Consider the following 94,589-nt stretch of genomic DNA (forward strand, 5'->3'; position numbering starts at 1 on the left):
TTTAACCGTAATGGTATCATTGTTAGCGGCGGTTGTAGCTTTTTTTTCGGTTGCAGTTTCTTGAACTGTTGCCACAGCTTCTGTTTCACCGGTTGCATCAGCAGCAGATGTGCTTGCATTACCGTGAACTTCATCATCCCAAGTAAGTAGTGTACGGGAATCTTCGAGGCTGCGAATACGGGTGCAGTCCTGCATCATTTCGAGTACGCCTTTGAAGTTGCCTTGTTCATCACGTACGGCGGTGTAGAGGATGTAGATGAACGCTTCTGGTTTGTTGATCCAGAATTCGGCTTTATCCTGTTCACCGGAACGGAATTTTTCAATAATTTCTTCAACCAAGTGAACGCTTTTGGCCGGATGGCAGTTGCGTACTTCGCGGCCTATGACATTGGCGCTGCGAGGGAAGATTCGGTGTTTGGTATCGCTGTAGAATTTAACGAGTTCGTTTTCGTCTACATAGGATAAATCTACCGGCATGTGTTTGAAAAGTAAATTGATGCGTTCCAAGGATAATTTGCCGGTTGCCACATCGAGTTCTGTTTCGGCAGATGGGGCGGTTGCTACATTGTATTTGCCCAATAAAGCAGCAAGCTCAGACATAAAGTTCTGTTCGCCGGCCGGTGAATTCAAATCCGTTTTGGTACTGTTGATACCGTTCGTGTTTGTTGTTGCATTGCCATAGAATGGCGGCGGTGTAATAAGGGCAAAGCCGATTTCGTGGTCACCATGGCTCATGTGACTGAATTCATTATCGCTTACCAGTTTATACGCTGTAGGTAAGAGTACTTCTTGTTCTTTGTCGGCCAAGTCGCGGAAAGCATCCGCCATTATAGGTTGCAAGGCTAAGAATTCGGCTTGTTTGCCAGCTTCTAAAAGACGACGGCTTTCACTGATTAAACCACGCACCTTATCGTCAAAGGTCCACATAATTTGGGTAGGACGGTCGAAACCGTATTTTTCAAGGGCAGGATAGAGCTGATTTTGTTTACGGGACAAGTGACGGGACCATTGTGCCAATTTGTCGTAAATTCCGAGCCAAGGGTTTTTAATGAAATGAGGCGCTTTTAATAAAGCGTCTACTTCGTCAATAACAGCGAGGCCGGCTTTAATTTCTTCCATGTACACCCAAAGCGGATGATTTTCGGGATAGGTATTTTCGGCACGAATGAGGATGTCGTCGAATAATTCCAAAAGTTCGTCCATGCGGTGGGTGATTTCTTCGTCCGTATAGGAACCTTTTAATTGTTGTTCGCCATAAGCAAATTCGTCCGGTGTGCAAGTGCCGATATGATCTTTCAGAAGGGCACGGGCTTCTTTTAAACTTAATTGACGGCTTAAGTAGCCGTCTTTGATTTCTATCATTTTTTCGAGGCGTGTGTTGTTATTGAGGCCCAAAGCTGTTTTCATGGTTGTCATAATTTTTCTCCTTTTTTCTATGGCTTATAATAGTTATAATATATATTGAGGGATACTTAATATTAATATATTGAGTATCGGTTGAGTTATGCTCATGTTTTTATTATAATCAAGTTGAAAATAGTTTTCAGTAGCCAAGGCTACATATTCGCTTTTGTTTGGCAAATTTTATAGGCTCATAATTTTTACTTGCATTATTAGCCATTGTGACATATAATTGTAACGAAGTATTATTACTTGGTCATAAAAGGTGGTACCATGAGTCGGATAAAAAAACAAGAGCGACAGCAGTTATTGCAACAAAAACTGAATACTACGCCCTTCGTTACTGATGAAGAGTTGGCCATCTATTTTAATGTCAGTGTGCCGACGATTCGTTTGGATCGATTGGAACTGGGCATTCCTGAATTGCGGGAACGCATCAAATCCCGTGTAGACGGACTGACACCAAGTGGCAATAATCACAGCCATATTGAAGTGGTTGGTGAACTGATAGACCTCACTGCCGGTGAACAAGGTCTGAGTATATTGCGGACGACGGATGATATGACTGATTCCAGCGGTTATGTTGAGCCTCAGTATTTATATGCACAGGCTGATTCATTAGCTAAAGCGGTATTGGGCATTCCGGCTTCATTGGCCGGGGTCGGCAATATAAAGTATAAGAATCCAGTTAAAGCAGATTGTAATTTGGTAGCCAAAGCCTCCGTTATGAGACAACGAGGCGAGAAGTATTTTATCTGGGTTACCATCAAAGATAAAGTAAAGGAAGTCTTTCGGGCGAAATTCATAATGGAGCCCATTCAGAATAGGGTGTAAGTATATGAAAATTGCATTAGATGCTATGGGTGGTGATTTTGCACCGTTTGAAATTGTTCGAGGTGCAATTGATGCGGTTAAAGCTTTTCCGAATATCGAAGTTGTATTGGTAGGTGACGAAGCAAGAATTCGTGACGTATTAGTTGATTTCGGTCAGGAAAACAATCCGCAACTTATTATTCATCATGCCAGTGAAGTAATTGAAATGAATGAACATCCCGGCACGGCTGTGCGCAAGAAGAAAGACGCATCGGTTATTGTCGCTACGCGGTTGGTTAAACAAAAAGTTTGCGATGCCGTCATTGCGCCGGGCAGTACCGGGGCAGCCGTAGCGGCAGCCTTATTCGGCTTGGGGCGTATCAAGGGGATTGACAGACCTATGATTGCCACGCCGATTCCTACACCACAGGGTGTTACCGTTATGCTTGATTCGGGAGCTAACGCGAACTGCAAGCCGAAACATATGGTGCAGGGGGCCATTATGGGTTCCGAATATGCACGTCTTATGTTCGGCAAAGAAAATCCTACCGTCGGTTTATTGAATATCGGCGAAGAATCTACTAAGGGTAATGAATTGTGTTTGAGTACCTATCCGTTGTTGGAACAATTGAAAACCATCCCTTTCAAAGGCAATGTGGAAGGCCGTGATATTCCAAAAGGCACGGTGGATGTTGTTGTGTGTGACGGTTTTACGGGTAATGTAGTTCTTAAATTGGCGGAAGGCCTTGTAGGGGTCATGACCCAACTTGTTAAGGAAGGCATCAAAGAAGGCGGCATTATGGCCAAACTGGGTGCATTCCTGATTTATCCCGTGTTCAAGAAGATTCGTAAACGTCTTGATCATACGGAAAACGGCGGCGCACCGCTACTCGGCGTGAACGGCGTATTTTTAATCTCGCACGGCAGCTCTAAAGCTAAAGAGATTTTAACGGCTATTAAAATTGCCGGCGAGCTGGTTGATCGTAAAATTATTGAAAACATTCAACACAGTATAGAAGAAGAAGGAGCTATTAAATATGACGATGTGGACTAAACCGGTAGGTATCATCGGTACCGGAAGTTTTGTACCGGAGAATATCGTAACCAACGCTGATTTGGAAAAAATCGTAGACACGAATGACCAATGGATTCGTGAACGCACCGGCATTGAAGAACGCAGAGTTGCACCGGAAGGCATGAATGCTTCCGACATGGCAACCGAAGCGGCTAAACGTGCCATGGAGGCAGCCGGCTTGACGGCGGAAGATATTGATTGTATCATTGTAGCGACTTTAACCGGTGATATGTCAGTTCCTTCTACCGCCTGTTTGGTACAAGCTAATTTGGGAGCTACCAAAGCGGCAGCTTTTGATTTAGGAGCAGCTTGCTCCGGCTTTGTATACGGGTTGATTACGGCAGGCAGTTATGTGAATAATCAATTCTTTAAAAATGTCCTTGTAATCGGCGTAGAAGTTATGTCCCGCGTTCTTAACTGGAAGGACCGCAGTACTTGCATCTTATTCGGCGATGGTGCCGGAGCTGCCGTAGTATCATCGGTACCTGAAGGCTATGGTATGTTGGGCATGGACATGGGTGCCAACGGCGCCGGCGGTATGGCAATTTGCATTCCGTCCAGCGGCACGGCTATGGTGCCTAACGATAAACGTATCGAAGAAGGCTTGACTTTTGTTCACATGGACGGCGCTGAAGTATATAAATTTGCTGTCAAAATCATGGGACGTACCGTGCTTAATGCATTAGAAAAAGCCGGTTTGAAATTAGAAGATTTAGATCGTTTCATTCCTCATCAAGCCAATACACGGATTATCGATTCCGCAGCACACCGGTTAAAAATGCCGGCAGATAAAGTGTTTGTTAATTTGCCTAAATATGGCAATACATCAGCCGCTTCTGTAGCAATTGCTTTAGATGAAGCAGTAAGATCCGGCTTTGTAGAACGAGATCATACAGTCGCCTTTGCCGGCTTCGGAGCCGGGCTGACTTGGGCCGGCTTGGTAATGAAATGGTACTAAGGAGGAACAACCATCATGATTAAGACTGATATTTGTGATTTGTTAGGGATTGAGTATCCTATATTCCAAGGTGGTATGGCTTGGCTTGGTACCGCTGAACTTGCTGCGGCGGTGTCTGAAGGAGGCGGTCTCGGTATTATCGGTGCCGGACATATGCCACCGGATGTTTTCCGTAATGAAATTCATAAATTAAAAGAACGTACAAATAAACCTTTCGGCTGTAACATTATGTTAATGTCGCCGTTTGTTAAAGAAGTTATGCAAGTTGTTTTGGAAGAACGTGTTCCGGTAATTACAACCGGTGCGGGGAATCCGAGTACATACGTGCCTGCATTAAAAGAAATCGGCACTAAAGTTATTCCTGTAGTAGCTTCCGTATTGCTTGCCAAACGTTTATTGCGCGGCGGTATTGATGCGGTTGTTGCGGAAGGTACCGAATCCGGCGGTCACGTAGGGGAAATCACAACTATGTGTTTAATTCCTCAGATTGCTGACGCAGTAAACGTACCGGTTATTGCTGCCGGCGGTATTGCTGACGGTCGCGGTGCGGCTGCTGCGTTCGCTTTGGGCGCCAGTGCGGTACAGATGGGCACTCGCTTCGTATTATCCGAAGAATGTATTGCTCATGCTAACTATAAAGAAGCCGTATTAAAGGCAAAAGACCGTTCCACCGTTATGACAGGTCTTACGACAGGTCATCCGGTTCGTATTTTAGAAAACTTATTATCCCATCAGTACCAGGAATTGGAATTCAGCGGTGCTCCTAAAGAAGAATTGGAAGCTTTGGGTGCCGGTGCACTTCGCAAAGCGGCTATTGAAGGGGACGTTAAAAACGGTTCCGTTATGATTGGGCAGATTTCCGGTATGTTACAAGATGTAAAACCTTGTGCTCAGATCATTCGCGATATTATGGCCGAAACTGAAACTGTAATCGGCGGCTTACAAAAAATCATTAAATAATACAGGAGGCGTTACTAGTGAAAACAGCATTTGTATTTCCTGGCCAAGGTTCTCAAAAAGTAGGTATGCTTCAAGATTTATATAATGCCTATGACATTGTAAAACAGCGTTTTGCGGAAGCTGATGAAGCATTGGGTTACTCCATTACAAAGCTTTGCTTTGAAGGTCCCGATACCGAATTGGTAAAAACAGCTAATACGCAACCGGCTATTTTAACAGCCAGCGTAGCTTGTTATGAAGTATTGAAAGAAAAGGGCTTTACTCCTGATATCGTAGGCGGTCACAGCTTGGGCGAATACAGTGCTTTGGTGGCAGCCGGCGTACTTGATTTTAAAGATGCTGTTTACCTCGTTCATAAACGCGGTGAATTCATGCAGGATGCTGTGCCATTGGGCGAAGGTGCCATGGCGGCTATCTTGGCTTTGCCTCGTGAAGAAGTTGTGGCTATTTGTGAAAAAATCGACAAAGAAGTAGGTTCTGTTCAGGCCGTTAACTTTAACTGTCCGGGACAAATCGTTATTGCCGGGGCTAAAGCTGCTGTTGAAAAAGCTGCTGAAGAAATGAAAGCAGCCGGTGCAAAACGTGCCGTTATGTTACCTGTAAGTGCTCCGTTCCACAGTCGTTTGATGGAACCGGCCGCCGCTCGTTTGAAAGACGAATTGGATAAAGTAACTGTTAATGATGCTAAGATCCCTGTAGTAGTAAACGTAACCGGTGAAATTTTGACCGAAGCGGATGCTATTAAAAAATCTTTGGTTGTTCAAGCAGCTCATCCTGTTCTTTGGGAAGATTGCGTAGCTACAATGATTAATTATGGCGTAGGCAATTTCGTAGAAGTCGGTCCGGGCAAAGTTTTGACCGGTTTTACCAAAAAAATTAACAAAGACATGCAATTGGCTAATGTGGAAGATGTAGATTCCTTAGGGAAAAGTCTTGAATTTTTAGAAGGGGTTCGATAAAATGCAGTTAACAGATAAAGTTGCTTTAGTTACCGGAGCCTCTCGCGGCATCGGCCGTGCCATTGCTTTGTTAATGGCTAAACAAGGTGCAGACGTAGTAGTTAATTACAGCGGCAGTGAAGGTGCTGCTCAAGAAACCGTAGATGCTATTTTGGCTATGGGTCGCAAGGCGATTAAAATTAAAGCCAATGTAGGCAATGCTGAAGAAGTAGCGGCTATGGTGGAAGAAGCACACAGCACATTCGGCCGTATCGATATTTTAGTAAATAACGCAGGCATTACCCGTGACGGTTTGCTTATGCGTATGAAAGACAGCGATTGGGATGATGTTATCAACATCAACTTGAAAGGAGTTTATCTTATGACTAAAGCTGTTTCCAAAATTATGATGAAACAGCGCAGCGGTAAAATTGTTAATATGACATCGGTTGTAGGTGTAACCGGTAATGCGGGCCAGGCCAACTATAGTGCCTCTAAAGCCGGCGTAATCGGGTTTACGAAAACTTGTGCTAAAGAATTGGCATCTCGCGGTATTACCGTAAATGCCATTGCACCGGGTTTCATTCACACCGACATGACGGATGTTTTATCTGATAAAGTTAAAGAAGCCATGGTTCATACGATTCCGTTGGGCCGTATGGCTGAACCGGACGAAGTAGCAGCTGTAGCTGTCTTTTTAGCCAGTGATATGTCGAGTTATATTACGGGTCAAGTCATTAATGTTGACGGCGGCATGGTAATGTAGCTAATATATAGAGCAAGCAATGAAAGGAGGTGAAATCACAATGACCACGTTTGATAAAGTTAAAGCGATCGTTGTGGAACAGTTAGGCGTTGACGAAGCTGAAGTTAAGATTGATTCTACATTCATTGACGACTTAGGAGCTGACTCCTTAGACATCGTTGAATTGATCATGGCTTTCGAAGAAGAATTCAATGTTGAAATTCCTGATGATGTAGCTGAAAAAATTAAAACAGTGAAAGATACGGTAGAATACATCGATTCTATCAAAGAAGCGTAAGACTTACTTGTGCACCGGTAGGAGGCGGCAACGCCTCCTAGTCGGTATACGTAACAGGAGGAATTTATAGTGAAGCTCCCTGAACTTCGCATTGGAAATCTGGTGGCAAAGGTGCCAATCATTCAAGGCGGCATGGCAATCAGATTGTCTACAGCTCGTCTTGCAGCAGCTGTAGCTAATGAAGGTGGCATCGGTCTAATTGCGGCCTCCGGTATGCCATTTGATGAATTACGTTATGAAATTAAATTAGCTCGAAAATTATCACCTACGGGTATTATTGGTATAAATGCAATGGTAGCAGCTTCCGAGTTTGCTGGCCTAGTGCGAACGGCTATCGAAGAAGGTATTGACCTTGTTGTAGCCGGTGCAGGTTTTTCTCGTGATATGTTTGGTATGGGGAAAGAATCGGGCACACCCATTGTTCCGATTGTGTCCTCCGGGAAATTAGCTCGTATTTCCGAAAGCTTGGGTGCGGCGGCTGTCATCGTTGAAGGCAGTGAAGCCGGCGGTCATTTAGGTACGAATCGATCCTCGCGTGAGATTGTGCCGGAGGTGTTAAAGGCCGTAAAAAATATCCCTGTTATCGGAGCGGGCGGTGTTCTTGATGGGAAAGACATTGTAGAAATGTTGAAATTAGGAGCAAACGGCGTACAAATGGGCAGTCGTTTTGCCGCTAGTGAAGAATGCAACGCATCGGATGAGCTTAAGAAAATGTATTTATGTGCTAAAGCTCCTGAAGATGTTGTTTTAATAGAAAGTCCGGTAGGTTTGCCGGGGCAGGCGATTCGCAACAAATTCGCTGCTTCTATATTGGACGGTACTGTACCGCCACCAACTGAATGTGACCGTTGCTTAAAGCATTGTTCTCATAAATTTTGCTTGATTAAAGCATTGGAACGGGCACAGCAAGGGGACGTGGAAACTGGTTTGGTATTTTCCGGCAATAATATGAGAAAAGTAGATGAGATTTTGCCTGTTAAGGAGATTTTCCGTCGCCTATTGGCGGAAACGTCTCAGATTGATTAATGTATTTCGATATATAGTTTACATGTGAGGTGAAATAATTGGAAAAACGTGTTGTTATTACCGGTTTAGGGGCTATTACGCCTGTAGGTATTGGTAAAGATGCTTTTTATGAAGCTTTATTGGCAGGTAAATCCGGGATTGGCCCGATTACCCATTTTGATGCTTCTGAATATGCTACCCGCATTGCCGGTGAAGTTAAGGATTTTGATATTACGCAGTATGGTGTAGAGAAGAAAGAGTCCCGTCGTATGGACCGTTCCTCTCAATTTGCAATCGCGGCGGCAGTTCTTGCTTTACGTGATTCTGAACTCGATTTGGATAAAGAAGATCGCGATCGTTGCGGTACTGTAGTTGGTACCGGTATCGGCGGGATTGACTCCATCCACGATGTTTATGTTACATTATTTGAAAAAGGACCTAATCGTGTAAGTCCTTTCGCAGTACCTATGATGATTGCCAACATGGTATCCGGTCGTGTGTCCATCGAACTTGGTCTTCGTGGTCCGGCTATTACTGATATTACGGCTTGTGCATCCGGTACTAATTCCATTGGTGATGCATTCCGCATCGTAGCTCGCGGTGACGCTGACATTATGTTTGCCGGCGGTACGGAAGCAGCTGTATCTCCTGCAGCAGTTGCCGGTTTCGCAGCTATGAAAGCTATGTCTACCCGCAATGATGAACCTGAAAAAGCTTCGCGTCCGTTTGACGCCGATCGTGACGGTTTCGTTATGGGTGAAGGCGCCGGTATCGTAGTTCTTGAAGAATTGGAACACGCTAAAGCACGCGGTGCTCATATCTATGCTGAAGTAATCGGTTACGGCAGCAATGGTGATGCTTATCACATTACAGCTCCGGCTCCGGGCGGTGTACAAGCTCGTAAATGTATGGAATTGGCCATTAAAGATGCAGGCATCGATCCTAGTGAAATTAACTACATCAATGCTCATGGTACTTCTACAGGTCTTAATGACAAAAACGAAACTATGGCTATTAAGGAATTATTCGGTGACCATGCTAAATCCTTGGCAGTTAACTCGACTAAATCCATGACTGGCCATTTATTGGGCGCAGCCGGTGCTATTGAAGCCATCGTTATGGCTATGGCTATTGAAACCGGTAAAATTCACCCTACCATCAACTTGACTAATCCGGATCCTGAACTCGATTTGGATTATGTAAAAGAAGGGGCTCGTGAATTGAAAGTAAATTGCGCATTATCCAATTCCTTCGGTTTTGGCGGTCATAATGCAACATTACTTGTTCGTCGTTACGAGGACTAATTGAGGGGCCGAAAGACTCATAAGACAATCTCGCACCAAGCTCGCGAAGCAGCGCTTCGAGAGCTTGTGGCGCGTTTGCGTATCCCTCTGACAGATATTGATTTGCTCGACAGAGCGTTTACGCACACGTCTTATGCAAATGAAAATAGAGCAGCTCGCGTTAAGCATAACGAACGTTTGGAATTTTTGGGCGACGCCGTTTTAGACTTAATTATCGGCGAGTATCTGTTTAAAACATATCCTCAAATGACTGAGGGTGAACTGACCAAAATAAAGGCAGCAACTGTATGTGAAACTTCGTTGGCTACTTGTAGTTCTAAATTAAACTTTGGTAATTATTTGTTGCTCGGGCGAGGCGAATGTACGTCCGGCGGCCGAGAACGGGCGTCGATTTTGGCTGATACTTTTGAAGCCGTTATCGGTGCTTTGTATGTAAATACTTCGTATGAAGTAACGGCGCAGTTCGTATTGAGTCATTTGCAAGGATATCTGGAAAAAGCGAAAGACGGTAAACTTGGTAAGGATTACAAAACTATGTTGCAGGAATATGTGCAACAGGAAGGCGAAAAGCAAATCGTGTATACCTTGCTGAGTGAATCGGGACCCGATCATGACAAGATATTCTGCATGGAAGTGCGGATTGAAGGCAAAGCCTACGGTTCCGGTACCGGTAAAAGCAAAAAAGAAGCTGAACAAAATGCGGCTCAAGTTACGCTTGACTATTTAATCGGTAAAAGAGCTTGCCGGTTAACGCAAGATTAATTCAGGTATATGGTAAATAGAGGAGCGGCTAATCCGCTCCTTTTTCGTATATAGGATGAGGTACATAAAAATGAACCAAAAGAAAAGCAACAGCATACGTCAAGACAAGCCTCACGGTTTGATTCCTTTTTATATACCTCATGCAGGTTGTCCGCAGCAATGTGTGTTTTGCAATCAGCATCGCATTGCGGCCGGTGGCACACGTGCCACACAGGCAGATGTAAAAGCAACGATTCATGAATATATAGGTACCGAACGTGATACCAAGTACTGGGAGGTGGCTTTTTACGGGGGCAGTTTTTCGGCCCTGCCGGAAGAATTGCAATGCTCCTTATTGGAACCTGCTTATGAAGCTTTAAAAGCCGGTGAAATCGATGCCATACGTTGTTCCACAAGACCGGATGCACTCAGTGATGATGCCATTGACTTGCTTATGTCATATGGCTTGAGTACCGTCGAAATCGGGGTACAGTCTATGGATGATGAAATTCTCACAAGAGCCAAACGGGGGCATACGGCTGCGGAAGTTATTGAAGCCGTACGGCGTTTGCAAGCACGCGGCCTTACGGTGGGAATCCAGTTGTTGCCCGGCTTACCCGGTGAAAGCTGGTTAACCTTGGTAAATACAGCAGTGAAAGTGGCTCAATTACAACCGGATTTTGTTCGTATTTATCCGGTGCTCGTTATTGAAGATACGGAATTGGCTGATGATGTGAGAGCCGGTCTTTATACACCGCTTACCGTAGCAGAAGCTGTCAAATACAGTGCCTTTTTAAAAAGTTACTTTGAGGACAAGGGAATTACGGTTATTCGCACCGGTTTGCAGAGTACGCCGGAGCTCGATCAAGGTATCGGTCTTGTAGGCGGTCCCTATGAACCGGCTATGGGGGAATTGGTAACCAATTATCAATGGTTGCAGAAGTTTTTACGAGTCATCAATGATCATATAGCGGCCGGTTTACCGATGCATTGTGTAACGGTCTTGTATCCTCGTTCGCTGACATCAAAAGTGCGTGGTGAGAAGCAGCGTAATATGAAATATTTAGCGATGAATTATGAAGATTGTACATGGCATTGGCATGAACTGGGATCTAAAAAGGCAAATGCTATGTTCGGATTAAAAACAAACAAATTTTCGGATAATGTTCTGCTTTTTATCGATAATTATAGGTATAATGTGATATAATAAAAGGTACGTTATTAGAAATATTTTAAGTGACTTAAGACACACGGAAAGGTGGTTTGCATGCAACTCTTACGATTAGAGTTAAAAGGATTCAAGTCCTTTGCGGATAAAACAATTGTAAAATTTTCACCCGGCATGACGGCTATCGTGGGACCTAACGGAAGTGGTAAGAGTAATATTACCGATGCTATGCGTTGGGTGTTGGGTGAGTCCAATGTGCGCCATTTACGTGGTCAAAAAGCGGAAGATATAATTTTTGCCGGTACGGAAAAACGCCGCCCTATGAGTACGGCGGAAGTAACCTTGGTATTCGACAACAGCGACAAGCGTTTGCATCCGGACCTGGCGGAAGTGGCGTTGACGCGCCGTATTTATCGCAGCGGTGAAAGTGAGTTTTTTATTAATAAAAAAGCCTGTCGTCTTAAGGATATACAGGCTCTGCTTGCCGATACGGGCCTGGGTCGTGATTCCATGGCTATTATCGGTCAGAACCGAGTCGATGCGATTTTAAACAGTAAACCGGAAGAACGGCGCCTTATTTTTGAAGAAGTAGCCGGTATTTCCCGTTTTAAAATGAATAAGGATGAGTCATTGCGCCGCATGGGGCAAACTGATCGCAATATGGAGCGTGTTGCCGATTTGATGGCTAATCTTGAGGAGCAAATGGAACCCCTTCGTGAAAAAGCGGCCAAGACGCAAACACATGCGGAATTGAGCCGTCAAAAACGATTGTTGGACGGGGCCTTGGCTTTTCATGATTATAAAGTGGCCGATCGCTTATTTACCAAGCAGGAAAATGAAAAGATTGCTTTAGAGCAGGAACAAATAGAAATTCAGACGGAGCTGTCCGGCCTGGGAGCACGGGAACAACAGTTAAAATTGAAGTCTGACGAACAACAACAGGCTTTGCGCCGGCAGGAAGAATTGTATGCTCAGGCTCAAAAAGAAGAGGCTCGTTTACAAGGTGAGAAAAATGTGTTGACCGAGCAATTGCGCAATGCCGATAAAGAGTTACAGGAATTGAGTGATCGCATTCATGAAATGGAAGCAACCATAGCCGGTGACCGTCAGAAGGTGCTGGTTCATCAGAAATTATTGGTTGACGGTGCCGGTGAATTGGCAGCCAAAGAAGCGGCTTTGCAGACGGCGGAAGAAGTCTATGAATCGGCTCGCCTGGAATTACAACGAATTCAGGGTGAGTTTCAGTCGGTTCAGGCAGCCATGGCGACGCGTCATGATGAACAACTGAAATTGGTAGGACTGGTAGAAAAATATCGGGTCGAATTACAAACTTTAAACAGCGAGCTGACGAAGATTGCCGAGTTGACGGCGACTTTAGCCGATGAATTGACCACCGTAACGGCTGAAGAAAGGGAGGCCTTTACGAAACATCAGACCTTGTTGGAACAACAGTCAACCAATCGGGCCGAACGGGAAAGCACCCAACAAGCGATGAGTGATTTACGACAACGTCGTCAGCAACTTGATAAAGAGTGTCAGACCGGACGCCGTGAAGAGCAGCGTATCGAAGGTCGTTTACAATTACTCGCTCAATGGGCTGAACAGCATGAAGGCTATGCGGACGGCACGCGTAATGCATTGGCTGCCAAAGAATCCTGGCAGTCGGATTTATTGGGAGCTATCGGCGATTTATTCACGGTTAAGCCTGAATACGCCACTGCTCTTGATATCGCGTTGGGCGGCAGTATTAATCATGTAGTATCGCGCACATCGCGAGCCGCAGCCGATTGTATTGCTTATTTAAAACGTACGCAAGGCGGTCGCGTCACATTCCTGCCGTTGGAAACGGTACACGGACAGGCCCTTAATACGCCGGCTCTGAATGAACCGGGTGTATTGGGACGAGCCGTAGATTGCATTACTTTTGATGAAATGTATCGCGGTGTTTTTACCTACTTATTGGGGCGTACTTTGGTGGTTGAAACAATGGAGCAGGCCATCGCGTTACAGAAGAAATATAAACAACAACTTCGCTTGGTAACCTTGGGGGGCGAACAATTTCAGCCCGGCGGTTCATTGTCCGGCGGTGTGACAAAACGCCGTAAAGCGTCCGTTATGGCGCAAAAAGAAGAGATGGGCGTATTAAGCACCAAATTGCAAGCATTACAGCAGCAATTAGGGGACAAACAAAAGGCCGTAGCCGATTATGAACAACAGCTTGAAGTGTTAAGTGATGAGTTGGCAGCAAAACAGAGTCGTTGGGATGAGCAGCATACATTGCTCTTAACGGCAGAGTCTGTTTTGAAAACAACAAGGGAACGTAAGCTCCGCAAGGAACAGGTTTTACAAAATAACCTGGCTGAACAGGAGCGTTTAACTTCTGAGCAAGCCAATGTTAAAATAGAATTGGAACAAGTTGAAGCGAATCTTAAGCAATTAAATGACGCTTTACAGGCAGATGGCGGTAATACGGTAACGCTTGCTGAATTGGAACGCTGTCAAAAAGAGCAGGATGCAGCCAATCAGGCGCGTCATGAAGCTCGTTTGCAGTATGAACAATTACGTCAGCAACAGAGTTACGGTGAACAGCAGATTAGCGATTGGCAAACGGCCATAGAACAGAATGTGGCCCGTATGGAACCGCTAAAAATACAGTTGGCTTCGCAAGAGCAGCAGGCCACTGCGGTCTTGCCGCAACAATTGGTTGAGTTGACCGCGGCTTGTGAAAATCAGGTCAAAGTGACAGCGGATTTGGTAGCACAGCGTGACTCGTTATATGAATCACATAGTGAACAGCAGCGAACTTTGGCTGATTATGCATCGGAACGGGAGACTTTGGATACGCGTCAAAAGCGGATTCAACAGCGTTTGATGCAAATGGAAGGTCAACTGGCAAAATATGAAATCAACAGTGAACAGGCCTTGCAGAAAATTAATGAACTCGGGTTTTCAAGAGACGAAGCACAGGCATTACAGTCGACCGGAGCCGTGGCGGATTGGCGTCTGGAAGAAGGCAAGTTGAGTGCTCAGCTTGAAGAATTGGGCCCGGTTAACCCGGAAGCGGTAGCTGAATATGAAGCCGCTAAGGAAAAACAAGCCTTCTATGAGGCTCAGCAATCCGATTTGGAGCAGGCTAAATCACAATTGGAAGCAGTTATTGCGGAAATTGACAAGGCCATGGCTTTGCAGCTCAGCGAAGTGCTTGAAGTGGTAGGCAATCGTTTTCAGGCCGTTTTCAGTCGCTTATTCGGCGGCGGTACGGCTCAAATTGTACTTACCGATGCGGATAATATTTTGACCAGCGGCATTGATTTTTATATTCAGCCACCGGGCAAGAAGCGTCAGCAACTGACTTTGTTATCCGGCGGTGAACGTGCGCTTACAGTTATAGCGTTATTATTTTCGTTCTTGGATTATCGACCGGCTCCGTTCTGCGTCTTGGATGAAGTGGATGCGGCCCTCGATGAAGCCAATGTAGAACGATTCGGCAGTTATTTGCAACGACTCGGTGACGATACCCAATTTATCGTGGTATCGCATCGTAAACGAACTATGGAGGCGGCCTTGGTATTACAAGGTGTTACCATGGTGGAACGCGGTGTTTCACGATTGTTAACAGTAGCCTTTGATGAAATAGAGGAGGATATGTAATGAGTTTTTGGAATAAAACCAAAAAGTTTCTCGGTTTCGGTGATGCCTTAGATAAGACGAAAAAGAAGTTATCGGAAGCCATTGAAACGGTAATTATCGGCTATGCCAAAATTGATGATGATTTCCTTGATGATTTGGAAGTAGCCATGATTACCGCCGATTTGGGCAGTAAAACGACGGAACTTTTGATGAAAGAAATCCGCCGCGGTGTAACGGAAGGCGAAATTAATCATACCAATGAAGTCATGAACTACATTGAGGCCTACATTACCAAGTTATTGGAAGATCAGGAAGAAACTTTGGAAATGCATTCGCCGGAAGTTATTTTGGTTGTAGGGGTTAACGGTGTAGGTAAGACTACGACTATTGCTAAATTGGCTCATTATTACAAAGAAGAAGGTAAAAGTGTGCTGTTGGCGGCGGCCGATACGTTCCGCGCTGCTGCGTCGGAACAGCTTACTATCTGGGCGGAACGCGCCGGTGTACCTATTGTAAAACATCAGGAAGGGGCCGATCCGGCAGCCGTTGTGTTCGATGCGTTGGCATCGGCCAAAGCTCGTAATGCGGATATTGTTATTATCGATACGGCCGGACGTCTGCATACGAAGACCAATTTAATGGAAGAATTGAAAAAAATCGGTCGTGTAGCAGATCGTCAGGTACCGGGAGCACCGCATCAGACTTTGTTGATTTTGGATGGTACAACCGGTCAGAACGCGGTGAGTCAGGCGAAGTTATTCGGTCAGGCTGTACCGATTACCGGCATTATTGTCACTAAATTAGACGGCACCGCCAAAGGGGGCGTCGTAATTTCGATTAAAGAGGAACTGGGGGTTCCGGTTCGTTGGATTGGCATCGGCGAAAAAATCGATGATTTAAAACCTTTCAATGCGAAAGAATTTGCCAATGCCTTGTTTGATAAAGGAATGAGTACAAATGAATAATCAAATGAGTCGCGCAGAAATGGTAGCGTATGCGCGGGTTGAAAATATAGCTAATCACTATGGCGCACCGGCTGAGGCTATGGACACGCTTGGCGATTTATTGGCGTATATCGGCAATGAAATGTATCGCCCCGTAACACGCTTGATGCTTCAGAATTGGAATCAATTAAATGATCGTATCGATCATTTTACACCGGAAGAATGGATTTTACCTACGGAAGTGGCCGCCAAAGAAGGGCTTGATAAACGTGCCGTGGCCTTATTGATTGAAGTTTTGGAAGGTGTAGATACACCAATCCAGGCAGAAGACGGTAAGCGTACGGAGATGAATGAAGAAGAAAAGAAACGCTTGCAAGCACATATTGAACAGGTAAGAGCGGAAGAAGCGGCTATGGCCGAGGCTGAAGCGGCTCGCCTTATGAGCGAAGAAGGTAAATAATATGGCACATCCTAATATTCATCGTAATTACGAAGGCAATATGACACCCTTCAAGGTAGAGGCACCGTTTCAGCCGATGGGTGACCAGCCGGCCGCCATTCAGTCGTTGGTGCAGGGCGTTAATAACGGCGATTGGGCCCAGGTTTTACTGGGAGCTACCGGTACGGGTAAAACATATACGATGGCTAAGTTGATTGAAGGGGTACAGAAGCCGACATTGGTTATTGCCCACAATAAAACCTTGGCCGCGCAATTATGCAGTGAGTTTAAGAGCTTTTTTCCAAATAATGCGGTGGAATATTTTGTGTCTTACTATGATTTTTACCAACCGGAAGCCTATATTGCGTCGACGGATACATACATTGAGAAAGATGCATCCATTAATGATGAAATCGATAAATTGCGTCACTCTGCGACAATGAGTTTATTTGAGCGTCGTGATGTGATTATAGTGGCTTCCGTAAGCTGTATTTACGGTTTAGGTGACCCGGAAGACTACAGCGACTTGGTAGTATCCTTGCGTTTGGGGCAAGAACGAAGCCGTGATGATATTTTGAAAAAATTGGTGGATATTCAGTATACTCGCAATGATATTAACTTCACTCGCGGTACCTTCCGCGTGCATGGCGATACGATTGAAGTATTCCCGGCCGCCAACAGTGAACGGGTAGTTCGCATTGAATTGTTCGGTGATGAAATCGACCGTTTGGCCGAAGTGGATGTACTGACCGGTGAAGTGATTACGGAACGCAAGCATGTGGCCATTTACCCGGCCTCTCACTATGTAACGACCCGTGACAAACTGCAACTTGCGATTGAACGTATTGAAGCGGAATTGGCGGAACAATTGGATTTCTTAAAATCGAGAGATCGTTTGCTTGAAGCACAGCGTTTGGAACAGCGTACCCGTTATGATATCGAAATGATGCAGGAAATGGGATATTGCTCGGGCATTGAAAACTATTCCCGCTTGTTATCTAACCGCCAACCGGGTGAAGCGCCGTATACTTTAATCGATTATTTTCCGGATGATTTCCTGATTTTAATTGATGAATCGCATGTAACGATTCCGCAGTTGCGTGCTATGTACAACGGTGACCGGGCTCGTAAAGAAAACTTAATCGAGTATGGTTTCCGTTTGCCGTCGGCTTTGGATAACCGTCCGTTGAAATTTGAAGAATTCCAAGAACGAATTAATCAGATTGTTTACGTATCGGCTACGCCGGGACCGTATGAAATGGAAGTGCAAACCAATATTGCGGAACAGATTATTCGCCCTACCGGTCTTTTGGATCCGCTTATTGAAGTGCGCCCGATTAAAGGCCAAATGGATGATCTGTTGGGTGAAATCAAACAACGGGCCGCTAAGAATGAACGCGTGCTCGTAACAACTTTAACGAAGAAAATGGCGGAAGATTTAACGGAATTCCTCAAAGAAGTGGGTGTTCGCGTACGCTATTTGCATTCCGATATTGCTACCATTGAGCGTGCCGATATAATCCGTGACCTCAGAGCCGGTGTTTTTGACGTCCTCGTAGGGATTAACTTGCTTCGTGAAGGACTTGATATGCCGGAAGTATCCTTGGTTGCCATTCTGGATGCGGATAAAGAAGGTTTCTTGCGCAGTGATACGTCCTTGATTCAGACAATCGGTCGTGCTGCTCGTAATGAAAACGGTCGCGTTATTATGTATGCGGACCGCATTACGGGTTCTATGGACCGGGCCATCACTGAAACGGAACGCCGTCGTGAAGTGCAGAGTGCTTATAATAAGGAACACAATATTACGCCGAAATCCATTCGTAAAGAAGTTAAAGAATTAATTGAATTAACTAAATTGGAAGAAGAGACGGGCGGCAACAGCGATAGCAAAAGCGGTGCCAAACGTTCCGGTCGCGGTAAGGCTGTTGATGATGATGCGGCAGCAGCTGTAGCATCGGCCAAGAAACGCAGTGCCGCTAAAACGAGCGGTAAAGCGGGCACTAAGACCGGTGCTAAAGCAACCGGCAAGGCCAAAGGCGTTAAGGCTGTGGCAGACGGTACGGCTGCGTATGAAGCTACACCTGAATTAACCGTCGAAGATGTATTTAATAAAATTGAAGAAACCACGCGTCTCATGAAGGCGGCGGCTAAACAATTGGAATTTGAAAAAGCGGCCGAACTTCGTGATGAACTTGGTATTTTGAGACAACAATTGTCTGATTTACAGGATGTACGTCGCAAAAAATAGGAACTATGGGCAAGGCATTCTGTCTTGCCTATTTCTCCGTTAATTAACAATAGTTTGTCAGCTGACTAACTGATATTCGTTTGTTAATGATTGACTGTTTGGCTCCGGCCGAATAATAAAATACACGATATATTAATACTCTGTTGGATAATCGGGAGGTTATCGTGAAAGAAGAAATTATAGTAAAAGGGGCGCGCCAGCATAACCTTAAAAATATAGATGTGGCTTTGCCACGTGACAAATTTATTGTCATTACAGGGCTTAGCGGCTCCGGCAAATCGTCGCTCGCTTTCGATACGATTTATGCGGAAGGGCAGCGACGTTATGTAGAATCTTTGTCGGCCTATGCCCGCCAGTTTTTGGGGCAAATGGATAAACCAGATGTGGATTATATCGAAGGTTTATCGCCGGCTATCTCTATTGATCAGAAAACAACCAGTCGTAATCCTCGTTCTACGGTGGGTACGGTGACGGAAATATATGACTATTTGCGATTGTTGTTTGCTCGGGTAGGTCATGCGTATTGCCCACAGTGCGGTAAGCCGATTTCACAGCAGTCTATCGAGCAGATGACCGATGATGTGATGACCTTGCCGGAACGGACCAAATTGCTCATTATGGCTCCTTTATTGCGCGGTAAAAAAGGGGAACATAAGCAGTTATTGGAACGTCTTCGCAAAGAAGGGTTTGCCCGTGTACGCGTTGACGGTGAAATCCGTACCTTGGATGAGGATATTGAACTGGCTAAAACTAAAAAACATGATTTGGAAATTGTTATCGACCGTTTGGTTGTCAAAGAAGGCATTGAAAGTCGTCTGTCCGATTCCATGGAAACGGCGGCCAAATGGGGCGAAGGTATTGTAGTGGTACAGGAAATAGACGGACCGTCGCACATGTACAGTCAACATTTTGCCTGCCCTGATTGTCATATTTCCTTGCCGGCTATTGAACCGCGTATGTTCTCGTTTAACAGTCCGTTTGGTGCTTGTCCGGCTTGTTTGGGCATCGGCAGTACCATGGAAGTCGACGAAGAACGCGTGATTCCGGACGGCGATGTATCTTTTGCGGATGGTGCGGTTTTACCGTTAAGCTCTAATCCGAATGCCTGGTTTATGCGTCAGTTGGAAGGCTTGTTGAAGGCTCATGGGTATGACTTATCGGCCACTTATAATGAATTGCCGAAGAAATTACAACAAATGGTAATGAACGGGACTACCGATAAGGTAACCTTTGATTATGAAAATATGCGCGGCGAAATTAAGACATTCCACACGGAATATGAAGGCATTTTGCCGATGGTAAAACGTCGTCACAGCGAGGCAACGACTGATTCCATGCGTGAAGCTTTTGAAGAATTCATGTCCATTAAACCTTGTAAGACTTGTGGCGGTGCCCGTTTAAAACCGGAAGCCTTGGCTGTTCGCGTAGGTGATAAAAACATCAATGAAGTGACGCAGCTTACCATCAGTGATGCCGTCGATTTCTTTGATACAGTACCGTTGACGGAACGTGAACAATTTATCGGGAATCAGATTTTAAAAGAAATCAAAGCCCGTCTCATGTTCCTCAATAATGTAGGTCTTGATTATCTTACCATGAGCCGTAATGCCGGTACTTTGTCGGGCGGTGAAGCACAGCGTATTCGTTTGGCTACTCAAATCGGCTCCGGTTTGGTAGGCGTTTTATATATCCTTGACGAACCGTCCATCGGGTTACATCAACGTGATAATGATCGCTTGATTGAAACCTTGAAAGGTCTTCGTGATTTAGGCAATACTTTGCTCGTTGTTGAACATGACGAAGATACCATGTTGGCTGCTGATTATTTAGTGGATATCGGTCCGGGAGCCGGTGAACACGGCGGTGAAATCATCGCCCAAGGGACCGCACAGGAAGTAATGGCCAATGAAAACTCGATTACCGGTCAGTATTTGAGCGGCCGTAAATTTATTCCATTGCCGGCAACCAGGCGCAAGTCAAACGGTAATGTGTTGGAAATTCGCGACGCTTCGGAAAATAACTTAAAGAATATTAATGTTAAGTTCCCGTTAGGCGTATTCACGGTTGTCACCGGTGTAAGCGGCTCCGGTAAGTCTACTTTGATTAATGAAATCCTTTACAAAGGCATGGCTAACCATCTTTATCGCTCATACCATAAGGTTGGTGCGCATAAAGAAATACGCGGTACTGAATATATTGATAAAATCATTAATATTGATCAGAGCCCGATCGGACGTACACCGCGTTCCAATCCGGCTACCTATACCGGTGTGTTTGATTCTATTCGTGAATTGTACAGCCAGACGCCGGAAGCTAAAATGCGCGGTTATAAACAGGGCCGTTTCAGTTTTAACGTGCGCGGCGGTCGTTGTGAGGCCTGTCGCGGTGACGGTATCATTAAAATTGAAATGCACTTCTTGCCGGATGTATACGTGCCTTGTGAAGTCTGCAAGGGAGCTCGTTATAACCGGGAAACTTTGGAAGTTAAATATAAAGGCAAATCGATTGCCGATGTATTGGACATGGTAGTGGATGATGCGGTTGAGTTTTTCAAATCAATTCCGAAAATCCATCGAAAATTGGAAACTTTGCAACAGGTAGGTTTGGGCTACATCCGTTTGGGTCAGCCGGCTACTACTTTGTCGGGCGGTGAAGCTCAGCGCGTGAAGTTAGCAACCGAATTGGCTCGTCGCAGCACGGGTAAAACTCTGTATATTTTGGATGAACCGACTACGGGCTTACATGCGGAAGATATTCGCAAGCTTCTCGATGTATTGCAAAAGTTGGTTGATGCAGGCGATACGGTCGTTGTTATCGAGCATAATCTGGACGTTATTAAAACGGCGGACCATATCATCGATTTAGGCCCCGAAGGGGGCGTGAGCGGCGGTACCATCGTCGGTACCGGTACGCCGGAACAGATTGCCAAAATGCCGGCAAGTTACACCGGCAAATTCTTGGCACCTGTATTGGCGAAAACAAAGCGTTTTATGGATGCCGCTAAAAAGGCAGGTCAATAATGGTTACGCAAGAAGTATTGGAGAAAATTAGCCATCTGCCGACCACACCGGGTGTTTATTTGTGGCGCGATCAGTATAAGCGCATTATTTATGTGGGGAAAGCCGTTAATCTTCGCAATCGCGTCCGTTCTTATGTCCGCAATGACATTAACCGGGCGCCGAAGGTGACGGCCATGATGCGCCGAGCCGTTGATGTGGAGGTCATTCAGACCAAGACGGAAATGGAAGCCTTAATTTTGGAAAATACGCTCATTAAAGAGCATCATCCGAAGTATAATATTATGCTTCGCGATGATAAAACTTATCCGTATGTGAAGGTAACCGTGCAGGAAGAATATCCGCGGGTGCTCATGGTACGGCGTATGGTGCGTGACGGGGCCAAGTATTTCGGTCCGTTCACGGATGTGACGGCGGTACATCAAACGTTAAAATTGTTCCGTCGTCATTTTCCTCTTCGCACCTGCTCCAATATGAATGTGCCGCGACCTTGTTTGCAATATCATTTAGGGTATTGTGAGGCACCGTGTCAGGGCTTGGTATCACCGGAAAAATATCGAACTTATATCGATCAGATTGTTCAGGTGTTGGAAGGTAAGCCGATTCCGCTCTTAGGCGAGTTAAAAACTCAAATGGAAGCGGCCGCGGAAGAGTTGGATTTTGAAAAAGCAGCCCAACTTCGCGATCAATTGCAGGCTTTGGAAAAGCTCCGTGAAAAACAGCGCATGGTAACACAGCGCGGCGATATCGATGTGGTGGGCATTGCCATGGAAGGGCTCATGGCCTGTGTGCAGGTATTCTTTATTCGTTCGGGACGTATGTTGGGGCGTGAAAACTTTTTCATTAAAAATGAAGGTGATGATGCCTCAACGGTGATGACGGAGTTTATTAAACAATATTACGGCGGTACAACCTTTGTGCCGAAGGAAGTTTTGTTGCCTTATGAAACGGAGGAACGGGAGCTCTTTGCAAAATGGTTCACCGAAATGAAGGGGCAAAATGTAGAAGTATCCGTGCCGCAACGCGGTTATAAGCATGATTTGATTAAAATGGCAGCCGAAAATGCGCAGAACTTTTTGGCAGAACGGCGTCGCCAGTGGCAGTATGATCTGGATAAAAGCGGCGGAGCCGTCAAGAAATTGGCGGAAGTTCTCGATTTACCGCGGTTGCCGGAACGTATGGAATGTTTTGATATTTCCCATACGCAGGGCAGTGAAACGGTGGCCTCCATGGTTGTGTTTGAAGACGGTAAACCGGCTAAGAAGGAATATCGTCGTTTCAAATTAAAAACCGTGCAAGGCAAACCGGATGATTTTAAATCCATGGCGGAAATCATGGAGCGTCGTTACGGTAATGAAACCGATTGGCCTATGCCTGACTTGATTATCATCGATGGCGGTAAAGGTCAGCTTAATGCGGCGTTACCGTTGATTCGTGCTGTGGGCGTAACTGATGTGCCTGTTATTTCACTGGCTAAGCGAATTGAAGAAGTTTTTGTGGAAGGACAGTCGGAAAGTATTATTTTGTCACATCATTCGCCGGAATTACAGTTGTTGCAACAAATTCGTGATGAAGCGCATCGTTTTGCCATTACCTATCATCGCAAGTTGCGTGGTAAGCGTAATTTGGAATCTATTTTGGATTATATTGAAGGTATCGGGCTGAAACGACGCAAAGCCCTGTGGCAGGCTTTCGGGAATTTGGAAGGTATTAAAGCCGCAACGGAAGAGGAATTGGCGGCCGTGCCGGGCATGAATCAAAAGGCGGCGGCCGAAGTTTATCGCTTTTTCCGTTTGTCTAAAGATGAAAAGCGTGCTACCATTGAAGGTGGCCGTTAAGCAGTACCGGCGGTTGTATTAAATTTTTGTAGTGTAATGGTTAAAACCATTCGGTAGGAGGGTATTATTTTGCAGGGGAAATTATCATTAAGTTCTGCCATTGTTATCGGCTCAATGTTGTTCGGCATGTTTTTCGGTGCCGGTAATCTTATTTTTCCGGTTCATATGGGGCAGGAAGCAGGGGCTGATATGTGGCCGGCCACAATCGGTTTCTTGATTACGGCTATCGGTTTGCCGTTCTTGGGTGTAGTTGCTATCGGTATTTCGCAGAGCAACGGGTTATTTGATTTGGCATCGCGCGTTCATCCGACTTATGCCAAATTATTTACCATTCTTTTGTATTTAACAATCGGGCCGGCTTTTGCTTTACCGCGTACGGCTACCGTTTCATACCAAATCGGTTTGGCGCCGTATATCGGTGATGATATGCAGACCATGGCTTTAGCCGTATTTACATTCGTATTTTTCGCGTTGGGCCTGTTTTTCTCTATGAATCCGGGCAAACTCATGACGTATATCGGCAAAATATTAAATCCTCTGTTTTTAGTGTTTTTAGCCATTCTTTTGATAGTAGCCTTGGTTAATCCGATGGGGTCCGTAGCAACGGCACCGGTCAGCGGTGATTATTTGACAATGCCGTTCTTCAAGGGCTTCACGGAAGGGTATAATACGATGGATGCCTTGGCCGCCTTGGCTTTTGGTATTATCGTGGTTCGTGCTTTGCAGAGCGTAGGTGTTACAGAACCTAAAGATATTGCAGCCGGCATGGTTAAAGCCGGTATTGTAGCGGTAGTTTTGATGGTTATTATCTATGCTTTCCTGGCCTATGTAGGGGCTTCCAGTCTTGGTGTGTTTGCTCTGTCGGCTAATGGCGGTATTGCTTTAGCCCAGATTGCTAACTACTATTTCGGATCCGTAGGGGCCGTATTATTGGCCATTACCGTTACTTTGGCTTGTTTGAAAACGGCCGTAGGCCTTATTTGCTCGTGTTCGGAAACTTTTGTTGATTTGTTCCCGAATTCTGTGAGCTATAAAAAATATGCCTATACTTTTGCCATTGTTTCGTTCTTAATCGGCAATGTAGGGTTGACTCAAATTATTTCGTTGGCAATTCCTATTTTGATGTTATTGTATCCGTTGACGATTACTATTATTTTACTTACATTCTTGGCTCCTGTTTTTAAAGGACGTCAAGCTGTTTATTTGAGCACTACATTGTTTGCCTTGCTTGCAGCCATCGGTGATGCTCTTAACACATTGCCTGAATTTATGGGGAATGCGGTGTGGGTACAGCAAACCTTGGGATTATATAAAGCTTTGCCGTTTTTTGATTTGGGCATGGGCTGGGTAGTACCTTCGGCTATCGGTTTTGTATTGGGACTTATTTATATTTCGTTTGTCAAAGCGAAGTGAGGTAGTGTAATGAATATTTGCGTAACCGGCGGAGCCGGCTTTATCGGATCACATCTTGTAGATGCACTTATCGAGCAAGGTCATAAGGTATTGGTAATTGATAATTTGAGCACCGGCTGTCGCGATTTTGTGAATCCAAAAGCTCAATTTTTGGAAATGGATATTCGCGATAAAGTTTTCAGTAAGACATTGGTTGAATTCAAACCGGACTATGTATTCCATGAAGCGGCTCAAACTATGGTGCCGGCCTCTATGGAAGATCCGGCCTTTGATTGTGATGTTAATTTATTGGGACTCATTAATGTGTTGAATGCTTGCCGTGAAGCTTCCGTCAAAAAGATTATCATGCCTTCTTCGGCCGCCGTATATGGTGATTTGGCTACCTTACCGCTTACGGAAACGATGACCGGGCAGCCGTCGTCGTTTTACGGACTGACCAAATTGACCACGGAAAGTTATTTGCGTATTTATCACGAAGCCTTCGGTTTACCTTATATTTGCTTCCGCTATGCCAATGTATACGGCCCGCGCCAAGGCAATGGCGGTGAAGGCGGAGTAATCAGCATTTTCTGTGAACGTTTACAGGCTCATAAGGATATCAGCATTTTCGGTGATGGTGAACAGACCCGAGATTTTGTTTATGTAGACGACGTGGTGGCGGCTAATTTGAAAGCTCTCGATAAACCTGACCTTGTTGGTGTAATTAATGTAAGTACGGAAGTCGGAACTTCGCTGAACGAATTGGTTGCGCAGTTTAAGAAATTAGTAAACCATACCTTTGATGTACACTATGAAGAGGCACGTAAAGGGGATATAAAACACTCTTTATTAAGTACAAAAAAAATGATAAATGAGTTAGGTTTTTCAGCTAAAACCAAACTGGCTGACGGATTGACAGCAACTTACAAATACTTCCATAACAAAATGTAATTATTGATGATTGATTTGTTATAGTCGGATAATTAGAGATTGTGGTACAATGGGAAGAGAAGTATTTGTTTTTGTGAGGAGATTGAAATGGAGACCAAAAAACAAGAAGAAAAAAAGATTCAATACATAATTTGTCGTGTGTGCGGTTATATTGAAACGGCCGATAAAGCAGACCAACCATGTCCGGCTTGCGGTTTTCCAAAAACTGTTTGGGCAGAATATACGCCACGCAAATTGAATCCTACTCGTAAACGTTTATTAGATTTACATTTACATCCGATTGCGGTACATTTCCCAATCGCCGGTTCCGCTATGACGGTAGGCTTGCCTATTTTGGGTTTAATCGTACCTTACAGCTTGGCATTTCGTTTATTCGATTTCACTATGTTGGTATGCTTAGTAATGCCTTTATTGGTATTAATCGGCGGTATTTCCGGTTACATCGGCGGTAAACTTCGTTATAAAACAACGACAGCACCGGTAATGAAATTCAAAATTTATTTATCCATTGTGTATTTCGTCTTGACGCTGATACAGGCGTATGTGGCATATTCCTATAATGTGACGGCAAGTAATGCGTTGATTATAGCCTTCATCGGTGCGTTGGCATCGCTTTGTGCCGCTATTTTGGGCAAGAAAGGCTCTCATTTGTTTGCCGGCTTATTCGGACCATACGTACAGGGCTAATTGTTGCGTGTGAACTGAACCGTTTATAAAAGCGGTGCAGACATTCGGTGATCTATCGGTGATGCGGATAGAACCGGTTATAAATTAATCATATGCATTGTAAAATGTGTTAATATCGTTGGAGTGTCTTGTTTTCGTGTTGTTAATGCGAGGCAAGACACTTTTTTATCCATCTAAGGAGCAGCTATGCAAATCAATCGTGCAGTTTTACAGATTTTGGATTTTTCATCGTCATTGGCGGTATATTCGGAAAATGAATTAAATATGGGCGAGGAGGCTTTACAGGACTATGTGAGCGCTCATGTTATGAAGGGCATTAAAGATCCGGGACTCAGAACCGGTTATTTAAATGAAACAAGTCATTTAGGCCAATTATTGGTGCAATACCGTGACGGCCTTACGGATATTACGAAAGTCGGCAAAGAGCTAGGTGAAACTATCTTTAATTATATGAAACAGGCCACAGATCCTGTGATTATTGATACCATTATTTGTGAAGCTGCCGAAAATCATCGCTATTTGTGTATTTTGCTCTGTCAGGCTCATGATGCGTATACGCATCAACTGTTTAACGAGGAAGACGGCTCCTTAACCACCGAATTGATTCCGAATCGTGCTGTTTTGCCGAGTCCCACCCAAAAATTGCGGTCCTTTTGTGCCATTGATCTGGAAGATTTTTCAGTACGCCTGTTTGAACACAAAGGGGAATATGACGGTGAAGCTGTTTATATTTTAGGTGATAAAGTATTGCAAATAGGGACGAATCCTTCATCTCGCGATACGGTGGCGAAAGTTCGCCGAATTGTGGATAAAGTGGCAAAAGCACATGAAGGCGACGGCGTGGAAGAATTGGTGAAAGTTCGTTCCATGATTTCTAAAAATGCGGAAGTATCGGACACGTTAAATCCGGAAACCATTGTGGATACGGTGTTTGCCAATCAACCGCAACAAAAAGAAGCGGCTAAGAAGGCTTTGGCTGAGCAGGATATGTTGCGGCCTTTGCCGGTGAATCGTGAATTTGCCGCCAAAGTGGGGGAAAAACATAAGATTAAAACCGACACGGGCATTGAAATCAGCTTTCCTGTAGAATACATGAAAAATAGTGATTTTATTGAAATTGTAACGAATCCGGATGGGACTTTAAGGATTGAGCTCAAAAATATAAGTAAAATTTTGAATAAGTAATAATATATTAAAATATGAATAAATAATCGTTAATCATCATAAAAGTTGATTTATAATGCGAAAGATTTCATAAATATTCAGCTGTTTTTCAGCTGAATTGTAGTAAAATTTTAAATGAAACTGTAGTAAAATATAAAAGGAACGATGAACGTGAGTAAGAAAGAGCATAAAAAAACAAACGCTATGCGCATGTTGGACACGCATAAAATCGGGTATGAGGTATTGGCCTATGAATGGGAAGAAGGCCGCGGTGCTGGTGTCCATGTAGCGGAAGAATTGCACTTGCCGGAAGCACAAGTTTTTAAAACGTTGGTCGGTAAGGGTAATGTGACGGGCCCGGTGGTGTTTTGTATTCCGGTAGCAGCCGAATTGGATCTTAAGCAGGCCGCACGGGTGAGTGGCAATAAATCGGTGGAGTTAATCGCAGTCAAAGATTTATTGGGGCTTACCGGTTATTTGCGAGGCGGCTGTTCACCGGTGGGGATGAAAAAGCTATTTCCCACCTATTTTGATGCTACCATGGCAACGTTTGATCAAATTTATGTGAGTGCCGGTTTACGCGGTATGCAGATTAAAGTGAATCCGAAGGATTTGCAGTCCGTAGTAGATGCTCAGTTCGAACCGTTAACAATGAACTGATTACAGTTATTCTAGAATAAGGAGCTTATATGGGTAAAAAGTATTATGCCGTCAGAGCGGGGAGAGTGCGGGGAATTTATGATTCTTGGGCTGCTTGCGAGCGCCAGGTAAAAGGCTATGGTGGAGCTGTTTACAAATCGTTTATGTCAAAACAGGAGGCGGAAGCCTTCATGCAGGAAGACATTGCACCGATTAAAGGTATGTCTATGGAGGAGTATTTAGCTACGGCTAAGGCCAGCAAACGACGTACGCCGCGTCGTCGCAAAGTGACTTCAAGTGTTCAAAACGATATAACCGATGCTTCCGATGATATGGCGGCCATCTTGGCTGATTTGGGACCAAAAAGTGCGGTAGCCTTTATTGATGGGAGTTTTGACAAAACAAATAATGTGGTAGGTACCGGTGGCATATTGTTTTATGAGGGGCAAGAAGAAACGTTTTCATTCGGTACGGATAAGCCGATGTACACCGCTTATTGGAATGTAGCCGGTGAACTTTTGGGGGCCATGCATGTCATTGAGGCCGCGGTAGCCAAGCAGGCCAAAGAAATCCATATTTATTACGATTATATGGGTATTGAAATGTGGGCCACGGGGCGTTGGAAGGCCAATAATCCGCTTACCCAATATTATGCGGAGTTTATGTTGAACAGTCGCCGTCAGATTAAGACGGTCTTTCACAAGGTGGTAGCCCATACGGGCGTTGCCTACAATGAAAAAGCAGATGCCCTGGCTAAAGCAGGCACGACAAAGTTGATTGAGTTATGAATAAAATGTATGGCACTCTTCGGTTTTTCTATTGCGTCATGAATGTGAGCAAGGTACAATAAAAAGAGTGATTAAAAGGAGGAGTTTCAATGAAAAAAATCATTTTACCATCCGGTTTTACATTTGATTATACAAACTTGTTTACATCTTGGGGTGTAACTGAAGCTGATGTTCATACTTATTTTGATTCTATTGCCGGCGCTGTAAAAGCGGCCGTTCGTGTTCGTTCCACCGGTATTGTGGACGGTCATTTGTCTAAAGACGGTCAGCCTGAAGCCGTATTATTCCCACAACTTCCGTATATTGAAGATAAAAATCTCAATAATGAAACGGTGTTAAAGCGTTTGGAAGATTTAGGCCGACATGCTAAAGAAAAAGTGGATGCTGTTGTAAGTTTTGGTATCGGCGGCTCTTATTTGGGCGGTAAGGTACTGTTTGATGTTCACTGCGGTGAATTTTGGAATCAGAAGTCCGAAGCTGAACGTGACGGCTATCCGAAATTATATTCCAGCGGTAACAATGTGGATCCGCTTCGCACTAATGAATTAATTGCAACGTTAAAACGCAGTGCCGCTCATAAAGGTGCACCATATACGGTTATGCTCATTTTGATTTCCAAGTCCGGTTCAACCATTGAACCGATGTCCAACTTTATGGTTGTACAGAAAGCTTTGCAAGAGGCCGGTATTGGTGTGGAAGTGGTAGCCGTTACCGATCCTCGTACCGATGATAAGGAAACATTGCTTCATAAATTGGCTGTTCAACAGAATTGGCCTACCTTTGCCGTACCTGACGGTGTGGGCGGACGTTTTTCCGTATTTACGGAAGTAGGTCTTATTATTGGCGCCGTTGTAGGTTTTAATATTCGTGAATTTTTAAATGGTGCCAAAGCCATGGATGAAGCCTGCCAAGGCGGTGACCCACTTAAAAATCCGGCCTTGTTAAATGCGGTATTAAAATATATTGCCGCCGAAAAATACGGTCGAATCATTGAAATCATGATGCCTTACGGCGATTCTTTAAAATCCTTGTCTGAATGGTATGTACAGCTCTTGGCTGAATCATTGGGCAAACATCAGCCGAAAACCGACGGTCGTTACGGTCGTACGCCGGTGGTAGCCGTGGGGACGACGGATATGCATGCTCAAACGCAGGAACATCAAGAAGGCCGTTTGAACAAAATCGTATCGTTTGTGAAAGTAAAAGATTGGGGTACTGAGGCAGTTGTACCGCATACTTATGATGAATATAAACCTCTTAAAGCATTCAGCGGTTTGGATCTTGGGGTTATTTTAAATACCGCTTTAGAAGCCAATAGTGAAGCTTTAACAGGCGATAAACGCTTTAATGTGACCTATGAGTTACCGACTTTATCGGCCTTCCATTTAGGTGAATTTATGTTCATGCTTTGCTGGGCTATTTTCTATGAAGGTCAATTGGCCGGTGTAGATGCGTTCAATCAACCGGGTGTTGAAGTGTACAAAAAATTATTGGGACCTAAATTGGCGGCGCATCAAGCGGAAAAATAAGGTACAGCTTGAGAATCAAATGAAAATCTGCATTTGGGTTTAGGGAGGATTATTATGAAAATTTTAGTTACCGGTGGGGCCGGCTATATCGGCAGTCATACGGTTCGTGCTTTGCAAAAAGCAGGGCATACACCGATTGTTTTGGATAATTTATCGCGCGGTCATGTAGAATCATTGCCTGAAGGTGTTGAGTTTATTAACATGGACATCGCTGATGCGGGTTTAGCCGACATTTTAAAAGCTAAAGGCATTGAAGGCGTTATGCACTTTGCGGCACACTCTCAAGTGGGTGAATCTATGGTAAACCCGATGATTTATTATGAAAACAATGTGGTAGGATCCTTCCGACTCATTGAATCGGTGCGCAAAGCCGGCGTAAAATATTTTGTATTTTCCTCTACGGCTGCCGTTTACGGTGAACCTGAAGTGGTACCTATTAAAGAAGATGCCCGTTTGGCACCAACCAATGTTTACGGTCGTACAAAACTCATGATTGAACAGATGTTGCGTGATTACAGTGATATTTACGGTTTGCGTTATGTAGCTTTGCGTTACTTTAACGCAGCCGGTGCCGATCAAAGCGGTGAAATCGGTGAAGATCATACACCGGAAACTCATTTGATTCCGCTTATTTTGGAAGCCGCTTTGGGTAAACGTGCCAATATTACGATTTTCGGTACCGATTATGATACGGCTGACGGTACTTGTGTACGTGATTATATTCATGTAACCGATTTGGCATCGGCTCATATTTTAAGTATGGAATATTTGCGCGACGGCGGTGAATCCAATTACTTTAATTTGGGAACCGGCAACGGTTTCAGCGTTAAAGAAATTGTTGATACTACAAAGTCTGTCACAGGCGTGGATTTTCCTGTAGCTATCGGCGAACGTCGTGCCGGTGATCCGGGGACATTGATTGCGTCTTCGGAAAAGGCCCGGACTGTTTTGGGATGGAAGCCGACACACAGCGAAGTATCTCAGGTTATCGGGGATGCTTGGCAATGGCATAAAAATCATCCAAACGGTTATACAAAAGAATAAAGGACTGTGATATTATGAATAGACTGTCTCTGCAAGAAATGCGAAATTTGTTAATTAAGAAAGGTCGCCTCTTGTACGGGGCGGTCTTTTTATTTTGCCTCGTTTGTCTGTATGGTTTATATACCTCGCAATGGACCAAGGTCAGTGACTTGGCGGAATCTCGTGAAGTTGACAGAGGGCATTCCGGAGCTATGAACTCCGATGATAAAAATGGACGTGGCGGAGCGATTGCGGGCAATTCTTATCGCACTTTAGCGGATGGTAAGAAGACATTAACGGATGACGGGAGAAAGGGAAATACTAAGTCCGGCGATAATGAAGTGCTTGCGCCCCCGGTCATGAGTTTAACCGCTGCTTTAAGAGGGCACCCTTTAGATAATCCGTTTACTCATCCTTTACTGAATGCGGATATGACGGCAGCAGGGGAAAGTGCCACCAACCGAATAGTTGGCACAACGAATACCGCGGACAGACGTAATACATCCGGGGGAAGCGGGAATGCTCCATATGGCAGTACTAGTATTAGTAGCGGTTATTCGGATAATACCGGCCGCAGCTTCGGCCGGAGAAGCCACAATTCCATATACGTCGGCAGTGGCGGTGGGGATGCGGCTGTACCGAAATCCGGGGATGATATAAAGGTTACGGGCATTATTACCGGATCATCGCCGATGGTCATCTTAAGCAGTGCCGGCGGTGAGGGCTGTTACGGCATCGGGGAAGGACCGTCAGGGGTTACGGTACAACAGATAACGGCCGGGGCTGTATTAATAAGCGACTCTGGCGCTACTCGCTGGCTATATGTTGATTGAAGGCGAAGATTAGACTGATCGAAGAATAAGATCAGGTTGATTGAAAAATAAAATTAGATTGATTAAATAAGAGTGGGTTAATTGAAAAATAAGGGTAGGTTTATTGACCGAAGTAAGGGATTAGTAATGATGAGTGTTCAAAAAAATTCAATGGTTTTAAACATAGTAAGAGTTTTAACTATGGTGGCAATAATAAGTTCTTTTCAGCTTTGCGGTGAATCGGTGTCGGCTTTATCAATGACTGTCAATAACAGTAATTTAAGCAGTTTGGTTCAGTCGATAGCGCGCAGTGAAGGTATTCCCATTACCGGTACGGAAACGTTGGAAGGAACTGTGTCGATCCGTCTTAATGAAACAAATGGGATTGCCGCGTTGCAACGTTTGGCGGCGATTAAACATTTCAGTTTGCACGAAGATAAGGGGTTATGGATTGTAGACGGACGGGGCATGGGGGATAAGGATGCCCGGGTAGCCGAAGTAATAACGCCAAAACATATCTCTCCGGTGGCTTTGGGGGATGCTTTGACGGCTATCGTACCGGAAAAGAATATTAAGGTGGTAAAAGGGAGTAATCAAGTCATGGTGTACGGTACGGCCCTTCAATTGCGGCAGGTTCATGATATTTTGCCTTCGCTGGATATGAGCCCGAAACAAATTCGCTTAGAAGTGGCTGTTGTGGCGATTGAACATAATTTTGTAAAAGAAACAGGGATTCAGTGGTCGTGGCAAAGTTTGACGGGACGAAATAAAGATGATACCGATTCTTACGGGGGGATTCAGTTCGGTCGTGCACCGGAAGGGAGTCCGTATACCTTTTGGTTTAAGCCGGAATTAAGCGCACAGGAAACCAATAATAAGACTGTTTTAATTGCCAGACCGTCGATTATGGCCGTCAACGGCGAAGAAGCGAAAATCCTCATAGGGGACCGAATCCCTGTTTTAGAGGAAGTGAAAGACGGTACGGAGAGTCGGACAACTACTCGTTATGAAGAATCGGGGATACGTCTCACTTGTACGCCCTTTGTGACTGAAGATAACAGTATTGAAGCCGATATTCATGCGGAAGTAAGCAGTCCGGCCATGGTATCGGAATTGAAGGCATATCGCATAACGACCAGAGAAGCTCATACGCGTGTTCATTTACAGCCCGGCGAAATCCTTGTTATCGGCGGTCTCATGGATAATCGGGAAGGGAAACAGTTTTCAAAAATACCGCTCCTCGGCGATATTCCCTTATTGGGAAAATTATTTCAACACGCCCGTAAAACAAAAGACAGTGTGGAATTGTGTATTTTTGTAAAAGCTGACACTGTGGAGGCGCCAAGCACCGACTCTCTATGATATAATAAAAAGGTATATAGATGAACGGAGGCTTAGAGGATGGAACAAATCCGCGTAATAGGATTAAGTAAATCATTTGGCGTGCTTCAAGTGTTTAACAAAGTATCCTTTGAAATAAAACATGGTGAGCGAGTCGGCTTGGTAGGACCTAACGGAGCCGGCAAATCAACGCTCATGAAATGCCTGTTGGGCATTGAAGATTATGATGAAGGTCAAATTATAAAAGACAGTGCCACTACAATCGGCTATTTACAACAGGACATTAATTTAGGCGATGACAGTTTAGCGGTGGAAATTCAGAAGGCTTTTGCCGATGTGCAATATTGGGAACAACAGTTGCTCGATGTGTCGGCTAAGCTTGCGGATGATCCTCATGATGAAAGTCTGCTTAAGCAGTTGGCCAGAATTCAGGATCGCTTAGATTGGCTGGGCGGTTATGATTATGAAGCACAAAGTCGCCGAATTGCTTATGGTCTGGGCTTTTCGGATGAAGATTTGACAAAGTCGGTATCTGAATTTTCCGGCGGTCAAAAAACGCGTATTAATTTAGCCAAAGCTTTAGTGCGCCGACCGGATTTTTTATTTTTGGACGAACCGACTAACCATTTGGATATGGATATGTTGGAATGGTTGGAAAATTATTTGAGTGCCTATGGCGGCGGCATTTTAATCATCAGCCATGACCGTTACTTTTTAGACCGTGTTACCACGCGTATTGTTGAACTGGACCATCATAAGGCGACTAGTTATCGCGGTAATTACAGCCGATATGTGGAACAGCGTGAGGCTCAGCATAAAGCACAACAAAGTGCGTACGAAAAACAGCAGGAGTATATTCGTAAAACCGAAGAGTATATTGATAAATACCGAGCCGGCATTAAATCTAAAATGGCCAGGGGCCGTCAGTCTCAATTGAATCGATTGGAACGCTTGGATGCACCGGAACAATCGCAGACGTTGAAATTCAGATTTCCAAAAGCGGAGTTCAGTGCAGATAAAGTGTTAACTGTGGAAGAGTTGTTTTTATCTTACGGTGAACGAGACATCGTGGAGGATGTTTCCTTTATGATTCGCCGCGGCGAAGCGGTGGCTTTAATCGGTCCGAACGGAGCCGGCAAATCTACTTTGCTGAAAGCCATTACCGGTGAATTAACACCGGAAGCGGGTTTTATAGACATCGGCAGCCGTGTATCGGTGGGGTATTTTTCGCAGGAACACGAAGAATTGCATCCTGCTTGGACGCCGGTTGATGAAATCATGAGTCATTTTAATTACAGCGAAGAAAAAGCGCGTAATGTATTGGGCATGTTCATGTTCCAAGGTGATGATGTATTCAAAGAAATTCGTGATTTATCCGGTGGTGAACGGGCACGTTTAAGTCTTTTAATATTGTTTTTGCAAGGCAATAATTTCTTGATTTTGGATGAACCGACGAACCATTTGGATATTCCGACCCGCGAAGTGGTTGAAGATGCGTTAATGAATTTTACCGGTACATTATTGGTAGTATCGCATGACCGTTATTTCTTGGATAAAGTGTCAAAACGGACTTTGGTGCTTGAACCGGAGGGCGTTGAAGAATATTTGGGCAATTACAGTTACTATAAAGCTAAATTAAAAGAACAACAGGATTTGGCAGCTTTACAGGCGGCACAAAGCAATCAAAATGACAGCCGTGCCGGTGGTAAAAATCGTAATACCGGTAATAATTCAACGAACTCTGAAGCGGGCGATTTCGGGAATACCGATAATAGCAATAATAACGACAATCGTGACGCTGAGCGTAATAATGCTTCCGAAGGTATTAAAATAAATTCTTTTATGCAAGCTAAAAAGCTGGAAGAAACGGAAACGGAAATTGCCCGTTTGGAAGCAACTTTAAAAATGTACGAAGTGCAGATTCAGAACCCTGCTTTACAGGAAGATGCCGAGGCTTTGGCGGAAACAGCAGCCCATATGGAAGCAACCAATAAAAAATTGGCTGAACTGTATGAGCTTTGGGAGCAATTGGCGCAATGATTAATAAAATTAAAGGGCGATTTGCACCGAGCCCGACCGGGCATCTGCATTTAGGCAACTTATGGATTGCCATGCTCTCGTGGCTGCAAGTCAAACAACAGCAAGGCACCTTTGTGTTGCGCATGGAAGATATTGATATTCAACGAGCCAAACGGCAATTCGGTGAAGACTTGCTGGATGATTTGGAATGGTTCGGACTGACTTGGGATGAAGGACCGCGTGCAGGTGGTCCTGACGGCTCCTATTGGCAAAGTGAACGCTATCCGATTTATGAGGCGCAGATTACGAAGTGGCAGGATCAGGGATTGGTGTATCCCTGTTACTGTAATCGGGCTCGTTTACAAAGTATTGCGTCGGCACCGCACGGTCATGAAGGGATTGCTCATTACGACGGTCATTGTCGCAATTTGAGTGAATCGGAACGCCATGCCTATGAATCTCATAAAACACCATCATGGCGTATGAAAGTAGAGTCGCGCATATATGAATTTAACGATTTTTGGCAAGGACCGCAAAAAGCTGAGCTCATACCGGCACAGGATGATTTTATCGTTCGGCGCGCCGACGGCATGTTTGCTTACAATTTAGCGGTTGTTATGGATGATATTGCCATGGGCATTACCGACATAGTTCGGGGCTTTGATTTATTGCCGGCCGTAGGGGGACAGTTGTGGCTCTATGAATGCTTCGGAGCAGAGCCGCCAAGGTATGCACATGCACCGTTAGTCGTTGACAGTGAAGGCTATCGTTTATCAAAAAGACAGCAAAGCATAACGTTGCGGGAATTGAGAATGAGCGGCTGCAGCGCACCTATGATTTTAGGACGACTGGCAGTGGCGGCAGGGCTTGTTATGCCTTCACAATTGCAAAAATTCGGAAGCCTGTCATGGGAGAATTTGTTGAATTATTCTCTTGATAATAATTATCTAAAACAGGCACAAATTAGATTGACAAATTTCGATGTTTTGATATAATAAACATAGAGAGTTGAGGTGATTAAATGACACCAAAAGAAGCGCTGACCAAAAAAGTTTGGGCCGTATTGGGCGCTACCGGACGTAAGGAAAAATTCGGCTATAAAATATATGCTTGTTTGCGCGATCACGGATATACAGTATATCCCGTGAATCCGAATGTAAATGAGATCGACGGCGCTACTTGTTATGCGTCACTTCACGATTTACCGGAAGTTCCCGAAGTAGTGGATTTTGTAGTTCCGGAAGCTGTAGGTTTACAGGCTTTGGATGATTGCAAGGCATTGGGAATTTCGGTTGTTTGGTTGCAGCCGGGGGCCGATAAACCGGCCGTTGTGGCTAAAGGCAAAGAACTGGGACTGGAAGTAATTCAGGATTGTGTACTGGTTCAGATTTGACCGGCGACCAATTATGTAGTTTAATATAATTAGCGTATATATTGATATTTATTTTCAGCAAATTTGAAATTTGTTGATTTAGGAGGTTATTTAACTATGGCAAATGTAACAGAATTAACAGTAGCAAACTTTAAAGATACCGTGACTTCCAAAGAAGTGGCAATTGTAGATTTTTGGGCTCCATGGTGCGGTTATTGCGTACGTATGATGCCTATTTTCGAAGCTTTATCCGAAGAATTGGGCGATAAAGTTGTATTCGCTAAAGTTAACACTGATGAAGTAGTTGAATTAGCTAAAGAATTCAAAATCGAAGTTTTGCCTACATTCGCTATCATTAAAAACGGCGAAGTAGTAGATCGCAAAATCGGTTACATTCCTCAGAATGAATTGAAAGCAGCTATCGAAGCTCAGTTATAATTTAATAACAAAACTATGCCAAAGGCCTTCACGCAAAGCGTGAAGGCCTTTTTTCTCGCGGAGATATCTTTGCCAAAAACGCACTATCGCGATGACGGTATGATGCACTTTTCTAAAGTGAAAAGAAGTCCCCGTAAAGAACCGTTTTAAGTAATATGGCACTTTCTTTGTTGCTGCATGATAGTCTTGCGTATAAAAAATATATCGCCTCCATAGGGTCTTTTTGCGAAGCAAACCAAGCCTATGGAGGCGATATATTTTTATATGGCAGTGTAGAAACATGCCATGATGTTTATGCTGCTTGCGGGGACTTCTTTTTATTCCGAAAGCGACTTCTGCCGTTCGCGAAGCGCTTTTTGCAAAGAAATCTCCTTTTTTCTATCCAAATAACTTCTTGCAATAATATGTGCAATGGCTACGCCGATGGCGATACAGATGATGGTGAGTTCGCCGGTAATCCCACTGCGCAAGGCGAAGAGCAAATTATCCGGTGTGAGCTGATTAATAGTAAGCAGACCGAATAAGAAACGGTATAATAATACGCCCGGGATTAAAGGAATGACGGCCGGAATAGACAGAATCAACGGAGCCGTCCGCAAGAGTTTGTATGTTTTAAGCGCCAATAAACCGATGATGGCAGAAGCTACAAAGCTGGCACCTACAAGCGTAAAACCAAAATCAACGATGAGTATGTTGCGGGTAATAACACTGATGGTACCGCCTAATGCCGTGACCCATAGTAAACGATACGGTGTATTGAAAATCATAGCGAAGCATACAGCCCCGACGGCAGCGGCTATCGCTTGAATCGGCGTTACCACAACCGGGGTAATATTGAGGTGGGTAAAGGTGGAGACATGGTCGAAATAGAGCGACATGGCGATACCCACGGACATGCTGCTTACAATCAGTAAAGTGTGCATGGCACGCGTCATACCGGATACGATATGGTTATTAATCATATCATCCACCGCATTGATCAGCGGCACACCGGGGATTAAAAAGAGGGTACAACTGACCATGGCATATATAATAGTGCCGTATTCAAAGGTTGTATTAATCAGATTGGCTGTAAAAGTAGCGGCAAAAGAGGCGGCTACTACACCAAAATAAAAATTGATTTGATAGTGATGGCAAATGTAGCGGGCAATAAAGCCGATAATGGCACATATTACAGTAACTAAAGCGGCTAAAAATGTACCGCCGAATAAAATACTGAAAGCGCCGCAAGCGAAACCGGCCGCAAGGCCGTGAAAGGCTACCGGGTATTTAGGCGGTGCCTCAGCGATAGTTTTCAGATGAGCTTCAAATTCATCAAGGCTGTAATTTTCGTTGATGGCTTTCCAGGTTAATTTTGACAATGTAGATAATATTGTCATGTTTACGCCGTGCAACGGCGTTTTACGGAACACGGTGTAAGAGTGTTTTTCATCGTTAATGTTCAGCATTAATGTCATATAGGTAATATGAATATGAACATATTGAGGCGGAATCCCCATATAAGAGGCGGCGCGCATCATATCACGTTGAATGTGATTGGTGTTGGCGCCGTTTTGCATAAGTAATTGGCCAAAGCAAAGGAGCAGTTCCATTTTACGGTGGATGGCGACAAACGGTTCACACATAATTTGGTAGTTTGACGGACCGCGGGAACAGCATTTGTCGTGCTTGTTCTGATGTTGGTGGCTCCGCGAACGTGTGCCGCCGTGACCATGAGTACTATGGCTTGTATGTTGTGTTTTATCAATGCTCATAGAATGAGTCCTTTCTGTTAGTTTCAGTATTTACAGATAATTCTTAATTTGTGTCTATGTATAGTATAGCAGAAGTGTGTCTGTTTTATGACAGATATAGATAATTATCATAAATAGGGCAAAAAAATGAAAATCGTATATTGAATTTGCATACTGAAAATAATATTCTTTATTTTTTAATGGCGTTTTGTTCTTGATTGAGGAATCATTCATGACGAATGAGAAGGGGGCGGTGTTAAAAAGTGGGGGTGTTTTTTATATGTTCCGAAAGATTTAAAACAATCGGTGGTAAAAAGTGGTGTTTTTTCGATTTTTTATTCTGGCGGTGGTGCAAAGTGGAGCGATTCAAATATGACTGTTTTATTTTATCGTACATACAGACCAAAAACAGAAACAAAAAATCGGTTAAGTGAAGCCAATTTACGATTAAATGTTTGCTTTTAAAAATTTTTCTTTAAATTTTGCTAAATTTTGCAGATTTTATTGTTATTAAGTGGGGGAATGTGGTAGAATTTACCATATAGTGGTAGATAAGATAGGGAACGTGTAAAAGGAGGTGAGACAATGATGTTCATGGGTGAGTTTTCACATACCATTGATACGAAGGGACGTTTAATTATTCCGGCAAAATTGCGCGAACAATTAGGGGAGTCCTGTATCATGACCAAGAGCTTCGATAATTGTCTCGCAATTTATACGTCCGAAATGTTTGCCGCCAAAGCAGCAGCACTGATGAACCAGCCAAACGGTAAGGCCGGTGTTCGCGGTCTTAAACGTCAGATTTTTGCTAATGCCAATGAACTGGAATTCGACCGTCAAGGGCGTATTTTGGTACCGGCTACATTGCGCGAATATGCCAAACTGCAGAAAGAGGTTATGGTAATCGGCGTAGCCGATCATGTGGAAATCTGGAATCGTGAACATTGGATGGCTTACCAGGAAGATATGGATGACAATATGGAACAATTGTCTGAAAACATGGAAGATTTTTTGCTGTAAGCGTTTTATTTTAAATTGATTTTATAAAGCTAAGCTTGAAAGCTCTTTTAAAAAGATGTTTTAAGAGATTTATTGACGGCTTATTTTTAAGTAATGCAATACTATAGCGATATAGTGAATGTTTGATTAAGGGTTGAGCATAATTGTGAAAACGGAAAGGAGCGGCCCCATGGAATTTTATCATGTAAGCGTGTTGCTGAAAGAAACAGTAAACGCCGTTTTAACGAATCCCCATGGGATTTACGTAGATTGCACGCTGGGCGGTGCGGGGCATGCCCATGCGTTAGGTGAGCAATTGGCCGCTGACGGTTTACTCATCGGACTCGATCAAGATGAGGTGGCGTTGGCGACCGCGACTGAACGTTTAGCAGATTTAAACTGTCGCGTTATGACGATTCCCACCAATTTCAAAGATTTAAAAGCGGCTTTGACGAGTCGGGGCATTACTGAGGTAGACGGATTTATCTTTGATCTCGGCGTATCAAGTTATCAACTTGATACGGCTGAACGCGGTTTTTCATACATGCAGGACGGTCCGCTGGATATGCGTATGGATATGCAGGGCTCGTTAACGGCAGCCGATGTGGTGAACGGTTACAGCGAAGCCGACTTAGTCCGCATTATTCAGGATTATGGCGAAGAGCGTTGGGCAAAACGTATTGCTCAATTTATCGTCACGGCTCGTGAGGATAAACCGATAACGACTACAGGTGAATTAACCAAGATTATTAAACAAGCTATTCCGGCTGGGGCAAGACGTGAAGGTCCGCATCCGGCAAAACGAACATTCCAAGCTATACGCATTGAAGTAAATCAGGAATTGGCTATTTTAAAAGACAGTTTTAAAGATGCTGTGGATTTATTAAAACCGGGCGGTCGCATCGGGGTTATTACATTCCACTCATTGGAAGACAGGATTACTAAACAGACTTTCAAAGAGCTGAGTACCGGTTGCATTTGTCCGCCGGAACTGCCGGTTTGCGTATGCCACCATGTGGCGGTAGTTAAAGCGAGAAATAAAGCGATTGAGCCCGGCAACGAAGAAGTAACGGCAAATCCGCGAGCACGGAGTGCCAAGTTACGCGTGGCCGAGAAGGTATAGATAGATAGCGGGGGTTGATTATATGTTAGCGAGAAAGACAGTCGGCGTAAGGGTTGCACAACCGACGGCGAGACCATATATACCAACACAAACACGTCGAGCGAAACAAGTTGGTGTATTCAGTAACGCATCGCCGGAATTGAAACAAATTTTAATGTTATTAGTTATTGCAGGCATTATGGTAGCCGCTATTTTGGGAGGGCGCGTGGTCAAAGCCGGCGCCGGTTACGAATTGGTAAGCATGCAACGTGAAATGGTACAACTTACCAGAGATAATGAAGAATTGAGTTTGGAAGTGGCGGAATTAAAATCGCCGACACGAATTCAGCAGATTGCGCAAGACAAATTGGGAATGGTTTTGCCCGATGCTTTTGTGTACAACAGCAAAGGTACTACTGTAGAACGTGATGTGAATGTAACACCTCACATCAGGGACTAAACTACAGTATGAGGCAGCTCCGGAAGTGAGCTGCTTTCCTTGTTTGAGATGGAGGAAATATTGTGAAAACAGTACAAGAGTTAGTAAACGTTATATCCGATGTAACCGTGAAGGGCGCTGTTGATATGGCAGTTAGTCATATTACGGCGGATTCCCGAGAAGTTAAAGCAGGCAGTTTATTTATTTGTCTCACAGGCGCTCATGTAAACGGGCATGATTATGTCAACAAAGCTGTTGAAGCCGGTGCGGTGGCCATATTGGCATCGGAGCCGATTGAGGTGTCGGATACGGTTACGGTGTTGACGGTAAAAGATACACGTATCGCCATGCAGCAATGTGTACCGTTCTTTTATGATTATCCGGGATGCAAGATGCGCATGATTGGGGTTACCGGTACGAACGGTAAAACGACTACGACTCATATTATCGGTCATATCTTACGTGCCCAAGAGTACAAAGTGGGAATTATCGGTACTGTTCACGTTATGATTGGCGATAAAACCTATCCGATTCATAATACAACCCCGGATGTAGTTGATTTACAGCATATTTTATCACAGATGGTGGCAGAAGGGGTAACTCATTGCATCATGGAAGTATCTTCTCATGCATTGGCTCTTAATCGTGTAGCCGGTGTAGAATACGATACGGCTGTATTTACTAACTTGACGCAAGACCATCTCGATTTTCACAAAACGTTTGAAAACTATTTGGCGGCCAAATGTAAATTATTTGAACAGGTAAGTGCTCCTAATCAGCATAAAAAGAATAAGGGCGCTGTCATCAATATTGACGATCCGTACGGCGAAAGGGTTATGGCTAAAAACTCTGCACCGCTTATTACCTACGGTACGAAAGGTAAAGGTACCTTGGAAGGTGAAAATCTTACGATTACCGCTAAGACTTCCGCTTATGACATTGTGTATGAAGGTAAAGAATATCCGATTCATATGCGCATTACGGGACTCTTTAATGTATATAACACCTTGGCGGCTATCGGTGCTTGTCTCTTTGAAGGCGTAAGCATGGAAGATATTATTAAGGCACTTAGTGATTTTACGGCTGTACCGGGACGCTTTGAACTGGTGGAAGAAGGACAACCTTTTGCCGTAGTTGTTGACTATGCTCATACACCGGACGGTTTGGAAAATATTTTGCAAACGGCTCAGAAAATCGTAGAACGACATATTATTGTGGTGTTCGGTTGCGGCGGTGACCGTGATGCAACGAAACGTCCGATTATGGGACGTATTGCTGCACAATATGGTGATGGAATTTTTGTAACCTCTGATAATCCGCGTACGGAAGATCCGGAGAAAATCGTGGCTCAAGTGGCGGAAGGTGTGAAAGAAGGTCTTCGTGAAGGTTCGGTATATACGGTTATTACGGATCGACGCAGTGCCATTCATGCAGCCATTAAGGCGGCCAAGGCCGGTGATGTGGTGATTATAGCCGGTAAAGGCCATGAAGATTATCAGATTTTAAAAGATAAAACGATTCATTTCGACGATCGGGAAGTTGCCCGCGAAGCATTAAAGGAGAGATAACAATGGCAGAGTTTACGCTCCGGGAGGTGTTGACCGTAACAGGCGGTACCTATAACGGGGAAGCAAGTGAAACAACAGTATTTACTAATGTATCGACGGATACGCGCACCATTGAAGAAGGTTCGTTGTTTGTTGCCTTGACGGGCGATACCTTCGACGGTCATGATTTTCTGCCGCAAGCGCAAGCTAACGGAGCGTTGGGTGCTTTGGTTAAACCGGGGCATACAATTAAAAATCTCATCTGTGTAGAAGTAGAGTCTCCTTTATTGGCGTATCAGCAATTGGCAAATTATCATCGTCGACGTTTTGATATTCCCGTAGTGGCCGTTACCGGTTCATCGGGGAAAACCACAACTAAAGAAATGATTGCCGCTGTATTGGGTATTAAGTTTAATGTATTAAAAACCGAAAAGAACTTTAATAATGAAATCGGTTTGCCTAAAACTTTGTTACAGCTTACCGCCGACCATGAGGCCTGCATCGTTGAAATGGGGATGCGCGGTCTCGGTCAGATTGACGAATTGGCTCGTATTGCCGAACCGATGGTGGGGGTAATCACCAATGTAGGTAACAGTCATATTGAATTGTTGGGGTCTCGTGAAAACATTGCGAAGGCTAAGAGTGAACTGATTCAGCACATTCCGGCAACGGGGACGGCTATTTTAAACGAAGATGATGAGTTTGTTCGTCAGATGGGGAATTTGACGGATGGCAAAATTATCTATTACGGTATAAAAGAGAAAGCCACTATTTCGGGTTTTAACTTACGTTATAAAAAAGACGGCATTAAATTTACCTGCCGCAGTTTTGATGAAGTATTTGATGTGTTTTTACCGATGATCGGGGAACACAATGTATATGATGCTTTAGCTGCGATTTCGGTAGGTCGTGCCTTGGGTGTATCTTCGCAAAAAATCGCTAAAGCATTAGGCGCTTTTAAAGGCATGTCGATGCGTCAGGAGATCGTTTCTTTCGGTGATTTTGTTGTATTAAATGATGCGTATAATGCCAATCCTATGTCCATGGCTGAATCTATTAAAGCATTGGGCCAACTTGACGGTAAACGAAAAATCGCCATGCTCGGTGATATGCTTGAATTAGGTGAGTTTTCCGAAGAACATCATCGTGAAATCGGCCGATTACTGGTAGCGGAAGGTTACGATCAAGTGTATACTTTTGGTGAGGCCGCAAAATTTATTGCCCGCGAAGCCAAGTCGGCCGGTATTCGAGTGGCCAAGATTTGCGACAGCCATTTGGATATGGTGAATGCTTATTGTGATATACGGGCTAAGGGCGATGTTATTTTGGTAAAAGGGTCGCGTGGTCTTCGCATGGAACGGGTAGTTACCGAATTTGAAGACAGAGAGGTACTTCAATAAGGACGTTTGTCCGGTTGTGGTAGTTTACAGCCGAACTTTTTTAAAAAGCGAGAATTATATTTGCATTACAGCCTTATATGTACTACCATATATAACGGCCTTTATTTTTTGAAAGGTCGCGGCAGGTTTTAATATTTGCCAAACTGTGTAAAAAATAATGAGTTAATCGGCTTGATGAAGGCCGTAATGTAAGGAGCGATAGTTCGAATGACCATGCAATTATTATTTGCGTTTATTACTGCGTTGGTAATAACGTTAATACTAGGAAAAATAGGAATACCTTTATTACGACAGTTACATGCGCAGCAAAGCATACGAGAAGACGGGCCGCAAGCCCATTTAGCCAAAGCGGGCACGCCGACTATGGGCGGTATTTTCATGCTGTTGGCTATGGTGGTGACCGTATGGGTGTTTGCACCGTTTCAAATGGCTACGTGGGTATTGCTGTTCTTAACATTAGGTCATGGTTTATTGGGCTTCTTGGATGATTTCATTAAGTCAGTTAAAAAACGTAATTTAGGCCTTACGGCTAAGCAGAAATTATTGGGACAAATTATTATGTCCGCCGTATTCTGCTATATTGCAACGGAAGTTATGGTTATTCCGACTACTGTTTGGATCCCGTTTGTAAATACCACTTTTGATTTAGGTATGATGTATTATGTGTTGGTATTTATCATTATTGTGGGTACCACCAATGCCGTTAACTTGACGGACGGGCTCGACGGTTTGGCTGCCGGTACTTCAGCAGCCGCAGCTATTGCCTATACGGTAATCGGCATGCTTGCATTGCAACCGAGTGTATCTTTCTTTGGCATTGCTCTTTGCGGGGCTGTGATCGGGTTCTTATATTTTAACTCTAATCCGGCTAAAGTATTCATGGGCGATACTGGTTCTTTAGCATTAGGCGGTGCCTTTGCGGGAATGGCGATTTTGACCAAAACGGAATTATTGTTGATTATTATCGGCGGTATTTTCGTAATGGAAGCTTTATCTGTTATTATTCAGGTCGTATCATTTAAAACTCGCGGTGTCCGTGTTTTCAAAATGAGTCCGATTCATCATCATTTTGAATTGTCCGGCTGGAGCGAGCAAAAAGTGGTGAGTCGTTTTTGGCTCGGCAGTTGCATGTTTGCCGTATGTGGTTTGTTATTTTATGTAATGCGATAGGTAGGCGTAATCATGGAGTACAAGGGTAAACGAATTTTAGTGTTAGGTGCAGGTCGGAGCGGCATCGGTGTCGCTCACGTATTGGGAATGTTGGGGGCTGACGTTACTTTAAACGATTATAAAGATGTTGCGTTTACATCGGCTGAAGCGGCACTATTGCAGGAAGCTCATGTAACCGTTATTACCGGTCGCCAGGAGATTGATTTATTGGCGGCTGTTGATCGTATTGTGGTATCGCCGGGCATTGCACTTACTATTCCTATTCTGGTAGAAGCTGCCAAACGCGGTATGGATATTGTGGGGGAAGTGGAAGTGGCTTATGACATTTCCAAAGCACCTATCCTTGGCGTTACCGGTACCAATGGCAAAACTACAACAACCACTTTATTGGGTGAAGTCATGAAAACAACTGGCAAACCTGTAATGGTGGGCGGTAATATCGGTGACTCTTTGAGTGAAGCGGCGTATGAAATTCCTGCTGACGGTTATTTGGTAGCCGAAGTATCCAGTTATCAATTGGAAACGGTGAAAAACTTTAAACCGTTAGGCGCTATTATGTTGAATATCACGCCGGATCATTTACAGCGACATAAAACCATGGAAGCGTATCAGGCAGCCAAAGAGAATATATTTAAGCAACAGACGAAAGCGGAACGAACGGTACTCAATCTGGATGATCCGTTGGTAGCCGGCATGCAAGCACGGGTACCGGGTAAAATACTTTGCATCAGTCAGGAACATGGTGTGACGGATGGAGCGTATTTTGCGGGCAATCAGTGCTGGGCCGTGCGTAATAATGAGGTAGAGCCTGTTATCGGTACCGATGAGATTCACTTGCCGGGGCGTCATAATATTGAAAATATTTTAGCTGTTATTGCTCTCGCTTATGATTTGGGCATTACGGCGGCGCAACTGCATGATGTGATTGCGAATTTTAAAGCGGTGGAACACCGGTTGGAACGTGTTACCGTGATTGACGGGGCCACTTATTATAATGATTCAAAAGCGACGAATACGGATTCGGCCGTTAAAGCGTTGGAAGCGTTCAAAGAACCGGTTATTTTATTGGCCGGCGGTTATGATAAGATGACAGATCTGACCGATTTTATGGCCATGGTTAAAACGCATGCGAAAGCCTTGGTTCTCATGGGGGATGCGGCGGCTCGTTTCGAGGAGGCGGCTAAAGCAGCCGGTATCGATTCGATTTATCGTGTTCGCTCTATGGCTGAGGCTGTAGCGAAGGGGCATGAATTGTCAAAACCGGGCGATGTGGTATTATTGTCATCGGCTTGTTCCAGTTTTGACTGGTATCATTGTTTTGAAGAACGAGGCGATGATTTTAAAAACGAAGTACATGCATTGGCTGCGATGACAGCTGATAAGAAGGGGTCTTAGTCATGAAGCGTATTATTATTTCAGGAGGTGGCACGGGCGGTCACATTTATCCTGCCATTACCATTTACAAAGAAATAGCCGCTATGACGGAGGCTGAATTCTTATATATCGGAACCGACAAAGGGTTGGAAGCTACGTTGGTGCCTAAGGAAGGAATTCCGTTTAAAACATTGCCGGTAGAAGGTTTGAATCGTAATTTTTCATTACACGCATTGGTTACTTTTGGCAAAACCTTGGGCTCTTTATGGAAGGCCAATCGCATTATATCCGAATTTAAGCCGGATATTGTTATCGGCACCGGCGGTTATGTGTGCGGACCGATTTTGTTGGCCGCGGCATTGCGTCATGTACCGACGCTTATCCAGGAACAAAATACGATTGGCGGTATTACGAACAAAATCTTGAGTCGTTTTGTCGACATCGTAGCGGTTGGTTTTGAAGATGCCAAAAAGGCTTTCCCTCGAGCGAAGCGTCTGGTGTATACCGGTAATCCGGTACGCCCGGAAGTATTGGTAGATACTCGGGCAGCAGGTCGTGAGTTTTTTAATTTAAAAGATGATGAGTTTGCCGTTCTCATTGCCGGCGGGTCTCGCGGGGCGCGCAGTATTAATACGGCCATGATTGAAGTACATGAATATTTTAAAAACCGTAAAGGCATTAAGCTGATTCATGTAACCGGTACGGGTGAATATAATCGTGTGCTTGAGGCGTTACACATTAAAGACGGTGAATCGTTCAGTGATACTTCGGTGATTTTGCCGTATTTACATGAAATGCCTAAGGCATTGGCAGCCGCTGATTTGGCTGTATTCCGTGCCGGCGCTGTCGGTCTTGCGGAACTTACGGTGCGAGGTATTCCATCGATTTTGATTCCGTATCCGTATGCGGCGGAGGATCATCAAACATATAATGCAAGGGCTTTGGTAAGTGCCGGAGCGGCTCGAATGATTGTGGATAAAATGTTGCAAGGTAAGGATTTGATTGGTGAAATTGAATTCTTTATAAACAATCCGCATGAATTGGGACGTATGTCGGTGGCAGCCAAATCGCTGGGAAAACCGGAGGCGGCTCACGATATAGCCCAATTGGCGTTGGATATTGCAAAATAAAGAATAAGGAGAGATTACACCATGTTGGATGGTATTCATAAAATACATCTTATCGGTATCGCCGGTTCAGGTATGCGGGCGATTGCCAATATTTTAATCAGTCAGGGCTTTGAGGTATCCGGTTCCGATATTCAGGAATCGGCCGTGACGGAACGTTTCCGTAAAATGGGAGCTACAATTCATATCGGCCATAATGCGGAGTATGTAAAAGGCGTTGATGCGGTTGTTCGCTCAACGGCTATTCATGCGGATAATCCGGAACTCATGGCGGCTCAAGAATTACAAATTCCGATTTTACATCGCTCCGATATTGTTAAAGCCGTATTGGATATTACAAAGGGGATTGCCGTAGCCGGTGCGCACGGTAAAACGACGACCACGTCCATGTTGGGACAGATTTTTGTGGAAGCCAGTTTGGATCCTACCGTTATCATCGGCGGCGAAGTTGATTATTTGGGCGGCAGCAGTCAATGGGGCCGCGGCGAATACAGCATTGCCGAAGCGGATGAAAGTGACGGTTCTTTCTTAAAATTAAATCCTAAGGCCATTGTCATTACCAATATTGAAAATGATCATATGGATCATTACGGTACGATGGAGCATTTATTGGATGCATTCTGCGAATTCGTCGGTAAATTACCGAAGGACGGTACGGCTGTTGTATGCGGCGATAATCCGTCGATTCAAAAAGTAATGCCGCGCGTGGATCGTCAATTTGTTACCTATGGTCTTGGCGAAGGTAATGATTATACGGCTCGCAACATTCATTATGAAAAGGGCATTTTGGTATATGAAGCCATGAAAGGGAACGAAGTAGTGGCAACGATTCGCCTTAAAGTTCCGGGTACTCATAATGCTTTGAATTCATTAGGTGCCTTCGTTATGGCCACTCGTTGCGGCGTTCCGGCTGATGTAGTGGTAGCTGCTTTAGCTAAATTTACCGGTGCTAAACGTCGTTTTGAAACCAAGGGCCATGTTAAAGGTGTATGGGTCGTTGATGATTATGCACATCATCCGACGGAAATTGCGGCCACTTTGAGTGCGGCCAAAGCTTTACAGTCGCACCGTGTTGTTTGTATATTCCAACCGCACCGTTTTACCCGCACTAATTTATTGTTGAAAGAATTCGGTAAAGCCTTTGAAAATGCGGATGTATTATTTATTACCGATATTTACAGTGCCGGCGAGGATCCGATTGCAGGCATTGACGGTCATTCGATTCCTGATATGGTTAAGGCCACGACGGGGCAGACCGTTCATTATATTGCTGATGTAAATGATGTACCGCAAATTGTTAAACAAATATTACAACCGGACGACTTGGTAATTACCATGGGTGCCGGCAGCATTAGTCAATACGGACCTAAATTATTGGCTGCATTGGAAGAGGAATAATCATGAAAAATAAAAAAATTATAGTACTAATGGGTGGCCCTTCTAAAGAAGCGGAAGTTTCCCGCAGAACCGGTAAAGCTATTGCCGAAGCCTTGTGCAGTTTAGGTTATAATGCTCAAACTTTGGAATTGGTGCCGGAACAATTGTTGGCGGATATTAAAGCTCAAGGCGGCGAAATCGTATTTAATGCTTTGCACGGTAAATTCGGTGAAGACGGTGCGCTTCAAGGTTTGCTTGAAATGGCAGGCATCCCTTATACCGGTTCCGGTGTTATGGCGCAAGCCGTAGGTATGAATAAGAAAATCAGTAAGGACGTATTTGTCGGTGCCGGCATTCCGACGGCAATGGCTAAATCATACAATGGCGAAACACAAAGTGAAGCGGATATTGTGGCTCATATTAAAGCCAACTTTACGATTCCGGTTGTTTTGAAACCGGCTACTCAAGGTTCCAGTATCGGCGTTACTATTGTACGTGAAGCCTCCGAACTTACGGCTGCTGTCAAAGAAGCACTTGTATATGACAATATTTTGGTGGTAGAGCAGTACTTGGACGGCCATGAATTTACCGTTCCCGTATTGGAAGGTAAGGCTTTGCCGGTTATTGAAATCAGACCGCATTCCGGCGAATATGATTACACTTCAAAATATACGACCGGTGCTACCGATTATTTGGTACCGGCTCCGATTGATGATGCGTTGACTGAAAAGATGCAGGCTATCGGTGAAAACGTATATCGTGAATTGCAATGTTCCGGCGTAATTCGTATCGATTTTATGACGAATAAAGCAGGGGAACCGTTTGTATTGGAATATAATACGATTCCGGGCATGACGGCCACTTCCTTGGTACCAAAATCTGCTAAAGCCATGGGGATGGATTTTCCGACCCTGTGTGAAAAAATTCTGCTCACCGCCGGTTTAGGTAAATTTTAAGTAAACTGGAGATACTGCGATGGATAGAGAGAATCGGCAACATTCATCCGGTTACAGAAGACCGGCAGCACCATATGAGCAACGTGAATCCGCGTGGGGGCAAAACCCGGCAAACGGTCAAGGCTCGACTTGGAGCCAGCAAACGTATGGGAATCAATCGGCCGGACAAGGTCCGGTAGAAGCAGTGAGACCAAATCCGACTGCAAAATTTCGGCCATATGGTGAGTCGGCCCGCCAGGAAGGGCCGTCAACGAATCAGACCGGTGAACAAGCAAGACCGGGCTATGGCATGCCGAACAGAAATGACGAGCAATCGGAAACAACGAATTCACCAAGACATTATCGGGGAACGGACCGACCTTTATACGCTTTTGACTCGAACTACTCGGCTGCAGCCGACAGTGATGAACCAGGATACTATCAAAACGGCGGGGAACCGCCGGAGCCGCCTAAGCATCCTCATGCATGGCGTCGACGTATTGTCTTGATCGGTGCCGGTGTATTACTGCTTTGGTTGCTTTTATTTATCTTGCCTATCCCGTTCGGGTCAATTACGGTGACCGGTAGTCAGAATGTAACGGTATCGGATGTAATGGCTGCCGGCAATATACGCTATCCCGTTAATTTATTGCAGATTAATGCGAGTCAGTTGGAAGAACGCTTACAGCATGACTTGCGTGTAGATTCGGTAAAAGTAACCTATGTATTGCCCCTTACTTTACAGGTAAATGTAACCGAACGACGTGCGGCCGCCGTGGTGGCGACTCAGTTTGGTTTTGCTACTTTGGATGCTAAGGGACAAGTTATTAATGTTGGGGCGGCTATTGAAGATACGTCAGCCCTGATTATTTCCGGCATTAAATTGGGCAATGTTTTATTGGGCGACCAGATTGACGAACCGGTCATTAAAGGTGCGTTAACCTATTTGAATTCACTGAGTGATGAAGGTCGTAAGCAAATTGCCGAAATTAATGTAGGTGATGCCAATCAGTTAATCGCTTATACGGTGGACGGCTTACCGCTTCATTTGGGCGATACGACGGATATGGATAAAAAAGGGCCTTTATCTGAAAACATGTTGCGTGATGTGAAGGCTCGCGGTGTGGCAGCACAATATTTGGATGTCAATGTAAAGGCGCCGTTTATTAAGACGCCTTAATAGAAAAATGGAAGAGGAAGCATGTTAAAGCAAGGTCGTTGGGCGATAGCGGCTGTAAGTATGTTGCTGGGGATTATGCTGGTCGGTCAGTATAAAATGACACAAAGCATAGCAGACAGCAATATCCATTTACAGCGAACAGGAGATTTAGCACGTGAATTGACCGCGGCGGAAAAAGAGCGTGATGAACTGCGGCAACAATTAGAAAAAATACAAAAAGGAGATGCCTCGGCTAGTTTAGTTAAGGACATCAACTTGTTAAAACAGCGAGCCGGTCTTACCGATGTAAGCGGACCCGGTGTCATAATCACTATTAATGACAGTAAAATACCGGTGAAAGATAATGAAAACCCTAACCTTTATTTGATTCATGATGAGGACTTATTGCGTGTGCTCAATGAATTGCGCGCCGGCGGCGCCGAAGCCATTGCCGTTAACGATCAACGGTTGACCGGTACTTCGGAAGTACGCTGTGCGGGACCGACGGTTATGGTTAACGGTAAAGTATTCGGTCCTCCGTTTGTGATTAAAGCTATTGGGGATCCAAAGACTTTGTCGGCGGCGCTCACTATGCGCGGTGGCGTAGTAGAGTCTTTGAAGTACTGGGGCATTGAGCTGAAGATTCAAGAAGTGAATCAGATGGTGGTGCCGGCTTTCAACGGTACATTTAAAGAAGAACATTTACAGGCAGTTAAGCAAGGAGGCGATAAAAAATAATGATGTACTTATTTATCGTCGGAGGCTTGGTAGTGGGCATTATTATTGGTATAATGTCACCGCTTGAAATCCCGCCGGTGTATGCCAAATATACATCGGTAGCTTTGTTGGCCGCATTGGATAGTGTATTTGGCGGCACGCGTGCCGCGTTGGAACGAATATTCAATTTGTCGATATTTCTGACAGGATTCTTTTCAAACTCACTATTAGCTGCACTCTTAGTATTCTTGGGAAATTTTGTGGGCATTGATCTTTATTATGTAGCACTCATCAGCTTTGGTTTACGTTTATTTCAAAATACGGCAGCCATTAGACGTTTGCTTTTGTCAAGACGTACGAAATAAGGTATACTTTAATGTAAAAGAGTAGAAAAATTAAAAAAAATAGTGTAAAATGAAATGAACTAAGTTATAATAGTATTGAAATAATCATGTTGTTTGAAATAAAGGGCATATAAATTTTACGGGCAACAGGAGGAGGAACGTAAATGTCGGAATTCGCAAGTATTAAAGTAATCGGTGTTGGTGGCGGCGGAAGTAACGCCGTAAATCGTATGATTGACAGTGGTCTTCAAGGTGTAGATTTCCTTGTGGCTAATACAGAAACTCAAGCTTTGGATAATTCTAAAGCAGATATAAAAATTCAATTAGGTGAAAAATTGACTAAAGGTCTTGGTGCCGGTGCTAACCCACAGGTAGGGGAAGAAGCGGCTCAAGAAAGTCGTGAAGAAATTACAAAAGCCCTTCAAGGTTCCGACATGGTCTTTGTAACCGCAGGTATGGGTGGCGGTACCGGTACCGGTGCAGCTCCTATCGTTGCTGAATGTGCACGTGAAATGGGTGCTTTGACTGTTGGCGTAGTAACAAAACCATTCACTTTTGAAGGTAAACGTCGTAAGAACCAAGCTGATAAAGGTATTGAAATGTTAACCAGCAAAGTAGATACAATTATCGTAATTCCTAATGATAAATTATTACAAGTTGTTGATAAGAAAACTCCTTTGAACGAAGCATTCCGCACTGCTGATGATGTGCTTCGTCAAGGTATCAAGGGGATTTCCGATTTGATTACCGTACCTGGTCTTATTAACCTTGACTTTGCCGATGTTAAAACTATTATGACAAACCAAGGCGAAGCTCTTATGGGTATCGGTATCGGCGAAGGTGAAAACCGTGCTGTTGACGCTGCTAAAATGGCTATTAACAGCCCATTGTTGGAAACATCCATCGAAGGCGCCAAAGGTATTCTCTTGAACATTACCGGTAGCGGTGATTTGAGCTTATTCGAAATTAACGAAGCAGCTGAAATCATTTCCGAAGCAGCGGATCCTGAAGCTAATATTATCTTCGGTTCCGTTATAGATGAAAACCTTGGAGATCGCGTACAAATCACTGTTGTTGCTACGGGCTTCGGCGCACAACCTAAATCAGCTGCCGTGAAATCTCCATTTGGTACTGTAGGTCCTGAAATCCCTACGTTTATGAAGCGCTAGTTGGTTACTAAGCGTGTATGTGTTAAGAGGAGGTAATTCTATGAACAAAAAAGTGTTAGTAGCTACATTAGCTGCCACAATGTTAACAGGTGCTGCCTTCGCAGCTGCTGTACCTGTAACTGACATCAATCAAGGCGATAGCAAAATCGGTGTTGAGTACAGTTTTTCCCAAAACGTAACCGGTGAAAGCGGTCATGCTGACGGCTTCGGCGTTAATTTGCAGACCGGTTTGACTGACAAATGGGCATTGCAGTATTCCTTTAACAAAATCAATCTTGATGATCGCAGCGACATTAAAGATCATCAATTGAATGCTGTTTATGATATTCACCCTAACTTTAACGTATATGCAGGCGGTACTTATATTAAAGCTGCCGGCGATCATGAAACCGGTTTACAGGTTGGTGTAATCGGTCATATGCCTTTGGCAGATCGTCTTGAAGGCTTTGCTAAAGTAGGTTTCGGCACCGACATTAAAAATACTTACCAAGTAGGTGCTACTTACGCATTGAATAATGAATTCGATCTCAGCTTATATTATCAATATGACAAATATGATGTAGATAATGATAAAGTATCCGCTAAAGGCTTCCATGCCGGCGTAGGCTATAACTTCTAATTTGCCGTATTTGTTTAATCGATGAGGAGAAACGGTTTTCTCAAAAGTCATTTTAACTCGTGATTAGCGTACATAATTATAAGTAATATAGCCCCACAAATATCCTTTCTTGGGAACGATATTTGTGGGGCTTTTATATTTATATAAATCAATATAGTGCAGTTGGTATGCACTTTAGTACAGTCTATCTTGCATGATAAACATGAATTACGCATAGCCTATATTGTATACAATATTCTTATCAAAAAACATCATAATTTTGGCATTTTTTGAGCTCTTACTCTTGTAACGGGCTTTTTTTTCCGTTATTATTAAGTAAGGAATTGATTAATATCAGATGGGATGGTGTCGGTTATGACTATGAGTATGGCAGCAACACACGCAAGGGGTAAAAAAGCGAAAGATAATATTTTTGTCATGAATGCACGCGCACAGGAAGACGCGAAATTGAATGGCAAAGAAAATGTGCTTAACGGTACTTTGGGATCCATTATGGATGAACAAGGTAATATTGTCTTTCTGAAAGCTGTAGAAAAAGAATATTTAAACTTGCCACGCAATGAATATGTGGCGTATGCACCGATTGCGGGTTTACCTGAATTCTTGGAAGCCGCTAAAAGCGAATGCTTCGGCGAATCCAGACCGGACGCATTTTTATCGGCGGTAGCAACTGCCGGCGGTACCGGTGGGGTTCATCATTTGGTGCATAATTACACCAATCCGGAAGATATCGTATTGACGGCCGATTGGTACTGGGGCGCGTATGAACAAATTTGCGGTGACAATCATCGCCATTTGGAAACCTATCCGTTATTCGATGCAGAGTTAAAATTTAACTTTGAAGGCTTCAAAGCTAAAGTATTGGAAGTAGCGGCTAAACAGGAAAACGTAGTAACTATTTTCAACACACCGGGCAACAATCCTACCGGTTTCAGCTTGACTGATGAAGATTGGGATAAGGTAATTGCATTTACCAAAGAATTAGTTGCTAACGGTAAAAATAAATTTATCATCGCCTGTGACGTAGCCTACATTGATTACTCCGGTGAAAAACAGACTGTACGTCGTTTCTTCAAAAAATTCAGTCAATTGCCGAAAGAAATTTTTGTCGTAGTTTGCTACAGTTTGTCTAAAGGCTTTACTTTATACGGTCAGCGCGTAGGGGCTATGATCGGTATTACATCAGATGCCGATGTTGATGCGGAATTTAAAGAAATTAATGCTTTAACATCTCGTGCTACTTGGTCCAATATTTGTCGTCCGGCTATGCGCACGATGGCTAATATTGTATCTGATCCGGCAAAATTGGCTGCTCATGAAACAGAGCGTGCCGAATATTGTGAGCTTATCCAAGAACGTGCCCGTATCTTCACTGAAGAAGCTAAAGAATTGGGCTTACCATGTTTACCTTATTGCGGCGGTTTCTTCTTAACGATTCCGACAGAACATGCCAAAGAAATCGTAGAAGAACTTACCAAAGAACATGTGTATGTAATTCCTTTGAAACATGGTGTGCGTATTGCCGCCTGCAGTATTCCTAAAAAACAAATGCATGGTTTGGCTAAAACCGTGTACAATGTAATGCACCGCTTAGGTCATTTATAAAATGTAAAAAATCCGGTGAACACAAGGTGCTCACCGGATTTTATTTTTATGTGTTTAATGTATTGTTGCTTAGCTTAATTTATTGATCTTTGCTTTATTGGCGGCTGCAATATCTTTGGCACTGGTAATATTACCTTTTTCATCAACGAAGGACACTCGATCCATTTGTGATTGAACCTGGCCGCGAATGAAATCCAAGTAGATACGATATAATTCTTTTTTTTCAACCAATTCGGCTTCAGTTAATTCCTGACCTGATTTTTTCTTGTGGGCTAATTCGTTGATACGCTTTAAAACGTCATTTATTTCCATACATTCCTCCATATGAATTATTTATTTTTATAAAATTCTCAATTAAGATATTATTTATATTCATTATAGCATATTGGTCAAGCCGTTTGCTGTTACATAATGAGTAGTGATATAATTGAATGCATACGACAGAACTATTTTGAATGAGTATTCTAATATAGATTTAGAGAATATTCTGCTTTAGATTTATAGATAAAATGGAGCATAGAAGACATAATGCGTGTAACAAAAGCAATTAAGGCGGAACAGATTGCAATTCTGGAAACCGTATATAAAGATGCTAAACCGGCCCTGCATTATAACAGTCCGTTTGAACTGCTGGTAGCGGTTGTGTTATCGGCTCAATGTACGGATGAACGGGTTAATATCATTACGGCACGCCTGTTCCCGACATATAGCGATCCGGCGGATATGTTGGCGTTGGGTACGGCCAAACTGGAAGTGTTGATCCGCGACTGCGGCTTGTATCGAGCCAAGGCGGCTAATTTAATAAAGACATGTGATCTTCTTGTCAATACTTACGGCGGTGAAGTACCGTCCGAGTTTGATAAATTGGTACAATTGCCCGGTGTCGGCCGTAAGACCGCCAATGTACTGATATCTGTGTTGTTTGATACACCGGCTATTGCCGTAGATACGCATGTATTCCGCGTGTCGAATCGCTTAGGTTTGGCAAAAGGTAAGACACCGGAAGAGGTGGAAGAAAAACTAAAAAAAGCAATTCCCATGGAGAAATGGAGTGCGGCTCATCATTGGTTGATTTGGCACGGCCGTAAGATTTGTAAGGCCAGAAAGCCGCTATGCGGTGAATGTCCGTTAGCTCATATTTGTCCGTCAGCCGGTAAGGAGGCATAAGATGAACGAAGCAATGCAATCAATTATTAAAAAATTTAAAGCAATCGGTGTTACCGGCAGTGCGGTAGTGACAGAATTATTGCGTTTTCGCGTATTGGATCAAATGTTACAGGCCAGCTCCGAAGTACGCCAGTGGGGAATTACCGGCGATAAGTTATACGAATTGGCTGAGCAAAGTACGGTGGCAACATTCGGTGAACTGCCTTATGACCAAGCAGGTTTTGAAACTGTATACGGCCCTTCTTTTGCGGTAGAAGTAATGGATTTCATTACGGAAACAGGCTATGTGGAAGGTATTGCGGCCGGTGAACAATGGCGTTTGCCGTTCAAGGAAATTATTGAATTTCATAAAACGTCAGAAGGTATTATCCTTTTTGCCAATATTGAAGAGTATGCGGCTTTGGCCGAAGATATCTTGCAGGCGATTCCGGCTGAACGTTTATTGTTATATACGTCATCCGAAACTTGTTATAATCTCTTTAAACAATTATATCCATTGGCACCGGTTATCGATGAATGGCCGGAAGATGTTATTTTTGACCACATAGTAGCGGCGTCTACTGGTTTATTCCGTGCTCCGGTACATATTATGCAAGAATTGGCTAATCGGGTAGGAAATATTACAGAACTCGGTACGGCTCATTATTTTATTCCTATCAGCACCATTCAGGATCAGGTGGGGATGAATCGTATGGCGGTTCAATACATGTTATTGCAACCTCGTTTGCAGGCTATTCGTGAATGGGCACCGCTCGGAACCTATGAATTTGTGTACACGAATTATTCGGTTAAAAAAGTAGCCTTGGAAATTCGCGAAGTGATGGGGGAAACATGGCGCTCAACACCGTTTATAGCGCTCCCACATGAAGTAATGGCTTCTATGGATACATTCTCCATGGTACAGTATGCTTTATCACTCTGCGGTGTGGAACCGGCTATGAAAGCACAATTGCCTACATTAGGTGAAGACGGCTTTACTTCGAAAGATCCGAAAGTGCCTTTATATGTCCAAAAAGTATTTGATGCGTTTGAATCGACTCGTTTAGAATTGGAACGTCAGGGAACCGAAGTTCAATTAAAACTGGTTGAACATGATGGCCATAAAGCAGGCGAGACCTTGGACGAAGATGCGTATGCGGAACTTATGGAACAAAGTGAAGCGGCCAATGAAGAAAAGGCATATTGGATGTTTACCAATCCGCAAGCCGCGTATATTTGGTACACGTATTTCCGCAGTCAGCAAGGCGAAACTGTATTGACTAAATTGGCGCAGATGGCGTTGAGGCCGCAAGCGTTGTTGCAATTGATGGGCAGCGTTCGTCGCAATATCATTAAAGAAGAACCGTTGGCAGAATTAGCTGATCGCTTTGAAACGGCCCGTGCGGCTCGTAAAGCTGCTTTAGCCAAAGCTGATGCGGATTGGCAGGCTGAGATCGAAGCGATTGCCAAAGAAATTGTGCCAAATCCAAGTGAGAGTGATTGACAAGAAAGTCTAAGTGGGATAAAGTATAAAGTTAGATAAGGAGGTAAGACATGGCAGTTGTAAATTTTGAAATATATAAAGTATTGGGCACCTTATCTGAGAATAAAGATGGGTGGAAAAAACAGCTTACTTGCACCAGTTGGGGTCGTTATAATCCTAAATTCGACCTTCGTTCCTGGGATAGTGAATATAACGGTATGACTAAAGGGATTACCTTATCTCTTGAAGAAATCACGGCTCTTCGTGATTTATTGAATGAAGTGGATTTGGAAGCGGCTTACGAAGAATCCGTAGCTGAACGTCAGGCTGCGAAAGCGGCCGAAAAAGCAGCTGAAAAGGACAGTGCCGACGAGTAAGGAAAAATTTTACGATTTTATGTTAATAAGTTGCATTAAGTGATTGTCCATGATATAATCAATAAGCATAGTTTTGGACAGTGGAAAGAGGTGTATAGAATGAAAGAAGGAATTCATCCTAATTATGGTGAAGCTACCGTAACTTGCGGTTGTGGCAATACGTTTAAAACTGGTTCCGTTAAAAGCGACCTTCGTGTAGACGTATGTTCCAAATGCCATCCGTTCTTCACAGGCCAGCAACGTACTGCTCAGGCTCGCGGTCGTATCGAACAATTCAACAAGCGTTACGGTAAATAATTACTGTAGTCTAGCTATACAAATAATACGGCAGAGCCTCGGCTCTGCCTATATTTGTTTGAGAGAGGAGACGCATTGGAAACGAAGCGAGTTAAAAAGTTTGTAGGCGGCCAAGCAGTCATTGAAGGTGTGATGATGCGCGGCCCTAAATATACAGCCACGGCGGTTCGTGAACCGGGTGGCCAAATAGTAGTGGATACAAAGCCGACGACTTCGATCAGCGAAAAGTATCCTATTTTAAAGAAACCTTTGTTACGAGGTTGTGTGGCTCTTTATGAGTCTTTGGTTATCGGCATGAGTGCTCTTTCTTTTTCGGCCAAAGCGGCCGGTGAAGAAGAGGAAACTATGTCAAATAAAGAAATTGCTCTTACCATGGTATTCTCTACGGTTATGGCAATCGCTTTATTTTTGGCATTGCCCACCTATGCAGCTAAATGGATTCCCGGAATCGGCGATAACCATTTTGTATTAAATTTGGTAGAAGGGGCGATACGCCTTCTTTTATTTTTGCTTTACATTTGGGCTATCGGCCAAACCAAAGATATTCGCCGTGTATTCCAATATCACGGAGCGGAACATAAAACGATTCATACTTATGAAAGTGATGTGCCTTTGACGGTTGAAAATGTGCGTCAACATTCCCGTTTACATGCCCGTTGCGGTACTAACTTTTTATTGATTGTTATGGTAACGAGTATTTTTGTATTCGCTTTTTTAGGTTGGCCGAGCTTATGGGAACGCATTGTTTCGCGTGTCCTTTTGATGCCGGTAGTAGCCGGTATTGCCTATGAAATGATCCGCTTGGCCGGACGCAGTGAAAGTGTAATCGTTAAGGCATTAATTACGCCCGGTTTGTGGTTGCAGTACATGACAACGCGTGAACCGGATGACGACCAAATTGAAGTGGCCATTCGAGCTTTGGAAACGGTACGGCCTGCTGAAGAAGACGCTTATGAATCTTAGCTGTGCCGAACGAAATATTAAAGTCTGTTACAGCAGTTCTGTAGTGTCGTCGAATATTAGTTTGAAAGGGGTACCCGTTTCATGGTTTTAGTAGATAAATTACAAGTTATTGAAGATAAATTTATGGATTTGGAGCAACGCATCAGTGACCCTGAAGTGATTGCCCGTCAGCAGGAATGGCAGAAATTAACGCGTCAGCATGCTTCGCTTACGGAAACCGTTAATACATTCAGAGAATACAAACAAGTACTTGCCGGTCTTGACGAAGCGTTGGAAGTCGTGGAAGATAAAAGCCTTGACGAAGAATTCCGTGAAATGGCACAGGAAGAATTAAAAGAATTAAAAGAGCGTAAAGAAGTGTTGGAAGAACAGCTTCATATTTTGCTCTTGCCAAAAGATCCTAATGATGAAAAGAATGTTATCGTGGAAATTCGCGGCGGTGCCGGCGGTGATGAAGCAGCTTTGTTTGCCGGCGATTTATTCCGTATGTACACCAAATATGCGGAAGCACAGGGCTGGCGTTGTGAAATTATCGATGCCAACGCACCTGAATTAGGTGGTTTTAAAGAAGTGGTGTTCTCCGTTGACGGTAACAGCGCTTATTCCAAATTGAAGTTTGAAAGCGGTGTACACCGCGTACAACGCGTACCGGAAACTGAATCATCCGGTCGTATTCATACCTCTACCGTTACCGTGGCCGTATTGCCGGAAGCGGAAGATGTTGATATTGAAATTAATGATAAAGATCTTCAGATTGATACTTATTGTGCCAGCGGTGCCGGCGGTCAGCACGTTAACCGTACCGAATCGGCCGTGCGTATTACGCATAAACCGACGGGCATCGTAGTTGCTTGTCAGGATGAACGGTCTCAGTTAAAAAATAAAGATAAGGCAATGCGCGTTTTACGTGCTAAATTGCAAGATAAAGCCGAACAGGAAGCGGCTGCCAGCGTGGCAGCCGACCGTAAGAGTCAGGTTGGTACGGGCGATCGCAGTGAACGTATTCGTACTTATAACTATCCGCAAGGTCGTGTAACCGACCATCGCATTAATTTAACGCTCTACAAATTGGATGCCGTACTTAATGGCGATTTGGACGAATTGATTCAAGCTTTGATTGCAGCGGATCAGGCCGCCAAAATGCAGGAGGCCGATCAAAATGCCTAAGGAGCTGTGGACTATCGGTCGCTTGCTCCAATGGACAGAGCAGTATTTTCTCGACAAAGGCGCAAGTCGCCTTGATGGGGAAGTGCTGCTTTCTCATATATTGGGGAAAGATCGAATTTACTTATACACACACTATGATGAGCCTTTGAATAAACAGGAACTTGATGCGTACCGTCCTTTGGTGCTTGAACGCGCTAAGGGCTATAGTGTGGCTGCCATTATCGGCAAAAAAGAATTCATGGGGTTACCGTTTATTGTATCGAAAGATGTATTAATTCCGCGTCCCGATACGGAAACATTGGTGGAAGATATTTTAACTGTTTTTGACAAAGACAGCGCCCCTTATATTCTTGATGTATGCACCGGGCCGGGGACTATCTTGTACAGCTTGCTTCATTATTTGCCGCAAGCAATGGGGCTGGGTTTGGATATCAGCAAGGAAGCCTTAGCCGTGGCTGTTAAAAATCGGGAACAATTAGAGTTAACGGAGCGAGCTAAGCTGTGTTATTCCGATTTATTAAGTGCTTTGAGTGGTGATACGGTTTATGAAAATACCTTTGATTTAATCGTATCCAATCCGCCGTATATTCCGAGTGAAGAGATTTTAACATTAGAGCCGGAAGTGCAGCATGAACCGGTCATCGCTTTGGACGGCGGTGTCGACGGCTTGGATTTTTATCGCCGGTTATTGGCGGAAGCACCTAAATATTTGAAAACAGGCGGTTATTTGGCGGTTGAGATTGGGTATGATCAAGCCGAAGCAGTAACAGATATTGCCAAATCCGTGGGTGTCTATAGTGAAGTAATGGCACAAAAAGATTTAGGCGGGATCGTACGGGTCTTACGTTGGCAGAAAACAGGTGATGATAATGGCCATAGAAACTAAAGTATATAAACATTTGGAAGATTCAGCGATTGCTGAGTTGGGTGCACGCTTGCGTGACGGTCAATTGGTGGCAATCCCTACGGAAACCGTATATGGTTTGGGGGCTAACGGTTTTGATGAAGAGGCTATGAGTCGTATTTATGAAGCTAAAGGTCGCCCTTCGGATAATCCGTTAATTTTGCATGTGCCGGATCAGGAAGCGGTAAAACCGTTGGTAACAGCTATTCCGCTAACGGCACAAAAATTGATGGATGCCTTTTGGCCGGGACCGTTGACGATTATCATGCCAAAATCCGACAAGGTGCCTATGCGTGCAACGGGCGGACTGGACAGCGTAGCTATTCGCTGCCCTGCACATGACATTTGTCGCGCTATTTTAAAAGCGGCTGGAGTACCGGTAGCGGCACCGAGTGCCAATATTTCCGGTCGTCCCAGCCCGACAACGGCGGATGCCGTGTTACACGACATGAAAGGACGTATTGAAGCGATTGCCGATGCAGGTCCTTGTGATGTCGGTGTTGAATCTACCATTGTGGAATGCGGTGATGATTCGGTTACTATCTTGAGACCCGGTGGGATTACCGATGCTATGTTAAAACGTGTAGTCAGCACGGTTAATTATGATGAAGCTTTGAGTGCACCCGATGTGGCACCGAAGGCTCCGGGCATGAAATATAAGCACTATTCTCCGGATGGAGATATGACTACCTATGTGGGGGCACCGCGTTTGGTAAGTCAAGCTATGATTGATGCCATGGAAGCCATTAAAGCGGAACCTCATGATAAACCGCTTCGATTCGGATTTCTTATGAGCGATGAAGTGGCACAATTCCTTGATATATATCTTTCATCATCGGATGTGCCGTTTGAATATGTAATTTACGGTAATGCGGCTGATTATCGCGGTTTGGCCCATAATTTATATTCGTCTTTATTAGCGTTTAATAAAGCGGGGGTTACCCATATTTTTGCCACCGGTGTACCGATGCAGGGACTGGGGCGTGCCATTATGAATCGTATGGCAAAAGCGAGCGCTCAAAAAATCGTGAGAGTAACAGGTAAACCGTAAGCGTAACGGGTGAACCGTAACCTATAGAATAAAAAGAACTTAACCGGAAAGTATTCTGTCATCTTGGTATAGTTGATGAATTCTTTGCGGCTGAGAAAAAATAAAAGGCAGAAAAGAGGTAAGAGTATGAACATATTATTTGTATGTACCGGCAATACTTGTCGCAGCCCTATGACGGAAGGTATGTTGAAAGCTATGGCGGCTGAAGCCCATAAAGATGTAGTTACATTATCGGCCGGCTTATTTACGGCACCGGGCGGTCGCGTATCGCCACAGGCGATTGAAGCGGTTAAAGATGTAGCCGATATTTCGGCACATCAATCGCGTGCGCTGAATAAATCCCTTATGGAGGCAGCCGATTTGATTATCGGTTTAGCTACAGATCATAAAAAAGTATTACTTCGTCAATTCCCTGAAATGAGCGATAAGATTATGACGCTTGGTGAATGGGCCGGCACTAACGAAGACGTGGCGGATCCGTTTGGCGGCACTCAGGAAGAATATGATGCTTGTGCCGCACAGATTAAAGATCTTTTGGCTAAAGGTTTGGCTAAATTAGACTGAATCAGATGAATTCGGATTTAAAAAGAATAATTCAGACTCAATAGGATTAATTAGGATTCAGTAGGGTTAATTCAGATTAAATCAGAAATAAAAAATAAACGGAACAACAATAAATAATAATTAATTCTAAGACTCATGCTTGTGGTCATGCTATAGTGCGGATGAACGATTCTTGATTGGTTGTTAATTTTAATAATATCTCTATATTACGTACAATTGTCATTGCTTGATTTTATATGACATAGTAAAATAGGGTAGAGATGTTTATATTTAATGGATACCGATTAGGAGGGATAGGATGAAAGTAGCCATTGGCGCCGACCATGGCGGCGTTCATTTAAAAGCGACGATTAAAGCGCTGCTTGATGAATTGAATGTAGCCTATACTGATTTTGGTACCGATTCGGAGGATTCCGTAGATTATCCGGATATCGCCGAACCTGTGGCCAAAGCGGTAGCTGCAGGTGAATATGATCGCGGCATTTTGATTTGCGGAACCGGCATTGGTATTGGCATTGCTGCCAATAAAATCGCGGGTATTCGTGCTGCACTTTGCCATGATACATTTTCAGCACATGCTTCACGGGAACACAATAACGCCAATATCTTAACGATGGGCGAACGTGTTATCGGACCCGGGTTAGCTGGCGATATTGTTAAAATTTGGCTAGCTACCGAATTCGAAGGCGGCCGTCATGAACGACGTGTCACCAAAATAGCCGAACTGGAGGCTTAGTCCATATAATTTGGGGGACAGCTTGTATTTCATAGGCACTATGATTTGAGTGTGTAGGAGGTAATGCTATGAGCATTCTTAAGAGTCAAGATCCGGAATTAAAAAACATGATTGATTTAGAGTTAAACCGTCAACGCAATAAATTAGAAATGATTGCATCTGAAAACTTCGTATCCGAGGCGGTTATGGAAGCACAGGGCAGTGTATTGACTAATAAATATGCGGAAGGTTATTCCGGAAAGCGCTATTATGGTGGCTGTGAATATGTAGATATGGTGGAAACGTTAGCTATTGAACGTGCTAAGAAATTATTCGGTGCTGAACATGTTAATGTGCAGCCTCATTCCGGCTCGCAGGCTAACTTCGGTGTTTATTTTGCCCTTTTAAAACCGGGCGACACTATCATGGGCATGAATTTGTCGCATGGCGGTCATTTAACTCACGGATCTCCGGTTAACGTTTCGGGTACATATTTCAATGTTATTCCTTACGGTGTTAATGCGGAAACTCAAGAAATTGATTATGACGAAATGCACAAAATCGCTGTGGAAAATAAACCTAAGTTGATTATCGGCGGCGGTAGTGCATACTCTCGTATTATCGATTTCAAAAAAATGGCTGACATTGCTCATGAAGTAGGCGCTATTTTCATGGTAGATATGGCTCACTTCGCAGGTCTTGTAGCAGCCGGTTTACATCCAAACCCAGTGGAATATGCCGATGTTGTAACTACGACTACGCATAAAACTTTGCGCGGACCTCGCGGCGGTATGATTCTTTGCAAAGAACAATATGCCAAAGCCATTGATAAAGCAATTTTCCCTGGCATCCAAGGTGGTCCTTTGATGCATGTAATTGCTGCTAAAGCGGTTGCTTTCGGTGAAGCTTTAAAACCTGAATTTAAAGAATATGCCAAACAAGTTGTAACCAATGCTAAAGTGTTGGCAGCAGCTCTTCAAAAAGAAGGCTTTAAAATTGTGTCCGGCGGTACCGATACTCACGTAATGCTCGTTGACGTTCGCAGCTGCGGTTTGACCGGTAAAGTGGCTGAATTCTTACTTGATGAAGTAGGCATCACTTGCAATAAAAATACAATTCCGTTCGATCCTGAAAGCCCATTCGTAACCAGCGGTATCCGTCTCGGTACACCTGCGTTGACAACCCGCGGCTTAAAAGAAGCGGATATGGAAGAAATTGCATCCATTATTTCTTTAGTTCTTAAAAACTCCGAAGATAAAGCTAAACACGAAGAAGCGGCTAAACGTGTAGCAGCTCTTTGTGAAAAATATCCTATGTATCCTAATCTTTAATACATCCGTTTGAGAGAGTTTTCATAACATGCCTTATTGAGGCACAGAATTGTCAGACTTAAGGAGGCAAAGTATTTATGAATGTTAATGTAATGACTCATCCGTTGATTCAACATAAAGTAACCTTGATCCGTAACGTTGAAACAGGTTCTAAAGATTTTCGCGAATTATTGGAAGAAATTACACTTTTGATGGGGTATGAAATTACGCGTGATTTACCGTTGGAAGATGTGGAAGTGCAGACTCCGTTGGTAAAAGCTATCGGTAAACAAATTGCTGGTAAAAAATTGGGCATCATTCCGATTTTACGTGCCGGTCTCGGTATGGTTAGCGGTTTGTTAGAATTAATGCCAATGGCTAAAGTAGGTCATGTCGGTTTATACCGCGATCCTGAGACGTTAAAACCGGTTGAATACTACTGCAAATTACCATCCGATTTGTCCGATCGTCGTATTATCGTGACAGACCCTATGTTGGCTACCGGCGGTAGTGCATCTGCAGCGATTACCCTTTTAAAAGAAAAAGGTGCTCGTGATATTCAGCTTATGTGTTTGGTAGCAGCACCGCAAGGCGTTGAAGCTGTTAATAAGGAACATCCTGATGTGCGCATTTATGTAGCGGCGCTTGATGAAGACTTGAACGAACACGGCTATATCTTACCTGGTCTCGGTGATGCGGGCGACCGTATTTTCGGTACTAAATAGTCCTACACTACATAGTCCTATAAAGCAAATAAGACAAGGTAGTGTGTTACACTTTACACACTGATAAGCTGTTTACGGTAAATAATAAATGGCTTGGAGCAATATGCTTCAAGCCATTTTTTGTTAAAAGTTACTATAATTTGGAAATACTGTAATCTGAAGACTTCCGGCTGCGGCAATATTTTAGCTGATATTTCAGATAATGTGTTTAGCTTTTATATTTCATAGTTGATATATATACTCTGTTTTTAGCAATAGACAAAATAAACTATATCGAATATAATAAATATATAAGCTGTAAATTAATAGAAAATAAATAACAGCTTAAGAAAAAACAGAAAAAATATTTTATGTATAATGAAATGAGGTAGACTATGAAATTAAACAAATCTTTAAAAGTATTAGCCGTATCTTTAATTGCTGCGGGCAGCTTTGGCTTAGCACAGGCAAACTCCGAAATTTCTATGGAACAGGCAACTGCCATTGCTTTGGCAAAAGTACCGGGTGCTAACGCAACTCATGTATATAAAGTTCATCCTGACATTGAAAACGGCCGTAAAGTATATGAAGGCAAAATCTTCTACAATGGCGTTGAATACGAATTCGAAATCGATGCTGCTTCCGGTGCGACTATTGAATGGGATGTAGATCGCGACTAATTGGCCGCTAATCTAATTTATAGAAACTCATATTGAAAAGCGGATATCGTTAATTAAATAAAAATTAAGATAAGGGCGAGTACTATCTGACGGCAAGCACACCACTTCGTGCTAAGGCTTACCTTACAGATAGTACTTGCCCTTATTTCACTTTATGCTATCATCTCAAATTAACGATATCCGTTTTTCAATGGTCATATTTCAGCAAATTACAATAGCGGCCAATTGGTCGTGATCGTCATCGTGGAGGGAAGGGGAAATATAGCATAAAAATTAAATTGAGTATAACAATTGAATAAAGCATAAAAAATAAAGAATAAAGGATACAGAATGAGTTTAAACTGTCAGAGTTGTTATAGTACTGTGGCAGTTTTTTGTTTTTATGAAGTGAAAGGGGTGTGTTATAAGGCTTTATTTTATAGAAAAAGGTATTGACTTGAAGTCAACTCTAGGGTGTAAAGTAGTTATATAAGGTAAGTTTTATTATAATAGGTATTGAGGGAAAGAGGGGATGACATGAATTTTAAGAAAGTAAGTTTAATAACAGCAATTGCAGTGAGCACAATGTTTACAGCTATGGCAGCCGATACGGCACAGCCAAATCAATCTATGATAAATTCGTCACAAAGAAGTGGTCAAGTTATGAGTAATACAGAAGAAACAATGGTAACAACATCCGGTAAAGTAGTAGCTAAACAAACGGCAGGTCGTCGTGTGTTGGGGGAGTTTGCGCCAACTTTTGCGCATCTAAATGATGATGTATTGTTCGGTGAAGTTTGGAGTCGTGACTTGGAGTTACCGGCTAAACAGCGTTCCATTATTACGATTACAGCGTTAGTTTCTCAAGGATTAATCAGTGATGCCTTGAAAGCTCATTTTGAAATGGGTAAGAAAAACGGTATTACTAAAGATGAAATCGCTGAAATTTTAACACATATTGCTTTCTATGCCGGCTGGCCTAAAGTATGGGGCGCATTCCCAATCGCTAAGGAAGTGTGGGGAGAATAAGGACGGCGGAAGAGGCCAAAAAATTAGCGGCAAAATTATGATATATTGAAATCCATATACGTGGCGCAATCGCAACTTTTGATGATTTGATAGGCAAGAAGGACTACTCTCTACCGGCAAGCACACCTCTTCGAGCTAAGGCTTACCTTGCAGAGAGTAGTCCTTTTTGCCATTAAATAAGCTATCATATCAAAAAAGCGATTGCGCTCATCCTTAATAAAGATTTCAATACATTTGGGAATTTTGCCGAATAATTTTTCGTAACTTTTCGCGGTCTAGAGAGAAGGAAGAGAAGGACGCTTTCCGATAGAGGCAAGCAGTCCTAAAAAGTCGAGTTAATTCTAAAGATAATTTTAGTCGGCAAAGTAAATAAATTATTCGAGAATGTTCGCCGGTAGACAGTAGACTTCCTTATAGTTTTGCGCTTTCTTCAAGACAACGATACAATGTTTTTGCCTGAGAGGATTTCAATGCATGAGAATTCTTCATCAATAATTTGTAAAATGACTTGCGTAAGACTACCATATGCGGTAGAATATAGGCGAGGATATTTTTTTATCAACGGTGGGACGATTTTTGCTCCAGCGGGATGAAAGAGGTACAGCATGAAAGATTTATCGGAGGTGTATCAAAGAATAGCTCCGGAACTTATGCGAATTGTGGAAGAACGCTACATATTGCTGAATCATATTTCCTATGCACAACCTATCGGGCGACGTATGCTTGCCAATCTCAGTAAGTTATCGGAACGTGTGGTACGATCGCACGTTGAAATCATGAAAGACAACGGTCTTATCGGTTTCACCCAACAGGGGATGGTATTAACTGAGGAAGGTAAAGAACTGTTGCCGCAATTGAACTCATCAATGCACGAGCTCAATAAGATCAGCGAGCTTGAAGAGAAAATCAAAGAAGTTTTGCAAATTGATGATGTAATTATTACCAGCGGCGGCGGTGAAACCGACATGGAACGGAAAGAGTTAGGGTTCCAGGCGGCTAAAGTGTTGCAAGGGGTATTGCATTCGGGAAGTATCCTAGCTGTAAGTGGCGGCAGTACGATGGCTAACATGGCAGATGCTCTGCCGGCAAAAAAATGTCAAGCCACCATTATTCCGGCTCGCGGCGGAATCGGCGAACGGGTAGAATATCAAGCAAATGTGATTGCTTCGGTTATTGCCGAAAAAATCGGCAGTACCTACAAAATGTTACATCTACCTGATGGTTTGTCGCAGGATGCTCTGAGCATTTTGATGAATATGGAACCGCAAATCAAAGAAGTGATGGAATTGGCTCAACAAACCGATATTTTAATCTTTGGCATCGGTGAAGCTTTGCACATGGCGGCACAACGGCACATAACAGATGCACAACGATCTACTTTACGTTCTAAACGAGCGGTAGGGGAAGCGTTGGGCTACTATTGTGACATTAGTGGCAACATTGTATATACGACCAATAACGTAGGCATAGCCCTTACCGATATTGAGTCTATACCGCATGTAATCGCCGTAGCGGGAGGTGCCGGTAAAGCCAAAGCTATTATTGGGGTGATGCGAGCCTGTCGTAAAGGTACCCTTATTATTGATGAGAGTGCTGCTGAATCAATAGCGGCATTGTTAAGAATCAGCTAGTCAATAGTGTTTATGATTTATTTTTAGTCATACATTGTTTCATCAAAATCGTGAGCACTATCATTTTTTAAACTGTTTAGGTATTAATTTTTAAAACTCTAGGAGGAACCATCATGGCAGTTAAAATTGGTATTAATGGATTTGGTCGTATTGGTAAATGTGTATTCCGTGCAACTCTTAATAATCCCGACGTAGAAGTAGTTGCTATTAATGACTTAGGTGATATCGAAGGTTCTGCTTTATTATTAAAATACGATTCCGTACACGGTAACTTAAAAGAAGAAGTTAGTGTTGACGGTGAATATATTGTAGTAGACGGTAAAAAAGTTCGTGTATTCCACGATGGCAACCCTGCCAATATTGATTGGTCTTCTGAAAATGTTGAAATCGTAGTTGAAGCTACCGGTCGTTTCCGTAAACGTGATGACGCAGCTCAACATTTGGGCGGTACTGTTAAAAAAGTTATCATTTCCGCACCTGCTAAAGAAGAAGACATTACTATTGTAATGGGTGTTAACCAAGACAAATACGATCCTAAGAACCACCACATCATTTCCAATGCAAGTTGCACAACTAACTGCTTGGCTCCATTTGCTAAAGTATTGAATGAAAAATTCGGTATCAAACGCGGTTTGATGACAACAGTTCACTCTTACACTAATGACCAACGCATTTTGGATACGCCACACAGCGACCTTCGTCGTGCTCGTGCAGCCGCTTTATCCATTATTCCTACAACTACCGGTGCCGCTAAAGCTGTTGCTTTGGTATTGCCTGAATTAAAAGGTAAATTGAACGGTTTTGCTCTTCGTGTACCTACACCAAACGTTTCGATTACTGACTTGGTAGCCGAACTCAATGTAGAAACAACTAAAGAAGAAATCAATGCAGCACTTCGTGAAGCCGCACAAGGTGAATTAAAAGGTATCCTAGGTGTATCTGATTTACCACTCGTATCCCATGACTTCAATGGTGATTCCCGCAGCTCTATCGTAGATGCTGATTTGACAATGACAATGGAAGGCAATATGGTAAAAGTGGTTTCCTGGTACGATAACGAATGGGGTTACTCCAACCGTGTCGTTGATTTAGCTAAATACATTGCTGATCAAGGTTTATAATTTTTGCAGGGGACTATAAAGATAGTCCCCTCTTTTGCTTGCCATTTATAAGCTGTTATCGGTAACATATAGGAGGCCGTTATGAAAAAAACAATTGAGTCTGTTGACGTAGCCCATAAACGTGTATTTGTGCGCGTAGATTTTAATGTACCGTTAAAAGATGGTGTCATTACGGATGATACACGCATTCGTGCCACTTTGCCGACCATTAATTATTTAATCGGCAAGGGTGCCAAAGTTATTTTAGTGTCTCATTTGGGACGTCCGAAAGGAGAACGTAAACCGGAATTTACGTTACAGCCTTGTGCTGTTCGTCTCAGTGAATTATTGGGTAAACCGGTAGCATTTGCCGATGACTGTGTTGGTGAAGCAGCTCATAAAGCGGTAGAAGCTATGCAGGACGGCGATGTTCTTTTGTTGGAAAACTTACGTTATCATAAAGAAGAAGAAAAGAATGGCGAAGATTTTGCCAAAGCTTTGGCTTCATTAGCAGAAGTGGGCATTAATGATGCTTTCGGTGTATCACATCGTGCTCATGCTTCCGTAGAGGGTATCACCAAGTTTTTACCAATGGCAGCCGGATATTTATTGGAAAAAGAAATTAAATATGTAGGCGGTGCCGTGGAACATCCGGAACATCCGTTTGCAGCCATTATCGGCGGTGCTAAAGTAAGCGATAAAATTGAAGTTATTTCCAATTTATTGCCAAAAGTAGAAGTTCTTATCATCGGTGGCGGCATGGCTAATACGTTTATCGCCGCTAAAGGGTATCCTACCGGGTCTTCTTTAGTAGAAGCCGATAAAATTGAATTGGCTGCTCAGTTAATTAAACAAGCCGCTGAAACCAATACGAATTTGTTATTGCCTACAGACTTTGTTATTGCTGATGCATTCAGCAATGATGCCAATCACAAAGTAGTACGGGCTGATGGTATTGAAGAAGGCTGGATGGCTCTTGATATCGGACCGGCTACACAAAAAGCGTTTGCCGAAGCTTTGAAACCTATGAAAATGATTGTTTGGAACGGTCCTATGGGCGTGTTTGAAATGGACAATTTTGCAACCGGTACCAATGCGGTAGCTAAAGCCGTAGCAGAAGCGGATGCGACGACTATTGTAGGTGGCGGTGACTCCGTAGCGGCTATTGAAAAAAGCGGTTTAGCCGATAAAATCTCTCATATTTCGACCGGTGGCGGTGCATCCTTGGAATATTTGGAAGGGAAAGCTTTACCGGGTATAGTGGCCTTAGCCGATAAATAAGGAGGACCTATGCGTAAACAAATTATTGCCGGCAATTGGAAAATGCATACAGATTTAGCGGAAGCTACTATTTTGGTGGAAGGCATCAAAGCCGCCTTAACTGAAGGCGAAGTCAGTCGTGAAGTCGTTGTTTGTCCGCCATTTACCGGACTCAGCACTGTGGCTGATTTAATTGAAGATACTGAAGTTCGCTTAGGTGCACAGAATATGTATTTTGAGCCTAAAGGTGCATTTACGGGTGAAGTTTCACCGCTTATGCTTACTGATGTAGGCTGTCATTATGTAATTCTCGGCCACTCGGAACGACGTGAGTATTTCGGTGAAACCGATGCGTTGATTAATCAAAAAATTAAAGCCGCTTTTCAGTATGATCTGATTCCTATTTTATGTGTCGGTGAAAGTTTGGCACAGCGTGAAGCCAATGAAACTCAGACTTTTATTAACAGTCAGTTGACAGCCGGTTTGGCAGATTTAACGGCTGAGCAAGTAAGTCAGATGGTTATCGCCTATGAACCGATTTGGGCTATCGGCACGGGCAAGACTGCAACGGCAGAACAGGCCGGTGAAGTATGTACTGCTATTCGTGCCAAAGTGGCTGAGCTTTTTGACAAAGAAACGGCTGAAGTGTTGCGTATTCAGTACGGCGGCAGTGTTAAAGGCAGTAATGCTCAAGAGATTTTATCCCAGCTTGATATTGACGGTGCCTTAGTAGGCGGTGCTTCTTTAAAGGCAGATGACTTCATGGCAATTATTAAGGCATAAGTCGCAATAAAATCTGTGCGTTTACTAAGTTTTTACGCATATTAAATAAAGCTTATAAGGTTTTGATGTATAGTAAGAATAGATATATATTAAGACTAAATATAAATTAAAAAATTAATATTCTGTAATTTTTATAAAGAAAGGTTTGTGTATGGCAAAATTAAAAGCTCCTGTTATGCTGACCATCTTAGACGGTTTCGGCATAGGGGATGTGAACGACCCGACAAATGCGATCGTACAGGCTAAGCCTGAAAACTTTTTAAAATTGTGGGAAACATATCCGCATACACAATTGCAGGCATCCGGTCTGGCCGTAGGTTTACCGGAAGGACAAATGGGAAATTCCGAAGTCGGTCATTTAAACATCGGGGCCGGTCGCATTGTGTATCAGGAATTGACAAGAATTACCAAAGATACGGAAAACGGAGCTTTTTTTGAACGTCCTGTAATTAAAGAATTATATGCACAGGCTAAAGGGCATCGTTTACAAATTATCGGTTTGGTATCTGATGGCGGTGTTCACAGCTCTTTAGATCATATCAAAGCGATTATCAAAGGAGCTAAAGATGCCGGTGTTACCGAATTATATGTGCATGCATTGCTCGACGGTCGTGATGTACCGCCGCAAAGTGCGCTTACATATTTAGATGATTTAGAAGCCTATATGACTTACGTCGGTCTCGGTAAGATTGCTACAATCGGTGGTCGTTACTACGGTATGGACCGCGATAAACGTTGGGAACGCGTTGAACAGGCGTATAAAGCGATTGTTGACGGTGTTGGCGTAACGGCTGACTCCACCAAGGCGGCTATTGAAGCGTCTTATGCGAATGATGTAGTCGATGAATTCGTAGTGCCTGTAGTGTTAGCACCGGAAGGAGCTATCTCAGCGCATGATGCGGTGATTTTTGCCAACTTCAGACCGGACCGTGCCCGTCAATTGACACGTGTTTTGGTAGACCCTGAATTTACCGGCTTTAACCGTGTGAAAGGTTTATTGCCGATTTATATGGCTACCATGACGAAGTATGAAGACAGCTTGGATGCTCATATTATATATGAAAAAGAATTGCTCACCAATACGTTAGGCCAGGTATTGGCCGATGGCGGTTATACGCAGTTACGTATTGCGGAAACTGAAAAATACGCTCATGTAACATATTTCTTCAGCGGCGGTCAAGAAGACTTGTTTGAAGGTGAAGAACGAATCTTGGTACCATCGCCAAAAGTGGCAACCTATGATTTGCAGCCGGAAATGAGCGCTTATGAAGTAACCGACAAAGTGGTGGCAGCCATTGAAAGTGGTAAGTTCGACATGATTATTTTGAACTTTGCCAATCCTGACATGGTAGGCCATACAGGTGTGCTTGAAGCAGCGGAAAAAGCGGTACAAACCGTAGATACTTGCTTGGCACGCATTGTAGAGGCTATTAATAAAGTAAATGGTCATCTTTTGGTAACGGCCGACCACGGTAACTCTGAAATGATGGTTGACCATCGTACAGGGGCACCGCATACGGCGCATACGACCAATCCGGTACCGCTTATTTTGGTGAGTGAAACTCATAAGAATGACAGCTTGGATCAAGGTAAATTGTGTGATTTAGCACCGACAATGCTTGATTTGGGCGGTATTGCTCAACCGGCTGAAATGACCGGCCACAGCTTATTGCATAAAAAATAAACTCGGCGAGTCAATAGAGTTGACTACCGGAAGGTTTTTTATAACGATAAAGTATTTAAATTATATACTTATAAAAAGTGTTCTTTTCAAGGAGGTAACACATTATGGCAATGATTACAGATGTATACGCAAGAGAAATTTTGGATTCCCGCGGCAATCCTACCGTCGAAGTTGAAGTGTATTTGGAAGACGGTACCATCGGTGTTGCGTCCGTTCCTTCCGGTGCTTCTACCGGTATGTTTGAAGCCGTAGAACTTCGTGACGGTGATAAAGGCCGTTACCTCGGTAAAGGCGTTGAACAGGCTGTAGAAAACGTAAACGAAAAAATCGGGCCTGAAATTATCGGTTTTGATGCTTCCGAACAAGTAGCTATTGATAACTTGATGATTGAACTCGACGGCACTCCTAATAAAGGTAACTTTGGGGCCAATGCCATTCTTGGCGTATCCATGGCTGTAGCTAAAGCAGCAGCTGCATCCTTTGACTTGCCATTATTCCAATATCTTGGCGGCACTAATGCCAAAGAATTGCCGGTTCCTATGATGAACATTTTAAACGGCGGTGCTCATGCCGATAACAACGTAGATATTCAGGAATTCATGATTATGCCGGTTGGCGCTGAATCTTTCAAAGAAGCATTACGCGCTTGTGCCGAAGTATACCATACTTTGAAAAACGTTCTTAAAGCTAAAGGCCTCGCAACCGGTGTAGGTGATGAAGGCGGTTTTGCACCAAATCTCGGCTCCAATGAAGAAGCCTTGCAAGTTATTTGCGAAGCTATTAAAGATGCCGGTTATGAACCCGGCAGCTACTTCAAATTAGCTATTGATGCTGCTTCCTCTGAATTCTATAAAGACGGTAAATATGACTTGGCCGGTGAGGGCAAAGTTAAAACGGCTGCTGAAATGGTTGACTTCTATGCCGATTTAGTAGCTAAATATCCTATCATCTCTATCGAAGACGGTCTTGCCGAAGAAGATTGGGAAGGTTGGAAATTATTGACTGAACGTCTTGGCAAACAAGTTCAGCTCGTTGGCGATGATTTATTCGTAACAAATACAGAACGTTTAGCGAAAGGTATTAAATCCGATACAGCTAATGCTATTTTGATCAAAGTAAACCAGATCGGTACTTTGACTGAAACGTTTGATGCTATTGAAATGGCTAAACGTGCCGGCTATACTTGCGTTATTTCTCACCGCTCCGGTGAAACGGAAGACAATACGATCGCCGATATTGCCGTAGCTGTTAATGCCGGTCAGATTAAAACCGGTGCACCTGCTCGCAGCGAACGCGTAGCTAAATACAATCAAATGTTACGTATTGAAGATTTGTTGGCAGAAACAGCTCAATATCGCGGCGAAGACGTTTTTTACAACATTAAAAAATAATCGCAGTTAAGCGTATTTGTTTAGATACTAACTGCAAATGAATTGATAAATTCGGTAAAAAGATTCGGATATACCTGTTGGGAACCGGTTTGGTTCGGGTGTAACGAATCTTTTTACTGTTTTTTACTTATTTTTTAAGATTTTATTTGCGACAGGCGGCGGAATTCATTATAATGGAAAGTAGCGAACAAAAAGGGAGGAATAACCTTGGCAAATTTATATATAGGCTTGGTTCACTATCCTATCTATAATAAGCATGGCGAAGTCATTACGACGGCGATTACGAATTATGACATTCATGATATTGCCCGGGCGGCCATTACGTATGATGTGAGTCGTTATTTTGTGATTCATAATATACCGGCCCAACGTGATTTGGCCAAGCAGATTATGGAACATTGGCAGACCGGTTTCGGCAGTACCTATAATCCCGATCGCAAGGATGCATTCAGTGAAGTGGCACTGGTCAATTCCATCCGTGCCGCTGTTGAGGAAGTAACCCGGCTTGAGGGAGACCCGCCGATTATCGCCACAACCGATGCACGTACCTACGATAATACGGTAAGTTATGCATGGATGCGGCAAACGCTTGAAAAGGGGGCGCGCCCTGTGTTAGTATTATTTGGTACCGGTTATGGCATGACCAAAGAAACTATGGAAGAATTTGATTATATTTTAGAACCTGTTTATGGTCATGGTGATTACAATCATCTGTCGGTGCGCAGTGCTGTTTCCATTATTTTGGACCGTTTGCGCGGCGAAGCATGGTGGGAAAAAGCGTAATTACTGCAGGCATTATATGTAACAGGTTATTATAGGAGGAAGTACAATGTCCGGACATTCAAAATGGGCCAATATTAAACATAAAAAAGGTAAAACTGATGCGTTGAAAGCAAAAGTTACAACTAAAATCAGCCGTGAAATTACGGTTGCCGCACGTATGGGCGGTGGCGATCCGGTTGGTAATATGCGTTTGAAATTAGCTTTGCAAAAAGCTCGTGAAAACAATGTACCTAAAGATAATATTCAACGTGCTATCGCTAAAGGCGTAGGCGCTACCGATATGGATAATTACGAAGAAATTACCTATGAAGGTTATGGCCCGGGTGGTGTGGCGTTAACCGTTGAGTGTTTGACTGATAACCGTAACCGTACGGCAGCCGATGTGCGTCATGCATTCTCTAAAAACGGTGGTAACCTCGGTGAAACCGGTTGCGTAGCTTGGATGTTTAACCGCAAAGGTATCTTTGTAATTGACAGCGAAGGTCATGATGAAGAAGAATTGACCATGCTTGCTTTAGAAGCGGGTGCGGAAGATTTGAAAGTGGAAGATGACAGCTTCGTTATCTACACGGCTCCGGAAGATTATGATACGGTAGAAGCAGCCTTAGCCGATGCTAAGATTGAAACACTCGTAAGCAAAATCACCATGGTACCTGACAACACAATTGCCCTTGAAGGGGATAATGCTGTAAAAATGCAGAAAATGTTGGATGCCCTTGATGATTTAGATGATGTGCAAGATGTATACCATAATGCGGACCTTCCTGAAGAAGAGGAATAAGGTAAATAAAGTAGCACCATTACTGAATTTTGCGATTTAGTAATGGTGCTTTTTTTGTGTATTAATAGGGGTTTAGGCCTTTTTACTGTTCAAAAAACGTCTAACTATGCATAATTGCTATATGTATTTTGCGGAAAATTGATTCATTAAGCTGTTTTATCGATAGCTTTATTGTATAATAAAAAGTGTCAAAAAAGATTTCGCGGATTGGAAGTAACGTGAAATTTCAAATGAAAAAGTTTGACGTTTTGTTTGACGTTTGTATTTGACGCAAATAAATGTTACATAATGACAATACAGGCAGAGGGATTATTATGGCAGTGAAATTGGTAGTGCGTTTTTTGGGAACTCCTGAGATTTTCAAAGATGGGGAAGAGGTATTTTTCTCCTATAACAAGGTCAATGCATTAGTTTATTATATATTGGTGCGTGGGACTGTAATGCGTGATGAATTAAGCGGTATTTTATGGGCTGATAAACCGGATGCGGTAGCTCGTAAAAATCTTCGCAATGCAATTTATGAAGCTAAAAAAATATTGGGTGCCGATACGTTTATTTCACCGCGTAAAGCAATTATTAAAGTCAATCCGGCCGTTGAGGTTGAAATTGACAGCAAGATATTCGAAGCAGATCCGGTAGGGCAATTGGATTTGTATAAAGGGGAGTTTTTACAAGGATTTTTTATTAAAGACTCTGTAGAATATGAAGATTGGTATTTAGCCGAACGAAGTCGTTTAAAGAATTTATATATGGATGCCATTGCGGAAAAATTGAAAACTGCAGTGGATGAAAAAGATTACAACACGATTGAACGACACGGTCAGCTTTTAATCGCACAGAATCCGTATGATGAAAATGTATATTCCATTGTACTTCGGGCTTATTGTGAACAGGGCAAAATGCAACAAGCCATGGAGCTCTATGAAGAAATGAAAGAGCTCTTCCAAGGTGATATGCAATCTGATGCCCTTGCTGATATAGATGCTATCATTAAAGATGCATTACAGCAGGAAGAGAAAAAGTTCCAGAATCGCTCACATCGTATGGCTATTCCGATTGGCCGCGAACAAGAGTTGGAAGATATGACAGCTCACATTTGGTCCTTTATGCGCGGACGGGCCGGGGAAGCCTTAATTTTATTAGGTGATGCGGGTAGCGGTAAAACTACGCTTAAGGATATTGCACTCGACAGCTTGCAGGACGAAGTGGCTGTGATTCAGACTAATTGTTACCAATTGGAACGCAATTTCTTATTACATCCGTGGACCGAAATTGTAAACGGTCTTGTTAAATTACTGGATGAAAGCGGGACCATGATTCCGGATTTTGAACTTAATCGCCTATATACTTTATTTCCGCAAATGGATATGAGTATTGATCGCGATCTGGGGCTGATGGAAATTAAGGATATCTTGAAGTTCGATGCGATTTTCCATACGTTGTCCACTGTTCTTGATGTGGCATCGGCCGGTAAAAAATTAATTATTGTATTTGAAGACATTCAGTGGATGGATCCGCTCAGTCTCTCTTTATTGAGCAGTTTAATTTTACGCAAACAATCGGACCGAATTTTATTCCTTATGACCGGTCGCGATTCGCGTGAAAAAGACTTCCAGCATTTTATCACATCCATAGCGGTATATAAGCGTTTACATGTGACGCAGTTGAATCCGTTATCCAAAAAGGATATCCAGCATTATGTAGAAGCGGCAGGCCTCAATATTCCGATTGAACCAAGTTTAATTAATCAATTACAGGTTGAAACGGAAGGGAATTTATTCCTCCTTAATGAATGTTTAAATTCACTTAAAACTACGGGCAGCTTAGATAGATTGACTAATAATATGGCTACGGTATTTAAAGCCAATTATTTATCTCTCACGGAAGAACAGCAAAAAATTATAGATTTTATTTCCCTGTTCTATAACGGGGCCCCTATCTCTATGATTGGGGAATATATGAAGATGGATACATTGCGTCTTTTGGAATATTTGGAAGAACTGGAAGCCAAAAATATGGTAACACCGTTCTCACAGCAAGCCGATGTATTATATGAAATCAGTCAGCAGAAGCTGAAAGAATTTATTCAGCAACAGTTGTCGCCGGAAAAATGGAAAATTTTACATGGCTATTTGGGCTCTTTGTGGGAAAAACGCTTGACCCACTCCAAAAAGGACGTAGTGATTTACAAGCATTTGGAATATCACTATGAACAGGCCGGTGAACTTGTTAAAATGGGGCATTACAAGCTGAAAGGGCTTATGTATTACCTCAATTTCAGTCATGAGTTATTCCCGGTACTCAGCTTATCTGAACCGATGCAAACAGGCGGTGCCAGCTATTTTACGGAAGCGGATACCTTACAATATCTCAATGATGTAGATAAAATGATGGAACGCATTCGCGAAACTTGCGGTGCTACAGCTGAGGTTAAGAATTTGGAACTTATGTATTTGCATTTAATCGGACGGTATTTTATTCGTGAAGGCAAATATGAAAAAGGGGTTCGCTATATTCTTGATTTGATTGAACAAGCTTCGGAAATACATAATCGCGATTATACCCTCATGGGTTATAAGCAGATGATTTACTATGATATTCAAACGGGCAATACGAATGAAATGAAAAATTATTTGGAAATTGCCTTAGATTTGGCCGTTGAATGTAATTATCATAAAGAAGTAGGCATTCTCTTGCGCCTTAAAGGTTTGAATATGATTATGCAGGGCGATTTTGAAGAGGCGGAACGCTTACTTAACGAATCGATTGCTACTTTCATGGTAACGCAGACGGTGGCACGGCGGTATGCTCTTAATATTGCGGCAGCCTATAATTATATCGGTGAAATCCGGCGTGGGCGCGGGCAATTTGAAGAAGCTATTGAGTATTATGATAAAGCGTTGGCTATCTGTAATGATCAGCAGGCTTACAGTTCTTGGGTGGTATTCTCCTGCAATGCCGGCATTGCAGCCTATAATTTAGGGCATTATGACAAAGCCCAAATTTATTTCGAACAGGCCTATGAATTCTTTAATCGCTATGACTTTTATTGGCGCCGTCCTATTGTTGAATCGTATTTGGCACTCTTGGCTATGCGAGACGGTGATCAGGAAGGAGCTTTAAAGTATATTGATGAGGCCATGGCGAAATTGACTATGATGAATAATCCTCAGGAAGTAGGGTATGTGAATATGGCAATTGCTTTGATTAAGCATGCCTATCCGCAATCTGAAGTTACCAAACGATATCGAGGCAGTATCGGTATGTACAGCGGTCGTGCTTTACGGTATTTGGATTTATATTGTGATACCTATGAAAGAGCAAAATTAGAGGCTCTCAGCAAAGCATCATAAATAAAAAAATGCAGTGAAAGTTTACGTTAATAATGACGAGAATTTCACTGCTTTTTTTATGGTCGTATTAAGTTATCGTACAGACAAAGCGGCATTTTACCTGAGTGACAGAGTTAACTTTCTTCTTTTGTTTTGCGATTTAGCACGCTAACATAATAAAAATAGTCGAAAGAATGTCTAATTTGTAATTGACGGTCTCTTCATTTAATGGACTTTTTTCGGATTATTCCATTTGATACTCGATGACAATTTTAGAATTTTGAAAAACTTTGACCATTTTGGGACAAATTTAAAGTATACTAATAAAAAGTAAATATTTACTCAGGCCGGACAAATTTACTTACAATTTAATGAAGGTTAGCAAAGGAGTTGAAACTGTATGGATATTTTAATGAACCCGATAGTGGTGTCAGTTATTGTTATGTCAGTCATTTGTTTGCTAAAAATGAATGTTCTCTTAGCAGTTATTGTCGCTGCCTTGGTAGGCGGAACGATTGGCGGTATGTCGATTGAAGATACGGTAGGCTCGCTTATCAACGGTATGGGTGGTAACGCTGAAACTGCATTGAGCTATATTTTATTAGGTGCTTTGGCCGTAGCCATCGGTCGTTCCGGGCTCGCCGGTGTAGCATCTCGTAAAATTACTCAAGTAGTAGGGAATAAGAAAATTGCCTTTGTATTCTTGATTGCCTTTGTATCTTGTTTCTCTCAAAACTTGATTCCTGTACACATTGCATTCATCCCTATTTTGATTCCGCCACTTTTGGTTTTAATGAATCATATGAATTTGGATCGTCGTGCTGTAGCTTGTGCTTTGACATTCGGTCTTAAAGCACCGTATGTAAGCTTACCGGTTGGTTTCGGTCTTTTATTTATGACAATTATTAAAGACCAAATGGTAGCAAACGGTGTAGATGTTGCGATTCAGGATATTGCTTCGGTTATGTGGATCGGTGGGGCTTCCATGTTGGTAGGTCTCGTATTGGCCGTATTCTTCTATGCTCGCGACAGACATTATGAAGATTTACCTGTTATCGGTGCCGATGAAAATCCGGATGATGTAACCATGACTAAAGAATGTTGGTTGGCTTTATTGGGTGCCGCTGTTGCGTTTGCCGCTCAGCTTTACTTCCAATCCTTGCCAATCGGTGCTTTATGCGGCCTCTTTGTTATGTTAATTACCGGCTGTATTAAATGGAAAGACATGGATACAATGATGGACGGCGGTGTTCGCATGATGGGCTTCATTGCCTTCGTAATGCTCGTAGCTGCCGGCTATGCCAATGTTCTTCGTGAAACTCAGTCGGTTCAATCATTGGTTGAAGCAACCACTTCCGTAATCGATACTAAATTCGCCGGTGCCGTTCTTATGTTAGCGGTTGGTTTATTGATTACCATGGGTATCGGTACTTCTTTCGGTACTATTCCGGTTATTGCCTCCATTTACATTCCAATGGGCTTTGAATTAGGTTTTGGCGTACCGGCCATTATCCTCTTAATCGGTATTGCCGCTGCTTTAGGTGACGCCGGTTCACCTGCCTCCGACTCCACGTTGGGGCCTACATCCGGTTTGAATGCCGATGGTCAGCATAACCACATTTGGGATACTTGCGTACCAACCTTTATCTTCTACGATATCACCCTTATGGTTGGTGGCGTAATCGGTGCCTTAATGTTAGGTTAATAAATACTAATTTGTAAATGTTATATGATATTTAACAGATATCATATTGATGTCGGGTCAATGTAAATAAAGACGTAGTAAAATAGATACTAATAGGAGATGTAGAGTATGATTAAAGCCGTAAAATCCATTAAAGAAGTTGTATTGACAGGTCATGATCTAACCTTAGCCGAATTGGTAGCCGTTTCTCGTTATGATGCCAAAATTAAATTGGCGGAATCAGCTATTGAAAGTATCAAAAAATCTCGAGCCATCGTAGATAATATTGTAAACAGCAACTCCGTTGTATACGGTATTACGACCGGTTTCGGTTCACTCTGCCGCGTTCATATTTCCAAAGAAGATTGTTCACAATTACAGGAAAACTTAATTCGCACACATTCTTGCGGCTTCGGTAAACCATTCAGCCGGGAAGCAACTCGTGCCATGATGCTTATTCGTGCCAATGCACTCGTAAAAGGATATTCGGGTATTCGCTTGGAAACCTTGGAAACTTTAATTAACATGATCAATAAAGGTGTTCATCCGTATATTCCTGAAAAAGGGTCTCTCGGTGCATCCGGTGATTTGGCACCGTTATCTCATATGGTATTGCCAATGCTTGGTTTAGGTGATGCGGAATATGAAGGACAGCTCTTGACCGGTAAAGAAGCTATGGATAAGGCAGGCATCCCTATTATTGCTTTGGAAGCTAAAGAAGGTTTGGCTCTTATCAACGGTACACCGGTATTGACTGCCGTAGGTGCTTTGGCTCTTTGGGAAGGCTTATGCTTATTGAAATTAAGTGACGTAGCCGCTGCTTTATCGGCAGAAGCTATGCGCGGTATTATCAATGCGTATGATGAACGTATCCACACTATTCGTCCTCATAAAGGTCAATTGGATACGGCTCACAATATGCGCGAATTGTTAAAGGGCAGTACTTATATTACGCAGCAAGGTGAATTACGTGTGCAGGATCCGTATTCCTTACGCTGTGTACCGCAAATTCACGGCGCTTCCAAAGATGCGTTGGCTTTTGTAAAAGAAAAAGTAGATATTGAAATTAACTCCGTAACGGATAATCCGATTATTTTACCGGACGGCGATGTAATCTCCGGCGGTAACTTCCACGGTGAACCAATGGCTTTACCGTTTGACTTCTTAGGCATCGGCCTTGCTGAAATCGCCAATGTTTCGGAACGTCGTTTGGAACGCTTGCTCAATAACTCGTTGAGCGGGTTCCCATCATTCCTCGTTAAACATTCCGGTTTGAATTCCGGTTTCATGATTACTCAATATGCGGCCGCCGCTTTAGTAAGTGAAAATAAAGTACTTGCTCATCCGGCTTCCGTAGATTCCATTCCTTCTTGTGAAAACCAGGAAGATTTGGTAAGTATGGGGGCTCATGCCGGTCGTAAGGCAGGGGAAATTGCCGAAAATGTACGTCGCGTTGTGGCTACCGAAATTTTGGCAGCTTGCCAGGCAATTGACCTTCGTGAAGAATGCGGTCAATTGGGTGTCGGCACAGCAGCAGCTTATAAAGCTGTCCGCGAAGCCAATAAATTTATCGACTATGATAAAGACATTGAAATGTTCAAAGAACTGGAAAAAGTTACGGCAATTGTAGCTGACGGTACATTATTGGAAGCCGTAGAAGCTGTTGTTGACTTAGATATCTGATTCAAAAGTCGGATAGATAAACAAATATTTTGATCTTACAGAATTTTGTTTATTATTCGAAATCGGACTTTAGTGGTTTAAGTCTCGCAAAAGGCTGTTAAAATTTGAATTCTAACTTGATATAGACCTCTATAAAAGCTCTCTGTTTATTGGTGTTGCTACTCCCTTGGAAACACTGATACAGAGAGTTTTTATATGGGCAATGTTATTAAGATTATTACAAAATTACTTGAAAATATTAATGTATACATCTCTTTATTTATATCTATCGATATGATATAATAGGTTCAAAGATAATTGATTATAATTATTGATTGTAAATCATTAAAAATACTTAACATTGGAGGTCATAACATGAAGACTTATGATATTATTGTCATCGGTACCGGCGGCGCTACTTTGGTAGCTGATGCGGCCATTGCTAAAGGTAAGAAAGTCGCTATTATTGAAAAAGGAAAATTCGGCGGTACTTGCTTAACACGCGGTTGCATTCCTACGAAGGTAATGGTTACCGTAGCAGATGCGGTTCGTGAAATTGAAGAATTGCCTAAAATCGGTGTTAAAGTGCAACCGGCTACTATTGATTGGGACTTAATGTCTAAACGTGTTTGGCAAAAAATCGATGAAAGCAAAGGCGTAGAAGCTTACTATGACAGATTTGAAAATGTTGACTTGTATCGTGGTGCGGCCAGCTTTGTACGCGATAAAGTATTGACAGTAAAAATGAACAGCGGTGAAGTAACTGAAGAAATTACCGCACCGATTATTGTATTGGGTGTCGGTGGTCATACTAAAGTTAACCCGCTTAAAGGCTTGGAAGAAGCCGGTTATATGAGCAGTGAAACTTTATTTGGTGATAAATATCCTAAGAAACCGCTTAAATCTTTGGTTGTAATGGGTGGTGGTCCTATCGGCACCGAATTCGCTCATGTATTTGCGGCAGCAGGTACTAAAGTAACCTTGATCCAGCATAATGTGCGCTTATTGCCTAAAGAAGATGAAGAAATTTCCGAACAAATTTATAAAGATCTGTCTCGTTTGGGTATTGAGATTATTTTAAATCAGGAGCCGGAAGAAGTTCGCGTAGAAAACGGTGAAAAAGTTGTAGTGATTCGCGACCGTAAATCCGGTGAAGTTCGTGAAGTACGCGGCGAAGAAATTCTCATGGCATCCGGCATTCAACCGGCTACGGAAGAGTTGAAATTGGAAAATACCTCCATTAAGACAAAACGTGGCGGTTGGATTGTAACAAATGAATTTTTAGAAACTTCGGTTGATGGCGTGTATGCTATGGGCGATGTGAACGGGGAAGCGCCATTCCGTCATAAGGCAAATTATGAAGGGGACATCATTGCTCATAACTTATATCATGCAGAATCACCACAGGATTTCCGTTGGGCTCGTTATGATTTGGTACCGGCTGTTACCTTTACTTATCCACAAGTAGGTCATGTAGGCCTTACCGAAAAAGAAGCCATTGAACAGGGCTATACTGTAAAAACCGGTAAAAACTTCTATTCTTCTTCGGCTAAGGGCTTTGCTTTAGGTTTTGATCCGGGTGATGAAAATGACGGTTTTGCAAAAATTGTAGTGGATACCAAGACTAACAACATTTTAGGTATTCATATTATCGGCCCACAAGCATCCATCTTGTTCCAGCCATATGTTAACTTATTAAACAGTGGCGATACACCGTTGACACCAATTAATGAAGAAATCGGCTCTGAGTTGACTAAACAGTTACGTAGTGAAGGTTTGGTTCGCAAAATGGATCCTCATTCCGTAATTACGGTTGGGGAAACTATGACACCACATCCCGGACTTTCGGAAGTTGCTATGTGGACTCAGGTTTATTACGAAAAACGTTGGTAAGCTGAAAAATTACTGAATTAAAAGCTGTTAGATTTATTGTTTATAAATTTTAAAATTTACTGGGCACAAATCTAAAATTTCACTGTTATAAACATATAATATAATTTGAAACCCTCCTTGATGAGGCGTATTATATAGTAGAGATCTTAGTTTACAAGTTCTTTATGATACGTTTCTTGAGGAGGGTATTTTTTACAAAAATATGTATTGATAATCGATGAGAAACAGTGTATACTATTTTAAGTAAATAATGATTATTCATTGAGAGATGAATAAGAATCTTAAATGGGCCTCTTCATAAGCCTGTTTAGAAATATATATGCGTATGTGTTTGAGTTTTAAAAGTTTTAAAATTTGGTGGGGACAATAATGCAAGAACAAATAATACGATGGTTTATAAAAGATTATGACTGTGTGAAAGCACCGGCCGTACGAACAAAATATGGAAATTTAACCAGCATTGTAGGGATTATTACGAATTTAACTATCTGTATCGGTGAAATTATTGTCGGTTTATTGGTAGGATCCATTGCTATGATTAGTGACGGTATTCACAACGTAGCCGATGCGGGCGGTTCTGCCATATCCTTATTGAGTTTTCGGTTTTCCGCCAAAAGGGCCGACCAAGAGCATCCATATGGACATGGACGTATTGAATATCTGTTGTCCATAGGATTTTCTGTTTTATTATTTGTGTTAGCCACACAGTTATTTTTGGAAGCCATTGATCGTATCATGAATCCGCAGATGGTAGAATTCTCTTTATGGGCATTCATTGTTATGTTGTGTGCAATGGGTCTCAAAATATGGCTTTATACATTTTTTAAGAACATCGGTATTCGTATTAATTCACCGATTTTACAGGCAAATGGTTTGGAATGCTTGTCTGATGTATGGGCTACTTTAGGTATTACCGTAGGTTTGGTAGTAGGCGGTTTGCTTGATTTCCCGATTGACGGTTACTTAGGGGCTATTGTTTCGCTCATGATCGGTCGTGCCGGCTATCATGTATTGTCCGATGCCATCAATCGCTTGTTGGGGAATGAACCGAATCCTGAAATGGTTAATGATATTGCCAATTTTGTTAAATCCTATCCGGGTGTGCTCGGCATTCATGATTTAATGATTCACGATTACGGTCCCGGCCATGTATTTGCCAGCATTCACGTGGAAGTAGATGCGAAAGAAGACGTGATTAAGAGTCACAATCTGATTGATCGTATTGAACGGGATGCGCAAAAGCAATTATATATACAGCTTACTATTCACATGGATCCGTTATTGATTACCAAAGAATCGATGGAACTTTATGATAAAATTCATGCCGTTGTTAAAGCTTATGATAATCGACTGAGTCTTCATGATTTACGGGCCGTTCAAAATGATGATAAAACGCATATCATCTTTGATTTGGTGGTACCGAATGATGATTGCAAACGAATGGATGAGATTGCCAAGGCCATTACCAATATTTTGCAGGCTATGGATTCTTCTTATGTAGTGACGATTACACCGGAACACAGCTATACGGGTACTGAAAATATTCACGACTAATAAAATGAGTCGGTAATAATTAAAAAATATGAAATTGTAAAATAAAAGGATGGCCGTTCCTCACCGGGGTGAGTGAACGGCCATCCTTTTTTGTGTAGGTGTTTTTATAAATGAGCATTCAGCTGTTTGGCTTCATACTTTTTAGTTAAAAACGGATACATTGTTTTTGTGCTTACGCTTCAATTGTTTTATTTAAAACAACTTTGGACTGATCTTCGTTGAGGTTTTCAGGATAACCATGTTCAGCGAAGTCGGCAGCAGCTACAAAGAGAATATCGGTGGAGGAGTTAAGAGCAGTTTCCGTGGAGTCTTGAAGAACGCCGATGATGAAACCAACACCAACAACCTGCATGGCGATATCGTTGGAAATACCAAATAAGCTACAAGCAAGCGGAATCAATAAGAGGGAACCGCCGGCTACACCGGAAGCACCGCAGGAACCGATTGTTGCGATAATACTTAATAAGATAGCAGTACCGAAATCCACCGGAATATGAAGAGTATTAACGGCTGCTAAGGTCATAATAGTAATAGTAATAGCGGCACCGGCCATATTGATTGTAGCTCCCAAAGGAATAGCGATGGAGTAAGTATCAGGGGATAAGCCGAGGCGTTTGGCCATATTCATATTAACCGGAATATTGGCAGCGGAACTGCGCGTAAAGAATGCGGTAATACCGGATTCACGTAAACATTTAAAGGTAAGTGGGAATGGATTACGGCGCATAACCAAGTAAACAATAATAGGATTTACAACAAGGGCTACGAAGAACATGCTGCCTAATAATGTCCCTAATAATACAGCATATTCAACTAACGCTTCAATACCGCTGGTGGAAATGGATTCGGCAACGAGGCCCATAATACCGAACGGAGCCAAGCGAATAACCCATTGTACAACCATGGTAATCGCATCGGAAATACCTACAAACAGATTTTTTACTTCTTCGGTTGCATGACGAAGGGCAAAGCCGATAACAACGGCCCAACCTAAAATACCGATGTAGTTACCGGTCATGATGGCATGAAGCGGATTATCTACGATATTACGTAATAAGGTAATCAATACTTCCGCGATGCCTTGCGGAGCTTTGGCATCTTCAGCTGCAGTCACTAAATGAAGAGTGGCCGGGAAGAGGTAGCTGGCAAAAACGGCGATTAAGGCCGATAGGAACATACCAATCATATACATAAGGATGATTTTTTTCATGCCTGTTTTTTGATTGGCCCGATGACGGCAAACGGCAGCGATAACAAGGAAGAATACCAATAAAGGTGCAATCCCTTTTAAGGCGCCTACAAAGATGATCCCCAGCAGTGACAAGTCTTTACCAACTGACGGATTAATCAGGGCCACAGAAATACCGATGGCCAGCCCTATCATGATTTGATAAATCAGTTTGACTCGGTTAAACACTTGTAAAATTGCTTTCATAATAATCTCTCCTTCGACACTCAAAAAATAATGCGTTTGTAATGGACATATGTCGTTATAATACGGACAACAAATGTTATCAAGAGGCAATTTGATTAAAGTAAAAATATTTTGAAGATAAATTTTAGTACAGGCTATTTCAGCTGATTATTAATTTTTTGAGAGACCATTTACTTTACAAATTATAGAACTATTGGTTATACTATAGAAACGCAATAATGAAAAGAATCATCAAAATATAAATGAGATATGGTACAATAAGATGTACGGAGATTAATCAGATGATTAATTATGGTTTGGAATGGCAGTTCCTTATGATTAGTAAGATGATTGATATAGTATTATGGTAGGTATGTAGGTTTTAAAAAGATTGTGAGTGAAGAATATATGCAAGGGAATACAAAAGAGCAGTCACTGACCTTTTCCAACCATGCGGAAAAGGAAGTTTTTGTACAAGGCGTTTTTTCACATATAGCTAAACATTATGACCTGATGAATTCTTTGTTGAGTTTTCACCAAGATTCTTATTGGCGTCGTTTTGCCGTAGAAAAAATGGCTTTAAATGAAAATATGAATATTTTGGACGTTGCTTGCGGTACCGGTATGTTAACTAAGGAAGCACTGCGTCAAATGCCAAGCCTTCATATTGAGGCCTTGGATTTCAGTCCGGAAATGCTCGCCCAAGGAGAGGTGCGTTTGGCTGAAGCCGGTTTGCTTGATAAGGTTAATTTAGTGGAAGGGGATGCCATGAATTTACCGTATGAAGCGAATACCTTCGATTGTGCCATGAGTGCGTTTGCTTTGCGTAATGTGCCGGATATTATTAAAACACTCAGCGAAATGAAACGTGTGGTCAAACCGGGTGGTCGCGTTGTTACGTTAGAATTGGCAAAACCGACAGTTATCGGTTTTAAGCAGTTGTATTACTTATATTTTGAAAAGATTTTGCCGGTATTGGGCAAGCTCAGTAAGGATCAGTCGTCCTATGCATGGCTCCCCGAATCCTTGCGTCGTTATCCACATCAATCTAAGGTGCTTGAATACTTTAAGCAAGTGGGGTATAAAGACGCTGCCTATTATGAATTAACCGGTGGTATCGTAGCGGTTCATGTGGGCATTGTACCGGAAGAATAATTTAGATTATTTAGCTTGTACGTTCTACCCTTATAATAAAGCAAATATAAGCGTAAGCCATAAAATCTATGCGGATATGAAAAAAGCCGAGTTCATTTGAACTCGGCTTTAGTATTTATGTGATTAATTAAACGAATCTGTTGTGAATAGCAAATTAACGAACATAGAATGTTAAATCTACATTCTTGCTTACGGTGATTTCACCTTGTTCTACCGGGGTGGAAGAACCAAGCATGTCTGATGCTTTATAAAGACGCATGGAGTTTTCCATAGTGTAAGTGTTAGTGCCACCTACGGAAGCATCTTTAATACCGGCCAATTGTTGACCCAAAGCACCGGCAATGACTTCAGCTTGATGACGACCGTTTTTAACAGCTTCAGCAGTCAATTGGTCATTTAAAGCTTGATCTACATCGGCTTCGAAGCTGAGGGATTGAATGTTATTGGCACCGGCAGCTACGGCATTATCGATAACTTGGCTGATTTTGTTCAAGTCGTTGATGCGAACGGCTACGGAATTGGAAACGGTATAACCTACAACAGAGTCTCCGGAACGATCACAAGTAGTGCTGTAATCGTTTTTAGGGGAAACGGAGAAGTAGGATGTTTGAATGTTGTTTTTAGTAATGTCTACATTAGCAAGGCGAGCAATCAAATCACTCATAACACGATCGTTAGTTGTTTTAGCAGCACCTACCGTAGAAGCTTCGCTGGTAATGCCTAAACGAAGGATAGCATAGTTTGGTGCTACGGAACGGGTTGCCGTACCGCTTACATGGATTTGGGCATCTGTATCAGTTGGTGCAGCTGCTAATGCAGAACCGGTGAAGCCTACTGCTAAGGCTGCAATTAAAAGACCGCGAGTTAAATGTTTAGTTAATTGAAGTTTCATGTGAATGGACTCCTTTTTATTTTTAAAAAATGGAAATTGAAAACTGAAATATAAATTTCGTTACCATATAAGTAGTATAACAAATTATAAACATTTAGGCAATTTTTGTTTTAGATTGGTCATTTATTGAATAAAAAATTAAAGAAAATCGATGATTTAGCGTATAAGAGTAAATAAGTATAAGTATTTGGTGATGATTTATGCATGACTATATATTGCTTGACATATAAAGATGCATTAGTTATATTTTAAGTATAGTATTCATGATCGTGAAAGTTAATATCTGTTTTAAGAATAATGGCAGGCGGCTTTTGGCGCGGAAGCGGGGAATTGTCTAAATAATTGATTGTTTTATCAATTATTTGAGGACTAGACAAGCCTACTAAATAGTGTTACTGTAAAAAGAGAAAATTCGATATTAAATACTAGGGTGTTTTATAGTATTAATTAGAATGACATTTACAGTATAATTATGATTTTTGTCATACTGTGTAATAATTTTGATATGCAATATGACGGAAATCTGTGGTAAAATACAGTTCTCCGACTTTGTCGGGCGATGTATTTTAGTAAAGGAGACGATCCTATGAATCCTATTGACGTTTTATTAAATCATCGTACTATTCGTGAGTTTAAATCCAGTCCTATGCCGCCGCAACAACTGAGTATATTACTGGATATTGCAAAACGGACGGCTACGAGCATGGGGATGCAAAGTTTCAGTATTATCCGCATCGTAAATCCGGAATTGAAAGCGGCTATTGCGGAAGTTTGCAACCAGGAGTATGTAGCACGGGTACCGGAACTATTTATCTTTATAGTCGATGCGTACCGTAACTCACGCATAGCTCGTGAACAAGGTGTAACGAGCGACAGTGAACGTGATAGTGATCGTTTCTTCCAAGGCTGGATGGATGCAGCTATTGCAGCGCAGAATATGGTAGCGGCTGCAGAGCTTGGCGGCTTCGGTACTGTTTATTTCGGCAGTATCCTAAATAATGTACCTAAGATGATCGAGCTTTTAAAATTGCCGGAATTAACATTCCCGGTAGTAGGACTCGGTATTGGCGTACCAAACCAGAAGCCGCAATTAAAACCGCGGATGCCTCGTGAAGCTAATGTATTTGATGATTCATATACTGTATTTGACTCGTATCTGGAATTGTTGGAAGATTACGATGAAGAAATGGAACAGTATTATGACATGCGCGATATGAATCGCCGTGTAGATTCGTTTACTAAACAGATTGCCGGTAAAAAGGCAGTTCCGTTAAGACAAAAATTAATACAACAAGCAGAAGCACAAGGCTTTAAATTTACGATATAAAGGACTAAATACTTTTACGCCCCGAGCGGTCACCGTCAAGGTATTTTTTATGGGCTGACTACTTGTTACAGCAAGTGGTCAGCCATTTTTTACTAATTCTAATGCAAGGGGACAGATATGGCAGTTTTTGATGTGGCTATTGTAGGCGGCGGTCCCGCCGGTTTATCAGCCGCTTTAACCGCACGTGTTCACAATAAATCGGTGGTATTATTTGAAGCTGCCGGCTTTGGTGATAAATTACGACGTGCCTCTAAAATTAATAATATTCCTGGGATTATGACCATTAGTGGTATAGATTTTATGGAAAATTTATTGGAACAGACATTGTCTTATGAGCCTGTTATTGTAAAAGAAAGGGTTCAGTCCGTTTTTATCGGCGAACCGTTTACATTGATGACAGCCGATAATGTGTTTCAAGCAAAAAGTGTAATTTTGGCTACCGGTGTAGCCATGAGTAAAACCGTTCCCGGTGAACGTGCTTTGCTCGGGCGTGGTGTAAGTTACTGCGCCAGCTGTGACGGTCACTTTTTTGAAGACAAGGATATAGCCGTATATATTAATACATTGGCTTATCAGCAGGATGTGGAATTGTTAGCGTCTTTAGCTAAAAATATGAATCTTTATATCGGTGGTGCATTACAACTGCCGAGAGAATGGCTCGATACATTACCTGCTTCCGTAGTAGTACATAAAAAAGCGATTGTACAAAGTGTAGAAGGTGAAAAGGCCGTTACGGCGATTCATACTAATGAAGGTATGAAGACAGTAGATGGTGTATTCTTCTTGCGCGATACGTATCCGCCTGAAAACTTGGTGGAAGGCGTGATTCTTGACGGTAATTCGGTTGCCGTTAATCGTCATATGGAAACTAATTTTAAAGGTTTATTTGCTGCCGGTGATGTAGTGGGTACACCGTTACAGGTAGCTAAGGCAGTCGGCGAAGGTCAAATGGCCGCGTTTAGTGCAGTAGCGTATGCTGCCGGTTATTAATTCCGGGGCAGGTAAGACTTTAATTTAAAAGAATACATTATTGATTAACGTGTAGCGACACCCATGCCGTTGAAAACAGGTTCTGCGGCATGGGTTTAAATTTTCTGAAAAAAATTAAAATTAGGGGTTGACGAACCGTTCGGAAATCGGTATACTAATCAAGTCGCTAAAACAGGGCATGACAATTACAAGCGAGTTTAATTTGAAAAGTTATTAACATAACAAATTTCAAAAAACTTCTAAAAAAGTAGTTGACATGAACTTTATGACGTGGTAATCTATATAAGACGTCGCATTAAAGCGATGAAACAGATCTTTGAAAACTGAACAATGTAAGGTAATCATTTTTAACGAAATGAACATAGCCAGAGTGCGGGTTTCAACAATGTTGAAACCAACCAAATAAAT

At 42.9% G+C, this 94,589-nt stretch carries 82 protein-coding genes (1 of these 82 only partly in view); 77 read left to right on the forward strand and 5 right to left on the reverse strand.

The features are described from left to right. Window positions 1-1,416: the 5' portion of a DUF438 domain-containing protein gene (locus EO126_RS05170; protein WP_127007848.1), read on the reverse strand. The gene continues 225 nt to the left of window position 1, outside the view; the window shows 1,416 of its 1,641 coding nt (coding positions 1-1,416); the start codon lies at window positions 1,414-1,416; its stop codon lies off the left edge, out of view. Window positions 1,417-1,674: 258 nt separating this feature from the next. On the opposite strand from EO126_RS05170, the gene fapR reads away from it, so the two are divergent. The 31 genes from fapR (at window position 1,675) to trxA (ending at window position 37,680) form a co-directional block, all read left to right on the forward strand. Beyond that, entirely contained in the window at window positions 1,675-2,235 is a 561-nt protein-coding gene (gene fapR, locus EO126_RS05175) for a transcription factor FapR (RefSeq protein WP_006554981.1), read from the forward strand. A 4-nt stretch (window positions 2,236-2,239) separates the two neighbouring features. Further along, the gene (gene plsX, locus EO126_RS05180; protein WP_127007850.1) at window positions 2,240-3,268 is read left to right on the forward strand and encodes a phosphate acyltransferase PlsX; all 1,029 of its coding nucleotides are present in this window, start codon (window positions 2,240-2,242) and stop codon (window positions 3,266-3,268) included. Beyond that, the gene (locus tag EO126_RS05185) at window positions 3,252-4,247 is read left to right on the forward strand and encodes a beta-ketoacyl-ACP synthase III (protein ID WP_006554979.1); all 996 of its coding nucleotides are present in this window, start codon (window positions 3,252-3,254) and stop codon (window positions 4,245-4,247) included. Before plsX ends, EO126_RS05185 begins: the two co-directional genes overlap by 17 nt. Before the next feature lie 15 nt (window positions 4,248-4,262). Next, window positions 4,263-5,207 (forward strand): enoyl-[acyl-carrier-protein] reductase FabK, encoded by a 945-nt coding sequence (fabK, locus tag EO126_RS05190; RefSeq protein WP_006554978.1) that lies wholly within the window; start codon window positions 4,263-4,265, stop codon window positions 5,205-5,207. Between the two features lie 17 nt (window positions 5,208-5,224). Beyond that, a complete protein-coding gene (gene fabD / locus EO126_RS05195) occupies window positions 5,225-6,166 on the forward strand; it encodes an ACP S-malonyltransferase (RefSeq protein WP_127007852.1) in 942 nt (313 codons plus the stop codon). Between the two features lies 1 nt (window position 6,167). Then, entirely contained in the window at window positions 6,168-6,911 is a 744-nt protein-coding gene (fabG, locus tag EO126_RS05200) for a 3-oxoacyl-[acyl-carrier-protein] reductase (protein WP_127007854.1), read from the forward strand. A gap of 40 nt (window positions 6,912-6,951) precedes the next feature. Beyond that, a complete protein-coding gene (locus tag EO126_RS05205) occupies window positions 6,952-7,188 on the forward strand; it encodes an acyl carrier protein (protein WP_006554975.1) in 237 nt (78 codons plus the stop codon). 69 nt (window positions 7,189-7,257) lie between these two features. Then, the gene (locus tag EO126_RS05210) at window positions 7,258-8,214 is read left to right on the forward strand and encodes an NAD(P)H-dependent flavin oxidoreductase (protein ID WP_006554974.1); all 957 of its coding nucleotides are present in this window, start codon (window positions 7,258-7,260) and stop codon (window positions 8,212-8,214) included. A gap of 38 nt (window positions 8,215-8,252) precedes the next feature. Then, a complete protein-coding gene (gene fabF / locus EO126_RS05215) occupies window positions 8,253-9,497 on the forward strand; it encodes a beta-ketoacyl-ACP synthase II (RefSeq protein WP_006554973.1) in 1,245 nt (414 codons plus the stop codon). Further along, the gene (rnc, locus tag EO126_RS05220) at window positions 9,498-10,259 is read left to right on the forward strand and encodes a ribonuclease III (RefSeq protein ID WP_006554972.1); all 762 of its coding nucleotides are present in this window, start codon (window positions 9,498-9,500) and stop codon (window positions 10,257-10,259) included. It begins immediately after the preceding gene. A gap of 70 nt (window positions 10,260-10,329) precedes the next feature. Next, window positions 10,330-11,445 carry an elongator complex protein 3 gene (locus EO126_RS05225; protein ID WP_127007856.1) on the forward strand — a complete coding sequence of 372 codons (1,116 nt, stop codon included), beginning with the start codon at window positions 10,330-10,332 and terminating at the stop codon, window positions 11,443-11,445. 60 nt (window positions 11,446-11,505) lie between these two features. Beyond that, on the forward strand, window positions 11,506-15,057 hold the full coding sequence (gene smc, locus EO126_RS05230) for a chromosome segregation protein SMC (RefSeq protein ID WP_127007858.1): 3,552 nt from the start codon (window positions 11,506-11,508) through the stop codon (window positions 15,055-15,057). Then, window positions 15,057-16,001: a signal recognition particle-docking protein FtsY gene (ftsY, locus tag EO126_RS05235; RefSeq protein ID WP_127007860.1), complete on the forward strand. Its 945-nt coding sequence runs from the start codon at window positions 15,057-15,059 to the stop codon at window positions 15,999-16,001. The genes smc and ftsY overlap by 1 nt, the downstream gene beginning before the upstream one ends. After that, entirely contained in the window at window positions 15,994-16,440 is a 447-nt protein-coding gene (locus EO126_RS05240; RefSeq protein ID WP_127007862.1) for a hypothetical protein, read from the forward strand. Before ftsY ends, EO126_RS05240 begins: the two co-directional genes overlap by 8 nt. 1 nt (window position 16,441) lies before the next feature. Further along, complete coding sequence (gene uvrB / locus EO126_RS05245) at window positions 16,442-18,670, forward strand: excinuclease ABC subunit UvrB (RefSeq protein ID WP_006554967.1); 2,229 nt, start codon at window positions 16,442-16,444, stop codon at window positions 18,668-18,670. Between the two features lie 164 nt (window positions 18,671-18,834). Further along, the gene (uvrA, locus tag EO126_RS05250) at window positions 18,835-21,690 is read left to right on the forward strand and encodes an excinuclease ABC subunit UvrA (RefSeq protein WP_127007864.1); all 2,856 of its coding nucleotides are present in this window, start codon (window positions 18,835-18,837) and stop codon (window positions 21,688-21,690) included. Next, window positions 21,690-23,525, forward strand: a complete 1,836-nt coding sequence (uvrC, locus tag EO126_RS05255; protein ID WP_127007866.1) for an excinuclease ABC subunit UvrC — start codon at window positions 21,690-21,692, stop codon at window positions 23,523-23,525. Before uvrA ends, uvrC begins: the two co-directional genes overlap by 1 nt. Before the next feature lie 69 nt (window positions 23,526-23,594). Further along, the gene (brnQ, locus tag EO126_RS05260; RefSeq protein WP_127007868.1) at window positions 23,595-24,938 is read left to right on the forward strand and encodes a branched-chain amino acid transport system II carrier protein; all 1,344 of its coding nucleotides are present in this window, start codon (window positions 23,595-23,597) and stop codon (window positions 24,936-24,938) included. A 9-nt stretch (window positions 24,939-24,947) separates the two neighbouring features. Further along, on the forward strand, window positions 24,948-25,868 hold the full coding sequence (locus EO126_RS05265) for an NAD-dependent epimerase/dehydratase family protein (RefSeq protein ID WP_127007870.1): 921 nt from the start codon (window positions 24,948-24,950) through the stop codon (window positions 25,866-25,868). A gap of 87 nt (window positions 25,869-25,955) precedes the next feature. After that, a complete protein-coding gene (locus EO126_RS05270; protein WP_006554962.1) occupies window positions 25,956-26,555 on the forward strand; it encodes a rubredoxin-like domain-containing protein in 600 nt (199 codons plus the stop codon). A gap of 186 nt (window positions 26,556-26,741) precedes the next feature. Further along, a complete protein-coding gene (locus tag EO126_RS05275; RefSeq protein ID WP_127007872.1) occupies window positions 26,742-27,740 on the forward strand; it encodes a nucleoid-associated protein in 999 nt (332 codons plus the stop codon). 150 nt (window positions 27,741-27,890) lie between these two features. Further along, complete coding sequence (gene ybaK, locus EO126_RS05280; protein WP_127007874.1) at window positions 27,891-28,379, forward strand: Cys-tRNA(Pro) deacylase; 489 nt, start codon at window positions 27,891-27,893, stop codon at window positions 28,377-28,379. 29 nt (window positions 28,380-28,408) lie between these two features. Continuing rightward, window positions 28,409-29,146, forward strand: a complete 738-nt coding sequence (locus EO126_RS05285) for a ribonuclease H1 domain-containing protein (protein ID WP_127007876.1) — start codon at window positions 28,409-28,411, stop codon at window positions 29,144-29,146. Between the two features lie 89 nt (window positions 29,147-29,235). After that, entirely contained in the window at window positions 29,236-30,675 is a 1,440-nt protein-coding gene (locus EO126_RS05290; RefSeq protein ID WP_127007878.1) for a glucose-6-phosphate isomerase, read from the forward strand. Between the two features lie 54 nt (window positions 30,676-30,729). Next, window positions 30,730-31,719, forward strand: a complete 990-nt coding sequence (gene galE, locus EO126_RS05295; protein WP_127007880.1) for a UDP-glucose 4-epimerase GalE — start codon at window positions 30,730-30,732, stop codon at window positions 31,717-31,719. Window positions 31,720-31,733: 14 nt separating this feature from the next. Further along, a complete protein-coding gene (locus EO126_RS05300; RefSeq protein ID WP_127007882.1) occupies window positions 31,734-32,531 on the forward strand; it encodes a hypothetical protein in 798 nt (265 codons plus the stop codon). A gap of 180 nt (window positions 32,532-32,711) precedes the next feature. Then, a complete protein-coding gene (locus EO126_RS05305) occupies window positions 32,712-33,872 on the forward strand; it encodes a type II secretion system protein GspD (RefSeq protein ID WP_164726705.1) in 1,161 nt (386 codons plus the stop codon). A gap of 39 nt (window positions 33,873-33,911) precedes the next feature. Continuing rightward, the gene (locus EO126_RS05310; protein WP_127007886.1) at window positions 33,912-35,891 is read left to right on the forward strand and encodes an ABC-F family ATP-binding cassette domain-containing protein; all 1,980 of its coding nucleotides are present in this window, start codon (window positions 33,912-33,914) and stop codon (window positions 35,889-35,891) included. Then, window positions 35,888-36,865, forward strand: coding sequence for a tRNA glutamyl-Q(34) synthetase GluQRS (gene gluQRS / locus EO126_RS05315; protein ID WP_006554953.1), 978 nt, complete (start codon window positions 35,888-35,890; stop codon window positions 36,863-36,865). The genes EO126_RS05310 and gluQRS overlap by 4 nt, the downstream gene beginning before the upstream one ends. Window positions 36,866-36,891: 26 nt before the next feature. Continuing rightward, window positions 36,892-37,263 carry a CoA-binding protein gene (locus EO126_RS05320; RefSeq protein ID WP_006554952.1) on the forward strand — a complete coding sequence of 124 codons (372 nt, stop codon included), beginning with the start codon at window positions 36,892-36,894 and terminating at the stop codon, window positions 37,261-37,263. 96 nt (window positions 37,264-37,359) lie between these two features. Next, complete coding sequence (gene trxA / locus EO126_RS05325; protein ID WP_006554951.1) at window positions 37,360-37,680, forward strand: thioredoxin; 321 nt, start codon at window positions 37,360-37,362, stop codon at window positions 37,678-37,680. 317 nt (window positions 37,681-37,997) lie between these two features. Here trxA and EO126_RS05330 read toward each other — a convergent pair whose 3' ends face one another. Further along, a complete protein-coding gene (locus EO126_RS05330; protein ID WP_006554950.1) occupies window positions 37,998-39,434 on the reverse strand; it encodes a threonine/serine exporter family protein in 1,437 nt (478 codons plus the stop codon). Between the two features lie 564 nt (window positions 39,435-39,998). Between EO126_RS05330 and mraZ the strand changes: the two genes are divergently transcribed. The 16 genes from mraZ (at window position 39,999) to EO126_RS05410 (ending at window position 56,496) form a co-directional block, all read left to right on the forward strand. Beyond that, complete coding sequence (gene mraZ, locus EO126_RS05335; RefSeq protein ID WP_006554949.1) at window positions 39,999-40,433, forward strand: division/cell wall cluster transcriptional repressor MraZ; 435 nt, start codon at window positions 39,999-40,001, stop codon at window positions 40,431-40,433. A gap of 169 nt (window positions 40,434-40,602) precedes the next feature. Next, window positions 40,603-41,535, forward strand: coding sequence for a 16S rRNA (cytosine(1402)-N(4))-methyltransferase RsmH (gene rsmH, locus EO126_RS05340; protein WP_006554948.1), 933 nt, complete (start codon window positions 40,603-40,605; stop codon window positions 41,533-41,535). A 22-nt stretch (window positions 41,536-41,557) separates the two neighbouring features. Next, window positions 41,558-41,974 (forward strand): septum formation initiator family protein, encoded by a 417-nt coding sequence (locus EO126_RS05345; protein ID WP_006554947.1) that lies wholly within the window; start codon window positions 41,558-41,560, stop codon window positions 41,972-41,974. Between the two features lie 62 nt (window positions 41,975-42,036). Beyond that, a complete protein-coding gene (locus EO126_RS05350; RefSeq protein ID WP_127007888.1) occupies window positions 42,037-43,521 on the forward strand; it encodes a UDP-N-acetylmuramoyl-L-alanyl-D-glutamate--2,6-diaminopimelate ligase in 1,485 nt (494 codons plus the stop codon). A 2-nt stretch (window positions 43,522-43,523) separates the two neighbouring features. Then, window positions 43,524-44,900 carry a UDP-N-acetylmuramoyl-tripeptide--D-alanyl-D-alanine ligase gene (locus tag EO126_RS05355; RefSeq protein WP_006554945.1) on the forward strand — a complete coding sequence of 459 codons (1,377 nt, stop codon included), beginning with the start codon at window positions 43,524-43,526 and terminating at the stop codon, window positions 44,898-44,900. Window positions 44,901-45,107: 207 nt separating this feature from the next. Next, on the forward strand, window positions 45,108-46,070 hold the full coding sequence (mraY, locus tag EO126_RS05360; RefSeq protein WP_127007890.1) for a phospho-N-acetylmuramoyl-pentapeptide-transferase: 963 nt from the start codon (window positions 45,108-45,110) through the stop codon (window positions 46,068-46,070). A gap of 12 nt (window positions 46,071-46,082) precedes the next feature. Further along, the gene (murD, locus tag EO126_RS05365) at window positions 46,083-47,465 is read left to right on the forward strand and encodes a UDP-N-acetylmuramoyl-L-alanine--D-glutamate ligase (RefSeq protein ID WP_006554943.1); all 1,383 of its coding nucleotides are present in this window, start codon (window positions 46,083-46,085) and stop codon (window positions 47,463-47,465) included. Between the two features lie 2 nt (window positions 47,466-47,467). Continuing rightward, entirely contained in the window at window positions 47,468-48,574 is a 1,107-nt protein-coding gene (murG, locus tag EO126_RS05370) for an undecaprenyldiphospho-muramoylpentapeptide beta-N-acetylglucosaminyltransferase (RefSeq protein WP_127007892.1), read from the forward strand. 21 nt (window positions 48,575-48,595) lie between these two features. After that, entirely contained in the window at window positions 48,596-49,969 is a 1,374-nt protein-coding gene (gene murC / locus EO126_RS05375) for a UDP-N-acetylmuramate--L-alanine ligase (protein WP_006554941.1), read from the forward strand. A gap of 2 nt (window positions 49,970-49,971) precedes the next feature. Then, window positions 49,972-50,904 carry a D-alanine--D-alanine ligase gene (locus tag EO126_RS05380; RefSeq protein ID WP_006554940.1) on the forward strand — a complete coding sequence of 311 codons (933 nt, stop codon included), beginning with the start codon at window positions 49,972-49,974 and terminating at the stop codon, window positions 50,902-50,904. Between the two features lie 19 nt (window positions 50,905-50,923). After that, the gene (locus tag EO126_RS05385; RefSeq protein ID WP_006554939.1) at window positions 50,924-52,063 is read left to right on the forward strand and encodes a cell division protein FtsQ/DivIB; all 1,140 of its coding nucleotides are present in this window, start codon (window positions 50,924-50,926) and stop codon (window positions 52,061-52,063) included. 21 nt (window positions 52,064-52,084) lie between these two features. Continuing rightward, on the forward strand, window positions 52,085-52,780 hold the full coding sequence (locus EO126_RS05390) for a DUF881 domain-containing protein (RefSeq protein WP_006554938.1): 696 nt from the start codon (window positions 52,085-52,087) through the stop codon (window positions 52,778-52,780). Beyond that, window positions 52,780-53,124 carry a small basic family protein gene (locus EO126_RS05395; protein WP_006554937.1) on the forward strand — a complete coding sequence of 115 codons (345 nt, stop codon included), beginning with the start codon at window positions 52,780-52,782 and terminating at the stop codon, window positions 53,122-53,124. The genes EO126_RS05390 and EO126_RS05395 overlap by 1 nt, the downstream gene beginning before the upstream one ends. Before the next feature lie 143 nt (window positions 53,125-53,267). Next, window positions 53,268-54,272 (forward strand): cell division protein FtsZ, encoded by a 1,005-nt coding sequence (gene ftsZ, locus EO126_RS05400; protein WP_006554936.1) that lies wholly within the window; start codon window positions 53,268-53,270, stop codon window positions 54,270-54,272. Window positions 54,273-54,312: 40 nt separating this feature from the next. After that, complete coding sequence (locus EO126_RS05405) at window positions 54,313-54,891, forward strand: outer membrane beta-barrel protein (RefSeq protein WP_006554935.1); 579 nt, start codon at window positions 54,313-54,315, stop codon at window positions 54,889-54,891. Between the two features lie 354 nt (window positions 54,892-55,245). Continuing rightward, complete coding sequence (locus EO126_RS05410) at window positions 55,246-56,496, forward strand: aminotransferase class I/II-fold pyridoxal phosphate-dependent enzyme (protein ID WP_006554934.1); 1,251 nt, start codon at window positions 55,246-55,248, stop codon at window positions 56,494-56,496. A gap of 69 nt (window positions 56,497-56,565) precedes the next feature. Here EO126_RS05410 and EO126_RS05415 read toward each other — a convergent pair whose 3' ends face one another. Continuing rightward, window positions 56,566-56,808, reverse strand: a complete 243-nt coding sequence (locus EO126_RS05415; RefSeq protein WP_006554933.1) for a DUF896 domain-containing protein — start codon at window positions 56,806-56,808, stop codon at window positions 56,566-56,568. Window positions 56,809-57,024: 216 nt separating this feature from the next. Between EO126_RS05415 and nth the strand changes: the two genes are divergently transcribed. The 27 genes from nth to EO126_RS05550 all read left to right on the forward strand — a co-directional run bounded on the left by nth (window position 57,025) and on the right by EO126_RS05550 (window position 88,403). After that, on the forward strand, window positions 57,025-57,663 hold the full coding sequence (nth, locus tag EO126_RS05420) for an endonuclease III (protein ID WP_006554932.1): 639 nt from the start codon (window positions 57,025-57,027) through the stop codon (window positions 57,661-57,663). Between the two features lies 1 nt (window position 57,664). Further along, the gene (locus EO126_RS05425) at window positions 57,665-59,146 is read left to right on the forward strand and encodes a hypothetical protein (RefSeq protein ID WP_006554931.1); all 1,482 of its coding nucleotides are present in this window, start codon (window positions 57,665-57,667) and stop codon (window positions 59,144-59,146) included. A gap of 50 nt (window positions 59,147-59,196) precedes the next feature. Continuing rightward, window positions 59,197-59,502 (forward strand): YdbC family protein, encoded by a 306-nt coding sequence (locus EO126_RS05430; RefSeq protein WP_006554930.1) that lies wholly within the window; start codon window positions 59,197-59,199, stop codon window positions 59,500-59,502. A 99-nt stretch (window positions 59,503-59,601) separates the two neighbouring features. Then, window positions 59,602-59,799, forward strand: coding sequence for a 50S ribosomal protein L31 (rpmE, locus tag EO126_RS05435; RefSeq protein ID WP_006554929.1), 198 nt, complete (start codon window positions 59,602-59,604; stop codon window positions 59,797-59,799). A 132-nt stretch (window positions 59,800-59,931) separates the two neighbouring features. Then, window positions 59,932-60,762, forward strand: a complete 831-nt coding sequence (locus EO126_RS05440; RefSeq protein ID WP_414162538.1) for a DUF1385 domain-containing protein — start codon at window positions 59,932-59,934, stop codon at window positions 60,760-60,762. 81 nt (window positions 60,763-60,843) lie between these two features. Then, window positions 60,844-61,929 (forward strand): peptide chain release factor 1, encoded by a 1,086-nt coding sequence (gene prfA / locus EO126_RS05445; RefSeq protein WP_006554927.1) that lies wholly within the window; start codon window positions 60,844-60,846, stop codon window positions 61,927-61,929. Continuing rightward, entirely contained in the window at window positions 61,922-62,815 is an 894-nt protein-coding gene (gene prmC / locus EO126_RS05450) for a peptide chain release factor N(5)-glutamine methyltransferase (protein WP_127007894.1), read from the forward strand. Before prfA ends, prmC begins: the two co-directional genes overlap by 8 nt. Then, window positions 62,799-63,884 carry an L-threonylcarbamoyladenylate synthase gene (locus EO126_RS05455; RefSeq protein WP_006554925.1) on the forward strand — a complete coding sequence of 362 codons (1,086 nt, stop codon included), beginning with the start codon at window positions 62,799-62,801 and terminating at the stop codon, window positions 63,882-63,884. Before prmC ends, EO126_RS05455 begins: the two co-directional genes overlap by 17 nt. 126 nt (window positions 63,885-64,010) lie before the next feature. Further along, the gene (locus EO126_RS05460) at window positions 64,011-64,448 is read left to right on the forward strand and encodes a low molecular weight protein arginine phosphatase (RefSeq protein ID WP_006554924.1); all 438 of its coding nucleotides are present in this window, start codon (window positions 64,011-64,013) and stop codon (window positions 64,446-64,448) included. 298 nt (window positions 64,449-64,746) lie between these two features. Then, on the forward strand, window positions 64,747-65,184 hold the full coding sequence (gene rpiB, locus EO126_RS05465; RefSeq protein WP_006554923.1) for a ribose 5-phosphate isomerase B: 438 nt from the start codon (window positions 64,747-64,749) through the stop codon (window positions 65,182-65,184). Between the two features lie 68 nt (window positions 65,185-65,252). After that, window positions 65,253-66,494: a serine hydroxymethyltransferase gene (gene glyA, locus EO126_RS05470; RefSeq protein ID WP_006554922.1), complete on the forward strand. Its 1,242-nt coding sequence runs from the start codon at window positions 65,253-65,255 to the stop codon at window positions 66,492-66,494. A 77-nt stretch (window positions 66,495-66,571) separates the two neighbouring features. Beyond that, window positions 66,572-67,198 carry a uracil phosphoribosyltransferase gene (gene upp / locus EO126_RS05475; RefSeq protein WP_006554921.1) on the forward strand — a complete coding sequence of 209 codons (627 nt, stop codon included), beginning with the start codon at window positions 66,572-66,574 and terminating at the stop codon, window positions 67,196-67,198. A 374-nt stretch (window positions 67,199-67,572) separates the two neighbouring features. Further along, entirely contained in the window at window positions 67,573-67,857 is a 285-nt protein-coding gene (locus tag EO126_RS05480) for a PepSY domain-containing protein (protein ID WP_006554920.1), read from the forward strand. Between the two features lie 516 nt (window positions 67,858-68,373). Beyond that, the gene (locus EO126_RS05485; RefSeq protein ID WP_006554919.1) at window positions 68,374-68,865 is read left to right on the forward strand and encodes a carboxymuconolactone decarboxylase family protein; all 492 of its coding nucleotides are present in this window, start codon (window positions 68,374-68,376) and stop codon (window positions 68,863-68,865) included. A gap of 605 nt (window positions 68,866-69,470) precedes the next feature. Next, window positions 69,471-70,496, forward strand: coding sequence for a sugar-binding transcriptional regulator (locus EO126_RS05490; RefSeq protein WP_006554918.1), 1,026 nt, complete (start codon window positions 69,471-69,473; stop codon window positions 70,494-70,496). A gap of 113 nt (window positions 70,497-70,609) precedes the next feature. Continuing rightward, entirely contained in the window at window positions 70,610-71,617 is a 1,008-nt protein-coding gene (gap, locus tag EO126_RS05495) for a type I glyceraldehyde-3-phosphate dehydrogenase (protein ID WP_006554917.1), read from the forward strand. A gap of 81 nt (window positions 71,618-71,698) precedes the next feature. Continuing rightward, window positions 71,699-72,877 (forward strand): phosphoglycerate kinase, encoded by a 1,179-nt coding sequence (locus EO126_RS05500; protein ID WP_006554916.1) that lies wholly within the window; start codon window positions 71,699-71,701, stop codon window positions 72,875-72,877. A gap of 9 nt (window positions 72,878-72,886) precedes the next feature. Then, window positions 72,887-73,639, forward strand: a complete 753-nt coding sequence (gene tpiA / locus EO126_RS05505) for a triose-phosphate isomerase (RefSeq protein ID WP_006554915.1) — start codon at window positions 72,887-72,889, stop codon at window positions 73,637-73,639. 151 nt (window positions 73,640-73,790) lie between these two features. Continuing rightward, complete coding sequence (gene gpmI / locus EO126_RS05510) at window positions 73,791-75,323, forward strand: 2,3-bisphosphoglycerate-independent phosphoglycerate mutase (protein WP_006554914.1); 1,533 nt, start codon at window positions 73,791-73,793, stop codon at window positions 75,321-75,323. A 104-nt stretch (window positions 75,324-75,427) separates the two neighbouring features. Then, entirely contained in the window at window positions 75,428-76,714 is a 1,287-nt protein-coding gene (gene eno / locus EO126_RS05515) for a phosphopyruvate hydratase (protein ID WP_006554913.1), read from the forward strand. A gap of 207 nt (window positions 76,715-76,921) precedes the next feature. Beyond that, entirely contained in the window at window positions 76,922-77,497 is a 576-nt protein-coding gene (locus EO126_RS05520) for an RNA methyltransferase (RefSeq protein WP_006554912.1), read from the forward strand. Window positions 77,498-77,543: 46 nt separating this feature from the next. After that, entirely contained in the window at window positions 77,544-78,278 is a 735-nt protein-coding gene (locus EO126_RS05525; protein ID WP_006554911.1) for a YebC/PmpR family DNA-binding transcriptional regulator, read from the forward strand. 314 nt (window positions 78,279-78,592) lie between these two features. Further along, complete coding sequence (locus EO126_RS05530) at window positions 78,593-81,631, forward strand: ATP-binding protein (protein ID WP_006554910.1); 3,039 nt, start codon at window positions 78,593-78,595, stop codon at window positions 81,629-81,631. Window positions 81,632-82,010: 379 nt separating this feature from the next. Next, the gene (locus tag EO126_RS05535) at window positions 82,011-83,315 is read left to right on the forward strand and encodes a Na+/H+ antiporter family protein (RefSeq protein WP_006554909.1); all 1,305 of its coding nucleotides are present in this window, start codon (window positions 82,011-82,013) and stop codon (window positions 83,313-83,315) included. 108 nt (window positions 83,316-83,423) lie between these two features. Beyond that, window positions 83,424-84,977 carry a histidine ammonia-lyase gene (gene hutH, locus EO126_RS05540; RefSeq protein WP_006554908.1) on the forward strand — a complete coding sequence of 518 codons (1,554 nt, stop codon included), beginning with the start codon at window positions 83,424-83,426 and terminating at the stop codon, window positions 84,975-84,977. A gap of 354 nt (window positions 84,978-85,331) precedes the next feature. Further along, on the forward strand, window positions 85,332-86,849 hold the full coding sequence (locus EO126_RS05545; protein WP_006554907.1) for a dihydrolipoyl dehydrogenase family protein: 1,518 nt from the start codon (window positions 85,332-85,334) through the stop codon (window positions 86,847-86,849). 369 nt (window positions 86,850-87,218) lie between these two features. Then, window positions 87,219-88,403 carry a cation diffusion facilitator family transporter gene (locus EO126_RS05550; RefSeq protein ID WP_127007899.1) on the forward strand — a complete coding sequence of 395 codons (1,185 nt, stop codon included), beginning with the start codon at window positions 87,219-87,221 and terminating at the stop codon, window positions 88,401-88,403. Window positions 88,404-88,575: 172 nt separating this feature from the next. Here the strand turns inward: EO126_RS05550 and sstT are convergent, their stop codons facing one another. Beyond that, a complete protein-coding gene (gene sstT / locus EO126_RS05555; protein WP_006554905.1) occupies window positions 88,576-89,838 on the reverse strand; it encodes a serine/threonine transporter SstT in 1,263 nt (420 codons plus the stop codon). Between the two features lie 387 nt (window positions 89,839-90,225). Here sstT and EO126_RS05560 point away from each other — a divergent pair, with 387 nt between their 5' ends. After that, on the forward strand, window positions 90,226-90,972 hold the full coding sequence (locus EO126_RS05560) for a class I SAM-dependent methyltransferase (protein WP_006554904.1): 747 nt from the start codon (window positions 90,226-90,228) through the stop codon (window positions 90,970-90,972). 154 nt (window positions 90,973-91,126) lie between these two features. On the opposite strand, the gene EO126_RS05565 is transcribed toward EO126_RS05560, so the two are convergent. Further along, window positions 91,127-91,864, reverse strand: a complete 738-nt coding sequence (locus EO126_RS05565) for an SIMPL domain-containing protein (RefSeq protein ID WP_127007901.1) — start codon at window positions 91,862-91,864, stop codon at window positions 91,127-91,129. 586 nt (window positions 91,865-92,450) lie between these two features. On the opposite strand from EO126_RS05565, the gene EO126_RS05570 reads away from it, so the two are divergent. Further along, window positions 92,451-93,191, forward strand: a complete 741-nt coding sequence (locus tag EO126_RS05570) for an NADPH-dependent oxidoreductase (RefSeq protein ID WP_127007903.1) — start codon at window positions 92,451-92,453, stop codon at window positions 93,189-93,191. A 117-nt stretch (window positions 93,192-93,308) separates the two neighbouring features. Next, complete coding sequence (locus EO126_RS05575; RefSeq protein WP_127007905.1) at window positions 93,309-94,181, forward strand: NAD(P)/FAD-dependent oxidoreductase; 873 nt, start codon at window positions 93,309-93,311, stop codon at window positions 94,179-94,181. Window positions 94,182-94,589: the final 408 nt, after the last annotated feature.

The organism is Veillonella seminalis (assembly GCF_003992065.1).
GTDB classification, from domain to species: Bacteria; Bacillota; Negativicutes; order Veillonellales; family Veillonellaceae; genus Veillonella_A; species Veillonella_A seminalis.

Bases quoted from the DNA above. Each gene is read 5' to 3' on its own strand.
- EO126_RS05480 (WP_006554920.1), top strand. From the start codon at position 67,573: ATGAAATTAAACAAATCTTTAAAAGTATTAGCCGTATCTTTAATTGCT.
- murC (WP_006554941.1), top strand. From the start codon at position 48,596: ATGTTGGATGGTATTCATAAAATACATCTTATCGGTATCGCCGGTTCA.
- fabK (WP_006554978.1), top strand. From the start codon at position 4,263: ATGATTAAGACTGATATTTGTGATTTGTTAGGGATTGAGTATCCTATA.
- EO126_RS05290 (WP_127007878.1), top strand. From the start codon at position 29,236: ATGAAAAAAATCATTTTACCATCCGGTTTTACATTTGATTATACAAAC.
- EO126_RS05440 (WP_414162538.1), top strand. From the start codon at position 59,932: ATGATGCGCGGCCCTAAATATACAGCCACGGCGGTTCGTGAACCGGGT.
- nth (WP_006554932.1), top strand. From the start codon at position 57,025: ATGCGTGTAACAAAAGCAATTAAGGCGGAACAGATTGCAATTCTGGAA.
- EO126_RS05270 (WP_006554962.1), top strand. From the start codon at position 25,956: ATGGAGACCAAAAAACAAGAAGAAAAAAAGATTCAATACATAATTTGT.
- prfA (WP_006554927.1), top strand. From the start codon at position 60,844: ATGGTTTTAGTAGATAAATTACAAGTTATTGAAGATAAATTTATGGAT.
- EO126_RS05500 (WP_006554916.1), top strand. From the start codon at position 71,699: ATGAAAAAAACAATTGAGTCTGTTGACGTAGCCCATAAACGTGTATTT.
- EO126_RS05285 (WP_127007876.1), top strand. From the start codon at position 28,409: ATGGGTAAAAAGTATTATGCCGTCAGAGCGGGGAGAGTGCGGGGAATT.
- EO126_RS05575 (WP_127007905.1), top strand. From the start codon at position 93,309: ATGGCAGTTTTTGATGTGGCTATTGTAGGCGGCGGTCCCGCCGGTTTA.
- prmC (WP_127007894.1), top strand. From the start codon at position 61,922: ATGCCTAAGGAGCTGTGGACTATCGGTCGCTTGCTCCAATGGACAGAG.
- uvrC (WP_127007866.1), top strand. From the start codon at position 21,690: ATGGTTACGCAAGAAGTATTGGAGAAAATTAGCCATCTGCCGACCACA.
- EO126_RS05330 (WP_006554950.1), bottom strand. From the start codon at position 39,434: ATGAGCATTGATAAAACACAACATACAAGCCATAGTACTCATGGTCAC.
- EO126_RS05395 (WP_006554937.1), top strand. From the start codon at position 52,780: ATGATGTACTTATTTATCGTCGGAGGCTTGGTAGTGGGCATTATTATT.
- EO126_RS05565 (WP_127007901.1), bottom strand. From the start codon at position 91,864: ATGAAACTTCAATTAACTAAACATTTAACTCGCGGTCTTTTAATTGCA.
- EO126_RS05205 (WP_006554975.1), top strand. From the start codon at position 6,952: ATGACCACGTTTGATAAAGTTAAAGCGATCGTTGTGGAACAGTTAGGC.
- EO126_RS05545 (WP_006554907.1), top strand. From the start codon at position 85,332: ATGAAGACTTATGATATTATTGTCATCGGTACCGGCGGCGCTACTTTG.
- EO126_RS05240 (WP_127007862.1), top strand. From the start codon at position 15,994: ATGAATAATCAAATGAGTCGCGCAGAAATGGTAGCGTATGCGCGGGTT.
- fapR (WP_006554981.1), top strand. From the start codon at position 1,675: ATGAGTCGGATAAAAAAACAAGAGCGACAGCAGTTATTGCAACAAAAA.
- EO126_RS05490 (WP_006554918.1), top strand. From the start codon at position 69,471: ATGAAAGATTTATCGGAGGTGTATCAAAGAATAGCTCCGGAACTTATG.
- EO126_RS05355 (WP_006554945.1), top strand. From the start codon at position 43,524: ATGGCAGAGTTTACGCTCCGGGAGGTGTTGACCGTAACAGGCGGTACC.
- EO126_RS05455 (WP_006554925.1), top strand. From the start codon at position 62,799: ATGGCCATAGAAACTAAAGTATATAAACATTTGGAAGATTCAGCGATT.
- EO126_RS05310 (WP_127007886.1), top strand. From the start codon at position 33,912: ATGGAACAAATCCGCGTAATAGGATTAAGTAAATCATTTGGCGTGCTT.
- EO126_RS05305 (WP_164726705.1), top strand. From the start codon at position 32,712: ATGGTGGCAATAATAAGTTCTTTTCAGCTTTGCGGTGAATCGGTGTCG.
- tpiA (WP_006554915.1), top strand. From the start codon at position 72,887: ATGCGTAAACAAATTATTGCCGGCAATTGGAAAATGCATACAGATTTA.
- glyA (WP_006554922.1), top strand. From the start codon at position 65,253: ATGAGCATTCTTAAGAGTCAAGATCCGGAATTAAAAAACATGATTGAT.
- ftsY (WP_127007860.1), top strand. From the start codon at position 15,057: ATGAGTTTTTGGAATAAAACCAAAAAGTTTCTCGGTTTCGGTGATGCC.
- sstT (WP_006554905.1), bottom strand. From the start codon at position 89,838: ATGAAAGCAATTTTACAAGTGTTTAACCGAGTCAAACTGATTTATCAA.
- galE (WP_127007880.1), top strand. From the start codon at position 30,730: ATGAAAATTTTAGTTACCGGTGGGGCCGGCTATATCGGCAGTCATACG.
- rpmE (WP_006554929.1), top strand. From the start codon at position 59,602: ATGAAAGAAGGAATTCATCCTAATTATGGTGAAGCTACCGTAACTTGC.
- rsmH (WP_006554948.1), top strand. From the start codon at position 40,603: ATGGAATTTTATCATGTAAGCGTGTTGCTGAAAGAAACAGTAAACGCC.
- EO126_RS05390 (WP_006554938.1), top strand. From the start codon at position 52,085: ATGTTAAAGCAAGGTCGTTGGGCGATAGCGGCTGTAAGTATGTTGCTG.
- uvrB (WP_006554967.1), top strand. From the start codon at position 16,442: ATGGCACATCCTAATATTCATCGTAATTACGAAGGCAATATGACACCC.
- EO126_RS05275 (WP_127007872.1), top strand. From the start codon at position 26,742: ATGCAAATCAATCGTGCAGTTTTACAGATTTTGGATTTTTCATCGTCA.
- EO126_RS05185 (WP_006554979.1), top strand. From the start codon at position 3,252: ATGACGATGTGGACTAAACCGGTAGGTATCATCGGTACCGGAAGTTTT.
- mraY (WP_127007890.1), top strand. From the start codon at position 45,108: ATGACCATGCAATTATTATTTGCGTTTATTACTGCGTTGGTAATAACG.
- gap (WP_006554917.1), top strand. From the start codon at position 70,610: ATGGCAGTTAAAATTGGTATTAATGGATTTGGTCGTATTGGTAAATGT.
- gpmI (WP_006554914.1), top strand. From the start codon at position 73,791: ATGGCAAAATTAAAAGCTCCTGTTATGCTGACCATCTTAGACGGTTTC.
- mraZ (WP_006554949.1), top strand. From the start codon at position 39,999: ATGATGTTCATGGGTGAGTTTTCACATACCATTGATACGAAGGGACGT.
- EO126_RS05385 (WP_006554939.1), top strand. From the start codon at position 50,924: ATGGATAGAGAGAATCGGCAACATTCATCCGGTTACAGAAGACCGGCA.
- EO126_RS05225 (WP_127007856.1), top strand. From the start codon at position 10,330: ATGAACCAAAAGAAAAGCAACAGCATACGTCAAGACAAGCCTCACGGT.
- EO126_RS05535 (WP_006554909.1), top strand. From the start codon at position 82,011: ATGGATATTTTAATGAACCCGATAGTGGTGTCAGTTATTGTTATGTCA.
- EO126_RS05425 (WP_006554931.1), top strand. From the start codon at position 57,665: ATGAACGAAGCAATGCAATCAATTATTAAAAAATTTAAAGCAATCGGT.
- EO126_RS05320 (WP_006554952.1), top strand. From the start codon at position 36,892: ATGACACCAAAAGAAGCGCTGACCAAAAAAGTTTGGGCCGTATTGGGC.
- EO126_RS05415 (WP_006554933.1), bottom strand. From the start codon at position 56,808: ATGGAAATAAATGACGTTTTAAAGCGTATCAACGAATTAGCCCACAAG.
- upp (WP_006554921.1), top strand. From the start codon at position 66,572: ATGAATGTTAATGTAATGACTCATCCGTTGATTCAACATAAAGTAACC.
- murD (WP_006554943.1), top strand. From the start codon at position 46,083: ATGGAGTACAAGGGTAAACGAATTTTAGTGTTAGGTGCAGGTCGGAGC.
- fabG (WP_127007854.1), top strand. From the start codon at position 6,168: ATGCAGTTAACAGATAAAGTTGCTTTAGTTACCGGAGCCTCTCGCGGC.
- EO126_RS05560 (WP_006554904.1), top strand. From the start codon at position 90,226: ATGCAAGGGAATACAAAAGAGCAGTCACTGACCTTTTCCAACCATGCG.
- EO126_RS05380 (WP_006554940.1), top strand. From the start codon at position 49,972: ATGAAAAATAAAAAAATTATAGTACTAATGGGTGGCCCTTCTAAAGAA.
- plsX (WP_127007850.1), top strand. From the start codon at position 2,240: ATGAAAATTGCATTAGATGCTATGGGTGGTGATTTTGCACCGTTTGAA.
- smc (WP_127007858.1), top strand. From the start codon at position 11,506: ATGCAACTCTTACGATTAGAGTTAAAAGGATTCAAGTCCTTTGCGGAT.
- EO126_RS05530 (WP_006554910.1), top strand. From the start codon at position 78,593: ATGGCAGTGAAATTGGTAGTGCGTTTTTTGGGAACTCCTGAGATTTTC.
- murG (WP_127007892.1), top strand. From the start codon at position 47,468: ATGAAGCGTATTATTATTTCAGGAGGTGGCACGGGCGGTCACATTTAT.
- EO126_RS05410 (WP_006554934.1), top strand. From the start codon at position 55,246: ATGACTATGAGTATGGCAGCAACACACGCAAGGGGTAAAAAAGCGAAA.
- EO126_RS05550 (WP_127007899.1), top strand. From the start codon at position 87,219: ATGCAAGAACAAATAATACGATGGTTTATAAAAGATTATGACTGTGTG.
- EO126_RS05525 (WP_006554911.1), top strand. From the start codon at position 77,544: ATGTCCGGACATTCAAAATGGGCCAATATTAAACATAAAAAAGGTAAA.
- EO126_RS05300 (WP_127007882.1), top strand. From the start codon at position 31,734: ATGAATAGACTGTCTCTGCAAGAAATGCGAAATTTGTTAATTAAGAAA.
- gluQRS (WP_006554953.1), top strand. From the start codon at position 35,888: ATGATTAATAAAATTAAAGGGCGATTTGCACCGAGCCCGACCGGGCAT.
- ftsZ (WP_006554936.1), top strand. From the start codon at position 53,268: ATGTCGGAATTCGCAAGTATTAAAGTAATCGGTGTTGGTGGCGGCGGA.
- EO126_RS05265 (WP_127007870.1), top strand. From the start codon at position 24,948: ATGAATATTTGCGTAACCGGCGGAGCCGGCTTTATCGGATCACATCTT.
- EO126_RS05405 (WP_006554935.1), top strand. From the start codon at position 54,313: ATGAACAAAAAAGTGTTAGTAGCTACATTAGCTGCCACAATGTTAACA.
- eno (WP_006554913.1), top strand. From the start codon at position 75,428: ATGGCAATGATTACAGATGTATACGCAAGAGAAATTTTGGATTCCCGC.
- EO126_RS05460 (WP_006554924.1), top strand. From the start codon at position 64,011: ATGAACATATTATTTGTATGTACCGGCAATACTTGTCGCAGCCCTATG.
- EO126_RS05485 (WP_006554919.1), top strand. From the start codon at position 68,374: ATGAATTTTAAGAAAGTAAGTTTAATAACAGCAATTGCAGTGAGCACA.
- rpiB (WP_006554923.1), top strand. From the start codon at position 64,747: ATGAAAGTAGCCATTGGCGCCGACCATGGCGGCGTTCATTTAAAAGCG.
- hutH (WP_006554908.1), top strand. From the start codon at position 83,424: ATGATTAAAGCCGTAAAATCCATTAAAGAAGTTGTATTGACAGGTCAT.
- EO126_RS05430 (WP_006554930.1), top strand. From the start codon at position 59,197: ATGGCAGTTGTAAATTTTGAAATATATAAAGTATTGGGCACCTTATCT.
- EO126_RS05570 (WP_127007903.1), top strand. From the start codon at position 92,451: ATGAATCCTATTGACGTTTTATTAAATCATCGTACTATTCGTGAGTTT.
- trxA (WP_006554951.1), top strand. From the start codon at position 37,360: ATGGCAAATGTAACAGAATTAACAGTAGCAAACTTTAAAGATACCGTG.
- EO126_RS05345 (WP_006554947.1), top strand. From the start codon at position 41,558: ATGTTAGCGAGAAAGACAGTCGGCGTAAGGGTTGCACAACCGACGGCG.